We start from the raw sequence: 115,343 nt of genomic DNA on the forward strand, positions 1-115,343 counted from the left end.
TCCTCTAAGGATAGGTCACTGGTAGATGTCATTCTGGTACCAATCTGAACAAAGAATTGATTTTCAAATCACTTAAGTTTTTTCAAGAAACTCTGCGTCCTCTGCGCCTTTGCGGTAAATAGTAACCGCGAAGGCGCAAAGAACGCCAAGTTGATAGTCAAAAACTTAAAGATTTTAGATTTTTATTCTAAGCCATAAGTAAGTGTCAACTTGTTGATTCTTTAGAATTTGTTTCCATCTTGCAACTTCCTCTAAGGATAGGTCACTGGTAGATGTCATTCTGGTACCAATCTGAACAAAGAATTGATTTTCAAATCACTTAAGTTTTTTCAAGAAACTCTGCGTCCTCTGCGCCTTTGCGGTAAATAGTAACCACGAAGGCGCTGAGAACGCCAAGTTGATAGTCAAAAACTTAAAGATTTTAGATTTTTATTCTAAGCCATAAGTAAGTGTCAACTTGTTGGGTTTTTAAGAATTTATTCCCCCCTTGCAACTTCCTCAAGTCTTTAATTATATCACAATCTTTTTTCATCTTGTCTTTCGAAACTAGTATCATATTTGAAATCCTCATAACATAACTTTGCCAAACAATAGTCATGGATATTCGCTTATAACATAGATGGATATTAATATAGAAACAAAAGTTGAACAGGATTACCTCAAAGTCAAAGAAGGCTTTGATGAAACATTATTTACGAAACTTAGCCCTCCTTTTCCTCCAGTAAAATTACTTCGGTTCGATGGATCTTCGAAAGGAGATTTGGTGACTTTGGAGTTGAATTTTATATTTTTCAAACAAAAGTGGACAAGTGAGATTACGGAAGATCGCACTGATGAAAAGGAGTTTTACTTTATTGATGAGGGTACAGCCTTACCATTTTTCTTAAAATCATGGCGCCACAAGCACCGAATTATTAAAAGTGGGGATTCAAGTATAATTCGTGATGAAATTTCCTACAGTGGTCCTTTTCGTTTGATGACAGTACTTCTATACCCTGCATTATATTTGCAATTTTTGTACAGGAAGCCGATTTACAAAAAGCTTTTCAAAAAGTGATTTATCCAAATTGTAGGTTTTCACAATTCTGAATCTGACAATCTCCATAAAGGACAAGTGAATGACTGCTGATAGCTGACTGAAATTCCCTGCCCATTGCTTCTTTGATCATATTGAGCCTTTCGTCAGAAAACTCCCTGATTTTTCGACACTGGTTGCAAACGTGATGATCGTGGTGCTTATATGTCAAAGCTTGTTCGTATAGCGCAACTTTATCTTTGAACTGATGCTTTACTGCCAAACCACACTCTACAAGGAGATCCAAGGTGTTATAAATAGTAGCACGGCTAATTGAATAGCCTTTGTTTCTCATCAATAAAAACAACCCTTCTACATCGATGTGCTCATCTTGTGGAAGGATGTACAATTCATCAATAACCGAGAATCTTTCCGGGGTTTTTCGACTTCCCTGTCTAGAGAGGAAATTTTCAAAAATCTTTTTTGCTTTATCTATTACCGACTTTTCTGCCATGTTCAATTTATAATAAGAATTAAAGATGCGGGTTTTTTTACATAATTTCAACATTTATTGAAATCTCAATGCCAGAATCCATTCATCGACTCACTCAAGTCTGATTTTTCTTTAAAAATTACCGACATTCATAATTTTTTTCTAAAACAAAATTTCATGTTTTTTCTTCTTATATTAAGAAAGATAAAATATAAGCTCCCAGGAATTTATGCCCAAAGTACTTGTAACCATACTAGCCCAAATATGCCTACTGATTAGTACTTCTTGCTTTGCTCAACTGCCTGGTTTTTTTTTGAAAAAAGAAGCAAGAAAAACCGAAATCAAGTTTATAAATTCCAATAACCTCATTATTGTACCCGTTTCTATCAATGGAAATCCTCCTTTAAATTTCATTTTGGACACAGGCGTCAGGACCAATATCCTATTTAGCAAAACAATGGGAAATGAAATGAACCTCAGTTATACAAGGAGTCTTGACTTGATAGGTGCAGATGGAAAAACAGTACTGACAGCCTCCATATCACCAAACAATTATCTTGATATGGGAAATTTAGAAGGTATTAGCCAGACTCTTCTTGTGTTGGATGAGGATTTTTTTGAGCTGGAAAGTGTGATAGGAATTCCAGTTTATGGAGTAATCGGATACGAATTTTTCAAATTTAATCCGATAAGAATAGATTATGACAACGGAAAAATAACTTTCTATAATACTAAGGCACTCAAATGGCGTCCTTTTGGGTTTAGAAAATTGCCAATGAAAATAGAAATGAACAAACCATACATAAATGCAAAAATAAAACAAAGTAAAGGCAATATTTTACAAGGAAAACTCCTTATTGATACTGGAGCAAACCATGGATTATTACTCAATCCAGAGACAACTGAAGAAATTCAGATTCCGGAAATCAATTTGGAAACCGAACTTGGAAGATCCTTGGGTGGAGACTTGTATGGTGTGGTGGGCAGGACAAAATTTGTTTCACTCAATAATCTCAAATTTAGTAATATAATCACTTCATTTCCACAGGAAACCGACTACAGCTACATTATCAAGGAATCAGGAAGACAAGGAAGCTTAGGTTCAGAGCTTCTCGGTCGATTAGAAATTATATTGGATTACCCAAGGGAAAGGTTTTTGTTCAGAAAATCCTCCACATTCACTAATACTTTCGAGTACGACATGAGCGGTATTACTGCCAAAGTACTGCCAACTGATCTGAGGAGGATTTATATTTCAAATGTCAAACCAAAATCTCCAGCTGCAATAAGTGGATTAAAGGAATTCGACGAAATTATCAAAATCAATAATATTCCAATTGATTTTTGGGAACTTTCTGATTTGATAAAGCTTTTCAAATCAGAAGTTGGAAGAGTAGTGAATGTAACTGTGATAAGATACGATTCTGAAATCCCAGAAAAGTCTGAGACACTTGATTTTCAATTTAGTCTAAGAAGGCAAATATGAGTCCCAAAATTTGATAAGATCTTTAGAAAAGATAATTTATAAAGATTATCCAATCAATTATGTACATTTGTCAAGGTTTTTTTTAAGTAAACAAATGCTTAAATCAAGGGATTCTAAGATTTTAACATGAATAACATGTCTGAACTATCAAAACACAACTTTCAGAACATTCTCTTTACACTTAAAAAGTATAAAAACCAGACATTTGAACTACTATACATTTCTTCAGAAGTTAGAGAACTGATTCGTGTAGATTCCAAGTTCTATAAAGAGAGTTTTTTTGAAGCTCTTTTTCCCACTATAAAAAAACCAGTTTTTGAATTTTTTTTCAAGTCTTTGGGCAATGGAGACAAGTTTATTTGTCCCATCGTATTCAAAGACAATTGTTTTCAATGGGTTCAGATAGAAGGTTATGTGATCAGTCAGGAAGATGGATCATATTTGATCAATGCTTTGGTATCACCAATCCAAATCCCCAACAACATCAAATACTCTTGGCTTTTGGTAGAAGGACATCGATATGCTATCCAAAGTAACGACCTTGGCACGGTTGGCTTTGAGAGCTGGGAGCAGATGGTCAAATTTAGATTTTCATTTCTAGGCGAAAAAGAGGTTTCTAAATTCAAAAAAAATAAACATCCTTCATTTTTGACGATTTTCCCAGGAAGACTATTTCTTACAAAAAAACTCCTCTGCGAAAACATAGAGTTGATCCAATTGGAATACCATACTTCTAAGTCAGCATTGGAAGCGGGATTGTTGCAAGAAAATCCTTCAGAAGCATCCAATGACAATTTGATCTATTATGAATACAATACAGAAACAGACGAAATGAGATTTTCTGGAGCTGTAAAAAAAGTATTGGGCTATGATAATGATTTTTTTGAAGGGATTTCCAAAAGTAAATGGAGAGAGCACATTCACCCAGATGACAAATTGGTTTATAATCGTGGTTTTAAACATACGAATACCATTGTCTATAAGTATCTTCATGCAAATGGCCAGTACATTTTCCTACAGGATGAAAAAAGGACGATCAGCAATGAAGACAGTACAGGTGAAATTGTTTTGGGCATTATTGCAGACATCTCTGAATTTAAGGAAATAGAGAAAGAGCTTTTGGATAACAAAAACATCCTAGATGAACTTACAGGAGTAGTACCAGGCATTGTCTACATGCTCAAGGCCTTTCCTGATGGTACGCACCAGTATATTTTTATCAGCGAAGGATGTATGGATTTGGTAGAATTGCATCCCTATGAAATGCTTCAGAACGAGGACTCTTTTCAAAGATTAATCTTAGAGGAAGATCTAGATTCATTTTTATCGGCAAGCAGAAAATCATTTGACAAAAATCAAAAGTTCGAGTCTGAATTTAGAATCAAAACCAAATCAGGTAAAACCAAGTGGATTTTTGGTGCATCTAACCGACTTAAAAAATTCCAAGATGAGTCAATCTGGGCGGGGCTGTACGTCGATATCACACATAGAAAGTTGAAGGAAGAAGAACATACGATCAACCTGATAAAGTACAAAACACTTTTTGACGAAAACCCAGTCTCAATTTTTAACTACTCAAAAGATGGGGAAATCTTGGCAGCCAACAAAAGCTATCTAGAACACGTGGGTCTAGAATCCGAAAATGAAATCATAGGCAAAAACCTGTTTGAAATAGCAAAAGGCCAACCTATAATCCAAGTATTTAAGGATTCTTTGGTAAATGGTCTTGGTAAATACGAAGGGCCATACGTTACATTTTTCACAAATAGACTTTATCATTTACGGGTCAATGCAAAAGCCATCGATAATGGTGATAATTATCAGGCCATCTTAGAGGATATCAGCGAACAAGAATACGTTCATAATGTACTTTCCGAATTGACAGAAAGGACTTCGAAGTATAGTGGACAAAAATTCTTTGATGAACTTACACTCCTGCTTTCGGAGAAACTGAATATGGATTATTGCTTCATTGCAGAAATCAACAGTAAAGACAAAACAGCAAAAACAATTTCTATTCATCACAATGGGGTAAAAATAGAAGATATCACTTATGAGATTGCAAACTCACCATGCGAACAAGCAATGGCGACAAATTCCCCATTGATCATCCTCCAAGATGCTCAGAAACATTTCCCCTATGATGAAGATCTCAAAAAATTAAACATCTCTTCCTATATGGGAGTCAGCTTGACAGATATCAACAACAATAAATTGGGGATGCTAGTCTTGATGGGATCAATGCAAATGTATGTAAGCAGCGCTTATGAAAATGTGCTAAGTGTTCTTTCTGACAGAATCGGAGCAGAGATAAGTAGAATTTCATATGAAAAAAGATTGCTTGCATCAGAACAGCTTTTTAGAAACATCGCTGAAAACTTCCCTAAAGGAGTAATTGAAGTACTTGATACCAATTTCAAATATGTCTATACTGATGGAAAAGAGTATAGGCAAAGGGGGATTGATCCTAGTTACTTAATAGGTTCTTCACTTTTTGAAAAATATGATTACGAAATTTCCAAACAGGTGGTTGAGCAACTTACCAAAGTATTGATGGGCGAATCTGTGGCATTTGAACTTGTCATAGGAAATCAGCATTATCTCAGCAATGGTGTACCACTGATAAATAACCGTGGAGAAATCGATCGAATTCTACTCGTAACGCAGAATATCACAGAATCTAAAAATGCTGAAGAAGAAAGAACTTTGCTCATTAAAGATCTCAAATCCCAAAATGAGGAACTCCAGCGATTCGCATATATTATTTCCCACAATTTGAGGGCACCGATTGTCAATATCACTTCTCTGCTCGAGCTATACAACAATCAGGATGCTTCTGACCCCGATAACAAGGAAATTATAGACAACCTAAGAGTAGCTACTAATATATTGAATAACACCCTTCAAGACCTTATAGATGTAGTAGCGATCAAAAAGAATAAGCTTCCAAAAATCGAACTCGTAAATTTTGATCATATAATCGGTAATTTGGAGAAAAGCTTATCAAAACAAATAGAAGAAGCCGATGCTGTCATACACAAAGATTTTAGTGGAGCTGTCAAGATCAACTATATCTATTCCCATTTGGAAAATTTTCTTATCAATCTGACTACCAATGCTATAAAATATCGTCATCCAGACAGAAAACTCCAGATAAATATCAAAACATTCACCCAAGGAGCATATACAGTAATTGAATTCAAGGATAATGGAATTGGAATAGACCTGGACAGATATCGCGATAGGCTTTTTGGGCTATATCAGAGATTTCACTCACATGTCGAGGGAAAAGGTCTCGGACTATATTTGGTTAGGGAGCAGATCCGCGCACATGATGGCAACCTGCATGTAGAAAGTGAAGTTGGAAAGGGAACCACGTTTTATATCCACCTTAAAAATCTCATTGTCAACACGGAGGAAATTTTTTAATTTCCCAACTTCAGAGAAAATGCAGAAATTTCCTGCAAATAATAAACCTCTACACTAAATTTACGTCAAATACCTGCAATGTTTTTAAAAACATCTAAACTATGAAAAAAGCACTTATCCCTATTATTATCATTGCCCTTGTTGGGCTATTTGTATACACCAAAGCTGTGGGTGTCTACAACACTTTTGTACAAACTGAAGAAACCATCAATGGAGAATGGGCTGAGGTCGAAACTCAATACCAAAGAAGAGCGGATCTTATCCCTAATTTGGTAAGCACAGTAAAAGGTTATGCCGATTTTGAACAGCAAACCCTCACTGGAGTGATAGAGGCTAGAGCCAAAGCGACATCAATCACACTTCAGGCCGATGACTTGACACCGGAAAACATTGCCAAATTCCAAGAAGCTCAAGATCAACTTAGTGGATCATTAAGCCGCCTTTTGGTTGCTGTGGAGCGATATCCTGACTTGAAGGCCAATCAAAACTTCCTTGAACTTCAAGCACAATTGGAAGGTACTGAAAATAGGATCGCAGTAGCGAGAAGAAACTTCAACCAGTCGGTACAATCTTACAATTCCAACTTGAGAACATTTCCAAACAACATATTTGCAGGTTGGTATGGATTTGAGCGCAAAGGATACTTTGAGGCAGCAGCAGGATCTGAAAATGCCCCTACTGTACAATTTTAACTAAACTACTGACGTCTAAAGACCGATAGGTTTGGTTTCGCCTAAGGGCAGCTAAAGTGCATCTAAGACTTTGTGTGCTTTGTGAAAAACTTTGTGACCTTAGTGGTTATAATTTTTACCACAATGATCACAAAGTAAAAACACCAAGTTCACAAAGATAAAAACACTAAAGGCGAAGGATTTTCCCCAGAGTGTGATATAAAAAAAAACCATGGCAGAACAACTATTCAGCAAAGAGGAAAAAAGTATCATTGAAGCTGCGATTCAGGCAGCAGAAAGGGAAACCTCCGGCGAAATTCAAGTACACATTGAGAGTCATTGCAAAATTGATGTGCTTGACCGAGCTGCTGAAGTGTTTGAAATGCTAAAAATGCATAAAACCCAAAATCGCAATGCAGTGCTATTCTACCTTGCAGTAGCAGATCATAAATTTGCGATTTTGGGTGATGCAGGTATCAATCGGGTGGTTCCCAAAGATTTTTGGGAAAATATCAAAGAAGAAATGACTCTAAATTTCCGTCAGGGAAAATATACCGAAGGATTAAGAAAAGGTATAGAAATGTCTGGACAACAGCTCCAATCGCATTTTCCTTATGATCAAAAAGGAGATGAAAATGAATTGCCTGATGAAATCTCATTTGGCTAAAATTGAATTCACAAAAACATTATGAATAATAAACCACTATTGCTTTTCTTTTTTGTGTATTTGATAAGCTCATTCGCTTGGGCTCAAGGGGATTTTCCGGCAGTACCAAACCCTCCAAAGCTGGTCAATGATTTTTCTAAAACCCTTTCATCTTCCGAAATACAAAACCTTGAGAATAAGCTAGTCGCCTACAATGACAGCACTTCGTCTCAAGTGACAATAGTAATGGTCAATTCTATTGGACCCTATGACATCAGTGAATATGCGTTTCAGCTAGGTGATAAGTGGGGAATAGGCAGAAAAGACAAAGACAATGGAATCCTGATCTTGGCTGCTATGAAAGACCGAAAAGTTTTTATTGCGACAGGATATGGTATGGAAGGAGCGATTCCCGATGCAATTGCCAAAAGAATCGTAGATCAGCTAATTGTACCAAACTTCAGGATGGAAGATTATTATACTGGCTTAGATAAAGCCACTGATATGATTTTCAAACTTGCATCTGGAGAATACGATGCTGAAAAGGTTACTTCGAGTGGCAATGGTGGAGGAGCTATTTTTATGTTTCTGCTCTTTATCTTCATCTTTGTCATTATTCCATTGATCAAGAATAGAAAAGACAACGATAACCACATGGGTGGCAAAGGTGGAGGTGTAGACCTCTTCACCACTATAATGCTTGCCAATATGCTCAAAGGAAGTGGAAGAGGAAAGTTCGGTGACTTCTCTTCAGGAAGAGGTGGATTTGGTGGCGGCGGTGGTTTCGGAGGATTCGGAGGAGGATCTTTTGGAGGCGGTGGTGCTGGTGGTAGTTGGTAAGGCATAATTCCTTGCCTATATCAGCCAAGATGATTCCAAGTAAAACCCTTGTCAAGTTTACATCCCAATATTTGAAAAACGTTGATTGCATTTTTTTTGTGAAAACCAAATAGCGCAAATAGTCCGTTGACGGTCGATATTGTTCGGAAATGACAATCTTGTAGCCCTAGAAATGGCGTTTAACGACAATATTGACTATTATTTTTAGGCATAGAACTGGTATTCTAACCTGTACAGAGATACTACTATGCCGAAAAATTATTTTACACTTGCGCACGAAAATCCCGTAAAAAGGAAAATTGCCCCTGTTATAGATGTTTTGGAAAAGGAAACATGTATTCCTCCCTTCATTCCTGCTTTTCCAATATACGAAGGCTTTTCCAGGAACAGTTTTTCACACAAAGCTATACACCATGATTAAGAACTATTTCAAAATCGCAATCCGCAATCTTTACAAAAACAAGCTGCATACCGGGATCAACTTGATAGGTTTATCTATTGGGTTGGGCATCAGTATTCTTATTTTCTTTTTTATACAGTTTGAGCAGAGTTTTGACAAGTTCCATTCTCAAGCTGAGTACATTTTTCGACTTGAAAGACATGAGAAAGACGAGAATGGTTTCAATTCGAGCTATTCCACTCCCATCAGTACTGCACCTACTTTCGGGGATGAATTCCCTCAGGTAAGGCAGGTGACTAGAACGATTGGCGGAGGTGCACAGGCATATTTGGATGAATCGACCATCCAGTTTCAACCATTTTTGATGGTGAGTCCTGAGTTTTTGGAGATCTTTGATTTCAAACTGCTTCGGGGTGAAGCCAATCAGGTATTGCAAGATAAGTTTGGTGCAGTCATCACAGAGAAGACTGCAAAAAAATATTTTGGCGACACCAATCCGATTGGTCAAACTATTCGGATGCGCATGGAGGATGATTTTGAAGAATATCAGGTTGTTGGTCTTTTGGAAGATTTACCTGCCAATTCAAGTATCCAATTTGAAGTATTGCTCAATGATGAAAATATGGACTTTTCTATTGGAAAGGAAAGTCAAAACTCCTGGTACAATGTCTACGGTGAGACCTATGTAGTGCTAAATGATCCGCTGGCCAAGCGTGAGGTCGAAGCTGGGGTGGATGCTATGATGAAAAAGGTACTTGGAGAGAATTATGTTGCTGGTGAATACTATTTTACATTAGAGCCAATTTCAGCCATGCATTTGCTGGATACCCAGAATCCTGGAATGATAGAAAATACCCGCCCTCAGTTGCTTTGGATTTTGGCAGGAATCGCTTTCCTGATTCTATTGATCGCCTGTATCAATTTCACAACCATGGCGATAGGAAGATCTACTACCCGGGCAAAGGAAGTGGGAGTCCGCAAAACAATGGGAGCTGAGTTTGGTCATCTCGTTTTTCAGTTTTTGACTGAGGCCCTTTTGACTACACTGTTGGCCTTGATATTTGGGTTGATTCTGGCAGAAACAATCCTTCCCACTTTTAATGCATTGTTTGAAAAAGAGCTTCAATTAGTCTATAGGTTTGAACAAATCCTGGTCTTATTCGGGTTGACACTGGCAATTACTGCTATGGCTGGAGCATATCCAGCATTCTTTATGTCAAGTTTGGCGCCTATCAGGGTTTTGAAGGGAAATCTGTCTTTTAAGTTTGGAAAACAGAGATTGCGAAAAGGGCTTGTAGCTTTTCAATTTTCAATCTCATTTCTTTTGGTCGCATCCACATTGATCATGGTCAATCAGATGAATGCTATCAGAAATCATGACCTAGGATTTGATCAGGATATGATCATTTTGGTAGATGTTCCTGATGTACCTTCTACAAGTTTTGTCAAGTCAATCACAGCAAGCTTTGCAAAAGCAGAAACCTATCGTCAGGCTTTATCAAGTAGATCTGAGGTAAATTCTGCAGGAATCACCATTTCAACCTATGGAGATGATGCATTTTGGGATGGAGGGTTTTCACTGGAAGATGGCAAACAGTTTAGCTTTCGTTTGAATTTTGTAGGAGGTGATTATCTTAAGACCATTGGATTGGAACTTGCAGAAGGAAGGGACTTTAATCCAGATCCTAAATCTGATAGCAGTGCTTTTATCATCAATGAAACTTTTGCCAAAGCAATGAATTGGGAAGATCCTTTGGGGGAAATTATCCCAAACAACCGATTCAACACCCATCAAATTGTTGGGGTTGTGAAAGATTTTCATCACAATTCTCTTTATGGGCAAATCGAACCGGTGATCTTGGCAAAGAGTCCTGCTACTTTGTTTAGCGGCGTAAACATGCTAATGATCAGTTCAGCCAGCAATCCAAAAGTTGTCGTAAGGGGTAATGGAAGCGATATTGAGCAATTTCAAGCAATATTGAAGGAGGAGTGGGAGCGAATATATCCAATGGATGCTTTTAGCTTCAGTTTTATGGACGAGGCCGTTGCAGATCAATATAAAGCAGATGAACGGCTTGGTAAAATGGTCTTCTTGGCAGCTTGTATTGCGATTTTGATTGCACTGATGGGGCTTTTTGCCATGGCAGCTTTGGCCATTGCTGGACGTACCAAGGAGATAGGGATTAGGAAAGTACTTGGGGCTTCAAGTTGGAGTATTTCCTGGATGTTCAATAAAGAATTCTTGGTGATCACATTGATGGGGGTATTGGTAGCGCTTCCACTTAGCTTATATTTCATGCAAAGCTGGATAGAGCAATTTACTGTCAGAAATTGGCCTTCGTGGTTCAATTTCTTCCTAGTGGCAATTGGAGGAATACTGTTTACCATCATGATCGTATCAGGCCAATCCTACATAGCAAGCCAAATGAATCCTGTCAAAACACTGAAAGACGAGTAAAAATCAGTTTGTAAAAATTTTAACCCAATCCTGAAGCGTGTCAGGATTGGGTTAAAAAAATTATGTGTATTCGGAATTTTACCAGTAAAGATTCTAATTCCTGCATTTGTACTAAATCAAATATTACCAAAGAAAGTTACCTACTTTTCCTCTTTGTTTTCTGATTGATTTTCTGCCTCATCAGGCCCTTTCAAGTATGTAGGCAAGTTGAGCCCTGCCATATTGAAAAGGTCATTGAGTGGAGGAACGGTTTTCATCATTCCTGAGACAAAATTTGCAGTAGACGAATTCCCATTATCGGCTTGTCCATTTCCAGAGTCCCAAACAGTTATTTTGTCTATTTTGATATTTTTCACTGCTTCTACTTGCGTTTTCACAAGTTCTGGAAGTTTCTCTATCAACAACAACTGGAACGCTTTCGTCGGATCTCCACCAGCAGCTGCTACGACTTGCCTGTAGCCATCTGCTTGTTTGGTAAGGATTTCATAAAGACCATTTGCTTCAGCTTCCATTTTTGCAAAAATAGCATCTGCCTCCCCTTTTGCATTTTCCCTGATCGTTTCAGCCGCAGCTTGGGCTTCGATGATTGCCCTTTGTTTGGCGATCTCAGCAGGTACTACAATGTTTGCTATTTGCGTAGATCTTTCTCTTTCAGATCTTGCAAGTTCTGCCCTTTGTTCGGCTACATAAGACTCTTCCAAAGCTTTCGCTTCTTGGACTTTTTCAGATGCTAGGGCAATTCTGAGGGCTTCAGCCTCTTTTTCCCTTCTATTTGCTTCTGATTGTGCTATGGATATTTTAGCCTCATTTTCTCCCTTGATCGCAACCGCATTTGCTTCGGAGGTTTTTACCCTTGTATCTCTTTCTGCTTCAGCCTTACCGATAGTTTCATCTCTCTGGGCGGTCGCTATACTGATTTCTTTGTCTTTCTGGGTGATTGCGATCTTTACGTCACGGTCCCTGTGCGTTTCTGCTATCTGTGTATCTTTCTCCCTATCTGCTAAGGCCTTTCCAGTTTCCCCGATTTTCTCCTGCTCTGCTACACTGATTTTGGCTTCGTTGATCGCTTTGGCAGCAGCCTCTTTACCCAATGCCTCAATGTAACCTGATTCATCTTTGATATCGGTTACGTTTACGTTGATTAGCTTTAAGCCTATTTTCTTCAATTCACTGTCAACATTTTTTGAAATGTTTTCAAGGAATTTATCTCTATCAGAATTGATTTCCTCGATAGTCATTGTGGCAATCACCAAACGCAACTGTCCAAAAAGAATATCCTTTGCCAGTTCTTGAATCTGCTCTGAAGACAAGCCAAGAAGCCTTTCAGCAGCTGTATTCATGCTGTCTGTTTCAGTGGAGATTGCGATTGTAAACCTACAAGGTACATCTACTCGGATATTTTGACGGCTAAGTGCATTGGTAAGATTGGCTTCAATAGAAAGTGGCTTCAAGTCCAAAAAAGCAAAGTCTTGAATCACCGGCCAGATAAATGCGCCTCCACCATGGACACATCTTGCGGATGTCCCTCCGGTTCGGCCATAAATAACCAGGATTTTGTCAGAAGGACATCGCTTGTACCTTGACACTAAAGCTAAAATTGTTACGAACAAAACGATTGCCGCAACTACAACAATTATCATTGGTGACATAAAATAGATTTGGTTAAAGTGTTTCTACTATTAAAAGGTTATTACTATCAATTCTTACAACTTTGACTACTGCACCTGATGGAATACTATCATTTTCAGTGACGGCATCGAGTTCATGAAAAGCTCCATTTACACTGATCATTATTTTCCCTTTTCCTTTTTTATGACCAGGAATTGTCAGATACACATCTGCAGTCTTGTTGAGGGTGTTGGTAAGTTTAAATGAATTATCCTCTGCCAACTTCCTTACTTGATTGATGATCAGGAAAAATAGATAAACAAACAAAGATCCAATCGCAATAGCTAAAAGTATTAAAATGGTCTCGTTGGAAATACTAGTAAAAAAGGAAATTCCAGTCCAACTGAATCCCAAAAGGAAATTAATTAGATTCCGTAGTGAAAAAAGCTGAAATGGTGCATTTACTTCGCCCAAATCACCTTCAAAGTCCGCTTCCAAACCATCTGTGGCATCTCCGCCTACAAAAGTCAAAATAGTTTGAATTACAAAAATCAAGCTTGTTGGAATCGCAACATACCAAAAAGTTCTGAGCAAAGGGTCTAAATTTTCAAATAATTCCATAAGTTAATGTATAGAGGTTTTTTTAAAACAGCATACTAAGCCTAACCAAATTGAGAGCATCTCTATCAAAAGCATGCTATCAATAATAAACAAATTTTAAAGAATTTTAAAGTCTTAATCCTTTATTTTGGTGCAAATAAAACCAAAAAGTCTCCCGTTACACCAGTTTTTAGGAATGCTAATTACAAAAATTTTGTATAATTTTAGTTATCTCAAAACATTTTTTATTTTTCTTATTTAACCGATTGATTATCCCGTTTGACAAAACATCTGTCGATTGGTGAACTTCATCATTCATCAATCCATTTTTAAAATCACATTAAGATGTTGTTCTTAGGGGTGATTGGCTCGGGCAGTTGGCTTTCATCGAGCATATCCCTCAGGTCTATCTCAATTGTTCGGGAGAGTGCTGCCATCGGAATGTCGTTGGCTCCACCTTCAAAGGGGTTTTCGGTAGCTTCTCCAACTTTTTCCAAGGAAGTGAAAACCCAGGAAACAATAGCCGAAAATGGTATGGTCAACCATACAAAGTTTTCTCCCAATTTTTGGAATTCATTGAGCATGCCGAATGGAAGCATCAGCACCAAAAGCCATACAAAAAACAGATTGACACTCGAAAACTGTCTTGGATAGGGGAAATTTTTGATGCGTTCGCACTTGCCTTGATGGTCATATAAAAAAGACAGCTGACGCTCCATTTCTACATATTCATAATGCGCAATCTTCCCTTCTTTTCTTAGTGCTTTCAAATGTTTCGATTGTAATGAAATAAGCTGGGTAGCTCTATTTTTCTTCTCTAGCACATATTTGTATTCTTCACCTGAAAGATACTTTTTCAATTCTTCTTCCAACTTACCCTCCCACTCAGGAATGGAATAGTGCTTACTATATTCTTTGAAATGTGACTTGTTGTTATTTTCCCATGGTTGGGGTTTTCTAAGTTGAAAACGCAGCGCTGTAAGCCAGGCACAATGCCTATAGATAAGTATTTCAGACTCTTTTTTCTCAGCATTTACAAAGTCCTTGCCCATCATGCCCCAAGTGCGGCTTGTGTTGACGATCGCTCCCCAAATTTGTCTTGCTTCCCAAAGACGGTTATAGGTTTGGGTGTTTTTGAAACCCACTACAAAGGCCGTTGCTGTACCTACCAACGCTACCGGTACCCAAGGAATAGAAATCCACTTTAAATCAAAAACCTGAAACAAAATTGTCGGAATTGCAGCTATTATAATGGCACATATTATATCTCGTCTTGTCCAAAACAAGAATTCAGAAATTTTAAAGTGACTACCTGTATGCATTTCTATTAATGGCTATTTGAAATTTGTGCTTCATGAAGATCTATCATTTCTCCTTGTTTTCGAAGGATTTCATCTGAAAATAACTTTTCATTTCTTAACCTTGCCAATTCATTTCGCTGCATCCTATAAATCTTATGAAGTTCTTGACGAAAAAGATGGACGTCATTTTTCTCACTTTCATCACAATCTAGGGATGCGATTTTTTCTTCAAGAATGGGAATTTCATTTTCAAGACTAGCTTTATAATTAGCCAAGAGCATGTTTTTTTCAATCAAATCTACAAGATCCTTATCAGATAGGTAGTTCAGCGTGGTTTTATTCAGTTGCAATTGGATTCCAACCAGCTGCTCTTCTTCAGATGCAATATCGTCAATCTCCTCCATATTTAGCCATTTGACTACAAAAGGCAAAAGGAGTCCTTGACCAACCAAAGTAATCAAAATAACCACAAATGTAATCAGCAACAAAATGCTTCTCTGAGGAAACTCTTCACCAGATGTAAGTAAAAGTGGTATGGAAAACACAGCTGCCAGCGACACAACTCCACGCATTGCAGCAAAACTGATGATGAATGGTCCTTTCCAGCCTGGACTCTTTTCGTTCTCCCGAATGGATTTGAAAAGGAGTCGTGGTAGATGGGCACTCACATATGTCCATACAAAGCGGATGGCTATAATCAGCAATGAAATCGCTATACCATAATAAATTACTTGGATCTTTGGAGTATTTCCCAAGTCTTCGACAATGACTGGCAATTCCAAACCTATCAAAATAAATACTGTGCCATTGATCAGAAAGATGAGCGTATGCCATACAGCTGTAGCTTGCATTCTTGACTGGAAAGAAAGTGCTTTATGCGATTGGTAAGACAAATACAGTCCTCCACTCACTACAGCCATCACCCCCGAGAAGTGGAAATGTTCGGCTCCAACATACATCAGATAGGGAGTAAGCAAGGTCAAAGCGGTGTCAATACTTGGGGTAGTTGGCAAGTATTTGTGAATGGCATAGACAACAAATGCTATTACCAAGCCTACAACTATACCCATTCCTGCCAATAGGAAAAAATCTCCAACAGCTTCCTGTAGTGAAAAATGTCCCGTAAGAATCGCTGCCAAAGCAAATTTCACCACAATCAAACTGGATGCGTCATTTACCAAACTTTCTCCTTCAAGAATGGTCAATAAGCGCTTAGGAATTTTGATACTTTTCAATACCGAGGTAGCAGCTACTGCATCTGGGGGAGAGATGATTCCTCCCAAAAGAAATCCTAAGGCAAGCGTAAATCCCGGGATCAAGGCCACTGAAAAATAGGCAACAACCAAAGAAGTGAAAAACACCAATCCAAAAGCCAAAAGACTGATCGGTCGTTTCCATTTCCAGAAGTCATGCCATGAAGTGTACCAGGCTGCTTCGTAAAGAATTGGAGGCAAGAAAATCAGAAAAACCAACTCTGGATCTATCCTTATATGTGGCATGCCCGGAACAAAGCTCAGCAACAAACCTGCTATCACCAAGAATATTGGGTAGCTGATTTTTAGTTTTTGTCCCAACATCACCAGCAGCAGTACTGCTAGCAAAAGTCCTACGATCAATAGTAAATATTCGTGTACCATGTTTTGATTTGATAAAGGATAGTTGACAATTGTTCATTGCCAACTATCTATAATGGATCAGTTTTGCCCTATTTCCAACTTTGTGATTTTTCCTTCCTCGTTGAGGGTAAATCTAAAGAACACCTTGAAAGTACCCCATTGACCAGCATAGAAATCTCCCAAGAGGTCTTTTCCTCCATTTTCTATTTTGTCCAATGTCAAGAATTTCTCTTTGTGGCTGAATGCATTGTCAAAAAATGATTTCAAACTCAATGCTCTACCGTCATCGGAAAATTTTGCATCACTTGTAAAATGAGAATACCAAGCTTTGATGTCATTAGCCTGCAATGCTTCAATGGCACTTTTTACTGTTTCGTTTGTGATTTTTGATAAGTCCATGTTTTCTTAATTTATTTTAAATAATTTGATAATTCTAAATTGGTCTTTCAGCAGCATGGCATGCGGCTTCAAGCATACATCATAAAGTTCTTTTTTTCGAAAAAGCTACTTAAGGAAACTTTGCTTAATTTTCTTTGAAATGGATTAATAACGCATCCTCCAGCTGGTTATTAGTCCGTTTTCGACAGTAAATAAAAAATCAGCTTTGTTGGTATAGCCACGACTGGAATATTGTCCTTTCACCACAACTTGATTTCCATCCTGAATAGTATATTCAGGGCTTTTGACTTTACCTTGACGACTTATGATGTCACTTTCTAACCACTTTGCCGTTTCTTCGGCTGTTTTCATCTTTCCATCAGCTCCATAGGCTTGTGTAGCTGTAGTTGCAAACTGAGCTCGAATGAGCTTGGCATCTTCCGCTTCCATCGCTTCAATTAACTTTTTTACAGGTTTTACTAAGTTTTCATCTTGCATAGTTATTTGGTTTGATTTTGATACTTTATTTTCATTTTGTTTTTGAATGCTTGGTTGCATACAGGCCAAAAATGAGAAACTAGCCATTAAAAATACTTGTAGTCGTAATTTCATATTGAGATTTATTATTTATATCCGCCTTCACAACAGTATCCAAATTTAAAATAAGTAAATACCTTGAATTCTGCTGCTGTCGACAATCATCCGTCGACGATTTATCCGTATGATTCCATGCGAAAATTCACTTTCTGCATTCATTGCGGATAACCATAAACATTTATTCAAAAATTAACAATCAATGTCGGTCGTTTGAGACTTGCAAGGTTTTCCATTGCTGTAACTATATGTTTATTTGGGAAATTAGACCCGCCATAAAAATAATTTCAACTCTTCAACGGATGTTGAAGATAAATGATGATTAGATTGATCATAAGAAATGGGATTTCAATCGCCACACCTTTCAGGTCTTTGTCTAATAAATGGAAACAGATTATCATCAATATACCTGCTGCCATGATGAAATTACCCCAAAGAAAGGTTTTTGGAAATATAATCAAAAGGGCTGCAATCATGGTAATGGCTCCGTTGATCATAAGGCCTGTTTTGGAAAAATTCCATTTTCCGAACATTTCAAGCATTTCTGGCTTTGCCGAGAACATTGCATACCCTTGTTTCAGTCCCATAAAAACTGCAACGAGGATTAGAATAGAATTGAGGATTTTAAGTATCATAATTTTTCAGATTTTAAATTTAGCTCATCTTTGCAAATATAATAATCTGAATGATTATTCATTCAGGTGCCCATCTAAATTATAGGAATTTCATTTCTGCCCTGCTTGTTTCCAAAAATTTTTAATTTTTTTGCCTCCATTTAAGATTCTATGAAAAATATATGAGTATCCGCAATGTTGCACGTTTGCTCAGAAGAGGTATTATGTGTTGCGGATTCTCGTCACCGGACAACTGTCAACAGAACCTCAAATCATTTATCAAACATTCTATTGATTGGCTACAAACAATCAAGCGGATTCACATATAAAAATATATGATTATACGCTACTTTGCCAGTAGCTTTAATTCCATGGCCGATTGCTTGCTTATGTTCAATATCTATGAGTATCTAATATCAATTAATATTGGATCTAAGCTAAATCAGGCTTTTTTTTAGTTAGTGGCAAAGTTCCGTATATCCGTATAAAAATATGATCTAATTAACCTTAACATCTTCTTGAAAATCAATTCTTTTTCTTACCAAGAAACAAATTCCTTAGCTTTGTCCCAAATTATATTCCTAAAACTTCCCAATTTATGACCAAGACAGTAGTTCTTATATCAGCATTGATGTCATGCGTGGCTTTTTTATCCTCCGCCCAACAAACTCCCACCCAAAGACTTCAGCAGCATGTTTATGTCTTGTCTGCGGATTCTTTGGAAGGTAGAGGATTGGGAACTGAGGGTAGGCTGAAAGCGATCAGATATATCGAAAATGAAATGCGCCAAATAGGACTCAAGCCTGTTTTTGGAGATGATTTTATTCAGGAGTTTCTCTATAGATCTGGGTTGATCAATGTAGACGGAAAGAATATTGTAGGAATGATACCGGGAATAGATCCTGTATTAAAGAATGAATATATAGTAGTCGGTGCACATTATGACCATCTTGGTTATACTGTGGATGGTGATGGTAACAAAATCGTCTTTAGTGGTGCAGATGATAATGCTTCAGGTGTGGCTGGAATCTTAGAATTAGCCAAGGAAATTTTGAGTGGTGAAGAAAAGCCAAAACGTTCATTGATCTTTGTGGCTTTTGATGCAGAGGAAAGTGGGCTGATCGGCTCAAGTAAATTTTTAGATTTAGACAAACCTTTTGATAATAATGCGATCAAAGCCATGTTTAGCCTAGACATGATAGGAATGCTGAGCACTGTCAAACATTTGGATTTGAAAGGTTTCGAAACATTAGCTGGATCCCAAACATACCTTGTAGCTGCTCAGATTAGAAACAATCTTTCTGTCAAAAATACCTCCCCTAATATAGAACGCAGAACAGACACTTGGCCTTTTGGTAAATTGGGGATTCCTGCCATTCACGTACATACAGGTCTCAAGTCTCCATATCACAAGCCTGAAGATAATGCAGAACTTCTGGACTATGATGGAATGGCTCAGATTAGCCTTTTCCTATCGGGTTTGCTTATGGAAATGGGCAATGCTGAAGTTCTCGCTCCTATATCAAAATTTGATTCCAAAAAGGTACTCTATGGAGAAGCCGTAAAATTCGGAGCACATTTCGGGATGGGAAGTTCGCACCACAGACACGAAAAAGATTTCTATAGGGCATTTGGACTTTTTAGTATTGAGGCAGGCTTTTATGGAAAGATTCGTCTTAGTAGGAAGTTTGAGTTGGCCGTCTCCACTCTTTATGATATACACGGAAGTATGGTCGAAGACGGAAAGTTGAGAAGACACTCATTGACTATTCCTGCCTTGGTTCGATATAATCTTGCCATCGATGATGATGGGGCGTTCCGATTTTTTACCGGAGTAGGTCCATACTACAGACATCACTTGAAGCAGCGAATGGGAGAAGATGCCAGGGCAGTTTTGGCACCAATTGATTTTGCCCCAAATGAATTGGGTGTAAGTTTGCAATTTGGCTTTCAAGTAAATAAAATATCATTACTTGCCGAATGGAGAGAAGCAGTCACCGATGTTTACGACTTCCCAGCTGATTCTGGAATAAAAAGCAGAAATTTTCGGGTAGGTGTTACTTATGACTTTTAGGACTACAAGATTAGGGATTGAAGATTAGAAGATGGAAAAATTAGAAGATTGGGGGATTGTATACTTTTTCTAAACTTTTGAACAGATATTGCGGATTAGTTACAAAGTTGGAAAGTTGGAGCAGACCTTTGAGTGCGCCACGGCATGCTCGAAGGTCTCTATCTTTATATAAGATGAGATTTTTTACAAATGATATTTTATTCAACTTCAGGTATCATTACGGATAATAATAAAAATTTAAAACAGTTTTAATATATTGCCTTACCATACGGTGATCCCAGTTTTAAATAGTTACTATGTATTTCATCAACTTCTTTTCCCTTTTGATTCTTTACTACCTTAGTTCCAACATCAAGAAATTTAATCCAACTTCACCCCTGAAAAAATGGATCAATTGGGGATTTTTGGCTGGTACGGCAATTTGGATTTCTGGTGGTACTTTAGAATATTCAGATGTAATTTTTGCACAGATACTATTCAAAATTTTGACAATTGCCCTAATAAGTGGCTTGGCATATCTTGTATATACTGTTCCAGAATTTGAAAGGACCAAAACACTTTTCAATGCAATTGCACCATTCATAATACTGGGAATCATTGAGCATTTTGTTGAATTGCTTGCGCCAAAATTTTACAATAGTTGGGAAGCAGTATTCGAAACGGCCTTAGCATTCGCTTTTCTTTGGGCAATTTTCATGTACTTTGTCACGCGGAAACAAAGGAAAAACCTTGAAATAGAACGGCTAAAGGCTATTGAACGAGAAAGAGAACTGGAAATCATTGAGAAAGTAAAAGCTTCTTTGGAAATAGAAGTTGCTGATAGGACAAATGAATTGATCAGGCAAAAAGAGGAATTGGAGAAGACACTTCAAGAGCTCAAATCAGCTCAAGCACAATTGATCCATGCGGAAAAAATGGCTTCATTGGGAGAATTGACTGCAGGGATTGCCCACGAAATCCAAAATCCATTGAATTTTGTGAACAACTTCTCAGAAGTAAGCCATGAATTGATCGACGAAATCCAGGAAGCACGAAACAAAAGATTGGAAAATGCCAACAAAACCGAGGAGGATGAATTGGAAGAAGAGATCTTGGCTGACATCAAAACCAACCTTGAGAAAATCACCCATCACGGAAAAAGGGCTGATTCTATCGTCAAAGGAATGCTTGGGCACAGCAGAAGCAATTCGGGTGAGAGAACCCCATCCGACCTCAATGCACTTGCTGATGAATATTTGCGCCTTTCTTTCCATGGAATCCGAGCTAAGGACAAAACCTTCAACGCTGACTTCAAAACGGACTTTGATCCTAGCCTTCCACTTGTTACGATTGCTTCGCAGGACGTGGGCAGGGTGTTCTTAAATATTGTCAACAATGCTTTCTACGCCTGTGCAGATTATTCGAAAAAACTCAAAAACCAAGTAAATTTGGAAGATGAGTCTTTGAAAAACTATATTCCTTGTGTGAAAGTGACGACTAGAAACATTTCAGGTACTGGAGTGATCAGCATTAGTGACAACGGGCCTGGAATCCCAGAGAATATCAGGGAAAAAATTTTCCAACCGTTTTTTACGACCAAGCCAACAGGTATGGGCACAGGTTTGGGATTGAGTCTGAGCTATGACATCATCAAAGCCCACGGAGGAAAAATCGATTTGATTTCGGAAGAAGGAAAAGGCACTGAGTTTATAATTACATTACCACTTGACAGAAAATGATAAAAATACTGATTGTCGATGACGAAAAAGATGTTGAACTTCTTTTTCGACAAAAATTCAGAAAAGAAGTAAGGGCTGGAGAAATTGAACTCGTATTTGCTTTTTCGGGAGATGAGGCGCTAATGGCCCTTGAGAGTGACAACCCACCGAAAGTAGTATATGTTTTTTCGGACATTAATATGCCTGGCATGACAGGTTTGGAATTGTTGGAAAATGTAAAGTCCAAATTTCCTGACATCAATGTCAGCATGATCTCAGCCTATGGCGACACCGAAAACTATGACAAGGCAATCAAATCAGGTGCAAAGGAATTTTTTACCAAGCCGATAGATTTCGAAGAAATAAAATCCGAAATCAGAAATTTTATAAACTCACAATAAAGTGCTACAAACAATGGCAAAAATCTTAGTAGTCGATGATGAAGCGGATTTAGAGATTTTGATCAAGCAAAAGTTCAGACAAAAAATCCGACTAAATGAATATGAGTTTGTTTTTGCAGTCAACGGCAGACATGCTTTGGAGCAGTTGCAAGTTCACAAAGATATCGATATTGTCCTGAGTGATATCAACATGCCAGAAATGGATGGCCTCACTTTGCTTTCCAAACTTGGTGAACAAAATGCAATACTGAAATCTGTCATAGTATCAGCTTATGGCGATATGGACAATATCCGGGTTGCGATGAATCGTGGCGCTTTTGATTTTGTGACCAAACCCATCAATTTTAAAGATCTTGAAATTACCATCGATAGGACTTTGAAGCACGTGCTGATGCTTCGCGATACGCTGAAAGCCGTAAAAGAGAATAACATCCTCAAAATGTACGTGGATGAAACAGTTCTGAATTTTATGGGAGGAAAAGAAATCGAGCAGGCCATGTTTCTCAATGAAATCGTGGAAGGAACAGTTGTCTTTATCGATATCTGTAGCTTTACTTCCATCAGCGAAAATGAAAGTGCAGATAAGGTAGTGGAATTGCTCAACCGCTATTTTGATATCATGGTGCAGGAGATTATCAAGGAAAAAGGTGTGGTAGATAAATTCATTGGCGATGCGATAATGGCTGTATTCACTGGAGAGTTTCACATTGACAGGGCTTTGGATGCATGTCTTTCCATCAGAAAAATCATAGACCAACAGGAAGAAAATATTGGTACGACCAATTTCAAACCCAAAGTTTCGATTGGATTGAATTCAGGAGAAATGGTTTCTGGAAATATAGGTTCTTCAACATTGAAGCGGTTTGATTTTACAGTGATTGGGGACACCGTGAATGTAGCGGCAAGATTACAAGCTGCGGCTGTACAAAATCAGATCTTGATTTCAGCAAAAAGCTTTGAACTGGTCAAAGAGTCATTCCGTTGTGAAGTCGTAGGAAACCTCAATCTCAAAAACAAAAAAGAACCATTCATGACCTATCAAGTATTGGAGTAGATTCACCAAGATATTTTAACTCAATGATACACCTAGAAAAACTTTTTCAATTTACCTTAGATCGCCTTGAAAGTGAAACACCATCGTATTTAAAATATCACAATGCGGAACATACGAGACAGGTGATTCGTAGTGCAGAGATTATTGCTGCTGCTGAAAATGTAAGTAACTCAGATTTGGATCTTTTGCGGGTAGCGAGCTTATTTCATGATATAGGATATTTGCAAAACAGGTTCGAGCATGAAGAGCTGAGTTGCCAAGAAGCTAGAAAGCAACTTCCCAGCTACGGCTTTGATGGAGAACAAATCACCAAAATCTGTGGAATGATAATGGCCACGAGAATTCCGCAAAACCCTACAAACCATCTTGAAAAAATAATCGCAGATGCTGATCTCGAATATATTGGGACAGACTTATATGAAAAAGGAAGCCGTCTGCTTTTCGATGAGTTGAAACATTTTTCCCCAAACCTTAACATAAAAGAATGGCATAAAATGAAGATTGCATTTTTGGAAAACCACCATTTCCATACGGATTTTTGCATCCAAAGCAGAGAATCAATGAAAGCTGAAAACCTGAAGCGATTAAAATCTGTTAAGTTTGAAGACTGAACCCAATTCGTCCACGAGTAAATATCCATGAATCAAAAAGCAATCATCATTGGCTCCGGAATAGCAGGATTGGCAGCTGCCATCAGGCTTTCCGTCAAAGGCTATAAAGTCCAAGTATTCGAATCAAATTCATATCCTGGAGGGAAGCTCTCTGAGATGCAAATCGGAGGCTATCGATTTGACGCAGGACCATCTCTTTTCACATTGCCGGAGCAAGTTGAGGAGTTGTTTCTATTGGCTGGAAGGAAGCCTGCTGATCATTTTCAATACAGCAAACTCGATGTGGCTTGCCATTATTTTTGGGAGGATGGAAAATCGATCAAAGCTTACGGTGACCTCCATCAGTTTGCGGAGGAAGTAGAAACCAAACTTGGAGAACCTGCTGAAAACGTAAAGAAAGCATTGAAAAATTCTGCCTATATCTACGAGCACTTGGCACCTCTATTCATGCATCGGTCACTGCACCAATGGAATACTTGGATAAACCCTACAGCGCTAAAATCCTATCTCAAAATGGGAAAACTTGGAATCTTTACCACAATGAATGATGCAAATGAAAGGCTATTCAATCAACCCAAAATGGTACAGCTTTTCAATCGATACGCAACCTACAATGGCTCTAACCCTTACCAAACTCCTGCAACACTGAATATCATCCCCCATTTGGAATTCAATATTGGTGCATTTTTTCCTAAAAAAGGAATGCACGATATCACCCAAAGTTTGTACAAGCTCGCAGTGGATCTAGGTGTTGTTTTTCATTTCAATTCAAAGGTTGAAGAAATTCTAGTCGAAAAAAACATTGCTAAAGGAGTACTTGTAAACAATACCAAAATCCACGCTGACCTTATCATCAACAATATGGACATGGTCAATGCTTATAAAAGTATTCTCAAAAATCAAAAACAGCCAACAAAACTTCTTGATCAACCAAAATCAAGCTCTGCCCTGATTTTATATTGGGGGATCAAAAGATTTTTCCCAGAACTTGGCTTGCATAACATTCTATTTAGTGAAGATTACAAGACTGAATTTGACCATATTTTCAATAAGGGAAGCATTTACCATGATCCTACAGTCTATGTCAATATAACTTCAGTTTGCAAGGAAGATGATGCGCCAAATGGCTGTATGAATTGGTTCACAATGATCAATGTCTCAAACAACCAAGGCCAGAACTGGGACAAACTGATCGAAGAAGCCAGGTCAAGCATTATTGCTAAAATCAACAGAGTCCTCAATACGGATATTGAACCGCTGATAGAAGTGGAAGAAATCCTCGAGCCAAGAACAATAGAGTCCAAAACTTCCAGTGCCAATGGGGCATTGTATGGAAATAGCTCAAACAATAGATATGCGGCTTTTTTACGACATGCAAACTACTCCTCTGAGATCAAAAACCTCTATTTCTGCGGAGGTAGCGTCCATCCAGGTGGAGGCATCCCACTTTGCCTATTGTCGGCAAAGATTATGTCAGAGATGATTGAAGGGTAAATGCAAAGGATGGCTTTTACCGGAATTTCTCAAAACAATAACTAATCCTCTGGAATCAGCACTTTGTCAATTCCATGAACAACCCCATTTTGTCCATGTATATTTAGTAGGTTTGAAATCAAACCAGATTCATTGATTTGGAGTTGGGCGAGGTTGACACTTAGTGTTTGTCCACTGATCAACGTTGGAAGCGTGGCTCCTTCCCTCAGATCTTGGGAAAACAACCTATTGGGAACCAAATGATATTGAAGAATTCTTCTTAAAGTCTCTACTTCAATGGCATCGATACCTGCCACTCCCAAGTCTGCGAACAACTCTTCAAATGCAGCATCTGTAGGAGCAAAAAGTGAAATATTGTCTTCAAAATCTCTATCCAAATCAGTAATTTGGCCAGTTTTCTCCAATGCTTCTACCAAAATGATAAACTGTGGATTTTCAGCTGTATTCAAAGTAGTCATTTTTTCTGAAATAGACTGCTTCGGTGATTCGATAACTTGGTCTATCACGTGAACCAAACCATTGTCTGCGGCAATATTGGAAGCTGTTATTCTTGCCTTACCATTTAACCAAAAAGCACCATTAGGAGCGACACTGAGGAATATTGGTTCTTCTGTAAGTGATGGAATCCTTCCCGCTTCTATCGATGCAGCAGGAAGAATACCCCTAATCAAGTGATAAGAAATGATGTTTTCCAATTCTGGAGAAGCCAAAAGTGTTTCTTGGTCTATTTCATTTTCAGTCAAGTATCGAGTGAAGGCCGCATTTGTAGGTACAAACAGTGTGAATGGCCCTTCATTTGTCAATAAACCTTCAATTTCAGCCGCTTCAACTGCTGCTAGAAACGTTGAAAACCCATTGTTCTCCACCACATTCAGAATCGAATTTGCTGGCGGGAACAATACCTTGTCGATTTCATGGATCATTCCGTTTCTTGCCTCAATATTTCTTGTAAGCACTTGAACGGAATCATTCAGTATCACATTGCTACCGTTTTTGCTAAAAGTAATGTTTATGCTTTCCAAGAAAGTTTGAACTTCACCAGTTGGGATTTGATTATAAAGGATTCTTCCTGGTATGATATGGTAAGCCAAAAGTGCTCCAAGTTCATTTGGTGGGATATTTTCAATTGAACTGACCCCTAAACTTTGCAAAGTTTCTCTAAAAGCCTCATCATTTGGTGCAAATACAGTATATGGTCCTTGCTGGGCTAGCGAGTCCTGAAGGCCGGCGAGATTGACCGCTTCTACAAAAAGTGAAAAATTCTGAAGCTCTTCCATTGTTCCAAGAATCAATTGCTCATTTTGTGGAGGTAGATTATTGTTGTCATTACATGAAACGTAAAGCAAAGTTACGATACAAGTAATTAGTAAACCTCTGAACAGCCTCAATCTGTTATTTTCCATGCTTCTTCAAATACAAAAATGTGCTTATCTCTTTTTATATACGCCAAAGTTATCAAGTAAATTGTTTTCCAATGCAATCTGTTAACAATTTATACTTAAGAGCGGGAAACAATAAACAAAATGAATTTCATATCTCTGTAGTTAAACAAATTTTTCTGAAATTATAAATATATAGTTACTCTTATGTATTGGGTAATTTCTTCTGAAACTGTTGATTGGGTTTTGAAAAACTAATCTATAAAAAAGGGATAGAATACTTTAAATAAAAAAAGGGAAGCGGTTAAGCCTCCCTTTTATACAATACAAATGAATTCTATTATTCCGTTGGCGGCAACAATACTTGGTCAATCACATGAATAACACCGTTAGTTGCATGAATATTCACAAGACCTTCATCATCTAAACTTGCATCATTGATTTGCATGTTAGCCAAATCTACTGTTAATGTAGCATCATCCAACATGGTTTCAATCACTGCATCTTGTCTTAAATCCTGAGAAAATCTTCTTGCTTCCACAACATGATACTTCAAAACATCAGTCAAAAGACCTAATTCAATTTCATCCACTCCATTTACACCCAATGCATCATATAGAGCTTCAAAGGCTGCATCTGTTGGAGCAAATACTGTGTAATCATCGTCAAACCCACCCATAAAGGTTTCAACAAGGTCAGCTCTTACCAAAGCAGCTACCAATTGTGTAAACTGAGGGGAATCAGAAGTAGATAAAGCAGTTGCGATTTCAGCAATGTTTTGCGTTGGAGCAGTAATTACATTGTCCAAAACATGAATTACACCATTAGAAGCACTTACGTCCGTGGCTTCAATTTTAGCATTACCATTAATCCAAAAAGAATCATCAGGCGCTTGGCTAACGAAAAAAGGAGCATCACCTAGCGTATTTACTCTTCCTGGTTCTACGTCAGCAGAAGCTACATTTCCACTTATAACGTGATATGTCAAAATATCACCAAGCTCTGGATTAGCAAGCAATTCGTCTGCTGACAAACCATTAGCAGAAAGAAAACGACCGAAAGCCTCATCATTAGGAGCAAAAACCGTGAAAGGTCCATCACCTGACAACGTAGGTACCAATTCAGCAGTTTCAATGGCTGCTGTCAATGTTGAAAACTCTGGATTTGCAGCAGCAACCTCCACAACATTATTCGTTTCGATGATTGGATCTGTATCGTCATCATCGTTACAAGCTACAAGTCCAAAACCTAAGGCTAAAGCCGCCAAAGGAAATCTAACATTCCAGTTAAATAAACTTTTCTTTTTCATAATTTTTGTTGGTTTAGTTTTATTAAAAGTACGCTTCATTAACCCACGTAAAGCTCCTAATGTTACATAAATGTAAATTTAATTTTAAAAATGTGTACAAAATATTGATTTTTGTAAACAAACTGTCATAAAAAGTAGATGTTTCAAGGTAGAAACTTTCTAATGGAGCATAAAATATAAATCCGAAAAATACAATTTATATTGAAATTATTATATTTATTCTAAACTTTAACAAAATTGAAAATTTTATAAGTTCCAAACCGTTAACAAATCAATATCTATTAGATTTGAATTTTAATACATTATATATGGTCAAAAAATATCAAAATCTGTCAATTCTATTTGCTTCGCTACTTATCCTATTTGCTTCTTGCAAAAAATCTGAAGATGCTTGTGAATTGGATGCAAAGATTTTGGATAGTTTGGAAGATTTATCCATTACCAGGCTGGAGGATAACTTCTATACTGCAAGCACAAAAGAGGAGTTTCTGTTTCTTTTCGAAGAGTATGCTGATTTCACAAATGATTATCTTCAAATAGCACTTTACGACTCTAAAGAAGGTTTGGCTGATGAGCTCTTGGCTATCAATCAAGACACGCTGATGCAGGAGCTTTACAGCGAAGTGAAAAAAAACTATACTGATGTCAACCAATTGGAAATAGATTTGAATAACGCATTTGCTTACATCAAGTATTATTTTCCGGATTTTAAAATCCCCAAGGTTTATACCTTTTTGTCGGGTTTCAGCAATGATCTTTATATCTCTGATGATATGATTGTGATTGGTTTGGATTACTTTCTACCTAAGGAACATAGATTCCAACCTGAAGAACTTCCGAGGTATATTGCTGACCGATACGAGCGCGACTACATAGTTCCGATGATAGTGACGGCCATTTCGTCCAAGTACAACAAGGTAGATCCAAATCAAAATTCCCTTTTGGCAGAAATGATCTTTTATGGTAAAGCATACCATTTCACCAAGGCGATTTTACCATGCACACCTGACGACTATATCATAGGGTACACTTCGGAAGAAGTTGCTTCTTGTTTTGCCAATGAGAAATTTATTTGGTCACACTTTATAGAAAATGATCTGCTTTATATTACCAACCCGTTTGAAATCAGGCAATATACTGGAGAAGCTCCTGCTACAGATGTAGTCAGCCCAGATGCTCCGGGAAGAATCGGAAGGTGGCTTGGGTGGAATATCGTGGATGATTACAGGATCAATCAGGATGTTCCTTTAGATGTTTTGATGGAAAATCAAGATGCTGAACTGATCTTTAGGCAGTCAGGATATAAACCTCGTCAGTAAACTCCTGACCAAATTTTTTTTCATCAATTTGAGACAAAAGCCGCTTTACAGCAATTTCTTTGGAAAAATGTTCTTCAGCAATTTTCCTTGCATTTTGTTGATATTTTATCAAGAGCTGCTTGTCATTGGAAAGTCTATCTATCATCTCAATTGTCGATTCTGGGTTTTTAGGGTCATGGTAGATTCCAAGATCGTACTTTTTGGTGAGTTCATAGACCCATCCTTTGTGGTTGACAAGTATGGCTTTTCCCGCTGCAAGCGCATCAAAAAACTTATTTGGGCTGTTTGTTTTCAACACAGGTAGGTGGTCAAACGAAATAAATGCCATATCTGAAAGAGATAGCAAATCAGCTACTTTTTGTTTATTTCCAAAATCCAAAAATTTCACATTTTCCAACTTCAGCTTCGCTTTCAGTTCAAGTAGTTCTGGTAATTTAGAGCCTTTTCCAAGAATTATGAATTGATAACCTTTATTTTGTAAATGTGAAAGATTTGCAATTTCTAATAATTCCTCGACAGCATTTACCAGACCCAAAGCACCTGTGTAAATGATTGTAAATTGATCTTTTAGCTTATACTTATCCAAGAGTTTGGGATTTTTCTTTTGGGGAAAGAAAAATGAAGTGTCAGAAATGTTCGGTATGATTGTCACTTTGGTTTCCGTCCGCATTCTGACTGTATTGGCAATTCCGGGAGAAAGTGCAATGCATTTCAAAGCATGCCTATAAATGCGTTTTTCCAAAATAAAAAGAAACCGCTTGATCAATGGATTGGTGATTGCACCTACCTGAATAGGTGCATCAGGCCATAGGTCTCGGATTTCAAAAAAGTAAGGAACTGCATATCTCCTTTTTGCCCAAAGCCCAATTAGCCCTGTGGTCAGAGGAGTGGAAGTAATGTACAAGTAATCTGGTCTAGGAAGTTTGGAAACCCATTTTTTGGCTAATTTGACAAATTTTAAAAATGAAACAACCCTCTTGAAGAATCCCCATTCTTGTCTGTAATGAACAGGCAAATAATGGACTCGAATCCCATCGATGATTTTCAGGTCGTAATAATCCTTGTTGTGGCTCGTAATCATATCCACGATAATCCCAGCCTCTACCATTCCCTTTGCCAAATGATAGGATCTTATGGCGCCTCCCTCTTCGGGAGTCAAAAAATACTGGTGAATGTAAATGATTCTCATTCCTGATTCTTGAGCCATGATGCTAAGATAAAAAGATTCCACACCAATAGAAATTGGTCTTTAAAGACTTTCTCTGGGGCTTCGGCAATTTGCTGCATTTCCCGTGGGAAATCAGCAGCCCATTTAGCATTCATTTCCTTGATTGTACCAAACACCCACTTTCTGAAACTCTCGTCCTCTTGCAACCATTCTTTGATAGGAATGCCGAAACCGATCTTTTTCCTTTTGGCAATTTTCGCAAAACCCCGCTTTTCCAAAGCTTCTTTGATCATTTTTTTACTCGAATAGAAAAGTGTCTGATCTTCGGAAAAACCCTTTGTCCATTGGATCATCTCAAAATCCAAATATGGAGATCGCCCTTCTATGCCCTGTGTCATGCATACATTGTCATGGATTTTGAGCACATCATTGACCAAGAAATATTTCCTGTCAAAATTGAGCGCATTCTGAAAAATCCCTGCATCTTTTGGATACCAAAGCTGAAATTTGGAATATTCATCATCAGGAATATTCAGCAAAGATGCAAAGTTTAGAAAAGTCCTTTCAGGATCAGAATCGATTCCATTTAGGAATTTCTTGTATGGTCTGGGAAATGGTAGATTTTCTGACAGTTTTTTGATTTGGAGGTAGAATTTTGGGTTTTTGAGATATTTGGCAAAAGCCGAATGTCTCGTGTAGCCACCAAACAATTCATCCGCACCTGCACCAGAAATGAGTACTTGAACATTTTCCTTTGCCTCTTTTGCAATCAGCCAAGTCAGAATCCCAGCACTATCCCCTATCGGCTGATCCATCCCCGCAATATACTCTTGCCAATGTTTCTGAATCTTCTCAGGATTGACTAGTACTTCAGTATGGAAGCCTTCAAACTGACTTGTAAGCTTTTTTGCAAAAACAGGATCCTTATATTTTGCCTGATACTTTTGCTCAAATGCTGCTGTAAAGGTAGCCACAGGTTGGCTTGTTTCTTCCGTCCATAACCTGTAAAGCAAACTGCTGTCTGCCCCACCACTCAGAATTATTCCCACTGGCCTCTCTGCATGGAAATTTTTGAGAACTGCATCTTTCAGCTTGCTTTCAAATACTTCTTGCGAAGGGACATCCTGAATAAACTTAGGCTGAGTCCATTCAAAATTGCGTACTGTTTTACCATTAAAATCCAAGGTCAAGCCTGTTCCCGGCAAATGCTGTTGGATATCATGGTAAAAACTCCTATCTGGAAATGAATGTCTAGAATAAAAATATGGTAAGAATTGACTTTTATCGATCTTAATTTCCTTTCCAAAACCTGCCAAAACACCCCTTGATTCAGAAGAAAAACACCAAGTTTCTTCATTTTGGTAAAAATAAAGGGGCTTCTCTCCAGAAGGATCTCTTGCGATAGTGATCTGCTGTAGGGAAATATTGACAAAGACAAAGGCAAACATGCCTTTCAATTCTGAAATTTTATCTGAACCATAGTGCTTGAGCCATAGCAAAAGCACTTCTGAATCTGAATTGGTCTTGAAATTATAGCCAAGATCTAAAAGATTATTTCTTAAATCCTGGTAATTGTAAAGTGCGCCATTCCACACCAAAACACAAGATTTATCTTCTGACCAAAAGGGTTGATTGGATGATGCACTCAGATCTAGGATTTTCAATCTGTTGCCTGCGATCCAAACTCCTTCAGTAATTTGACAAAAATCAGAAAAATCAGGCCCACGATGCTGTGTCGCCTGCATCATTTTTTGTATGGTAGATTTTCCGTCTTCTTTAGGATTAATGATCAGATTGATACCACACATACCTTAAGATTCTAATTCTCCTGATGCTTTGGCTTGTAGTTTATTGGTCTTTTCAAAGTACCTGCAAAAATGGGTAATCGTACATGCTTCACATTTTGGCTTTCTTGCTAAGCAAACATAGCGTCCATGCAAGATCAACCAATGATGTGCTTTGTGTACATATTTGGAAGGGATGTTTTTGATCAATTGTTTTTCGACTTCCAAGGGTGTTTTTGCATTTTGAGGCACCAATCCCAATCTTTTTGAAACTCTAAAAACATGGGTGTCAACGGCCATATTTGGTTGATTCCAAACCACAGAGGTGATTACATTCGCGGTTTTCCGTCCGACACCTGGAAGCCTGATAAGTTCCTCTACAGTAGAAGGAACTTTGCTATTATAGTCTTCCACAAGCATTTTTCCCAATCCAATAAGGTGCTTAGTCTTGTTGTTGGGATAGGAAATACTTCTGATATAGGGAAAAAGCTCATCAAAATGTGTAGAAGCCAAATGCTCAGGAGTTGGGAAATGCTGAAACAAGGTTTGGGTGACAATATTTACCCTTTTGTCAGTACACTGTGCACTCAAAACTACCGCTACAAGCAACTGAAATGGGTTTTCATAGCTTAACTCGGTCTCCGCGACTGGCATGTTTTCTTCAAAATGATCAATGAAGGTTTTATATCTTTCTTTTTTCAGCATTCTTTTTCTTTTTGATTTCTAAAAATAGCAAGCTTCTAATTGATTTACCATTCAGAATTTGTTTAATTACAACAAGAAAATTAAGTGATCGTTCTAAATATGCTTCTATTTATTATGTTTATCCGCTTTCACACCAATAAACACTGAAAATAATATGAGTATCCGCAATGTTGCACGTTGGCTCAGAAGGGGTTTTATGTGTTGCGGATTCTTTCTACCGCACAACAGTCAACAGAACCTCAAATCATTTATCAAACATTCTATTTATTGGCTACGTGCAATAAAGCGGATACACATATAAAATAATTATTCACCACCATTGCCTTTTGCCGATTTCTGCAAAATTCCAAGTGTCAATTCAAAATCTTGAGTTCTAGCGTAAACTCGTATTTAACAACTCTGTAAGTATTCTTTCTTAACATAAACAAAATGCTTTAATTTCAATCAACTGATAAACTGATAACTATTAAACAAATAACCAATTATCTGTATGAACCCAAGTTTCAAACCCTCCGATTTGTGGCCATGCAGATAACTATAAGTTAAGTCCATGCAAAATAAATTCACCCTCCATTTAATTCTGGTTTCAATATTATTGACCTTCGCATGCTCCGAATCAGAGGAGCCAAGTTTGAATTTGGATCCAAGTGTGGCTGTAGAAATCAAAGATGACCCTTATGGCAATCATCCAAGGCAAGTAATGGATGTATATCTCCCTGCGAATCGATCAAAAGAGAAGACAAAGCTGTTTGTTTGGGTTCATGGAGGTGCTTGGACTGATGGAGACAAGTCTGAGTTTACCCAAATAAAACCATTGCTTGAGACATTATTTGAGGATTATGCATTTGTATCAGTGAATTATAGGTTATACAACATCACGACAACTAGCAATAAATTTCCCAACCAGGAAGAAGATATCAAAAGTATGCTTAGCTATGTAAAATCCCGTTTGAGTGAATGGGATTTGAGTGAGGATGTGGTTTTGGCAGGAGGCAGTGCAGGAGGGCATTTGGCATTATTGCATAGTTATAAAAATAATGGAGATGGATTGGTCAAAGCTACTGTAGCATTTTTTTCCACCTACTGATTTCAAAGCATTTCATGGCTTCAACTTTCTGACAACTGCACTGATCGAAGCGCTTATCGGTGGAAGCCCAAATAGCAATCCGTCTGGCTACACTAATTCAAGCCCTGTAAATTTCATCAAGTCAACTTCTGTTCCGACTGTATTTTTTCATGGTACTGCGGACAATGTCGTACCGATTGCACAGAGTTATATTTTAGAGGAAAAGCTTGAGGAAAACGATGTCCCATTTTTGAGGGAATATATCCAAGGTGCAGGCCATAGTTTTTCACAATCAGTCACAGTAGACTTGGTTGGAAAAACAGCGGCTTTTCTAAAAGTACATGTGCCTTAAATAAAAAAAGCCTGAAGAGGTCATCATCAGGCTTACCATTTTATTTAAAAGGATCAAACTCTCTCGAGTCCCGTAGATTTGGCTTTCTTTAGAATTGCTTTTACTACTTTTTCGGAAGGGTGAAGAATGATTTGATCTAACTTCTCGATCGTGCTCAGCATTTGCAAATATTCTTCCATCATAGACTCATCTTGATGTAAGGCCTGCACTAGAAGTTCATTCTCTTCCTCACTCATTTCTTGGTAGATATATCTTACCAAGTCATTTGGGGTAAATTGTTTTGTCATAGGCTATGTTCAATTGTTTCATTTTTTTTCGCATATTAATCAGTGCATAGCGCATTCTCCCCAGTGCAGTATTGATGCTTACACCAGTTTGTTCTGCTATTTCCTGAAAACTCAAATCCATATAATGCCTCATGATCAGCACCTGCTTTTGTGTTTCAGGCAATTCATCAATCAACTTGCGTACAAGTTCTATCGTATCTTCTTTGATTCGAAGGTCTTCGACAGTCTCTTCAGCAAATTTTAAGGTATTAAATAAATTTCCGCCATCCTCCATCACTATGGTTGGATAGCGTTTACTTTTTCTAAAATAATCAATTGCCAGATTGTGCGCTATTCGCATCAACCAAGGCTGAAATTTACCTTCTTCGTTGTATTTGTCCGAATTGAGCGTTTGCACAACTTTGACAAATACATCTTGCAATAAATCCTCTGCAACACCCTGATCCTTAACGATCAAATAGATGGTGGTATATACTCTTGATTTATATTTTTCCACCAACATTTCAAATGCAGCCTCACTTCCACCTCTATATTGTGTTATTAGTTCGCTGTCTTTAGGACTGATCCTTTTACTCATGTTTATTGACTTTTAAATAACGTAGAGGTTTATGCCATAGTATATATTAATGATTGAAACAATAATTACGTATCCAACCAAATGTATAGATTCGAAAACACTCATGCAATAGATGATTCAATTTTTTTTAGGATGAACTTCTCAGCAAAAGCGTACTAAATACCTCTAAATGGCTGTTCAAACTTGGATTTATGAAATAATATTTGGCTATAAGTATTCCTTGCTTTCTTACGGCCTCCACTATTTTGTAGGCTGTTGGTCTCAATAATTGTGCGAGTAATTTATTTTTTCTGTATAATCTCCAAATAAAGATTTATGGACGACTGGCTGTACGTTTGTATAAAAAGTGATTCAAATAAATCAAGGAATACAAAGAGTAAAAATTTAAGAATTTTTGGGATGTTAGATCATATGCTTAATGGTGATTGTTAGCTGATTTTATTACCTTCGTTTTTCAGAGAAAAACAATAAAACATATATATATGGAAATCAACGGGAAAATTGTTCAGGTAATGGCTGAGCAAAGTGGAAATGGTAGAAATGGTGTCTGGAAAAAGAAGGATTACATTTTGGAGACAGATGGAAATTATCCAAAAAAAGTTGCTTTGACTGTTTGGGGTGATAAAATCGACCAATTCAATTTGCAAGAAGGTGATCAGGTGACCGCAGGTATTGAGATAGAAAGCCGTGAATACAACGGCAGATGGTACACAGATGTGAAAGCTTGGAAAGTGGATAAGCAAGGTGGTGCTACGCCAAGTCCACAGCCACAAAATGCAGCAGCAATGCCAGATGTGACTTCGTTCTCCAGCGACGAAGGTGATGTGTTGCCATTTTAAAGAAACCAAGGGTCAGGAAGTCCGATTTAATGAACTTCCTGATCATTTTTCAATATCACCATTTTTACAAAACTTTAGATTCTTTAAATATGTGGGATGATTTTGACAATGATGATTTTGATGAAGACGACGAGGCTGAATTTCAAAGGGAACGGGATGAAAAGAAAAAACATCCCCTCGCTGTCAAAAGCAAGGATATTCTTGAATTGACTTTTGCACTTGTTGGATCTTTGGATGAAGCAAGAAGTGAACTGTACGGTTCATTGATGATTGAAAGTGCTTCGATTCTTGGAGCCAAATTCTCCGGTGCGCATGCTGTGGATAGCTATGTGATCAAAATGGAAAATGCTGTAATCATGAAAGTACATGCCCGGTCATTGGGTGGATTGACTTACCAATTGTCCATGGAAGAAACCCATGCAGAGGAGCATTTGCAGTTACTCAGAGATGCCTTGGATGAGTTTAAGGCTCTTTTTAAGGAATGGATAAAAACATTCGAAAGCGCAGAGAGATATGATGACGGATGGGGATTGTTTTGCGACTGATTACTGTACGCTTTCACCAAATTTGAAACCCATATAAAGTCCTCCAACTATCATCACTAGGGCAATTCCACCAAGTAGCAAAAGTACTCCCAGCGGCATTTCCCAATCTTCCTTGCCGATTTTGAACTTTATAATTCTATTTAGATCCATGATCTGATGTTTGTTTTGTGATTTTTTTCAAAATACGCTGATACTTTATTTAGTTAATTGGAGATCAGTTTATTAGTTATCAGTCAGTCAAAAACCATAAAAATTCCAATCATTCAAATCCTATTCAACTGATGACTCAATCAACCAGTTCCTAAACGCCTACTCTACAAATCACTCAATAACTGACTTTAGGATTAGAGTTTAGAAGCTTAGAAACTAATTCAACTGATAACCCAATCACCATTCACCAATTTCTATCTCTCGATTAATGGTTAGGGGATTAGAGGTTTAGAAGAAATGAGTCAGGAAGCACCACTCCACTGATAACCCAATCAACCAATCCCTAATTAACTAATAACAAATCAATCCCCCAGACTGTCTTTCCAGCCTTTCAATTCAATTTCTCTGGCTGAATCTTCTACTTTTTGTTTTAGCTCTTTTTTGAAGTTATCCATATTTTCGGCGATTTTTGGATCAAATGCTGCTATGATTGAAGCTGCAAGAATTCCTGCATTTTTGGCTCCATTGAGGGCAACTGTAGCGACAGGAATTCCGCCCGGCATTTGCAGGATAGAAAGCACACTGTCCCAACCATCTATCGAATTTGAGGAAAGAATAGGCACACCAATGACAGGAAGGGAAGTTAATGAAGCGACCATTCCTGGCAAATGTGCAGCACCACCAGCTCCAGCAATGATTACTTTGATTCCTCTTTGCCTTGCCGACTCTGCATAATCTACCATTCTGTGGGGAGTTCTATGCGCGGAGACCACAGTCAATTCATACGAAACTCCTAATTCTTCCAATGCTTTTGCTGCTTCCGACATGATTGGGAGGTCAGATTTGCTTCCCATGATGATCCCTACTTGCTTACTCATATTTTTTATGCTTTTATTTTTATCAATTCCTTGATTTGTAATGCTCTTGATTTCAATTGATCCAAATTTTCATCTAAGATTGTCACATGACCCATTTTTCTAAATGGTTTTGTGATTTTTTTGCCATATAAATGAACATACACACCTTTTGCTGCCATTGCCTCATCCAAGCCCTCTACGAGAGCTTCACCAGTATATCCCTCCTCACCCAATAAGTTTACCATTGCAGCAGGGATTCTCAAGTCTGGATTTCCCAAAGGCATGTCCATTACAGCTCGGAGATGTTGCTCAAATTGGGAAGTGAAATTTGCTTCTATCGTATGATGTCCACTGTTATGCGGTCTTGGTGCGATCTCATTGACCAATATTTCTCCATCTTTTGTGACAAAAAGCTCTACTGCCAATATTCCAATCAAGCCCAAAGACTCGATGACTTCGATAGCTATCTTTTTTGCCTTTTCTTCTATCTCTTGACTCACATTCGCTGGCGCAAAAAGAAATTCAACCAAATTAGCGGTTGGGTGAAAAGCGCACTCCACAGAAGGATAAGCTATCAAATCGCCCCTTTTGTTTCGAGCGACAATCACCGCAAGCTCCTTATCAAAATCGATCAATTTCTCCAGCAAGCTAGGTGCTTCAAAAGCTTTGCCCAAGTCTGATGCATCTCTCAAAATTTGAACTCCTCTGCCATCATATCCATCTTTTCCAAGTTTATTCACAGCAGGAAGAAAATCCGCATTTTCCAAGACTTCTTTCTTGTCTGCAGTAAGAATAAAATCAGCTGTAGGGATTTGCTTATCTTTATAGAACTGCTTCTGAGCTCTCTTATCTTGGATCAGTTTGATCAAATGTGGTTGTGGATAGACTTCCTTTCCCTCATCGACCAGTTTCTGCAAAGCATCGGTATTTACACTTTCGATTTCGATCGTAATCACATCGCAGTTTTTGCCAAAAGCATAAACTGTCTCAAAATCAGTCAATGAACCTTGTGTAAATTGATGCGCGATTGCTTTGCAAGGAGCGTTTCCATCTGGATCCAAAATGTGAATATCGATATTATAGTTGATAGCCGATTGGATTACCATTCTTCCCAATTGGCCTCCACCGAGAATTCCTAAAACCTTTTGTTGATAATTCTTTTGCACTGAGCTGCTTTTTGTTTGCCCAAAAATAAGGAAAAAAGAATTGAGAAAGTACTTTTGGTTGGATTGTTGGCTTTTTTACAAAAGGTTTACAAATCTTGCTCCATTTCATTTTTCCTAATTACTAATCATTGTGAAAGCTTTTCATTTTTGTTATCTTGAGCTGAACAAAACAATGGATATTACCCATAGATTTTATCAATCGAAAAAAATATATCATAACACTTTATTTGTCTAAATTAGTAAATCCAAAAGAATAACAAACCAAAAAAACAATATGGAACATATCAATGAAGGCAATACTGCCTACAATGTAAATGGAGGAGGTAAATGTCCAGTGATGCACGGCTCAAACACCCAATTGGGAAATAGAGGAACCACCAATAAAGACTGGTGGCCGAATCAACTGAACCTTGGAATTCTGCATCAGCATTCCCCAAAATCAAACCCACTTGGTGAGGATTTCAATTATGCCGAAGAATTTAAAAAGCTCGATTTACCTCAAGTAAAAAAAGACATTGAAGAAATATTGACAACATCTCAAGATTGGTGGCCGGCAGATTACGGTCATTATGGCCCATTCATGATACGGATGGCTTGGCATGCTGCAGGTACCTATAGAACAGGTGATGGCCGTGGAGGTGCTGGATCTGGTGATCAGCGATTTGCACCATTGAATAGCTGGCCGGATAATGGTAATTTGGACAAGGCAAGGAGACTTTTATGGCCGATCAAGCAGAAATATGGAAATAAAATTTCTTGGGCAGATTTGTTTATTCTAACAGGAAATGTCGCAATAGAGTCCATGGGGCTGAAAAGTTTTGGATTTGGTGGAGGTAGAGAGGATATATTCCAACCGGAAGAGGATATCTATTGGGGTGCTGAAGATGAATGGTTGGCAACTAGTGAAAAGAAAAACAGTCGATATTCAGGAGAAAGAAATCTTGAAAACCCTCTAGCAGCAGTCCAAATGGGGCTTATTTATGTAAACCCTGAAGGTCCAGACGGAAATCCTGATCCATTAGCTTCTGCTAGGGATATCAGGGAGACATTCAAAAGGATGGCCATGAATGACTACGAAACGGTAGCCTTGACTGCTGGTGGACACACTTTCGGTAAAACCCACGGTGCTGGAGATGCAGGTCTTGTAGGGCCTGAGCCTGAAGCTGCCGAAATCGAAGAAATGGGTTTTGGTTGGAAAAGTAGTTTCAAAAGTGGAAAAGGAAGGGATACAATCACCAGTGGATTGGAAGGTGCTTGGACACCAACACCAACTACCTGGGATATGAGCTATTTCGATGTGCTGTTTGGTTATGATTGGGAATTGACAAAGAGTCCTGCAGGTGCACATCAGTGGGCAGCAAAAAATCTTGCTGAAAAAGACCATGCTCCAGATGCAGAAGATGGCTCAATTAAGGTAGGAATAATGATGTCCACAGCTGATATGGCTATGAAAATGGATCCTGAATACAGGAAAATTTCAGAACATTTTCACAAAAATCCAGAAGAATTTGCTGATGCTTTCAAACGTGCGTGGTTCAAACTGACCCACCGTGATATGGGTCCAAAATCCCGCTATCTAGGTCCTGAAGTTCCAGCAGAAGACTTGATTTGGCAGGATCCAATACCTGCTGTAGATCATGAATTGGTGAACGGTGAAGATATTGCCAACTTGAAAGCTAAAATACTTTCCTCAGGACTTTCTGTTTCTGAATTAGTTTACACAGCGTGGTCATCAGCATCTACTTATCGACGTTCGGACAAAAAAGGTGGAGCAAATGGTGCTCGCATCAGATTGGCTCCTCAGAAAGATTGGGAAGTAAACCAACCTGAGCAACTTTCTAAAGTTTTGGGAATTCTAGAGGGTATCCAAAATGATTTCAATAGCATTCAATCTGGAAACAAAAAAGTTTCTTTAGCTGATTTGATAGTACTTGGAGGTTGTGCTGCTGTAGAAAAAGCGGCCAAAGATGGTGGATTTGATGTAGCGGTACCTTTTGCACCAGGAAGAATGGATGCCAGTGCAGAGCAGACTGATGAAGAGTCATTTGATTGGTTGAAGCCAGAAGCAGATGGATTCCGCAACTACCGCCGAGCGGCTTTCACAGTTTCTGATGAAGAAATGCTAGTGGACAAAGCGCAATTATTAGAGCTTAGCGCTCCTGAATTGACTGTATTGGTTGGTGGGATGCGTGTTTTGGGTGCGAATTTCAAAAATTCCAAACATGGAGTATTCACTGATCGTCCAGGTACTTTGAGTAATGATTTCTTTGTAAACTTGGTAGATATCGGTGTGGCTTGGGCTCCTTCAAGAAAAGAAGCCGATGTATTCGAAGCACATGACCGCAAGACGGGAGAAGTCAGAAGAACAGGCACAAGGGTTGATTTGATCTTTGGTTCTAATTCACAGCTTCGAGCGATTGCAGAAGTTTATGCTCAAGATGATGCAAAAGAGAAATTTGTGAGAGATTTTATCAAAACTTGGGACAAAGTGATGAATCTAGATAGATTTGATTTGGCTTAAGTTTTTGAATATAAAAATTGAAAAGGTGGTCTGACATACAGACCACCTTTTTTTCTATTAAAAAAAGCTCCTGGTGGAGCTAATTATATTCTAAGTCTGAATGTACCTCTACACTGCTCTCCCACCGATTAATCTAAGTAAAATGGAAATTATGGCAAGAACCAATAGTATGTGAATCAAACCACCAATACTATATACAAAGAATCCTAAGACCCATCCGATAATTAAGATAATTGCGATCAAATACAATAAAGAGTTCATAATATGTTGGTTAAAGTAAATAATAGATTTACTCATAATTAACAAGTACTATGCCAACACAAAAATCTTACTGGAACCTAATCCCCATAAGTTCCATCAATTTATGGGCATTAAAGCTTGGACAAGGCCCTTTTTTTATCGTGTAGTCAAAATGGATTTCCTTGTCAGTGATCTCACTGTGAAAGCTTTTATTCACTAAATAATCTAGTTTAGCTTCCAACTCGCTCAACTCTATATCATGGGTTGAAATTATGCCTTTTCCACCAGCAGCATAAAGTTGATGTATCAGCGCCTCACTTCCCATAATTCTATCAGCAGTATTTGTTCCTTTGAGGATTTCATCCAAAAGGAAGAATACTTTTGTACCTGCTTCTGCTGTGTCCAAGAGTAGCTTGATCCTAGCCAATTCTGCATAAAATGAACTGACACTTTCTCCCAAGTTATCGGAATTTCGCATACTTGTAAAGAGTTGGAAATTACCCATCTCGAATCTTTTCGCAAATGGTCTAAGGCCTAAATTTGCAAGAACCATATTGATACCCAATGTTCTCATAAAGGTGGTTTTTCCTGACATGTTTGCGCCAGTAAGTAAGACTACCTGATTGTGATCGTCCATGCTGAAATCATTCCCAATGGCTTTTTCTGGATGTAACAATGGATGGGTAATTTTTTCTACATCTATGATTTCTTTGTCGAGCCATTCTACTTCACAAACCGAGCGTTCTTCTTTTGCAAAAGACCCTAATGAAACCAACACTTGCAACTCATCAAAATTACTCTCCCATTTTTGGAGGAATTTCCCATTTTTATTTTTCCATATAACCAACCTCCACCATAAAAAAAGATCAGTCCAAAAGAGAAAGTTAAAGACCAAATAGACCATGTTGAGCCTGCTTTGGATCATAAATGTTTTTTGTTCGAGTGACTCCAAAACTTTTGGTGCTTCTATTTCTTCATTTTTAAAATCATGCTGGAGTGTCTTTAACCTTTCGTCAGCAAAGTTCTCTTTGACAAGTAGTGCGGACCAAAATGAAAAAGTTTTGATGTCTCCTTGATTTGGCATGATTGAACCAGCTTCTTGGAGTGGTTTGAAAACTGTAGCCAAAAAAGCACCTCCCAATAAGATCCAAAGCCCTATCCATCCAAAAGCCAAACCAAAATACAGCGTGCCAATCAACAGGGCCAAACCGCCAACAGGACCAAGAACCATAGGGATAAATAGCCAAGATTTGAATGAAATCGATGATTCCAGCCATTGGTAAAACTCGTCTTTGGATTTTTCCTTTTTGATAAATGCGCGCCCCAGGGCTTCAAAGCTTTGAAGAAATTCACCTTTTGTGGAGAGTTCATTGATACTTGTACTTCGCTCTTTGGCGCTGCTCGGATCAAATTGACTTTTCATCCAATTGACCAATTTTTCCTTACCTCCTTTATTCACAGTATGGTTGAGCATTTGGAAAAGGGAATGCTCCCCAAAAAGATCCAAATCATTTGCAAAAGGATGGCTTTTTTCTTGAAATTCAATTCCAGGATCAAAAGTGCTAAGTTTTCTTTCTTTTCTCAGTTGAACATCCCCGCGCATGCTGATCAATTCTTTCAAAAACGCTTCTTTATCTTTTTGCTTGTTGAATTGCAGGATAAAATAGACAAAAAGACCAATCAATAATGGCAACAAAAGTAAAAGTAACCTTACCTCACTGATGCCTACGATAGCGACGACAAAAATCCCAAAGAATAAAATGAGTCTGATAATGGAGAGTCCTGCTGCTTTTTTCTTCGTATTGCTGAGCGTGGTCTCTAGCTTGCTAAAATCTATCTGATCAATCATCCTGCAAAATTAGTCTTTTATGTGAATGAAATGGGAACTAATGAATTTTGTCTTTACAAATACTCAATTTAATGTCCGAAGCATTGGATAAATTTTTCAGTTTTAAAATATTCGAATCTACCAATCCCCAATTTATCCTTACCTTTGTCCTCCATATAACCAACCCATCAATTCCCCATGAACGAAAGGTATATGCAGCGTGGCGTTTCAGCCTCCAAAGAAGATGTCCACCAAGCTATTTCAAAGTTGGACAAAGGTCTTTTTCCAAAAGCATTTTGCAAGGTAGTAGAAGATACGCTGGGCAATGACCCTGAGTATTGCAACATTATGCATGCTGATGGGGCAGGGACAAAGTCTTCCTTGGCTTATATGTATTGGAAGGAAACAGGGGATTTGAGTGTATGGAAAGGAATTGCCCAAGATGCCATCATCATGAACACCGATGATTTGCTTTGTGTAGGTGCGATCAATAATATCTTGGTATCATCGACAATCGGTAGAAACAAGAACCTCGTTCCTGGAGAAGTGATCTCTGCAATCATCAACGGAACCGAAGAAGTTCTCCAAATGCTCAGGGACAATGGCGTAAATGTTGTTTTGACTGGGGGAGAGACAGCTGATGTTGGAGATTTGGTAAGGACGATTATTGTGGATAGCACAGTTACTTGTAGAATGCGCCGTGACGAAGTGATCTCAAATGATCAAATCAAAGCAGGGGATGTTGTGGTAGGCCTTTCATCATATGGACAGGCAAGCTATGAGGATTTTTATAATGGTGGAATGGGCAGCAATGGCTTAACTTCTGCCCGCCATGATGTTTTTTCGAAAGTATTAAAGACTAAATTCCCAGAAAGTTTTGATCCTGCAGTACCTGAAAGCTTGGTTTATTCGGGGAAATATAATTTAACTGATGCCGCTCCTGGCACCTCTGTGGATATTGGAAAGTTAGTCCTTTCACCGACAAGAACTTATGCTCCAATCATGGTAGATGTGTTGAAATATCTCAGACCTCAGATACATGGAATCGTACACTGTAGCGGTGGTGCACAGACCAAAGTATTGCATTTTGTGGACAATGTACACGTGATCAAAGACAATCTTTTCGAAACACCACCATTATTCAAAATTATCCAAGAAGAAAGTGGTACAGATTGGAAAGAGATGTACAAAGTTTTCAACATGGGTCATAGAATGGAAATCTACCTCGAAGAAAGATATGCCGAAGAGATTATAGATATCGCTGAAGGCTTTGGCGTAGAAGCAAAAATCATCGGAAGAGTGGTACCACATGAAGGAAAGAAAGTTACTGTTCAGGGTGCTCATGGGACTTTTGAATATTAAGAATAGCACCAAAAATGCTAGATTAGAAACTATCTTGAAGGTATTTGAAGCTTTGGGTGCTAAAGTAAATTTCAATGTGGAATTAAATAACCAGACTTTGGCTTATTGAATGACTCGTTCGACGATTTACCAAAAAATACCAATCCAGCTCCTTGCTTAATATAAACATGATTCAAAAATCACTCTCAACAATTTTTATCGCCATATATGTGGTTCTATTGCTTGGCGTATTATTGACGGGTACTATTGATCGATCAGATTATAAAACACAGAATTATTACCTAGAAACTATCTCAAAGCTTGAAAGTTTGGAACCTGAGATTTCTGAAGGGAGCACATGGTTAGTGGGTTGGTCTAAGATCAATGCTACTCCCAATGAACCCGCAAATTTGGTAGGATATGCACCTCGTGGAAACTATGATTTTGTATTGGATAGTAGTTATGTGAGGACTTTGGTTGTGGGAAATGGAGTAAAAAATGTTGCAATTTTGAGTTATGAGTTGCTAATTATCCATCCCTACTTAGCTGATAGAATAAAGCAAAGAATTCAAAAAGAGAACTTACCAATTGATTTCACATATTTTTCAGCTACACACACCCATAGCGGAATCGGGGGATACATTCCTGGATTGATGGGAAAAATTGCCTTTGGAGGATATGATGAATCTATTGTCGAAATGCTTGAAGAAAAAACCATCCAAGGCTTACATCAGGCACTTTCTAATCAAGACACAGCAGCACTTCACTATCAAGTTTCTGCTACAGACTCTCTTGTGTACAATAGATTTGTAAGCAATGATTCTGTAGATCCTTTGTTGCGGCAATTGGTAATAGAAAAACAAAATGGAGAAAAAGCGCTGTTTCTGACTTTTAGTGCACACCCAACAACTTTGGCAGTAAAATTTATGGGGTTGTCTGGCGATTATCCACATTACCTAGTAGATAAATTTGAAGAAGAAATATATGACTTTGCTTTGTTTGCTGCTGGGGCTGTAGGAAGTCAAGGGCCTTCAAGAAAAGGAAATCAACCTGAACATACTGAAGCATTTGCAGAGGAGGTTTTTAGCCAAGGGTGCACCAATATATCCTTGAAAGATAGTGTGGATAACTTCAAAATTGGATATATGCAACTTCCTATTGCCTTACGGGATGCACAATATAAGTTGGGAAAAAATGTGAGGCTAAAACCCTATATTTTTGAATCTGCTTTTGGTGAAAGCAAAGCACATTTTGACGCAGTATTGATAGGAAATATTCTTTTGGTCAGCTCTAGTGGAGAAGTATCAGGAACATTTATGAAGGATTGGGAGAATCTAGCAAAAAGTCGTGGACTCAACCTAATCGTCACCACTTTTAATGGAGGATACATTGGGTATATTACACCTGATGAATATTACGACTATGATTACCATGAGGTCCGCAATATGAATTGGTATGGCCCCTTCAATGGTACCTATTTTGTCGAATTGGTAAATGGATTAATTAAGAAAAATTGGTGATTTTTTCTAAAACAGAAAAACCACAAAAGGTATTAGGAAACTCACTTCCAGAATTTTCCTGATTGCTTCTCTATTTTTATTTCTCTCCAAAAAATAAATAATATGAATCAGGAGCATTGCCAAAAGTATGCTGGTGTAAATATGGAAATAAGAAAACTGACCTAAAAATAGAAACGCTGCCATTCCAATTCCAATCAACGCAAGGCAAAGAATTAATGAATTTAATTTTTTTGGTGTTATCCAATTGACGACAGACTTGAAGCCATCTTTTGCATCTATTTCTCTATCTAGGTAAGAAAGTATCAAGAGATTGATCCAGGCAATCAAAAAGTAAAAGACTCCAAAAAGATAAAATTGTGGAGGGATTAGAGTTTGCTTTAATAAAAATGGAGCAAGTGTAATTCCTAAAACATAAAACAAAGCAATCAAAAATTCTTTCAAGAAAGCTATTTTTCTCCCCAAGAAATATAACAAAACCAATATCAACGTGATAACTCCTGCCAAAACCAGTCCGGGTACAATAAGGAATTGTAGGGTTGGAAGGAGAACCAGCATGGCTACCACAAGGATAAATGCAAAAGTCAGTACAAAAGAAATTGGCTTTCCATACTTAAAGTGGAATTTATGTCTGGGCGAACTTGGTTGATTTTTGGTTTTTCGGACATCTACCAGGTGATCAAGCGTATAAATGATCCAAACTGTCAAACCCAAAACCAAGTAAATTTCAATAACAGGATTAACCCTCAGCAAATGTGCAAAAAATCCCATTCCAGCCAAGGATCCAAGGACTACATCTAAAGATAGAAAATTGAAATAGTTGTAAAGTTTTTGAAGGTTTTTCACTTTTTAAAACTACTAAAAAAGAGCTAGCCTTTCTAAATTCAATTTAGGAAAGCCAGCTCTTTAAATTTAACTAAATTGGGACTTCTTAAAGCAAAATGATCAAAAGAATCAAAATCACGATCAAAGCACCTGTAGAAATGTAAAGTCCATTTCCACTTTCTTTTGCTTCTTTGTTGAGCTCTTTAAGCTCTTTTCTGATTTCCTTTCTCTCAACTCTGCTCAACTCTTTGAAATCCATTTCTTTGATCTCTTTGACTCTTGCATCTATTTCTTCGAATCTTTTAAGCTCCTCAGCAGTTACTTCTTTTGCAACATTCTTTGTTGCTGTTTCTTTTCCTGCAAAAGATGCCGTAAGAGTAATACCTATTAGCATCACTGCCATGAAGAGTGTGTTGATAACTTTTTTCATTTTTGTAAAGTATGAATTTGTGGAAAAATTAATCTTTGATTTTGGCAAATAAAATATAATTACTTCAAACTACCAATCATGTCTTCAGGTTTCACCCATTCATCAAATTGTTCGTTCGTAAGCAAGCCCAAGGCAATTGCTGCTTCTCTTAAACTTGTTCCTTCTTTATGTGCTTTTTTGGCGATAGCAGCTGCATTTTCATAGCCAATGTGCGGATTAAGAGCCGTCACTAGCATCAGGGAATTTTCAAGATGTTGTTTGATAAATGGCGTATTTGGCTCTATTCCTATGGCGCAGTTGTCGTTGAAGGAGACCGCAGCATCTCCCAAAAGCCTAGCTGACTGTAGGAAATTGGCAATCATCATCGGCTTGAAGACATTCAATTCAAAATGTCCATTAGATCCGCCTATAGAGATGGCTACATCATTGCCCATCACTTGTGCAGCGACCATTGTGATTGCTTCCACTTGCGTTGGGTTTACTTTTCCTGGCATGATTGAAGATCCTGGTTCGTTTTCTGGAATCAAAATCTCACCAATACCCGATCTAGGGCCTGAGGAGAGCATCCTGATGTCATTGGCAATCTTCATCAGGCTTACTGCTAGTTGTTTCAAAGCTCCATGGGATTCTACAATAGCATCATGTGCTGCCAAAGCTTCAAATTTATTCGGTGCCGTCACCAAAGGTTGACCTGAAAATTCTGCTATTTTCTTAGCCACAAGTTCTGCATATCCTTTTGGGGTATTCAAGCCCGTACCAACAGCAGTACCGCCAAGTGCCAATTCAGAAAGGTGAGAAAGCGTATTCTTCAATGCTCTCAATCCATGATCAAGTTGGGCAACATATCCCGAAAATTCTTGCCCAAGTGTAAGTGGTGTGGCATCCATAAAGTGGGTTCTGCCGATTTTTACCACATTCATAAATTTCTCAGACTTTGCTTTCAGCGTATCCCTTAATTTTTCTACTCCTGGGATAGTCGTTTCCATTACCATTTTGTATGCAGCGATATGCATGGCAGTAGGGAAAGTATCATTCGAAGATTGGGACTTATTCACATCATCATTCGGATGGATTTTTTTCTTTTCATCTTCTAGTGAACCGCCTAGCAACACATGTGCTCTGTAAGCAATGACCTCGTTTGAGTTCATATTGGATTGTGTTCCTGAGCCAGTTTGCCAGATTACCAAAGGGAACTGATCATCGTGCTGTCCGGTCAAAATTTCATCGCATACTTTTGCAATAATGTCAGCCTTATCCTGAGCTAGGACACCAAGCTCTGCATTTGTAAGCGCTGCGGATTTTTTCAATATGGCAAAAGCTCTGATAATTTCTATTGGCATGCGGTTACGCTCTCCTCCAATTTTGAAATTATTGATCGACCTTTGGGTCTGTGCTCCCCAGTACTTGTCTGCAGGAACCTCTACAGGCCCCATGGTATCTTTTTCTATCCTAATGCTCATGTTATTTTAGATTTAAGAGTTTTATTATTTGACTTGCTAAATTACTACCTGAAGGGCATAATCCATAAAATTAATTCATTATTCGGTTCTATTCGTTTCCAGAAGTTCATGGAATATTTTTTGGGAGCTTTTGATTTTTCTATTAAAGTGCGTCCATGCAAAACTATAATTCAATATCCCTACTGCAATACTAATCAATGCGTATAAATATTGGGAGGCAATAAACCCAAAAAAAAGAGCCAAACACAAGGTCACAATCGTCCAAAATCCCAAAAAGAATGCAGAACTTGGAAAGAGGCTATATGACAAAAATAGGATAGATCCCATTGGTGTACTTTCTATTTTTCCTTTGATCAAAGGTAGAAAACTGTCTGCTTTGTAAATCACCAAAGAAATGCTAAAAGTATTTCTTTTAATGTTTCCATTGAATAGAAACCCCTTATCCTCATTTCTATCATATGCTAGAAAATTCGCATCCTTTGTTACCTTATCAAGATTACTCAGCACCTCTATTACACTGAGGCTTGATACGAGTATTTCGCTTTGAGTCGGGAAAAATGGCATATGTTGATAACTTCTTTGATCCAAAATTAGTTTTAATAATCAGAAAAATGAAGCCTTATGCAAAAAGGGAAAAAGGGAATTTTTGTTGAAACATGGAAGTCATCAATTGCAGGTAAAGAGTCCCAAGTTTGGGAAAAAATACAAAATATTGGAGGTGAAAACGGTTGGTATTTCGGAACGTTTCTTTGGAAAATAAGAGGTAGGATCGACTTGATTTTTGGGGGTATTGGATTTAGGAAAGGCCGACCCAAAAGAGAACTCGAGATTGGGGATCAAGTGGATTTTTGGAGGGTTGTGAATGTGGATAACTCTCGAAAACACCTAAAAATGAAAGCCGAGATGAAATTGCCCGGCAAAGTTTGGATAACTTTCGAAATCAAAGGAGATCAATTTATCCAAGAAATTGATTTTCAACCACAAGGAATCTTTGGCAGATTATATTGGATAATGACAAAGCCTATACATCACTATATTTTTTCTGGGATGTATAAAGCGATCAAAAAATTTTAAAGGGTAAACTTTTTACAAATTCACCCTTTAAATAATCTATTTCACTGCAATACAAGAAATTTCCACATTGACATCTTTGGGTAACCTTGCTACTTCTACAGTTTCCCTTGCTGGTGGATTGTTTTTGAAGTATTGTCCATAAGCATCATTGATGGTTCCAAACTGGCCCATATCTTTGATGAAAATGCTACACTTTACAACATTATCAAAACCAAAGCCTGCTTGTCTCAGGACAGCTTCTAAGTTTTTCATGACTGCATGTGTCTCTTCAGTGATATTTTCATTGATCAAATCGCCGGATTCAGCATCCAAAGCTATTTGACCTGAGATATAAAGCGTATTACCAGCTTTTACCGCTTGGCTATATGGACCTATTGGTGCTGGGGCTTCATTTGTATATATGATTTCTTTTTCCATCGTCTTTACCCAAGAAGGTTATTTGTGTTTATAGGTTTGGTACAAATATAAGCTACAAAGCAGCGTATTTTGAATAAAATTCTACTTTGAAAATTTCTATTCTTCAAATCCCGACATGTCAATTATCTCACTTTCCAGATAGTGTGGATACATTTTCTTATGCTCCTTTTTCACTTCTCTTACCAAAGCTTCACGCATCTCCTCCACATTAGTTCCATTTTCGGCAGCCATAAATACTGGAGATATACCTGTCTTCTTTTTGTAAGCCTCTGCAAGCTTTTCAAAATCAAGGAAATTACTCTCTTCGAGTTCCAGTTCAGTCATATGCATCTGTTCCTCTTCAGTAGGCATCTGATCTACCAAATCTATTTTATTGAAAACCAATAACATCGGCTTGTCGGTTGCTCCCAACTCAGTTAGAGTTTGGTTCACAATAGTGATGTGGTCTTCAAAACCGGGATGGCTGATATCCACCACGTGGATCAAAAGATCTGCTTCGCGAATCTCGTCCAAAGTGGATTTAAATGACTCGATAAGGTGCGTTGGTAGTTTTCTGATGAAACCGACTGTGTCTGAAAGCAAAAACGGGATGTTTTCCAACACTACTTTTCTTACTGTGGAATCCACTGTCGCAAAAAGTTTGTTCTCAGCTAGGATATCAGTTTTTGTAATTAAGTTCATCAAAGTACTTTTCCCCACATTGGTATATCCTACCAAAGAGACACGTACGATTCCCTTTCTACTTTTTCTCTGAGTCACACCCTGCTTTTCTACATCTTTGAGTTTTTCTTTCAAAAGTGTAATTCTACTTCTGATATCTCTTTTATCAGTTTCGATCTCCTTTTCACCTGATCCACCCCTAGTCGTGGTACCACCTCGCTGACGCTCCAAGTGAGTCCACATTCTAGTCAGTCTTGGCAACAAATATTGAAATCTTGCAAGCTCAACTTGTGTTTTTGCTTGTGCTGTTTGCGCTCTATTGAGAAAAATGTCCAGGATAAGTAGCGAACGGTCATACACCTTGACTTTGAGTTCATTTTCAAGGTTACGCATTTGTGAAGGAGAAAGGTCATCATCAAAAATGACCATATCCACCTCAAAATGTTCGATATAAGTTTTGATTTCTTCGAGTTTCCCAGTACCCACGAAGCTCTTCACGTCTGGCTTTTCCAATCTCTGGGTGAATCTATAAACGGTCTTTGCCCCGAGCGTCTCAGTCAAAAAGGCCAATTCATCCAAATAGTCATGAACTTGCCTGTCGGACTGCCCTTGTTTTATAAGTGCAACCAAAACAGCCGTGTCTTCTTTTGGAGCCGTTTCATGGAGTTTTTGGAGTTTTTTGGCGTATTTTGTCATATTTAGTTTTAGTGCTGTCTTTTATTTAAGGAAAGTAGGTTCAATTTAGTTCCTTGGTGAATTTACCACAATAATACCAACGCAAAATGAATATCTATTATCTTTGAGTCCAACTCACCAAAGTGCTCAACAATATACCAACATAAATTAGTTTCATAGTATTTACATTACCTAAAATAGCTGTCGCTAAAGCAATTTTAATCAGAGTCACCATCATTATAAATTAGGCCCTACTTTATTCAAATGAATAATTGAAAATATAAGTTATCAAGACAATCAATGGCCTGATTGTGCTTAATGATTAAACATCAAAAATATCCCACAAAAATCAAATAAAAATGAAAATTATTCCAACAGCAGTCAAAGGTTTGGTAGAATTGCAACCAAATGTTTTCGAAGACAATCGTGGCTATTTTTTCGAATCATTCAGAGCAGATACGCTTTCAGATTATGGAGTCGATGTAAAGTGGGTACAGGAAAACCAATCTTTCTCATCTACGGGCACAGTAAGAGGCTTGCACTTCCAGAAAGGACTTTATGCACAAGCAAAATTGGTTCGCGTCATACAAGGAAAAGTACTGGATGTAGTTGTGGACCTAAGAAAAGATTCTGAAACATTCGGAAAAGTATCAAGTTTCGAATTGGATGCAAAAAGACACAATATGTTATTTGTACCTGAAGGTTTTGCACATGGCTTTTCTGTTTTGGAAACCGCTATATTTGTGTACAAATGTTCAAATTACTATCACAAAGAAAGTGAAGGGGGAATCCTATGGAATGATCCTGAATTGAATATAGATTGGAAAGTATCTGATCCGATTCTTTCAGAAAAGGATACAGCATGGCCAACATTAAAGGAATTTACAAAAATGACAGGGGGGTTATAAATGGGAATAATTGATTTTTTCAGAAAGAGCAAAGCAAGTACTTATGACCAAAATTTAGATTTGGCATGGATGCATACTGACATGCATTCCCATCTTATCCCCGGTATTGACGATGGATCGAAAACAATGGAGCAATCCATTGATTTGATAAGGCGCTTGGAAAGCTATGGGCTGAAAAAAATCATAACTACGCCTCATATTATGTGGGAGTTTTACAAAAACACCCCAGAAATCATCCTAAATGGCTTAAAAAAACTTAGAAAGGAATTATCAATAAATGACATTGAAATAGAAATCAATGCTGCTGCTGAATACTATATTGATGAGTTTTTCTTTGAAAAACTGAAAAACGGGCATCAATTGCTTCCGGTTTCAGAAAACTATGTCTTGGTAGAAACTGGTTTTATCAACAAGCCGGCTATACTTTTTGATACTTTTTTCGAAATGGAACTAAATCATTACAAACCGATTTTGGCCCATCCAGAGAGGTATTATTATCTTATAGGAGACAAAAAGACAATGCATGACCTTCTCGATAGAGAGATTTATTTTCAGTTAAATCTGCTATCGCTTACGGGATTTTACTCCAAGGAAGTCAAGGTGTTTGCAGAAGAGTTAGTTGACGAAAAACGTGTCAAATTAGTAGGAACAGATTGTCACAATGATCGTTATCTAGATGCATTGGAAACACTACCAAAAAGTAAGTATTATGAAAAATTACAACATTTGGATCTTTTGAACAACACTTTATGAAAATATTAATCACTGGAGCAACAGGATTAATCGGAAGTTATATAGCAAAGCGTTTTATAGGTTTCGGGGAAATCTATGCTTTGAGAAGAAAAACTGCAAAAGAACCCCTTTTGGATGATAGCAATATCATTTGGAAAGAAGGAAATATCAACGACTATCAATCTTTGGAATCTGCTTTTGAAGGGATGGATGTGATCATTCACGTTGCCGGATTGGTCTCTTATGAAAAAAAAGATTCCAAAGAACTTATGAAGGTCAATCTTGAAGGCACTATCAATGTCGTCAATGTAATGCTTCAATTGAACATCAAAAAATTGATTCATGTCAGCTCAGTAGCCGCTTTGGGTAGAACGCCCGATATCAATCTAATTGACGAAAATCACAAATGGGCTACTTCTGACTTGAATACACCTTACGCTATTTCAAAATATCTTGGAGAACTGGAAGTCTGGCGTGCTGCCCAAGAGGGATTGGATGTGATTGTCGTATATCCTTCTGTAGCATTAGGTAAAATAAGTGACCAAAGAAGCAGTACAGCCATATACAATTATGTTTTGGAAGAAAAGCCGTATTACCCTTCCGGAATGATCAACTATATAGACGTACGCGACATAGCAGAAATAATTGCACAACTTTTCGAAAAACAAGTCTGGGGAAGCAGATATATCCTGAACGCAGATACCATTCCTTATAAAGAATTTTTTGAAGAAATAGCCCTGGCCTTTGACAAAAAAGCTCCTTACAAACCAATCAGCCCCTCCACACTTAGGTTGTTCTTGGCATTTTCATGGGTAGCATATTCCTTTGGCCTGAGTAAAATCCCCCTCAATCCAATCACTGCGCAATTAGCACAATTGCCCCACAAAATGTCAAACAAAAAAATCAAGAACGAATTAAATTTTGAGTTTAGACCATTGTCTGAGACCCTAAATTGGGCAAAGGTGAACGAAAAAACCTGATCCACCGTTCAAATCAAATCTAGTATTGGGAGATTACCTAAAAAATTGTAATTGAATAACATGAGTATCCGCGATGACACCAGTAGTTGAATATTTCACATATATTTATACCAATAATCGTCAACTTTCTTCAGTCATCAGACTGAATGTAACGCATCCAATATCGTAAATGACTACTGGTAAGGAAGCAGATACGCTTGTTAAATAAAATTTTCTCAATAATAAAAAATATATTAAATTGATTTTGAGACACTAATTTAATTGGTAACTTAAGTTAGAATTAAAAAGATAGCCGATGACCGGAGACTTTGAAAACGAATGGAACAACGATAAGGAGTTGGTAGAAAGGTTTGAAAACGCACTCAAAGCCAATTTGGATCTTTATTTTGAGGAAGAAGAGCTAGAGGATATTATCCGCTTCTACTTCGAAAACCAAAAATTCCTCAAAGCATTGCGTGCTTCAAACCATGCTCTTGAAAAATTCCCTTTCAGCATTGAGATTAAATTGCTTAAAGCCCAATGTCTAATTTTTAATGACGAGCTCGAAGAAGGGCTCGAATTGCTGGAAAATATCAACAACATCTCTCCAAACAATGAAGAAATCATATTGGCCTTAACAAACGCCATGATGATAGCGGGAAGTGTCAAGGAAGCGATAGCGATTCTGGAAGATTTCTTGCCATTGGCAGATGACAAAGCAGAGATTTATTATTCACTTGGCACATTTTATCGTGCCACTGAGAACAAAGATAAAGCTGTTTATTACTACAAAGAGTGTGTGAAAGTCAAAATAAACCATGAAGACGCACTCTTTCAGTTGGCGATGATTACGGAGGAGGAAGGTTCCTTCAATGAAATATTGGAATTTTATCAAGAGTTTATAGATCAAGACCCCTATTCTGCAGGAGCTTGGTACAATTTAGGCGTTGTTTATAACCGCTTGGCTAGATTCGATGACGCAATCAAAGCTTATGAATATGCTTTGATCATAGATGACACTTTTGCCTCGGCCTATTTCAATCTGGGCAATGCCTACATGAACACGGAGCAATTTGAATTGGCTTTGGAAGCATATCAAAATACGATCAATTGTGAAGGTACCAATTCAGAAAACTGCTGCTACATGGGTGCTGCATATGAGAAATTGGGACAAATTGATCAAGCTTTTAAGTATTTCAAAAAATCAGCAAAACTTGACCCTGAATATGAGGATGCTTGGTTTGGCTTGGGAATGTGCATGCTGAAAAAAGAAAAGTTTTTTGAAGCAATACATTATTTCAAAAAGGCAATCAAGCTATCAGATGACAATGCAAATTACTATGTAGGTTTGGCAGATGCAGAATATCAATTGGGCAATCTCCATGCAAGCTCAGAAGCATATGAAGAAGCTATCAACTTAGAGCCTGGCATTATGGAAACTTACATCAATCTTTCCATTATCTATTTTGATCAAAATAGATTCGAGGAGGCTGAAGACGTCGTCAAAGAAGGGATTGAAGAACTTCCAGAAAATGCGGAGTTGTATTATCGTTTGGTCGTATACCTCATCAAGGCAGGTAAATACAAAGAAGCCTTTACTTATTTAGAAAATGCATTAACTTTGGACTTCGAAAAGCATATCTTGTTGTATGATTTGATGCCTGAAGTGAAACATCAGAAAGCAATTTTCAAGATAATCTCTCAATTTAAAGACGGCTCAAAACCTTCTTAAAAAAACCAATTAATAGAAAAATCAATAGAATGAATTACGTTCTGAATAATGTCCCTGTACGGAGTCAAAAACCACGTACTTCGGGATTTACCATGGTCATGGACAAAGGCCTTAGCATTAGAGAAGTTGAAGATTTTGTAGATGCTCACGGAGAATATGTTGATATTGTGAAATTTGGCTGGGCCACTTCATACTTGACAAAACGACTTTCTGAGAAAATAAGCATTTACCAAGATGCTGGCATTCCAGTTTATTTTGGTGGGACTTTGTTTGAAGCTTTTGTAATCCGTGATCAATTTGAAGATTATAGAAGAGTTTTGGAAAAATACAACCTTAGCTTCGCTGAGGTATCGGATGGTTCCATCAGTCTTCAGCATGACAAAAAATGTCAATTTATAGAAACACTTTCTAAAGATGTCACAGTTCTATCAGAAGTAGGGTCAAAAGACGCAGCTAAAATCATCCCTCCCTACAAATGGATTGAGCAAATGGAAAAAGAGCTTCAAGCAGGTTCTTGGAAAGTAATCGGTGAAGCTAGAGAAGGAGGAAATGTCGGACTTTTTAGAGATTCCGGTGAAGTACGACAGGGGCTTGTTGAAGAAATCCTGACAAAAATCCCAGAAGAAAAAATCATCTGGGAAGCTCCTCAAAAAGAGCAACAAGTATGGTTTGTAAAACTTCTTGGTGCAAATGTAAATTTGGGTAATATTGCTCCAAATGAATTGATTCCACTTGAAACCATTCGCCTCGGGTTAAGGGGAGATACGTTCGACCATTTCTTAGGAGATATAAAATTATAAAATTCTTGGACTGCCCTATCTCAATGAGGCAGTCCAATTCGTTTTCATCCATGAATCAATTCAAAGACACAATCCTAACCTATCTGAAAGGAATGGCTATGGGTGCAGCCGATATCGTTCCAGGAGTATCAGGTGGATCTATTGCGCTCATCACTGGGATCTATGAAAAGCTACTCGATAGCATCAATGCAATAGATCAAACCGCACTCAAACTTTTGTTTAAGTTTGAGATCAAGGCATTGTGGCATCATATCAATGGTGGCTTTCTTGCTACACTCCTGTTCGGGATTTTGACGAGTGTTTTTGCTTTGTCAAATATCATCACTTATCTCATAGAATTCCACCCGATTCCAGTGTGGTCATTTTTCTGTGGTTTGATCATAATATCTGCAGTCATTATCCTACGAGATATCAAAAAGTGGAGCATTGGTGTGGTAGTAGCCATCATAGCAGGAATTGTTGGCGCATACTTGTTTACAAGTATTCCACCAGTAAGTTCACCGGAAGGCCATTGGTTTACATTTGTCTCAGGTGCAATTGCCATTTGTGCGATGATCTTACCAGGTGTATCGGGGAGTTTTCTTTTGCTGATGTTGGGCCAATATGAAAAAATCCTTGCAGCAGTTTCTGAGAGAAACTTCACGGTAATTGCGATTTTCGGTGCTGGTTGTGTTACAGGTCTGCTGGTATTTAGCAGATTGATATCATGGCTTCTCAAAAATCACCATGCAGCTACCATCGGATTGTTGTCAGGTTTTATGTTGGGTTCGATCAATAAACTTTGGCCTTGGAAAATCGTCCTAAGTTACAGACTTTCTTCCTCTGGCGTGCAAAAGCCACTGTTGACAGAAAATATCTTACCCCAAAATTATCTTGCAGCAACAGGAGAAGAATCCTTGTTTTTGCCAGCAATCCTAGCATTCTCTTTTGGGATTCTATTGGTAATAGGCATAGAAAGATTTGCACAATACATCAAAAAACAATGAGAAAATTCGGCTTAATTGGTTATCCCCTTACCCATTCTTTTTCAAAGAAATACTTCACAGAGAAGTTTTCCAAAGAAGGGCTTTCTGATTGTGAATTTGACCTTTACGAAATAGAGAAGGTGAATTTGATAGAAGAAATTATCCAAAACAACCAAGAGCTGGAAGGACTTAGTGTAACGATCCCCCACAAAGAAAAAGTAATCCAGTTTCTTGATGAACTTGACCCTGCTTGCGAAGCTATTGGAGCGGTCAATTGTATCAAAGTGAACAATGGAAAATTAAAAGGATACAATACAGATTACATAGGTTTCAAAGAATCTTTGGCCAATTGGCTGGGAGACGAAAGACCAAAAGCATTGGTTCTTGGCACTGGTGGAGCTTCAAAGGCTGTTATCCAAGCATTGAAAGACCTTGAAATATCCTACTTGATAGTCTCAAGATCAAGTAGTATCAACGAAGGCTGGATCACTTATGAAGACTTGGAAAACCAAGAAGAAATCCTCAAAAATCATCACCTAATCGTCAATACAACCCCACTGGGAACCTTCCCAAATACAGAAGTAATGCCTGCTATCAATGCGAATTTGATCTCAAAGCAGCACAAGGTGTATGATCTGGTGTATAATCCCGAAAAGACTTTTTTGATGCGCTCAATGGAAGCGCGCGGTGCAGTAGTAAAAAATGGTTTGGAAATGCTTCATCTTCAGGCAGAAGCTGCTTGGAAGATTTGGAATTAATTTCATACCATTTTAAACAAAAACATGTACTGGAAAAAATTATCACACGAACAGATCAAAGAAATCATATTCAAAGCATTGGGAGAAAACCTCGACTACCGAGGTGAAAGGCCTATTCTTGGAATTCCCGGAACTTACCTGGATACCACAGAATTCTATCCCGATGCGCCATTCCTGCAAGATGCACCTTATATGTCAGCCATGGTGCGCAATCCTAACCACATCGGTGTACATACTTTGAGTGAAAAATCTGTTTTGGAGGTATTTGAAGGCACCCAAAAAATCGAGCGAGAACTGATTCGCCTTGTTGCAGAAGAGGTTTTCAATGGAAGGCAAAATGACCAAGATGGATATGTCGCAACAGGTGGTACAGAAGCAAATATTCAGGCAATGTGGATCTACCGCAACTATTTCATGAAAGAATATGGTGCAAGACTTGGAGAGATTGGACTCGTATATTCTGAAGATTCGCACTATTCCATGCCTAAAGGTGCTAATATCCTCAACCTTCAAAATATCATCCTGAATGTAGATCCTGAAACTCGTGAGATCCTCAAGTCCTCACTTAGTGAAAAGATCAAAGAAGCGAGAGCAAATGGAATCAAGTATTTTATAGTCATAGCCAACTTATCCACAACTATGTTTGGATCGGTAGATGATATAGACATGTTGGGTGATTTCTTCAGCAATCAAAATGTGAATTTCAAAATTCATGTGGATGCAGCCTATGGTGGATTTATTTATCCATTCACCAATACCATGAGTCGATATACGTTCCAAAATCCATACATGAACTCCATTACTGCAGATGGTCACAAGATGCTTCAGACTCCTTATGGGACTGGGTTATTTTTGATCAGGAAGGGATTCATAGAATATGTAAAAACAGACGAAGCCCAATACATTCCTGGCAAAGACTATACAATCAGCGGAAGCCGATCAGGTGCCAATGCCATCTCTATGTGGATGATCTTGAAAATACATGGATCAGAAGGCTGGAAATACAAAATGGAAACCCTCTGTGACAAAACTGAGCGAATTTGCAAGAAATTGGAAAAAATGGGTGTGGAATATTTCAGAAACCCATACAATAACATAATCGCGATCAAGGCAAAATACATGTCAGCAGAGCTTGCCGATAAATACTATTTGGTAGCAAATTCCTATGAATTTCAGGCGGAGTGGTACAAAATTGTCGTTATGCCACATGTGAAGCGCGGTACAATAGACAGCTTCCTAATAGAATTGGCTGGAGAGCAAAGCTCAGTAAAAGCTTAAAGTCATTTGACATTATTCTGAAACCAAAAAAGATAAAATTCTTTCTCTTTTTTGGTTTTTTTTAATTTATTTCCTAGAATTGGTTTTAGTAGCTATATTAAATATTGCAATCCACTATTTTTAGGCTGCTATCTAATAGGCCATTTCTAATTTAAGAAATGGTAGAGAGTCCAAGATAGTCTGCTTCGAGCCAATTGTTTATTTTGACCTCTGGAAAAATTACACACATTTATGTTTTCATTTAAAGAATAATCTTATGCTTTTAAAATTTAACCTTATTATCTTAATTATTTCTGTAGTTGGTACAACCTCCCTTACAGCTCAAAATTTTGAGGAAGAGAAAATCAAGAATAAAAAATTAGAAGAACAACTTGAAAAGAAAAATCAAGAAATCTATTCACTGGAGAGAACAGTTGAGAGCCAAGGATTAGAAATTGAAAAACAGATAGGGGAAATAGAAAATTTAAATTTAGAGATCCGGGAGCTAGAAAAACAAGTAAAGTATATTAGAGAAGTTCTAGATCTATACAATGTTTCTAATACTTTCATAGAAGAAGAATTTGAATTTAAGATAACATCAGTTATAGGAAACCGAAATTCTGGAAAGATTTTAATCAAAGGGTTAGTTACTAACAAAGGGCAAGCACATAAACTTCAGCTAAAAGCTGCCGAATTAATTGATTTAAAAGGCAATGTATACAAGTCTAGTAATTTTTCGTTTTCAGAATATGGAATGATGATTCCCAATCTGCCAAAAGATATTCCTGTAAATTTTTCAATTCATTTCTCAGGAGTTGACGAAGATGGACTTTCTACAATAAAACTCTTTTCACCAGTTATATTCAGCAGACAGTATTCAAGATCTATTCCCATTCTTTTCAAGAACCTTGATATTCAATGGGATTAAATAGAAAACCAAATAATATTCCAGCTCTTTATTGTGATTTAGAACAAATCGAGAATGGCCGAACTTTCTAGGATCGGCCCTTTTCGATTAATAAAATTATCTTTTTGCAAAGATGTTTTTTGCCCCATCACAGTAACCCCATGTTCCTTCTAGTTTATTGTTCGATTTCAACAAGAAAAATTCTGTTCCCTCAAAACTTGTACAACTTTCTATAGCTTCAAAACCACTTTTATTCTTAAGTGCCATTTTTCTAAATCATGATTCCAGAATCTAACCCAAATCCACTAACTTAGACCCGAATTATCGACTGATTTTCTGTGAACAAACTAATCACCGCAATTTCCTATACCAAACTTCTTAACTGGAAAAAGATTTCAAATTACTTAATCCTTTTGATTTCTTTTCAAGTCAGCAGAATTACAAAAAACCCAAAGATCTGGGGAAAACCAACCACCCTATCTATCGAACCTACCACCAGCTGCAATCTACGGTGTCCGGAATGTCCAAGTGGATTAAGGAGTTTTACCAGGCCCACTGGCATGATTCGGGAAGACCTTTTCAAAAAAATCATCGATGAAAATGGTCAATATCTTACTTATTTGCACCTTTATTTTCAGGGCGAACCCTACCTCCACCCGAAATTTTTGGATTTTGTAAGCTATGCAAACCAAAAGAAAGTCTTCACCGCTACTTCTACCAACGCCCACTACCTTACAGAGGAGAATGTGGAAAAAACATTGGATTCAGGACTCAAGCAGCTCATAGTCTCTATGGATGGAATCACCCAAGAAATCTATCAAGATTACCGTGTCGGTGGCAACCTCTCCAAAGTAAAAGCAGGCCTTAGCCTACTTGTCCACAAAAGAAACGAGAGAAAATCGACCTTTCCTAGAATCATCCTTCAGTTTTTGGTAACTGGCAAAAACGAACATCAACTTGAGGAGCTAAAGTCTTGGGCCAAAAGAATGAAGGTAGATGAATTGCAGCTGAAGTCTGCCCAAATCTATGATTTTGAAAATGGATCGGAACTGATTCCCAAAGACTCAAAATATTCAAGATATATCCTTGGGAAAAATGGCAAATGGAAGCTCAAAAAGGAAATAGAAAACAAATGCTGGAGAATGTGGCAAGGATCGGTAGTCACCTGGGATGGAAGAGTAGTACCATGCTGTTTTGATAAAGATGGAAAGCATGTCATGGGACAACTCACCTATCAGTCATTAAAAGAAATTTGGCAAAATGCTAAATATCTACATTTTAGGTCTTCACTTCTTCATGACAGAAAGCAAATCGAAATGTGCAAAAACTGTATGGAATAAGCAAAAATGGTCTAATTTAAAGATTTAGCTATTTCTTTACAGTATGGAATAGTTATCTTTACGCAAGTTTTCCAAAATTTAATGCTGAAAGATGCAAAATTTCTTTACAGTCAGATGTTTGACATCTTTTCAAGGAAACCGAATGATCAAAAAATCACAATTTTCATGATGCAACTTGCCTTAAGCTCAATCCAAACAAAAATCACCAATACCATTGTTTTGATTGCCACTCTTTTTTTCTTGTCCTTGAATCAGTCGCATGGACAGTCTCTCTCTGATATTTCCACTATCAATGTGGACGAGCTATCAGATGACCAAATCAAGGAATTGGTCAATCGAGCGAATGAAGCAGGACTTTCTGAAAATGAATTAATCCAAATGGCAAGTTTGAGAGGATTGCCGGCTATACAGATAGAAAAGCTTCAAGAAAGAATAGAAAAACTCGACCTGAATGGTACTTCTGGAAGATCTACTGCCACTGGAGCATCAAAAAGAGACCCAAGGACACAAGGTGACTTAAACGAGATCACCCAGGGTATTTTCAAGTTTCAGCAAGACCCTTCCATCGATTCAAAACCCTCACCTTATTTTGGCACTGATCTTTTTTATAACAAAAACAGGCGGTTGACCTTTGAGCCAAATCTAAACCTGGCAACACCCAAAAGCTATATCCTCGGTGCCGGCGATATGATCTATGTGGATGTATATGGCCAATCAGAAAAATACTATGAAGCTACTATCAATCCCGATGGCTTCGCAATCATAGACAACGTAGGCCCAATTTCCCTTTCTGGAAAATCTATAGAAGAAGCAACAGGTATTCTAAAAAGTAGACTTTCCAGCTATTATCAAGGCTTAAGTGGTTCCAATCCCAATACTTTTCTTCAAGTCACTTTGGGAAATGTAAGGACTATCAAGGTCAATCTTGTAGGTGAACTTAGACTTCCTGGAACATTTACCTTGAGTGCATTCAGCTCGGTTTTCAACGCCCTCTATGCAGCTGGAGGACCTAATGAAAATGGTACGATGAGGAATATCAAATTGATCAGGAACGGAAAGCTCGTTGAAACGATCGATATATACGATTTTTTGATCAATGGAAACGCCAACCTCAATCAACAACTTCAAGATCAAGATGTGATTTTGGTTGAGCCTTTTGAAGGAAGGGTGACGCTGGAGGGCGAAGTCAAAAGACCAAAGATTTTCGAAGTCAAATCAGGCGAAAGTTTTGATCAGCTTTTGAAATATGCCGGAGGATTTACCGATGAAGCATTCCAAGACCGAATCAATGTAACCAGGGTAAGCGGTAAAGAAAGAGCAGTTTCAGATATTTTCAAAGATCAATTTTCCATATTCACCATAAAAGGCGGTGATGTATATAAAGTCGGAAAGGTACTCAATAGATATAGCAATAGGGTACAGATCAAAGGTGCTGTATTTAGAGAGGGAAATTATGCACTTACGGAAGGATTGACATTAAAAAAACTGATCGAAAATGCAGATGGCGTAAGAGGGGAAGCTTATTTGGAAAGAGCAAGTATCTTGAGGACAAGTGCTGACTTGAGTACAGAAGTAATTTCTATAAGTCTCCGGGAAATATTGAATGGCTCAGCTCCAGACATATCCCTGCAGCGCGAGGATGTCATTCGGGTGTTGAGCATCTATGACCTCAAAGAAGAAATCTATGTACAGATCACAGGGGAAGTAAGCAAGCCTGGAACATACCCTTTTTCAAACAAAATGACCGTAGAAGACTTGATCATCATGGCAGGAGGACTACGAGAAGCAGCAAACACCAAAGATATTGAGATTTCAAGAAGAATCTCCGAACCTGAAGCTGGAACTTTTTCTGTTCTAGTCCCAGTAAGTGTAAATATTGACTTCAGTCAAACCGGATCTAAAGAGATCCTTGAGCCTTTTGACAATGTGATCATTAGAAGAAAACCAAATTTCACCCTCGAAAAAATGGTCTTCATCGAAGGGCAAGTAAACTCACCCGGAGCTTTTGCCGTGCAATCAGCCAAAGAAAGGGTCTCCGATGTCATCAATAGAGCTGGAGGGTTGACAGCATTCGCTTATGCAAAAGGAGCAACATTGATCAGAAGAACGGAATATTATGATACAGAATCCGAACAGCTGAGGAGACAGAAAAACTTGATCGACCTTCAGCAAAAACTACAGTACGATCCAAACAATACAGAAGCCCAAGAGCTCTTGCTTGAGAGACTTTTCAAAACATTGGGAAATAAGGAAGAGGCTACAAAAAGTGCCGGAGAAAGTACTGCTGCATCAGAGGTGAAAAAGGAAACGATTTCGGGAATTGTAGAATCCAAAGCAGACATTTCCCCGATCAAAATCAAAGAAATGGAAGCTGTAGCTATAGATCTGGAAAGAATACTCAACAATCCAGGCTCAGAATTTGACCTCATACTGGAAGAAGGCGATATCATTTCCATCCCTAGACAACTTCAGACTGTAAGGATGAGGGGTGATGTAGTCTATCCGACTACTGTTCGCTATGATAACCTTGGTGGATTGAAATATTATATCAATAGAGCTGGTGGATTCGACAATAGAGCAAACAGAAAGCGAACCTACGTGGTCTATGCAAATGGCGAAGTAGCACGTACCAAAAGCTTCCTTGGAATCAGGTCTTATCCTCGTATAGAGCCTGGGGCTGAGATCTTTGTGCCTACCAAAGGACCAAGAATGCCACTGAGACCAGGGGAAATTGTCGGTTTGACCACAGGATTGGCTACATTGGTTTTGATCGTCACGCAAATAAACAACTAAGCAAAATGTCAGAAAAGCATATTTTGGACGATAAAATTACTTTAAAGGAAGTTATTTCGAGATTTCAGTTATGGGTTAGTTACCTGGTGGGTCAGTGGAAGCTTTTGATCGTAGCCACTTTGATAGGAGCCGCTGTTGGTGCTGCTATATCTATTTTCAAAAAACCTCTCTACCTTGCAGAGACATCTTTTGTATTGGAAGAATCAGATATGGGGGGTATGGGAGGTATGTCAGGATTGGCATCTTTGGTAGGTGTCAATTTGGGATCTTTGGGAAGCTCAAGTGGCTTGTTTCAGGGTGACAATATCATGGAACTGTACAAGTCTGACAACATGATCAACAAGACCCTGCTAAGCCCATTTGATGAAGAATCTTTGCTCATAGATCGCTACATTTCTTCTAATAAGCTAGATCAAAAATGGAAAAAAAAGGTCGATTTTAGTTCACTTGACTTTTCTATAAATCGGGAAAACTTCAGTGTGACCCAAGATTCGGTTGTAAAAGAAATTTCCAAGCTGATAAGAAAAGACCACCTTTCTGTGGTAAAACCAGACAGAAAACTAACAATAATCAAAGTAAATATCCAATCCAAAGACGAAGCGTTTTCTAAAGTATTCAACGAGACACTTGTAGAAAGAGTCAATGGGTTTTACTTTGAGACAAAAACAAAAAAGACGGCAGAAAACTTGCAAATACTTCAATCGCAATCTGATAGTGTGCGGAAAATTTTGGACCAAAGCTTGGTCGCTTTTGCAAACTCCTCGGATAGAATACCTAACCCAAACCCACTGATGCAGTCCGGTACTGTGGACGCAAGGAAAAAGCAGGTTGACATTTCTGCTTCTACTGCTGTATATTCCGAAATTGTCAAGAATCTCGAAATAGCAAAAGTAAACCATCGAAATAACTCTCCTTTGATTCAGATTATTGATTCTCCGAGGTTTCCACTGGAAAAGATTCATCTTAAATTGATGAAAGGAATAGTTTTTGGAGGTTTGATCGCTTTTGTATTAGTTATCATTTTGCTTTTTGTTCAGAAGCAATATGTAGTCTATGTGAAAGAAAAATAATTGACGCAAAGACTTTTTTATGTTAGACAAGATTTCATCTTTCCCAATTGCCAACTTGATTCGAAATAAGTCTATCCAAAACTTTATTTTTCTGGCGATCATACAAGCGTCCAATGTTTTGATTTCTCTGATCTCCATGCCGCTATTGATACAGGGTATTGGTGTGGATCAATTTGGTTTGGTAAATCTCGCGCTATCTGTCGTCATATTGGCAAATATCTTCGTCAGCTTTGGCTTCAATCTCAGCGCTCCTCGTGATGTAGCTATCAACCAAAACAACAAAGACGAACTTTCCCATTTGGTATCCAATATTTTTTCTGGAAAAATTATACTGGCATTTTTCTCCTCCCTATTGATTTTAGTAGGAATTTTTGGTTTTGGAATGTTTGAAGAATATCAAACGATCCTGATTTTCTCCATGTTTTTGTTGTTTTCTGAAGCGACACTACCCTTGTGGTTTTTTCAGGGAATGGAAAAAATGAAATTGATATCCATCGGAAATGTATTTAGCAAATTGCTCTTCCTTTTAGGTATCGTTCTGTTTATCCACAAGCCAGAACAGGCAAAATGGGTCAATTTCCTTTTGGCAGGAAGTGCCTTATCCATCAATGTTTTACTATTGTGTTATATTCATTATGAGCTGGGAATCATATTCTATAAGCCAAAATTCAATAAAATATTTGCTTCCCTGAAATCAAATATTTTATTTTTCCTCTCTCTTTTGGCATCCCATATTTCTGTCAACGGAGGATTGATAGTTTTGTCATTCTTTGCAAGTTCTACAATATTGGGTATGTTCAGTTTGGCCGAGAAAATCGGAATGGTCCTGCGGATGTTTCCAGCGTTGGTCATTCAGGCAATCTACCCAAACGCATCGAAGCTTTACCATCAAGATAGATCGAAATTCTATTCCTACGCACTGAAGACAGCCAAATGGGCTTTAGTAATCGGAGCAATAGTATCATTCAGCACATTTCTTATGGCACCAATCATCATCAAGCTTCTTTCCAAAAAAGAGCTACCCGAAGCTGTTGACTTTCTGAGGATTTTGGCTTTTGTTCCTATGTTGGCATGTCTTAATAATCTTAATGTTCTATTATTTTTGGTAAAAGACCAAAAGAATCTAATGTTCAGATCATCATGGCTGATGTGCATGTATATGGTTGTTGCTTCAGTGACATTGACACATCTTTATGGAGGAATTGGTCTTTCATATGCACTGATTTCAACAGAGATTTCTGTGTTTTTTATTTCCTTGGTAATTAATATTTTATACAATAAAACTGACCTTCAAAACTTACTTAAGCTGATTTTTACTAGAAAATAAATGATTCAAAAAAGAGATATAGCGTGTGTTGCTTGTGGTGACTTTGGACCCAAAAAAGAATTCATTGTAAAGGAAAACATGTTTGGACTCCTTCATGAATTTATATATGTAGAATGTATGACTTGCTGTTCGTTGCAAATAAAAGAAGTACCAGAAAATCTTAGTTTTTACTATTCTTCAGAGTATTATACTTCGACAGGTTTAGTTCTGAGCTCTTCAGTAAAAAACATTTTTAAGAAGCTTCGTTGGCAATTTCATATGAGAAATTTGCTAATTTACAATAACACAGAATATCTTCATTGGTTAAAGCCTCTCAATCTTGAATTAGATTCCAAGATTGCCGATATTGGTTGTGGAAATGGCCAGTTACTTTATGAAATGCACTGCTCAGGATTTAATGACCTACATGGTTTTGATCCATTTTTGCATAAGGAAATTTCACTTGATGGTCTGAAGATTTCACAATGCAATGTTGAGGATATAAAAGGACAGTTTGATGTAGTTATGCTTCACCACTCTTTTGAGCATATGGCTGATCCTAAGGCAACAATGAAAAAATTAACATCTCTGATTAGACCAAACGGTAAATTATTGATTCGGGTGCCTGTAACTGATGCGGAAGTTTGGAAAACGGAAGGAGTAAACTGGTTTCAACTTGATGCACCAAGACATCTGTTTATCCCAAGTGTCAAAGCCTTGAAAATAATGGGAGATTCCAATGGACTAATTCTTACACAAGTCATATTTGACAGCAATGAAAAGCAATTTGTCATCACAGATATGTATAAAAAAGGTTTTTCTTTGAAATCAAATGATCCAGATAAATTTGTTGACAAAAAATCAAGGAAATCATTGATCCAGAAAGCCAAACAACTAAACAAAGACCAAAAAGGCGATCAGGCTTGTTTTTACTTTACAAAGGCTTAAAAAAAAATTAAATCCAACAATTTTATCATTTCAAAAAAAATGACAAAGATCACCCAGCCATCAGTGGCCATCATTTTAATCAATTGGAACAATTATGATGATTCCCAAAAATGTCTTCATTCTTTAAAAAAATGTGATTATCAAAATTTCAAAACCATCATTGTGGACAATGACTCACAGGATGGCTCGGGGAGCAAATTGAAAAGTGAATTTGGTGAATTTGCTCATTTTATTTTCTCTGATATAAATAGAGGCTTTACCGGAGGCAACAACCTTGGTTTCAAGTACGCCTTGGGCGAGGGTTTTGATTATGTGATGGAATTGAATAATGATACGGAGGTAGAACCGGATTTTATAACGAAATTGATCGAAGCCATAGACGATAAGCCCGAATATGGAGCAGCACAACCATTGATATTTTACAATACACCAAATCGACAGACCGTTTGGAATGCTGGCGGAAAACTTCTGAGTCCCTTGGGGATTTCGCTTACCAATCACGAAAACTCCAAAAATCCAGAGACCATCCAAGGTTCAGAGGTAGATTGGATTACAGGATGTGCATTTTTGATCAAATCAGAAGTTCTCAAAAAATCAGGATTATTAAAGGAATTTTACTTTTTTGGATCATTCGAAGACGTAGATTTGTCTCTCAGAATCCGAAATCTCGGATACAAACTCTGGCTAGAACCAGCCTCAGTCATCTACCACTCAGTAGGAAGCTCGTCCAAGTCAAAAACAAAGGGTAAAGAAGGTTACCTCAATCCGAAGGTTCACTATTTGACTCAAAGAAATCAGATGATCTTTATCAATCACCACACGCCAGCAATATTCAAACCGTTGGCAGTGCTTACACAAGTTTTCAAGTTGTTTGCTTATTCCTTATATTTTGTAGTTCTTTGGAGGCCTGTTAAATTAAAAATGGTCTGGACAGGCTTTATAGATGGATTATTTAAATCATACCATGATTAATACTGACATAATTAGAAAGGAAATAGAGGGGTACAAAGTTGCAAAACCTTTTCCACATTTGGTTATAGATAATTTTTTGGATAGTGATCTTGCCCAAAAGTTGTCAAATGAATTTCCAAATATAAATGATACAAGCCTATTCAATTATTCCAATCCATTGGAAAAAAAATCGGCATTGAATGACTGGAACAAATTTCCACCAAATACATATAGCTTTTTTGAATTTCTTTGTTCAAATGATTTTGTCCATCAGCTTGGGGAGATTTTGGGGATCAAATTGTACCCCGACTTTGGTCTCCATGGAGGAGGCTGGCACATGCACCCAGATGGCGGAAAGCTCAACCCACATTTGGATTACAATATCCATCCCAAACTGGGATTGCAAAGAAGGATCAACTTGATCATTTACTTGTCTGAAGACTGGAAGCCAGAATATGGTGGACATTTTGGTCTGTGGAGCAATAATGAAGCTACCAATAGTCCGGAGAAACTTGTCAAAGAAGTTGAAATCAAATTCAATAGGGCGGTGATTTTTGATACCAGCTTACAATCATGGCATGGGCTCAGTAGGCAGGTGACCTCAGATGGACAGAAGATCAGGAAATCACTCGCAATCTATTATCTTTGTGAGCCTCCAGCATCATTCATAGACAGACAGAGGGCACTCTATGCTCCTACAGAGGATCAAAAAGACAATCCAGAGATCCAAGAACTGATAAAGAAAAGATCGGATAGCCAATTGTACAAAGATCATTATATCACAAAATAGACCTTTGTAAGTTCCCAATATTGCATAAAACTAAGATTGATAGGCCACCACGCTATTTGATCAAGAAAATTCAGTTTGATGATTATTCATAAATATTGCCCGATCTGTTCTTCAACAAATATTGTAGGTGATGCTATAGACCTTCATCGATTTGGTCCTCATATATCACGTGCCAGATGCAAATCTTGCGGATTGATATTCGCCAACCCAATGGCAGATGCAGATGACTTAAATAAATACTACAACGATTATTATGAAAAAGATATCTATCAAAGTACAGACTACAAAAACATCATCAAAGATGAAATCCTAAAAATTGAAAATCTGACGGAATCCGAAATAAAAAAAGCTGCACCGTATTTCAGTATTTACAAAGAAACAGGTAAATTTTTAGATGTAGGATGTGGCCTTGGAATGGGTCTAGCCTATGCCAATCGTTTAGGTTTTGAGCTTTTCGCTACAGAATTTGATCAAGGTGCAATCGATTTTGTGAAAAGTCAATTCCCTGTAAATGTACATAAGGGTGATTTGGATACTGCCAATTTTCCGGACAATTACTTTGACTTTATCCATATGAGCCATGTGATAGAGCATGTCCTTGATCCAGTAGCATATTTTACAGAAATGAAAAGAATCCTAAAGCCAGAAGGCACATTGGCAATAGGCACACCAGACATGTCAAGTCTATTGTATAAAAGCTATAAATGGCTAAATCATCTACAGCTAAAAGTACCTAGGATAATAGATGGTTTGGAACATACTTATATTTTCCCCAAAGGATTATTGGCAGATTTGATCAAACAGCAGGGGTTGACGATCAAGCTACATTATTCACACACATTGGGTGAAAAGTATAGAAACTTAGTGAAATACAAAATGCCCATCAAAAAGAAAGTCTCCCGAGTCGTGCAGAATTTCTTCAAAATCAATCAATGGATAGTCTGTGTAAAATAAGCAAACACCTTACAAGAGTTTTTTTATTGAGTCGAAATATGAACTTTACTTTCCTAAATTTGATCAAATAAATCTCTCTGAATGCACTTTATCATTTTTATCGTCCTTTTTATCATCCTTTCGCTGACAATTTTTTGGACAGTTAAGAAGGCCTTGTTGATAGGAAAATGGGAGTATATAATTTATTTTTTATTGCTATACTTCCCAATTTACACAGTGTTTTTGAGCGTCACATATGCCTCTACAGAATCTGTGGTCCTAGTGAAGGCTTTTCAATTCTTCAAAGATTTGATTGTGATCTTTGCTGTATTTATTTTTGTTCTTTTCCAGAATAACATATTCAAATATCCATTTAGGCTTACCATTGTGGATAAGTTGTTCTTGATGCTGACCTTGCTCGCAGTTTTCTTTCTCTTTGCTCCGGTCGGAGAGGCTACATTTTCTGCAAAAGTATTCTATTTCAAAGGTATGCTGATACCAGCACTTGTGTATTTTTTGGGCCGTAACACCAATTTTGATGATCGAGAAGTTGGATTGTTCTTCAAAATCATTTTTGGGATTGTGATTGTAGGCTTTGGGGTCAATGTATTCGAAGTTATATTTGACATACATTTTCAAAATATCACAGGTTACGCCGGTTTTAATCTCGCTCTGAACAACGTAGAGCCAACTGGTAATTTTGGGCTTTCTTGGACTTTCGAAACCCAAGCGATCACCAAACGACTTGCCTCCATCTATTCAGATCCTTTGGAACTCTCCAGCTCTGTGTTGATGGGTTTTGCCGTTGGGCTGATTTTTTACCTGACAAGCAAAAGAGAAAATGCAAATTTCTATCTATTGATTATGATATTCTCTTTTATCAGTTTGATATTGGCTTCATCAAGAGCATCTTTCGCATCTTTTTTTGTCATGTTGTTTTTTATTGCTGTGACATTTAGGCTATATACTTTGATAATGATAGGAGTCTCTTTGGTTTTGGCATTCATCGTTTTTGTGGTCTTTATTGCTACTGAGGACTTTTATTATTTCGTGATAGACACGCTTACTTTCCAAAATCTTTCAAGTGTGGGTCACTTGGTAGAGTGGCTTGTGGCTTTGGAAGGAATGATTGCAAACCCATTTGGAGTTGGATTGGCCATGAGTGGTAATGCAGGAAGTGTAACAGACGAACTAAGAATAGGAGGCGAAAACCAGTTTCTGATCTATGGAGTCCAATTGGGATGGCTCGGCATGATTACTTATATCTTATTGCTGTCCTATGCCATAATACACAGTATAAAAGTATTCAGAAGTACAGAAAACTTGATGACAGCACGGATAGCATTCACAGGTGCTGCAGCCAAAACCGCGCTGATATTGCCTTTGTTTACTGCCAATGCGGAAATGTACCTGTATGTCAGTTGGATCTCTTGGTGGATGGTAGGTTATGCCATGAACAATTACCCTAGAATTCAGCATCATGAAGCATAAAAAAAAGGTGCTGATCGATGTCTTTTACTTGTATGTAGCCCAGACGGGTATCAAAACCTACATCCAATCTATCTGTGAGGAAGTTTCTTCAAGAAAAGATACTGACCTGACTTACATCATCAGTCCTGATTATCAGAAAATAAGCCAAAGTAGGTTTTTTAAAGGAAAAACAGCAAAGTGGAAAAATCTACTTTTTCAGCTGCTATACTTTTTGCGCAAGCAAATCATGCTTCCCATTCTTTCCTATTGGTATAATGCAGACATTGTTTTCAGCCCAGACATTCTTAGTCCGCTATGGGGAAAAGGAAAAAAAATATCTGTGATTCATGATACATTCTTTTGGGATAATCCTGAGCATTATCAAAAACATTGGTTAAAATATTTTATCTTTTTCTTAACCAAAGGACTTCAGCAGAATGCGTCGATTATTACTATCACCAATTATTCTAAAGGAAGGTTGATGCAAATGGATGAATTCAAAAGGTTACGGATAGATGTGGTCTACCCCTCATCTGGACTGACCAATAATGTGGATAACATTTCAAAAACATCCTTAAAAGTAACCGAAAGGTACTTTCTCCATGTAGGTGTGATGGAAAAAAGGAAAAATCTAGGCATGCTGATCATGGCCTTTTCCGAACTTATCCACAACCCGAGGTACAAAGACTTGAAATTATATTTGGTAGGTCAACGTGGCCCAAGGGAAGCGCTGGACGATTATGATCAACTTGTCCGACTTGTAAAAAATCAGAACCTGGAAGGAAAAGTAATCTTTCCAGGCTATATCAGCAATGAAGAATTAAGAAATTTCTTTCAAAATGCAAGTGCATACATTTTTCCTTCTTCCAATGAAGGCTTTGGACTTCCGGTTTTGGAGGCATTTTCTTTTGGCATACCCGTGATCATTTCCAATCAAGGAGCACTCAAAGAAGTGGCAGGTGAAGCAGCTTTGATTTTGAATGAAAATACTTGTGAAGACCTGGTGCAATCTATGATTCAAGTGCTAGAGGACGAAAATCTAAGACAAAGACTAAGTGAAAAGGGGATAAATCGGTTAAAGGAATTTACAACGAAGAAGTTTTTCTTATCTTTGGAGCACACTTTTAAAGATGTTTTAAATGAGTAATTTCCTTGGGAGAAGCATTACAAAAATCACTAGAGTTGACCTTAGTGATAGGTTTGGTGAGGATTGGGATAGTTTATCCACATTGGGAGTTCTGTTGAGAATGAGTCTCTGGTTGGTAAGGGGATTATTGATCAGATGGAGGCTTAAATCTGTACAAGGACTGTTTTTGGTTGGGAAAGGAGTTACGTTGAGGCAGCCTGGATATATTGAAGTAGGAACAAACTTTATAGCTCAAGATCACTGTGAGATCAATGGGCTATCCCAAAAAGGCTTGATTTTTGGAGACAAGGTTACTGTGGGCAGCTATGCGATCATCCGGCCTACAAATCTCTATGGTGGCGAAGCGGGTATTGGGCTTAAGGTTGGAAACAACAGCAGCATCGGCCCTTATAGCTATATTGGCTGCTCTGGATACATTGAAATCGGAGACAATGTCATGATGTCACCACGTGTGAGCATTTATTCCGAAAACCATAATTTCAGTGATGTGGACTTACCTATGATTGATCAAGGGGTCACACGTTCTTTTGTCAAAATAGAGAATGATTGCTGGATAGCTGCCAACTCGATCATTTTGGCTGGTGTGACAGTTGGAAAAGGCTCTATCGTGGCGGCAGGGTCTGTAGTAACCAAAGATGTTCCTCCCTTTAGTATTGTAGGTGGCAACCCTGCAAAAATCATTAAATCAAGATTATAGAAATGAAGCGTGATTCTTTAAAAAATTGGAAAAAGTTCGGAAAAAACGATCCTTACTTTGGAGTGCTTTCAGATGAAAAGTACAAGAAAGAAAATCTCACAGAAGATGGATTGGAGGAGTTTTTTGCTACTGGAGAAGTATATGTCAAAGAGTCGTTGGATAGAATCAATCAACTTACAGCGTTTTCACTGGAGCATGCTTCTGTTTTGGATTTTGGTTGTGGTGTAGGGAGATTGGCTATTCCTTTTTCCAAATATACAGATAAGAAAGTAGTAGGGTTGGACATTTCGCCTGAGATTCTCGACAAAGCGAAAGATCATGCCAAAAGCTTTGGGAGAGAAAATATAGATTTTGTCCTTTATGATGGAGAGAAACTTCCAAACCTTCCTTCTTTTGATTTAGTGAATTCATACATTGTTTTGCAACACATAGAAATCAAAAGAGGCTTGTCATTGCTCACACAGCTATTGGAAAAGGTCAAGATCGGAGGAATCGCCCAAATCCAAATCACACACGGACACGAACTCCCTTCAATTCCCTACCTCAATTTCTACTTGAGGACCAAAGTACCCTTGTACAATTTTCTTTATTCTTTTGCGAAGCATCGAGAGATAATCATAGAGCCCGTCATGCAGATGAATTTGTACAAAACTGGTTTACTCCAAAATGTATTTGACAAGTATTCTACCCAAGTCAAAGAAGTGAAAACAAATCATGGAGGTATTCTGGGAAGTTTTTATATTTTGAAAAGAGAGTTTTGATTCATGGATAGATCCTTAAATAATTGTAGGATTCTCATGCTCCATGGGTCATCAGACCTCTATGGTGCGAGTAAGATGTTTTTGCTTTCCATCAAATCCCTACAATCAAAAGGTGCCGAAGTTATAGTTGTATTGTCTGAATATGGCCCACTTGTAGATGAGCTGAATTTGCTTCAGGTAGATTTACATATCTATAAACTAGGTATTATCAGAAGAAAATACTTTAATGCAAAAGGCTTACTCAATAGACTATTAACTATCCGAAGGGCGAAGGCATATTTGTCAAAAATGGTATCTGAAAAAAAGATTGACCTCATATATTCCAATACCTCAGCTGTACTGGTAGGTGGATGGGTTGCCAAAAAAATGAAAATTCCTCATGTTACGCACCTTCACGAAATCATAAAATCACCAAATTGGCTGAGGAAATTTCTTGGTAAAATGATCAACTATACATCAAGCAAAGTTTTGGCTGTATCACAAGCGGTCAAAGAAAATTGGGGAGATGTAATAGCAGTGGAGAAAATTGAGTTGGTCTATAATGGAATAGATCAATCCAAATATCTTCAGTCAGGGAACCAACTTAGAAATGAGCTTTCAAAACCAACAGATAGTACAATCCTAATAGGCATGGTCGCTAGGGTCAATCAGTGGAAAGGACAAAACTATTTTTTGGATATTGCAAAAATCCTGTCTCACGAACATGACAACTTACACTTCGTGATCGCGGGTGATGCTTATCCCGGTACAGAATACTTAGTCGATGAACTGATTTTGGCGCTAAGAAAATCGGGAATCGAAAATCAAATTACCTATTTGGGTTACAGAAGTGATGTTGAGGCTATTTTAAGTGGATTAGATATATTTGTTCTTCCGTCGATTCTTCCAGACCCATTGCCTACGACGGTATTGGAAGCAATGGCTTCTGCCAAACCAGTAATAGCTACAAGTCATGGTGGGGCTAAAGAAATGGTTTTAGATGGAGAAACAGGTTTTCTGATTCCATGGGATAATGCAAAAAAAGCTGCTTCGATACTGAGTATCCTCATAAATAATCCTCAAAAGAGAGTGGCAATGGGTAAAGCTGGTAGAGATAGAGTTTTAGAACACTTTTCTATCCAAGCATATCTTGAAAATTTCTCTTATGCGATCTACAAAACGTTGGTCAAATAACAGACGGCCTTTTATTTTTCCCCTATTATACTCATTTAAGTATTGAAATATATCGTCATGGAAATAGTATATTTACAGGATAATGTACCCACCCAGCATGAATGATTCCCAGCACACTAAGCAGTCCGAAACAAGAATAAAAAAAATTGATTTTAAGCCATTTATTGAGCCAGAGTTAGATGCAAGATACTACCTTCAACTTCCTCCTGATAAATTGATCATTACCATGATTGGATCTTTAGTCAAAGACCAAGGCCATTGTTTTTTTTTAGAATTGGCAAAAAGTGTTGAAAAACGTTTTGAAAATGTCCACTTCTTGATTGTACATGAAGATATAGATCCGGAATTTCAGGAAGAATTTATAGATTTGGTAGTCAATTCTAATCTCAAGCATAAGCTAGATACAGTTCAAAGCGACAGAAAGATTCCTGATGTTTTAAAATCTACAGATATTTTTGTAGAACCCGCCGCCAGGGGGAAGGGTTTTGCTGAAAATATTTTGAAAGCCATGGCCACAGGACTTCCTGTAATAAGCGTCAAAACGGAGCTTTTACAAAATGTGATTTTGCAGGATCAAACAGGTTTTTTAATTGAAAATAATGACTTGTCCACTGCTGTTGAGATGATAAGCGTTTTGATAGCGGACGTTGAAATGTCCAAAAAGATGGGCAAATTAGGCAAAGAGAGAGCATTAGAGTATTTTGGCGCCTAAACTTTTGCAATACGAAAAAAGATGACAAACTATCCCGATAATTCAAAACTGAAAGTAGCTATTCTTGGAGCCAAAGGGTATCCTTATGTCTATGGCGGATATGATACAATGATCAAAGAATTGGGCGAAAGACTCCAAAAAAGAGGCGTCGAGGTTACTGTTTATTGTCATCGGGCTCTTTTTAAAGAAAGACCTCCCTACGTAAATGGGATCAAACTTGTATATACTCCTGCGATTGAAAAAAAGAGTTTGACACAATTGACCCATTCATTTGTTTCGATGCTTCATGCATGCTTTTCAGATGCAGATGTGATCTTGGTAGTAAACTCAGGAAATGGTCCATTTGGTATAATCTCAAGGATCTTCAGAAAGCCTACAGCAATCAATGTCGATGGATTGGAATGGTTGAGACCAAAATGGAAAGGTTTGGGTTCGAAATATTTCTTTTGGGCTTCAAAGATGGCCACTAGATTTTATGATCAAGTCATCAACGACTCCGATGAAATGCAGAGAATCTACCTCGAACTCTTCAATGCAAAGTCCAAAGTAATCGCCTATGGTGCTAATCCAGCATTGAATTCAGACTCTTCAAAAATCAAAAATTGGAATTTGGAGAAAGAAAGCTACTACCTTATTGTAGGAAGACTTGTGCCTGATAATAATGCCGATCTGATTATTGAAGGCTATGTGAAATCCAACTCCCAAAGAAAACTCGTCATCGTAGGAGATGTTCCGTACAAAGACAACTACGCGGATAAGTTAAAAAACATAGCAGATGATCGGCTTTTATTCACTGGATATGTAACCGACCCAGAAGAGTTGAAGGCACTTTATCATAATTGCTACGGCTATTTTCATGGACATGAATATGGAGGCACCAACCCAGCCATGCTGAAAGCAATGGCTTATGGTTGCGCGATTTTGGCCTTGGACACAGCTTTCAACCAAGAGATGCTACAGAATGGTAAGCATGGATGGTATTTCGAGAAAAATGAAAAATCAGTTGCAGAGATTGTGGCAAAGGCAGAGGATTCTCCCGAGGCAATGAAAACCTTCCGCGATACTGCACGCTCTGGCCTTACCCAAAAGTACAACTGGGATCATGTGACGGATCAATACTTGGAAGTATTAAAACAGCTCGCAAAGAAAAAGTGAAGGGATAATCCAGAACAACTTTTGGATTGTTAATCCAGTCCCTACTGAAAATGGTAAAGGAAAACCAACACTCCAGTAAAGGCTGGTTTTTTCTGGTCTTTGATTTCCAGCTTTACATTTACTTCGGCTTTGATGGTTCCACGAAGATTTACTACACTTTTGAGGTTGGCATTTAGTCTTACTTCATTGTTTACCAATACTGGATGCGCAAATCTCAAGCTCTCGATTCCATAATTGACCATCATTTTCAAGTTTTCTACTTTCACAATCTGTCCCCAAAGATAGGGTACGATCGAAAGTGTCAAATAGCCATGAGCAATCGTATCTCCGAATGCCCCTTCGGCCTTTGCACGCTCTGGATCAGTGTGAATCCATTGGTGATCCAGTGTAGCTGTTGCAAATTGATTGATTTGTTCTTGGGTGATTTTGTGATAATCAGATAGACCAAGTTCCAATCCTATATATTTTTCGAAATCTTCAAAACTTCCGATTCTGAGTTGACTCATAGTTTTTATGTGTTTTAAAAAAATTAAAGGTATTAAAAATCCCGTAAATTTCAGCTTAATTTGTCTAAGAATAGTATTAGAGCAGGCAAAAATGACCCAACAAAAATACCTTCACGGTTATCAAGATATTGAGCAAGAAAGGCTTCGACACCAAGCTGCTGTGATAGAAAAACCGATTTATGATTTTGTGGATTTCTCAAATCACAAAGAGCTTTTGGAAATAGGTTCCGGAGTAGGAGCCCAAACTGAAATCTTGCTCAGGAGGTTTCCCCACCTTTTGATCACTGGAGTAGAATATGAATCCAAACAAATCGCAAAAGCTGAAGCAAACTTGAATCAATTAGGCTACTCACCTCCTCAAGTCCGATTTATCCAACAGGATGCAAGATTTTTGGAGCTTGAGAAAAAATTTGATGCTGCATTTATCTGCTGGGTTTTGGAGCATATTTCTGATCCTATCCAAGTACTCAAAAGTATGAAGCCCCATCTTTTGCCTAATGCAAAAGTTGTGATCACCGAAGTTTTCAACGCTACGTTTTATACATTTCCTTTGATTCCCGCTATCATGGATTACTGGAAAATATACAATAACTTTCAGGTTCAGATAGGGGGAGACCCACAAGTAGGAGCCAGACTTGGAGATCTTTTGGAAGCTTCCGGGTATTCGAATATCTCACTTAGGTCGGGAGGTTTTCACCTTGATAGTCGCAATCCTGAGGATAAGAAAACAGTCTTCGCTTATTGGAAAGGACTAATGAGCAGTGGTGCACCAGCACTTCTCGAAGAAGGTTTGATCACGTCAGAGCAAATACAGGCCATGCAAAATGCCATGGATGAATTGGCCAAAAAAGAAGACTCGGTATTTTATTATAGATTTATTCAAGCCACAGCAACAGCATAAACAACCCGATATGAAAGTACTAAAGAAGGTTTTTAGAATTTTGGCCAAAACAGTGATGTGGTTTTTTATCATTACTATTGGGCTTACGGTCGTTTACAAATTTGTACCTGTACCAGTGACTCCTTTGATGCTGATAAGGGTATGGGAACAAAGCTTCGATGAAAAAAAAGAAGTCAGATTATCAAAAAATTGGGTATCTATCAAAGAAATATCCAAAAATCTACCCCAGGCTGTAGTAGCAGCAGAAGATCAAAAGTTCCCTGCACACAATGGATTTGATGTGGAAGCCATGAAAAAAGCTTGGGAAGGTAACAAGCAGGGAAAAAGGATCAAAGGTGCGAGTACCATTTCCCAGCAAACAGCAAAAAATGTATTTCTCTGGCCAGGAAGAAACATGATCAGAAAGGGGCTTGAAGCTTATTTTACAGGATTGATTGAGTTTATCTGGGGCAAAGAACGCATCATGGAAGTCTATCTAAATGTCATAGAAATGGGAGATGGAATCTATGGGGCAGAAGCTGCATCAAAGGAATTTTTCAAAAAATCAGCTTCTTCACTGTCAAGAAATGAAGCGGCACTTATTGCAGCAACACTTCCGAACCCGAGACGTTGGTCACCAGCAAGACCTACAGCATATATCTATGGCAGGCAAGTATGGATTCTTAGAAACATGAATAATTTGGAGCCAGTTGGATTTGGAAAGTAAGACTGACCGGGATTCTTAATACCATAAAAAATAAAAAAGCCGCGAAACAGAGTCTCACAGCTTTAGTCAATTAACAATAAACCCAAAATAACCAGCTGTAGGAGAAGGATTCGAACCTCCACGGGACAGTTAGGCAAAACACGAGCTCGATATTTGCTTTATCCTGGGACCCCACCCCCGAGACAGGAGGGCATGTCTGCCAATTTCATCATCCTACAGTATAATATTTTCAATTCAACTAGAAATCTTACATTTCTACAATTTGGCTGTAGGAGAAGGATTCGAACCTCCACGGAGCAGTTAGGCAAAAATACGAGCTCGATATTCGCTTTATTCTGGGATCTCCACCCCCGAGACAGGAGGGCTTGTCTGCCAATTTCAACATCCTACAATTTGTTTTTTCAAATTTTCGACCTTTTGTCTTTGTTTGATATTTCAAAGTTAAGAAAACATTCCTTCTATTAAAATTAATTCAACAAATAAGCTAAAAATTTACATAATAAATACTTTATAGTGTCAAATGTTATCGATTCGTTAATTTTAATATTTTAATCCCAGTTAATTTTAGAAATATGGAAATGCTATTTTAGCTATTGTTCATTTGTCGAAAACATGATTTAGAGAAAGTGGAAGATCTTTTACCAAAAACTTCTACTCTTTTTGAGAATCTTCACAGAATAAAAACATTTTTATGGGTATCTGCAATGCTAGACATTCTTTTGGTCTAAGAAATCAAAAGTTGGATCCAAGACATGCTGAAAAATTAAATCCTAAAGCAATGGGTGGGAGATGTCATGCCCAAATCAAAGCAAAATGTCTTGATTAGATATTTCTGCATTTTCTTTGATGCTGCGGCGGCCGAATGAAGTAAATTTGATCTGTGTCTACAATAAGTTCTAAGCTCTTCTGTCTGGCCATCTGGCAAAAAACTTCCAGTTAGTAACCCCAATGTGTGCAGTTTTTGAATCCCTGCCTGACGGCAGGCAGGCACTGACAGTCCAAGACATCAGTCTTTTTACCTTTGATGTTTTTGGTGAACTTACCATTACATAATATAAGATGGAACCCTTTTGAAAGCAAGACTGCATAGAGATTTTGCCAGTATGTCCCTGTACTTTCCATCGCTATAGTTTTTACATTCTTTTCCTTCAACCAATCTGCCATAGCAAACAAATCTTGATTGAATACCCCAAATTCCCGAACATCATGCTCGGTTTGACCTACTGCTACCCAGTGGGAGCGACTGCCGACATCACATGCGAAGCATTCATCGACACCAAATAAAAACTTTAATAGGAGATAATTCCCCTAGCCTGCGGATTGACGACTTCCATGGAGATAGATTCCTGTTCCATAAGATTAAGAATAGATAGGTCTCACAGGGGATGTGCTTTTGGCTAGAAAATATTCTGAACAGCCTGTCCCGATAGCGAAGCGTATCGGGAGGGTATCTGGCTTTTTAAAGACAAATCCGCCACTGAAATCATCGCAAGTATCCCAACCAGAATGGCGCCCATGCTCTTCGATTACTCGAGGGCAACATTTCTAAAATCGGCCTTGCTAAAAGGGTAGTAAATTACAAAAAATCTTGCCACGATGCTCTCAAACGTTAGCTTACGAAATCAAGTTTTTTAATGTAGGGGGAATTGCTGGTAACAGCGGGATTCAGCTTGGAGACGGCGGGCTTTCGGAGCCGTTCGCTTCCAGCCTACTCTTAGCTTCTTAAAGATACTGAATTTTCAATTTACTCTGAACTGCCCGCTGGATCCAAGGTGATGTTGGCGAAAGTTGTTTTTTATCTAGTAACCCAGTTTTCTAACCTAATACCGGAGATTCTATGAAACTCTTTCAAGTTTTCTGTCACCATTATGAGGTCTTTTTCTATTGCTGTGCAACCAATCAAGAGGTCAAAATCACTAATCTGCAAGCCTATAGATCTTAATCTGGCTTTCTCTTTTCCATATAGGTAAATTGCGCTAAAAATTGGAAGGATAACAACTTGATTAGCAAACACTTCAATTAAATCAAGATTCTTTTGAGGGTTTTTACTGTTTTCAGCTCCAAAAACTAATTCTGCCAAAGTAATTTCTGAAATAGCAAAACTCTCAGTACCTAGCTGTTCAAACTTTTCTATCAATCCATATTTCCCCCTTAAAAAATGGGTACAAATATTAGTGTCTAAAAGATACTTCATTCGAAACCAAGGTTTTCTGTTTTTTCTATTCTGGATTCTCTAATTTCTTTAATGATCTCGTCCGAATCTTTATCATCTTCCCATGCTCCAAAAAGTGTTCGTAAATCCACCTTCTCTTCTTTTATATCCAGTGACTCGGTCAATTTAATGATTAGTTTTTTCTTGGAAAGATTATCCAAACCTTTCAATAGACCAAAATACTTTTCTATTGCCTTGTTATTTAATGTGAGGTTTGCCATGCTTTTTTTCTTCAATTTACGGAATTAATGGATTGATGGTCAAATGATTTAGAAAATTAAATTCCCAACTCTCTTTTCTTTTTCTGAATCAAGTCTCCCATGTCACTAAAATCTTTTACAAAACCAGATGCTTTGATAAATTCATTGTCGGTATTAAACCAATAAACTTTATTATCCCCTTTAATTTTCAATTTATACAAAGGAGGGTAAACAAACTGTATGAGAGAAAGGGATTCCACTTCCATCCAATTTATTTTCCTTTCATACTCTCCATTCTTTATAATCACATTTTGGCCTCCTAATTTTACTATCACAAATTTATCCTTAATAGCAATAAATATTGGGAAGCAGACTATTCCTATCACTCCAAAAACTAACGTGATAACGATGTTTTGTGCCATTTTCTCACCATTTACCCAGAATAACTCAGGAAAGAACCAAGACAGAAGGGACGTAAATAACATTATTATTCCTAAGCCTAGAAACAGATATTTCAGTATGTGGTGATATAGATTATTGCTTTCCATGGCTTTTCTTCAATTTTCGATAACGGTTTGCAGCTACCCGAAGGTGGCGATTTCGAAGCGATTCACTGTCCGTCAAGCAGAAACTTTGATAGAAGCACAAAGCTTGATTTAACCACTGAACCGCCACTTTTGGGTAGGTGCTGTTATAGGGCGTTTTCTTATTTTCGAATAAATATGTTTCCAAAATTTCTGCTGCTCGCCATTACTTTGTCTTTGTCCGTTTTGCGTCTGTATCTCGTTCTATCATCATTTAACAACTGCAATATTTCGTTTCTTGATTTCGCTACAATTGTATCTGTTTTCGTTTCGATTCTTAAATAGTCAGTCCGCAAGTCACTTTCCTTTATTTTTACGTTAAACATCATTCCTGTAAAAATCGATAATATTGTCATTGAGCTGTCAGGCTTTAAAACAACAGTTGTACTGTCCGAAGTTTGATTGTTCGGATAATTGTGGATTTGCTTTTTGTCAGAATAATCAAGTCCTGGTCGTACTGTCACCTTCGCTTCATTTGCTGAAGTGTTGTGAATTGTCAATACTTTAAAACCTTCGCAACTTGTCAGAAGTATTACGGTTGACAGAAATGTCAGTAATTTCTTTATTCGTTTCATTTCACATTTCATTTCTTAAATGCACCATAACGTTTTGGCGCTTGGCGCAGTGGCGGATTTCGGAGCACAAAACTTTCATTTAACCACAAAAGTTGATGCGAGGTAGAATGTTCAATTAACCACGTTATCCGCCATTGAGCCAAACTCCTGTTATGGGCTGGGCTTTCTGCTTTTGTCATAAATCTGTTTCTCTTTTTACAACTACCATTTCATCAAATCCGTGTTTTATCAATAACTTTTTCAATGTTGTAATAAATCGTCTTAATTCTCTTTCTAGGATTGAGTCGTAATCAGGACTGAGTTTATTAAAGTCATTTGGTAGTAAGTTTGAAATAGCATAATTTATTCCCGTGATTATTGTCGGGAAGTCTATGAATACTAGGGTTTCATCTTTTATTTGAGTATCAATACTGATATTTCTCGGTCTGCCTGCATATTTGAAAGAAACATTTTTAGTGTCAATAGAAGATTTCAATCTCTCGAATTGAAGATTTACGTCATCATTGATTTTGTCAGGAACGATAATATTTAGTTTGCATTTTTTGTATTTAATTCCATCAAGTTCGTACCCATTATTTTCAATTAAATAGCGACAAGTTGGAACAATAAGATTTTCTAAATAAACGGAAGCTAATGTAGCAGAAGGAAAGAAGTTGATTTCATCATCTGAACTGGAAATGAAGAGGTCCTGTATTTGCTTAACTGCATTTTCAAAACTGCTGTCATTACCATTTTCAAAAACTGCCAATGACAATCCGCCAAAATCAGAGAGAAGCTTAATCTCCTTGTCTACTAGAAATGCACATTTAGAAGTTCCTAAACGACCTGTAAACAAACCTAATTCAAATAGGACGTTATCTCTTGGTTGCAACATTACTTGACCCCTAAATTCGACTTTATCATCATTTGTGCCTAATAAAATTCCAAAGTCAAATTGTAAAGTCGCTTTAAGCAAATCAGATAGAAAATTCTGATTAATCTTAAAAACCGAAGTGTCCCAAACCTTTTCGTTCCAAATAGTTACATCAAAGTCTTTTGATAAAATTGCTTTGGCTTTCTCTGCTAATTTTAGTTCTTCGGACGAAGAACCTATGAAAAGTCTCTTTTTTATCATAATCCAAGCGTATTTCTTAGGTCAACAAATATTCCTTCAACTTCACCAAGTAATAATTTCAAATTCTCCAGTTTTTCTGGGTTATATCTAAAAATATACTCTCTTCCATCTACAGAGATAATGCTATCGGATTTAGTTTGATTTGTGCAGATTTCTTTAATTTGATAATAGATTACGGGAACGAGTTCATAAAATGAAAGTGTTTGATATTTATCTACTTCAATGTCATAGCATATAGCATTTATATCAAAGCTGCTTAAATCTATTTCTTGATTGGAATTTGCTTTGGTATTCTTCAAAAAACGAATCATTCTTTTTAGTCTTCCATTAGTATCTGAACTTCTTTCATTAATTCGTTTAATACTAAGAAATGGGAAATCTTTCTTGCCTTTTGAATGGGTTTCTTTATTATAAACTTGAATCCCACGATATTCTCCTTTGTCATTTATAACAGAAGATACATCATCATACCAATTGGCAATTACAACATCAACTTCTCGGTTTAGACTTTGATTTTTTATCTTGATTGATTTTGGTTTTGTGGTGTCGCATATATCATATACATCTTCTAAAATTGTTTCACTATCAAGTCTTAATTGTCTCAAATCCTGAAGTGCGTTTCCTTGATACGAGCTTGTATTAACTTCCTTAACCATTTTATCAATGGAAACCTGTCTGTATCTATTTTTCTGCTCTACTGATTCAAGTATCTGCTTTATTTTAGGGGCATCATAAGTATAAAATTTGTCACAAATTGTAAGCAAGTCAATATCACTATAACCTCTAATATGTGTGTCGGTCATTACAGAGCCTTGATATTTAAAAACAACGTCAGTAAGTTTTTTTGATAAATGTTCTTTAACCCTTTCTCCTGCGTCTTTACTTTTTTGGGTGTATTCAGGTTCGACACCTTTCATTGCAAGTCTAATGTATGTCAATACTTCACTGTATGAAACAGTCGCAAGTTCATCAGAAAATGATTTTCTCAGTGCGAAGTTCTCTGGGTTGATTCGTCCCTTGATACTTTCTGTAAGTAGTTTATAATTTTTTGCCATTGTTCTATTTTATTGTGGTGTCGTTTTAGCCTTGCCCATAACGTTTTGGCGCTTGGCGAAGAAGCGGATTTCGAAGCACCAAACTGTCTGCCAGCACTGAACTTGATACGAAGCACAAAGCTTCATTTAAGTACTGAACCCGCTTTTTTGCCAAACGCCTGTTATGCGGTCGGCTTTCTTTTCTGTAGTCTGTGCTTTCCTTCATTTTGTCAAACTTAAGTATTTTTCAAAAAGTCTCGTGAACCCATATTCAAATTTCGGTTGTGTTTCGTCAACTATAACCCTTAAAGTTTCAATATCCTTTACAAGTCCTGTAATTCTTTCTCCTTTGTCTGAAAGGTCAGAAGAACTGTTTGTGAAGTCCTTTCTATATTTTCCAAAGTCGGGATAACCAACTTTGAAAGTGAAATCTTGATTTCCAACTGTGTCTGTAAACGTAAACGAACCTTCTTTAAGGTCTAAGTCGTAATGAAAGTCTGAATTGTTGGTCACAACCATTTTGTCATATATGAAATAATTGAACTCTTTATGAATTGTATCGCAACTGCCGTTTGTGTCAATGAAGCAATACCTTACGCTATATGTTTCTGTTGGTAAATTGAATTTGTGGTAAAGTGCTGTAATCATCAAAAAATTTCTTTCTTCAGTCGCTTTGAAAATATCAACTGGTTGTAAATTGTAATAGTTGCTTGAAACTTGTCTTGCAATCCTAATTTGATTTGTTGGAAAATACTCGCCTTTTGGATAGAAGTATGTCAATAATGCAAAGTCAAGCAAGAGTATTATTAATAAAAATGTGGTCTTGCTGAATTTAATCTTGTCGCTGAACTTGTAATAAGTCCAAGCACCTATTCCGCCAATTAAAAATATGATTGGGTAATAGACCAATAAACAAAGTCCGTAGCCACAAGGTGTCGGAAACAAACTCAATGTCAAAATTGGGATTGTCACACAGACCAAAAAAATGATTATTGCAGGTACTTTCTTTTTATTCATTGTCTGTCGTTGTGTGTCGTCTTTTAAGCTGCCGCATAACGTTTTGCAGCTACACGCAGGTGGGGATTTTTAGCACTGAACTTTATTAAAAGTACAGAATTTTGATTTAGCACTTCACTTTCATAGAAGCACTGAACCCCCACTTGCGTGTAGGTGCTGTTATGCAACGTTTTTTATAATTCTTTTATTCTTTTCAGTAGTCGTTTATATGAATTAGGTAAATTTTTATGTGGCAAATTGTTAATTACGTGTAATAGAGTTTCGAGTTTTTTAAGTGACTTTTCTCTAATGTTTAAAATTTCATTCGTGTTTCTATTTGCAATTGGTACATTCAAAAAATTATAAATTAAATTTTGTGCTATTGTGGAAGCAACTAAATCCATTTCTAAATTGTATTTCATACAAATCACATCATATCTTTCTGAAATATCTAATGCACGACTATGATTTGATGTCAACAGTAATTCCAATTGTTGTCGAGAGTTTTGATGGTGAAAAATCTCGTTAATCAAAGTTTCATTTTTGAATATGGTTTGATAATTAAAAAAGCCCGAACCATATCTGCTATTTGACTTTTCTCCATTTTGATAGTTAAAGAAAAAGTCTTTATCAATAATTATCGTTTTCGGTATTTCCAAATCCCTTAAAAGGTAATATGCATATTTTAGTGATGTAACGCCATCTAACTGTAAGATAGAAATCCCTTTTCTTTCGATTTTAACTCCTTTATTTTCTAAAAGTGTACTAAAAACTCCTGAATCAATTGTACTTTCCGTTACTAAAACGTGATTCGCAAAGAAAAACTCAGAGTTTCTAAATTTATGAAACTTGTCATACTGCAATCTTTGCAAATTGTAATGAATCCAAAAATCGTCCCTTAACTGTAATAATTTACTCTTAAAGGCTCTTTGATTGTCTTTGACTTTTCTTATCAGTAAAATTTTTGTGTGGTCAAGTTGGTCAACAAGAATAGTTGAGTGGGTTGTGAAAAGCACTTGAATATTACTGTTTTGAACTTGGTCAAAGAGCGTATAAATTAGTTCTTTTTGACCTTGTGGGTGTAAATTCGTTTCAGGTTCTTCAAGACCTATAATAAAATTTGTGTGTTTTAATTCGGCTAAATATCTGTAGATAGCGATAGCGACTAAACTTTGTATTCCACTACCACAATCTTTTATATTAAATTCTTTGCCATCTTCATTAATTAATATCTCTAAATCATTTAAAAAAAGTTCAAAAGATATTGGAATGTTTGTTCCAATTTTGAATTCGAACCCTTTATTGGTTAAATACCGACCTTCTATTCCTTGAGCTACTTTTTTTAACGCATTTTTATTCAAATAATCAAATGCATCTTTAACTTTAGGTGTTAGTGTATCTCTCTTAGCTGTATGATTTGCAAAAAAGACTTTTAATAGTTCTCTCAAAACAGATTCACCATTTCTTTGATAAAATTCCGCAGTCCTATCTGTTGGTATCAGAACAAATTGCACATCTAAATTTAATTCATTCACTAAGTTATCTTGTGCTATTTCAAAAGTACCATTATTAAATACAAAATACTCCAATTTACCACGTGTTTTATTGAACTCTTGTTTAATTTTAATAATGTCATTTACAATGTAAGGAGTGTAAATGACCTTGTTTGGTACATTGGCAAATGAAATTATTATCTTCGGAATAGCTCTATTTGTAGAGTATAAATTTACACCTGAAAAGTAATATTGAAGTTCAATTTGAGGATTAAAAAAAGAGTTTAATGCTCTAAGTATTGCTGTTTTGCCTGAATTGTTCTGTCCAACAATTCCAAGAATATCTTCAACATCGAAACTGCCTGATTCGATTGACCTAAATTTCGATATTTCTACTTTGCGTATTTTCATTTAAAATGTTGCATAACGTTTTGCAGCTTGGCGAAGTGGCGGATTTTGAAGCACTTACTTTCAATTTTGCACAAATGTTTATTAGAAATCCAAATGTTCAATTTAGCACCGAACCCGCCATTTTGCCAAACTGCTGTTACCAGCTGGCGTTTTTTCGGTTAGTTAAAGTTATAAAGATAACCAATTTCGTTTAGGTCAGCTTCAAGTTGTTCCCAATTTTCAAGTTCCTCAACGATTGTCAAAACCATATCTTTTGTCAGCGTTTTTCCGTTATAAATTTCTGTCACGGTTTCCAATGGAATTCCACTTTCTATAAAACTTTCGTCAAAATATTCTGTTGCCCAATCAACATAAGTTTGTGGATTTCCGTCAAAGATGCTCAACATTTCGTTAGAATTATCTTCGTAATTTTCGATTTGTCCAGTTTTCCAAGCTTTATTTTCGGTTGTCCAAACGCAAAATGTTGTTCCGATTTTTTTTACAGGTTCTCCAAAAATAAATTCGTCAAAAATAGAAGGTAAATCTTTTGTTAGTTTCTCTTTTTCTTGCTGTTGATATTCGTGAGCAAAACCATTTATTACACAGCCGTCTGCTCTAAATAAAATTAGCATTTGGTCGCCCGAACCATTTCGCATTTCGCAAAATTCTTCATTGTCTGCCCATTTATTGTTGTATGAATAATATCGATATTCCCATTCTTGTGAAAGAATTGCGTCTAAAACAGAAATTGCTTTGCAAATTGTCTGTAATTTTTGTCTGTCAGGTAAGTTTAGTTCTTTGGTTGAAATCATTTGTTGTCTTATGTTTTTTCGTTTCGGTGTGTGTCGTTATACGCTTGCTGGTAACTTATATATCTGTCTGGAAAAACCAGACTTTAAATACCAATAATAAGAAATATGTCTGGTTTTTCAGCTCTATAAATCTAAATCTTCTAGCGGACTTGTAATCTGCTGAATAGACTTTTGGCTTACATGGGTATAGATCTCCGTTGTCTTGCTACTTTTATGTCCCAAAAGCTCCTGAATATACCTCAAATCTGTGCCTCTCTCCAGTAAATGCGTAGCGTAAGAATGTCTAAGCCAATGTGGTGTTACGGTTTTTTTTATACCTGCCTTTTTAACAGCATTTTTTAAAACCTCTGCCAAACTTTTTTCACTATAAGAGCCTCCTTTTTGCCCTTCAAAAATGTATTCTTTGGGCTTATAGGCTTTATAATATTTTTCGAGTTCAAGAATAAGAGGGGCGGGTAATGTTACCACTCTGTCTTTTTTTCCTTTTGCTTGTTTTACCAATAACAAGCCTCTTTCTCTTTGAATGTGCTGAAATTTCAAAGCAAGTAATTCACCTCTTCTGAGACCACAAGCGTAAAGAAACATTAGCATTAATCGATGCTTCAAATTCGTTGGGGCATTTAAAATCTTAGAAACCTCCTCTTTACTCAACACGTTTGGTAATAACTTCTCTCTTTTTGGCCTATAGACTATTTCTGGATTGAATTTGATACCTCTTCTATTCTGGAAAAATAATTTGATGCCATTTACCACCTGGTTTTGATACGAACTTGAATAACCTTTGGCTAAAATATACTCCTTATTGAATTTTTCAAGGTCTTCATTTTCAATTTCTTCGATAGCTTTATTACTCAAAAATCTTAAAAATATTCTTACAGCATCCTTATAGGTCTTTACAGTACTTTTACTATACCGCTTATTCCGCATCCAATCTTCAAATTTACCAATCTCAATTCCCTGAGATGCGGTCAAATGAGGTAAACCTGGAGGGATCTTTGGAATCTCTACCTTTTTTAATGCTCTATAATCCAAACTTACCTTTCCTTCGAAAAATCCAATCATCTCGGTAATCCTTTCATCAGCGTAACTCACCCACCATACCTTCTTTTTGGTATCCCAATTACAGCCTGGAAACTGCTTTACCATCTCCTTTAACTCAAAATCATAAGGAAACTCAATCCTAATAATTGGATTTTTTCCCATATAGTCATTTTTCAAAACCAGCTGTTTCATAAAAATCATCTTTAAAAATAAACTAACTCAATTTAAGAAATTTGGCTCAAAATGTGTGTCATTTATCAAAAAAGCCTCGGGTTGACCCGAGGCTTTTCATTTTTTACAAATAATCGATTGTCTTATGGGTAAAGACCTTCGGGGTTTTTGGAAACCCCAAAGGTCTTACATCCCTAGTGACCTTTGCGAAAAAATAGCCCCTGATCTCTCATAGGCTATTTTAGTATACAATCTTTGTGGCTTAGCGTCTTTGTGGCAAAACCACTTATTTAAGAAAAAGGATATTTGCCCTTCTCGATCATGTAATCTGCTATCTGTCTTCTCAAGGTCTTGGTATCGACCAAATCCATCTTGGTGAAGCGCTTCAAACCCATCAGCATGACTTTCTGCTCATCACCTTTTGTAAATGATCCGATGGCTTCCTTGGCTGCGGCATTGATTCTATCCACAGCTTCTGAAAGATATACCTGTGCCATCGCAATCTGATGCTTGCTGGATTCCTCTCCTTGGATACTTACAAGTTTTTCGGTACGAAGAATGGCTGATTCTGAAGCATAGATTTCGATCATCACATCTGCCAAGTTCATCATGATCTCTTGCTCATCTTCTATCTTGTCTTGGAGTGCCATGGCTGCTTTGCCACCTACCATCAAGAATACTTTTTTGAGTTTTTTGAGAACTTCCTTCTCTGCTGCAAATAGCTCTGATGTATCTACTGTATCAAAACTAGGCACAGAAGTCAACTCTTTGGAAACTGCCATCGCTGGCTCGAAGAGATTGATTTCACCTTTCATGGCTCGCTTTAGAAGCATTCCTACCATAAGCATACGGTTGATTTCATTGGTTCCTTCATAGATCCTGGCGATTCTAGCATCTCTGTATGCACGCTCCATTGGTGCATCGGCAGAGTAGCCCATACCACCATATACCTGAACACCCTGATCTACTACATAATCCAAGACTTCTGATCCATGGATTTTGGAAATGGCACATTCGATCGCAAATTCCTCGACTCCTTTGAGTTTGGCTTGTGTTTCGTCCATTCCCTCAGCGATCAGATGATTGATCCGGTCTTCGATATCCTGTCCAGCTCTGTAGGTCAATGATTCTGAGACGTACGTTCGGATGGCCATTTCGGCCAATTTTGATTTAATAGCTCCAAATGTATTGATGCTTACTCCAAACTGCTTTCTTTCTGTGGAATACTTGATGGCGTGACTAGTTACCGTTCTTACACCACCCAATACACCTGATCCTAGTTTTACCCTACCAATATTCAGAATATTCACGGCTATTTTAAATCCGTTACCTCTGTCAGATAGCATATTTTCTACAGGTACTTTGCAGTCATTGAAGAAAACCTGTCTGGTAGAAGAGCCCTTGATTCCCATCTTTTTCTCTTCTTCATTCATAGAGATTCCGCCAAAATCTTTTTCTACTATAAATGCTGTCAGGTTTTTGTCATCATCGATTTTTGCAAAAACGATGAATACATCTGCAAAGCCGGCATTTGAAATCCACATTTTCTGACCATTGATGATGTAGTGTTTTCCATCGTCAGACAGTTTTGCCTTGGTTTTTCCGCTGTTGGCATCAGAACCAGCATCAGGTTCGGTCAGGCAGTAGCATGCTGCCCATTGCCCAGTGGCAAGCTTGGGAAGATATTTTGCTTTTTGGTCTTCTGTACCATAATAGAGGATTGGCAAAGTTCCGATCCCCGTGTGGGCTCCATAGGTGGTAGAAAAAGAACCTGCAGCACCGATAATATCGGCAATGAGCATGGAAGTATTGAAACTCATGCCCATTCCATTGTATTTTTCAGGAACAGAAATCCCCAATAAACCCAATTCACCAGCTTTTCTAAAAATAGAAGGAACTAAATCTGGGTTTTTCATGCTGTCAATCTCTTCGATATTTGGTGTGATCTCCGTATCTATAAAATCTTGACAAGCCTGCGCCATCATTTTTTGTTCTTCAGAAAACTCCTCAAAAATGAAGATTTCTTGGGCTTCCGTTTCCTTGATCAGAAACTCACCTCCGTTGATTGATTTTTTGGTTATTGTGTTCATAATTAAAGACATTAGACTCAAGACGTAAGACATAAGACAGGCTCATCCACACGTCGAAGTCATTATTATTTTTCAAATTTTAAGATTAATGAATAGAGCATTTTTTGTATTTCAGTAAGTTCTATTGTCACTACTTGAAATTTTTCACTTTCAATATAGCCTAGCTCAAATGCTACATATAACTGTGTCTCCAATTCACAAATAGATCCATGGGCTATCCCAAGAAAATTTGCGAATTCACCATTAGTTCTTCTACCTGCTCCCTCAGCAACATTTGAAGGAACAGACACTGCACTTCTTCTAATTTGAGATATAAGCCCAAACCTTTCATCAGATGGAAAAGATTGAGAAATTTTATAAACCTGAACGGTAAGTTTAATTCCTCTTTTCCAAACATTCAATTCTTTGTAGTTATGCATAATTGAAAATTTAAGTTGAACAAAGAGTCAATTATAAAATAGAATTTGTTTCACTTTTGAAATTTGAAACAAGTAGTGAAATTTTGACGGATACTGTCTTTTGTCTCATATCTTGCGTCTTACATCTCATTTCAAAAGCTCAAACACTCCAGCTACTCCTTGTCCACCTCCGACACAGGCAGTGACTAGGCCGTGTTTTTTGTTTTGACGGCGGAGTTCGCTGAAGAGTTGGACAGAAAGCTTAGCACCTGTGCAGCCAAGTGGGTGACCAAGGGCTACTGCACCACCGTTGACATTGACGATGTCTGGATTCATATCCAATGACTTCATTACTGCCAATCCCTGCGCTGCAAATGCTTCGTTCAATTCTATAAGATCAATATCATTCAAAGTCAATCCTGCTTGCTTCAGTGCTTTTGGAACAGCCTCTTTTGGTCCGATTCCCATGATTCTTGGTTCTACACCTGCCACCGAATAGGACATCAGGCGGGCGATTGGCTCCAAGTTAAGTTCTTTTACCATTCGCTCTGACATCACCACCACAAAGGCGGCTCCATCGGATGTTTGGGAGGAATTCCCTGCAGTCACTTGTCCACCTTGCTTGAATGCTGGTCTTAGATTGGACAAACCTTCCAAAGAGGTTCCTTTTCTTGGACCTTCATCTGTATCTACAGTGAACTTCCTTGTTTTCCTTTTTCCATTTTCGTCCAAATAGGTCTCTTCGACTTCTATCGGAACGATTTCATCTTTGAACTTTCCAGCTGCAATTGCCGCCAAAGCTTTGTCATGGGACTTTACCGAAAATTCATCAGCCTGCTCTCTAGTAATGTCATATTCTTTTGCCAATTCTTCTGCTGTAAGACCCATGCTTAGGTAATAATCAGGGGTTTCTGAGGCAATTTTCCAGTTGAGCGCTGTCTTGTATCCCATCATTGGTAGGAGCGACATAGACTCAGTTCCTCCAGCGATGATACAGTCAGCCATTCCCGCTTTGATCTTGCCAACTGCCAGGGCGATCGCTTCCAATCCGGAACCGCAATATCTGTTGATGATAAAACCTGGGTTTTCTACTCCCAAAGCCAAAAGGGAAATCATCCTTCCCATTTGCATACCTTGTTCCCCTTCAGGGATTGCGTTTCCGACAATGAGGTCATCGACCATTTTATTTTCCAATCCTGGTGTATTGGCTACCAAATGCTTAATCACATCTGACGCCAGATCATCTGGTCGATAAAATCTAAAGCCACCTTTTTTGGCCTTTCCTACTGCTGATCTATATCCATTTACTATATAAGCTTCCATTTTGTGTATCTATTGAGGTTAATTTATTATTTCAGGTTTTGTTATTAACTGAACTGAGATTCAAGAGAATCGAGATAATTATACTTGATTGAGAGTTTTAGAAATTCAACCCCTTTGGGGTTGCTGCTTCCTTTATCTACTTTTCCCCCGGGTTACGACCCGGGGCTATTCAAAGTTTAACCCTTTTAGGGTTTGTTTTCCTACAATCTTGTGTCTTACGTCTCATATCTCATAGCTCCCGTCTGACATCTCTAATTTCTCAGCGGTTTTCCTTTGAACAGAATACTATGAATTCTCTCTAGGGTCTTTTTCTCTCCTGTCAAACTCAAGAACGCTTCTCTTTCAAGATCCAATAGAAACTGCTCGCTTACCAATGTTGGTGCAGAAAGGTCTCCTCCTGACATTACCCAAGCTAATTTTCTGGCGATTTTGGCATCGTGATCGGAGATGTATTTACCATACTGCATCCCTGTGATTCCAGCTTCGAATAAGGCTAGTGAAGTTTTCCCCAAGACTTTGATATCTGTCTGCTGAATCGGTTGTGTATATCCAGCGTCATACAATGCCAAGACTTTAGCTTTCGCTTCTGCAAGCTGTCTTTTTCTGTTCAGCGTGATTGAATCTTTTACTTGCAAATAGCCCAGTCCTCTTGCCTCTTCGGCTGATGTGGAAACTTTTGCGGTAGCGATATTCATAAAATATTCCTGAAGCCTGTTCAATTCTACATCACCATCTTTGATATCATTGGAAAATCTCAAGGTCATCTCCTTGGTTCCTCCTCCAGCTGGGATCAAACCAACACCAAATTCTACCAATCCCATGTACAATTCGGCATGTGCCTGTACAGCATCGGCATGAAGTGACAATTCACATCCACCGCCCAATGCCATATTGTGTGGAGCTACTACCACAGGGACAGATGAATATCTTGTCCGCATCATGGTATTTTGGAATCCTGCTATCATCAGGTTGATTTCATCATACTCCTGATCTCCAGCAAACATAAAGAGCATTGCCAAGTTGGCACCTGCGGAGAAATTTGGTCCTTCGTTGCCTATTACCAATCCTTTGTAGGACTTTTCTGCCATTGTAATGGCTGTATTGATGCCTTCGATAACTTCCTGACCCATGGAATTCATTTTGGTATGGAATTCCAATCCTATCACATCATCACCAAGGTCATAAATAGTCGCTCCTGCATTGCCCCAAACTTTCTTGTTCGCAGCTTTGAGTGTATCAAGAATGATGAATTCTTCTTGTCCAGGAATCGGAAGGTAAGTTTTGGACTTGACATCATAAAACCTCTTCTGTCCGCCTTCCACTTTATAGAATGAATCATTTCCTGCTTCAAGCATTTCGTGAACCCAGTCCGCAGCTTTTTCTCCTGCTGCTTCCATTTTTTCTACTGTCTCTTTAACTCCAAGCACGTCCCAAGTCTCAAAAGGTCCAAGTTCCCAACCAAATCCTGCACAAACTGCCTGATCGATTCTGTAGGTTTCATCTGAAATTTCAGGGATTCTATGTGAGCAGTATTTGAACAAGTCATAAAATGATGCTCTATAAAATTCACCTGCTTTATCATCAAAGTTGACCAAGAATTTGATCCTCTTTTTCAAATCTTCAATTTCTTTGGATGCTTCCAAAGCTTTGAATTTTGGTTTTTCAGCATCTTTATATTCGAAGGTTTTCAGATCGAGTTCCTTCAGTTCTTTTCTGCCATCATCATGACGGATCATTTTGAAATATCCCTGACCCGTTTTGTCACCCCACCATTTATTGTCATAGAGCACTTTCACTATATTGGGCAGCTGGAATTTGTCCTTAGATTCATCGTGCTCCAGTGCTTTGTAAAGGTTATTGGCTACATTTACGGTAGTGTCCAATCCTACTACATCCATTGTGCGGAAGGTAGCAGACTTGGCTCGACCGATGATAGTTCCGGTCAACTTATCTACCTCCGATACTCCCAAGCCCATTTTTTCAATGGCATGCATGCCTGAAATAATCGCATAAACTCCGATTCTATTGGCAATAAAAGCAGGAGTATCTTTACAAAGTACAGTTTCTTTACCTAGGTGTCTATCTCCATAATCCATTAGGAAATCGATGATTTTAGGGTTGGTTTTCGGTCCAGGAATAATTTCCAACAACCTTAGGTATCTTGGAGGATTGAAAAAGTGTGTTCCAGCGAAATTAACCTGAAAATCCTCAGATCTTCCTTCACACATCAAATGCATAGGAATTCCAGAAGTATTTGAAGTGATCAAAGTTCCTGGTTTTCTATATTTTTCCACCTTTTCAAAGAGTGACTGCTTGATATCCAACCTTTCCACTACGACTTCCATCACCCAATCATAATCTTTGATTTTGGGTAGATCATCGTCAAAATTTCCTGTGGTAATTCTATCAACATTCTTAGCATCGTAAAGTGATGCTGGTTTGTTTTTTAATGTGGATTGCAAAGCCGAATTGACAATTCTGTTTCTCACAGTTTTGTCCTCAAGGGTCAATCCTCTTTTTTGTTCATCCTCGTTGAGTTCACGTGGTATGATATCAAGGAGCAACACCTGCACGCCAATATTGGCAAAATGGCATGCGATCCTTGAACCCATCACACCTGAACCTAAAATGGCAACTTTCTGAATTGTTCTTTTCATAAGATTATATTGGTTTAGAGTTCGTACACTTTACGCTTGTACTGATTTGGGTTTACGGTTTCTAGTTGAATTTTTTCTATTGTTTGATTGATTTTTTGGAATACTTGAAAGAAAATTTCCAATTCTTCATCACTTACTACCTCTCTTACGGAAAGATTGAAATCTTTAATGGTTTCGACAGAAATTTCTTTTTTCCTCTTCCCTTCTTCGGTAAGATATATGCGTACTGATCTTTTGTCTACAGAATCCTGTTTTCTATAAATCAGGCCTTTTTCTTCCATTGTCTTTAGCATTCTTGTCAAACTACGTGCTTCCAATCCCATCAGAGGAGCAATTTTGGTTGCCGGAGTGCCTTCTTTAGAATTTATATTGATCAAAACATAGCCAATAGAAGCTGTAAAATCTTCCAAAGCGGCTTTTTGATTGTACATTCTTGATATAGCGTGCCAAGAACTTTTGATGTGGTAGTCTACCGTTTCTTCACGTTTCATGGGCATAATAAAATTTACATCCCTAATTTAAGAAAAATTTGTTATGCATACATACTATTATTAAAAAAAGTTATGCATGCAGAGGAAATTTAAAAATGTTTTAATTTACAAAATCAAAATTTTAGTCTGTTAGAAAGCTTTATCATACCCTTAAAAGTACAATACACGGTAGAAAGCTTTTAATTTCAAAACAAGTTTTTAAAATGGACAAAGTGTTAAAAAGTTGGAAAGTTCAAAGTTGGAAAGTTGATGAAGACCTTTGAATGCGCCGTGACGTATTCGAAGGTCTTCATGATTGCGTGGAATAGATAAATCTAAACTTCTAAAACTATAGCATTTTCTAAACCAAATCAACTAACATTATTCAACGAATAACTAATCAACTATAAAGTTCCTCTATTTCTTTAGCAAATTTGGTATGTATGACTTTTCTTTTCAGTTTCATTGTGGGTGTCAATTCACCAGTTTCGATACCCCAAGGTTGAGGTAAAAGTGTAAATTTTTTGACTTGTTCCCATTTTCCAAAATATTTGTTCAGTTGTTCGATTTCTCGTTCGAATTTTTCAAGAATATCTGGTTTTTGAATCATTTCTGCATCATTGGTATAAGGGATATCCTTGTGTCGGCAATAATCTTTCAAGCCATCAAAACTAGGAACTATCAAGGCTGCTGGATAATTTTTATTTTCTCCAACTACTATCAGCTGTTCTATCAAAGATGATTCTTTGAATTTATTTTCCATAGGTTGTGGAGCTATATATTTTCCTCCTGATGTTTTGAACATCTCTTTTTTCCTATCTGTAATTTTCAAGTAGCCACCATCGTGGATCTCTCCAATATCTCCAGTATGAAACCATCCATTTTGAATGGCATCAGCAGTCATTTCAGGTTGTTTATAATACCCTTGCATCACATTAGGCCCTTTAACCAAAATTTCGCCGTCTTCAGCGATTTGAACTTGGACTTCTTTTACAAGTTTACCAACATATCCTATCCTCATATCTTTAAGATTGCAGATCGATACTGCTACTACAGGGGAAGTTTCTGTCAATCCATACCCTTCACATACTGGTATACCTGCGCTCCAAAAAACCCTTGCCAATCTTGGTTGCAAAGCTGAGGCACCAGAATTGATTTGGAGGATGTTGCCACCAAGGGCTTCTCTCCATTTGCTGAAAATGATCTTATTTGCAATATTCAATTGTAGATCATACCAAAAGCCTTGTGACTTATTCGGTTCGAACTTTAAACCCAGATTAAGCGCCCAAAAAAACAAAGACTTTTTCAAACCAGTCAATTCATAACCTTTTGACACAATTTTGTCATATACCTTTTCAAGTAATCTAGGTACTGTATTGAAAACATGTGGCTGGATTTCCTTCAGATTGTCCCCAATCTTTTCCATGCTCTCCGCATAGTAGATCGAAATACCCATATACATAAAACAAAAAGAACCTGTTCTCTCATAAATGTGGCACAATGGCAAAAAACTCAAAGCTTTTGAAGTGCCTTTGGGAACAATTAATCTATCTTCTACAGCCAGTAGATTATGAATAATATTTCTATGGCTAAGCATAACACCTTTAGGGCGACCTGTAGTACCAGAGGTATATATTATTGTAAATAGATCATCTGATTTTACCTGCTCTTTGAGTGAATCCAAATCTGCCAAATTGCCCGACTCTCCAGTATTCATAAACTCTTCCCAATGTGTACATTGAGGTAGTTTATCAAATGACATGATCTGGATTTTGTTTTGTTCGGTTGCAATCTTTGCTTTTCCAAAAATTTCTTCACTTCCTACAAAAGCCATTTTGACATCAGCATGTTCAAAAATGTACTTGTAATCTTCAGCTGATATTGTAGGATACATCGGAACTGAAATTGCCCCAATCTGTTGTAATGCCAAATCTATGAAATTCCACTCAGGCCTATTTTCTGAAATTATGGCTACTTTTTCCCCGGTTTTTATCCCAGCAGACAAAAAGGCCAAACCAAGATTATCAACTATAAATTTTACGTCCTTGGAAGAATATCCTTTCCATTCACCCATTACTTTTTGGGCTAGTGCTACGTCTTTGTCATAGGTAGCAATTTGGTAATTGATAATGTCAAACAATCTATTGATTCGCATGGTCGTGAAATTTTTTGGGTAAATTGATTCTATCAAATTATGAAAATCAAGTGAGGAATGCAAAAATGCTCTTTAGAGAGTTATCCACTTCTCTTTATATACAATTGGTTATTTATCTAAAAAATCAAGTTAAAGGTATTAAGGTGTGGATTTGTTGATAAATAAAGTGATTTTATTTTCCCACAATGTATTTCGTATCTTTCCTATTGCTTATCCACGAGTTACCAACATCTATAATTGTCATAAAATATTGAGCTGATGTAGGTTTGTCAATTTAGATTCTTTTGGTTGTTGATAATGTATTTTTATTAAATGTCTGTAACATTTTGTGTTTCTAATTGTGGATTAGTGTTTATTATTTCACACTTATACCCAATTTTTCTTGTCTGTGGTTTTTGTGATTTACTTGATGGGGATAATACATGTTTTATCATCAAGTTGTTGACAGTTATTAACAATTTCTTAATGTCTTATCCACAAAATATGTAATTTATAATTGGATTTCACATTCAATTTAATTCGTTTTCTTCACCATCAGGTATGATTTGTTCTGTTTCATCTGGTTTTATTATTTCTTCTGTAATCTTATCTTCAGTAATGACAATTATATCATTGACCCAACCAGCTTTAATAGTGATATCCATTGATGTTGTATCTGCAGGGTTCTTATAATAGAACACTTTTTCTGCCTGTCTATTTTGGCGCATGTTTGATGGATCCCATCGTTTGTTTTTGTTTTCGTCAAATATCACTCTGAGGTTATACGTTCCAGCTTCAAAATCAACAAATGAATGTTTGTTTGTATTTTCTTTTAGAACTTCCTTGATCACCTTTCCGCTTTTGTCTAATAACTGGATTAATAATGGTCTGAATTCTGTTTCCACTGTGACATCTAATGATGTGACGAGTGTCTCTGGATTTAATTTTTTATATGTTGCCTCAATTTTTTTATCATTGTATAAACCTTCTACATCCTTGAAAGTAGAATCCGATGCATATATTGTAAAGGTTGTGTTTGTAAGTGTATCTATCAATGGGATATCGATTGAAATTTTAGTGTGGTTAGTGCTATCTTTCAAATAGATCCATTCTCTTTGAATCTGTATGGTAGATGCTGAATCATACTTCACATAAAGAGAATCTAGATTAATATCTACAATTGGTTTATTGAAGCTAAATTCTGCTTCAATATTTTTGAGAAAGTTTGTTCCAGAATTAGCAGTTGTTTCCAGTTTTTCTTTATTTCTATCACTTTCTTCAAATGTTAAATATATTAAAGTGTCTAATTTGAATCCAACAGAGTCTTTCAGTGATAATATTGCTTGAATACTATCATTTTTTATATCAGTATGGTAGAATCTTATGTTTTTTTCATTTTGTCTGAAATAGAGCTTCTTTCCTAGATCTTCCTGGTCTATTTTTATATCTGTCGGATATTTGCTTAAAACTATATCGAAATTTTGACCCACAGTAGATGATCTGTTTATTTTTAAATCAGAAATATCAGCTTTTGATAACATGAAATTTATGCCGCTTACATCTTGATTGATAGCTAATGTGTCACCATAAAATGCGTATGGTTCCGATTTTTCTTCAGCTTTTAAGGAATTGTTTGAATCAAACCATGCATAAGCTCGGTATTCCCCTACTTTGATGTTTGTAATCTCAAAATTACCTGCACTGTCAGCTGCAGCTATATAATACGGCGATGCTGTCAATACATCAGTTGTGTCATTTTTTTCGTACAATCCAATTAGTACATCTTTTATGAATTTTTCCTTTGGTGGGAATGTGTAAGATACTTTGCCGCTAAATTTTAAACTATCAATTTCATCTCCAGTTGAGAATACCAGTTTGAGGTTTTCAGCTGGATTGCTTTCTGTAATGTCTTGAATACTTTTTTGGAAGTTGAATACATAAGTTGTTTTTTCTTCCAATTCTTGATTTAGTTTGATGACAACTTTATTTTTTATGGCAGTTACTACCATTTCATCTTTATTTATTCTTGGAGTTACTATGATCTGTTTGTTTGGGTTATCGATTTTTATATATTCATCGAATTCCAATTCAATTGTAGAAGGTTCAATATTTGTGCTTTCGTTGATAGGCTTAATTGACAGAAGTTTTGGTGGTGTTTCATCTTTATCACCACCCATAGGTGTACTTTGTTTAGCACAAGAGTATAATAATATTATTATAAAAATCGATAATATTTGTATGATTAGTTTCATATTTTCTTCAAAATATATAATATACTTGAATAATTGTTATTATTTGATCTAGCCCATCTGTTAGATTTATATCCATTTATTAACGCATTCCACAGCGTTTTGATGTTGCTTTGATTTGGATTTTTGTTTTTCTCAGATAGTATCGAAACGTAATAACTATCAAAAACCATAGGTTTGATTTCAACTATCTTCAATCCCATTTCTTTAGCTAATTTTTGAAATGTGTCTTGATCAAAGTGATACAAATGTCTTGGAACGTCTAGTGCAGCCCAGTATTGTTTATAGTAATTTGAATCCCAGGAATCAATGTTTGGTACTGCTATAAATAATGTTCCTGAGTTTTTTAATTTCTTTACAATTTTCTTTGTTGTCATTCGTAAAGAATGGATATGTTCCAATACATGAAACAATGTGATAGCGTCATACTTATTTCCATCCTTCAATTCTTCAATAGTAGAATGTACATCGGTTTCAAATGATTTGGCTATAGTTTGTGCTCCATCATTCGGTTCTATACCAGTTGTGGACCAACCATTATTTTTTGCTGTTTTTAAGAAATATCCAGTTCCACATCCAATATCTAAAAGTTTTCCTTTGTATGGATGAAAAGTGTTAATCCATTTGATTTTATTCTTTAATGTTATATTTCTGACTATTTTGTAAAGTCTATTGGTAATATTGTTTGATTTGTCTTGATGGGAAATATATTCTTCAAATTCATAGTACTTACCAATAGAATGTAGATCTGGTCTTGGATTGGTAAAAAGAAATGTACAATGGCTACATTTGCACAAGATAAATTTTTCTTTGCTTATAGAGTAATCAATTACCTCTAAATGATTAAGAAAAAGCCCACTCTTGCAAAGTGGGCATTTGGTTAATCTTTTTTTCATATTATCTTCCTAAGTAAACTGTCAAGATTGATAAATCTGCAGGTGATACACCACTTATTCTTGAAGCCTGTCCCAATGTTTCCGGTTTTACTTTATTTAGCTTTTGTTTGCCTTCTGCTGATAGTGCGGTGATTGATAGGTAGTCAAATGATAGTGGGATTTTATAGTTTTCCATATTCGCCAATTTCTCTACCATTTGGGATTCTTTTTCTATATAGCTTTCGTATTTGATCTGTATTTCTGCTTGTTCCAATACATCTTTTTTATACTTAGACAAATACTGTTTCAATTCTGGATCAAGTTGTTCGATATCCTTGAGTCCCAATTGTGGTCTTTTTAAAAGCTTATCTATCGTTACTTTTTCTTTGATAGTTGCAGTATCTAGATTTTCTAGTCCATCATTGATTATATCTGGAGAGAGCTTTTTTTGCTTTAGGTCATTTATCAGTTTTTGGGTATCTGATTTTTTATCCATCATTTTTTCAAGTCTAACATCATCAGCAAGGCCTATTTGATGACCTAGTTGCGTCAATCTCAAATCTGCATTATCCTGCCTAAGAAGCAATCTGAATTCTGCACGTGATGTGAACATTCTATAGGGTTCTTCTGTACCTTTATTAATCAGATCATCTATTAATACACCAATATAAGCGTCTGATCTTTTGAGTAGGAAAGGGTCTTTTTCATCTACTTTTAGAGATGCATTGATCCCTGCGATTAATCCCTGTGATGCGGCTTCTTCATATCCTGTAGTACCATTTATTTGTCCTGCAAAATAAAGATTTTCCAATAACTGCGTTTCCAGTGTTAATTTCAGTTGAGTTGGTGGAAAGAAATCATATTCTATAGCATATCCTGGCCGGAACATTTTTGCATTTTCAAATCCAGGTATTTTTCTCATTGCATCATATTGTACGTCCTCCGGTAGAGAAGTTGAGAATCCATTGATATACATTTCTACTGTATTCCAACCTTCTGGTTCTACAAATATTTGATGTCTTTCTCTTTCTGCAAACCTATTTATTTTGTCTTCTATAGAAGGGCAATACCTTGGTCCTAATCCTTGGATTCTTCCATTGAACATTGGAGATCTATTGAATCCAGTTTCAAGTGTATTGTGGACTTCCTTATTGGTATATGTTATCCAACATGTATGTTGTTTGGAAAGGGGTTTTGTTTCGTCAGAATAAGAAAATTTTTCAGGATTTTCGTCTCCAAATTGTACTTCCATTTTGGTATAATCCAAAGATCTTCCATCTACTCTCGGTGGTGTTCCAGTTTTCATTCTTCCAGCTTCGAATCCTAACTGAACCAGCTGTTCTGTAATTCCTTTTGCAGCACCCTCCCCTGTTCTCCCTCCACCAAATTGTTTTTCTCCTATATGGATCAATCCATTTAGAAAAGTTCCGTTTGTTAATACGACTGATTTTCCAGGTATTTCTAACCCTATGCTTGTTCTTACCCCTATTACTCTTTTATCTTTGACAACTAACCCTGTGATCATTTCTTGCCAGAAATCAACATTTGGTGTTTGTTCCAACGCTAATCTCCATTCTTCAGCAAATCTCATTCTGTCATTTTGCGTTCTTGGAGACCACATGGCAGGACCTTTTGATCTATTTAACATTCTAAATTGGATCATAGATTTGTCTGAAATTATTCCTGACATTCCTCCAAGCGCATCTATTTCACGAACGATCTGTCCTTTTGCTACCCCACCCATGGCTGGATTACAGGACATTTGGGCAATAGTATTCATGTTCATTGTACAAAGAAGTACCTTCGAACCCATTTTTGCAGCAGCATGTGCTGCTTCGCAACCTGCGTGTCCCGCCCCTACTACTATTACATCATATTGTGGAAACATATTGATATTATTATTAATGTTTCACGTGGAACACTTCTATTGATAGTAGAATATATCTGTAAAATCAATAGTGTTCCACGTGGAACGTTTATGTTTTTTTGAAGAGGGAAATTGATTTGTTTTCCATTTCTCTCATTAATTTAATTTCTTTTTCTGTCTTGTCTTTATATCCTAACAGGTGAAGAATGCCATGACTCATTACTCTTAGTAATTCTTTGTCGAACTCAGTATTTTCTTTGAGTGCATTATCTTTGACTCTTTCTATACTTATAAAAATGTCTCCTTCTATAATTCTTTCTTCTTCAGAATTATCAAATGTTATTATATCTGTATATGTGTTGTGATTTAGATATTCTAAATTTATGTTATACAAATACTCATCTGAACAAAAGATGTAAGTGAGTTCTCCTACTTTGAACCCATCTAGACGTGCAATTTCCTTGAGCCAATTTTTGTGGAGAATTTTGTTTTTTAGATCAAATCCTGAATCTTCGTCGAAAAACTGTATTGCCATTTTTTTAGTACATATAAAATTTCAATGTAGTAGTTCTACCTTCATCATCAAAACTTACATCATCAGATAAATGCTTCATGATGAAAATTCCACGTCCCCCTGCTTTCTCCAAGTTTTCCGGTGAAGTTGGATCCTTCAATTCTTCATAATTGAATCCTTCACCTTGATCCTTCACAATAAACTTTATTTCCTCTTCATCAAAATGCAATTCCAAATCTACTTTTTTACTAGCATCTCCCTTATTGCCATGTAAGATGGCATTACTCACACATTCTGTCACAGAAATCATTATATTTCCATAGATATCATCATCAATATGGAATTTTTCTCTCGCATTATCGATGAAGCTTTCTATTATTTTAATGTTCTCTATCAGAGAAGGGATTGAAATTTTTATAGATTTCATGAATCTTTTGTTGATGATATTATAATTAATTTAATTTTATCGTACTATAACTCTATCATTATTGGACAATGATCTGAATGGTAAGCTTCCGGAAGTATGACAGATCTCTTTATTTTACTAGCTATCTCTGGTGCAGCCATGTGATAATCGATTCTCCATCCCAAATTCTTACCTCTGGCACCAGCTCTATAGCTCCACCATGTATAATTATGGGGTTCTTGATTATGTTGCCTAAATGTATCAATGAATCCATTTTCAGTAAATTTATCCATCCATGCCCTTTCTTCTGGTAAAAAACCTGAAGAATTTTTATTCGATATTGGATTGTGAATATCAATTGCCTTATGACAAATGTTATAATCTCCACTCAAGATCAAATTAGGGATTTTTTTTATCAAATCTTGTGAATATCCATAAACGTCATCCAAAAATTGATATTTGAATACCTGCCTAATATCACCTGTCGTTCCTGATGGGAAATAAGCTGAAATAAAAGAGAAATCATCAAAATCTGCTCTGATCATTCTTCCCTCATCATCATAGGTTTGTATTCCCATTCCATATTCTATGTGGTTTGGTTTTACTTTTGACAGTATTGCTGTACCACTGTATCCTTTTTTCACTGCTGGGTTCCAAAAGATATGGTAGCCCAAATCTTCAAATATGCTTTTTTCGATTTGGTTTTCCATTGCTTTTACCTCTTGGATCCCTATGACATCCGGATCTGTCGCTTTCAACCAGTCTGCAAAACCTTTATTCAAAGCAGCCCGGATTCCATTGACATTATAGGATACGATTTTCATGCTATTTAGATTTTTATTTAATTTCTATTTCAAATTCTTGTTCAAAGTATTCAATTACGTGGAGTTTGAGTAGCTTTTCTTGTTCTAATATATCAAAATGGGGAAGCTTTTTTATTAGTTTCCAATGTGGCCAGCCATCTTGGTCTATATAATCCAATTCATAGAAACCAGCTAAGCTTAGGACTTTACAAACAGCGATATGCATCAGGTCCTGCTTTTGCTCTTTTGTAAATGTCCTATTTCCTTGGCCAAGCTCTTGGACACCTATCAAGAAAAGAACCCCATTTAGATCTGAAGGTTTTTTTCCTACCAATTCTTGAATTCCTGATAGCAATTTACTCCATCGTTTTTCAAGATCTAAATCTTTTTTAAACATCTTTATTTTTCTCTTCTTCCAATAATTCCCAGTATTCTGCTGCTCTTCTCAAATGTGGGATGACGATAGATCCTCCTATAAGTGTAGCGATAGAAAATACTTCATATACTTCCTCCTTGCTCAAGCCTGCTTCGTATGATTTACCAAGGTGGTATTTGATACAATCATCACAACGCAATACCATGGAACAAGCCAAACCTATCATTTCTTTGGTTTTGACATCTATTGCCCCTTCAGCATAAGCATTTGTATCAAGGTTAAAGAAACGCTTGATAACTTTATTGTCTGCCGACATGATTTTTTCATTCATTCGGCCTCTGTATTCGTTGAATTCTTCTATTAAATTCATTAACTTATCGGTAAGTATTTAAATAACTAGCAAATATAACAGGTATTTTGCTGTCATTCTGTTCTAACAAGCCTTTTTGGATATGCGTTTCACTTTTTTTGAAGATTTTTTGGCGTTGGTTTTTCCCAAAACCTGCTGTGTATGTAAGAGAAGTCTTTTTGACTTCGAAAATCAGCTTTGTAAAATTTGTATTGGAAGCCTTCCCGTGACAAATTACCATCTGAATCCTCAGAATAATGACCTTGTGATTAAGGTAATGGGTCTCACAAAGCCAAACCTTGTAATGTCTTATCTTAGATTTACAAAACGTGGTATAAGTCAAAAATTGTTGCACAATTTGAAATATAAGAACAAACCTGAAATAGGCATGGAATTGGGCGCTTTGTATGGGTATTTGTTAAAAAATCATGGGTTTGAGTCCAATTGGGATATGGTAGTACCTGTTCCTCTCCATCCGGAGAAGCAAAGGAGGAGAGGCTACAATCAAAGTGAACAGTTTGCTATCGGCATTGCTTCAGTTCTTGGTATTCCTATGAATTTGGGGCTTGTAAGAACCCAATTTACTGAGACCCAAACCAACAAATCCAGAATTGAGAGGATCAACAATGTTTCGGAAGTTTTTTCAATCAACAAAAATGTAATAGTAGAAAACAGGAAGATCTTATTGGTAGATGATGTGATGACTACTGGTGCTACCCTGACTTCCTGCGCAAATGTACTCTTGGAAGCAAATGCAAAATTGGTGGATTTGGCGGTCATCGCTGCAGGTAGGTTTTAGTGGCCAGTCTTCGATAAATCACTCGATATCTTCTTTTATGCTATATTTTGATATAAGATTTTCTAGTTATTCATTAGGCTTTTGTTTGAGACCAAAAGAACTTTCAAAAAATGTCTTTTCGTTAATTAGCTATCATCTTTCTTTTTATTTAGTAAATTTCCAATCATAATGAAAAATGTTTAGAATAGTAACATTAAATTTATCCTTAAAACGATCGATTTTTAATTAAAAATTCAGGTTTTAAGTCAGATAATATTGTCATTTTCCAAAGAATCGTAACTTGTTGATATGATTACAAGAATTGAAATAGAAGGTTATAAAAGTATCAGGTCTCTAGCAATCGACCTGCAGCCTATAAATATTTTATTGGGTGGGAATGGAGTAGGGAAAAGTAATTTTATTTCTATTTTTTCTTTGATTCGAAACATATATAATCAAAACTTCCAGAATTACGTTCAGAAAAAAGGTGGGCCTGATAGCTTGTTGCATTTTGGAAGAAAGGAAACAGATCAAATTTTATTAAAGATTTATTTTAAAAGTACAGGGGGCAGTGAAAATAACTTTGCAGTAAATCTGGAGCTCGCTCGGAATTTGTTGTTTATTCAATCTGTAGAAACAGGATTTAAATCTTATAACAGTTGGTATCCTAAAGTGTACGAGAAAAATGTTCTTGAATCAAGATTTTCTGAAATCAATAGAGGTCAGGCTTTTTGGGTTAATGATCGATTGAGAGAATTTGATGTATACCATTTTCATGATACTAGTGATACTTCACCAATTAAATCTTTGGCTGATTTGAACGATAATCACTATTTAAAACCTGATGGTTCAAATTTGGCTTCCATTTTATATTTTCTTAAGAAAAAGGAGCCAAAGCATTTCAAAAGAATAGAACTTACGATAAAATCCATAGCTCCTTTTTTTGACCGTTTTGATTTGGAACCTAACCAACTAAATGAAAACAAAATTGAATTAGAATGGAAGGAAAAAGGATATCCTGATAATTACTTCAACGCTTATCATCTTTCTGATGGTACCTTAAGATTTATTTGTCTCGCAACTTTGCTTATGCAACCCAAGCCACCTCAAACTATTATTATTGATGAACCTGAGTTAGGGTTACATCCAGTTGCAATAAATAAACTAGCTGCAATGGTTCGAAAAGCTTCAGAAAATGTTCAAGTAATACTATCTACTCAATCTACCAACCTAATTGATAATTTTGACCCTAATGATATCATTGTAACAGATCGAGAAAGTAATGGATCAATCTTCAAAAGACTGAAGAGCGAAGAACTTTCAATATGGCTTGAAGAATATACTCTTGGAGATTTATGGGGTCAAAATAAGTTAGGCGCTCAACCTTATAATGTCTGATGAAGAGATTGGTTTTTATTGTTGAAGGAGATACAGAGATTATATTGGTTCAAAACCTGATTGTTCCCTACTTATTTAGTCTAGGGTTTACCAATTCTATACACGCTCAAACAATCATTACTAATAGAAAACAGCATAAAAAAGGAGGAGTTACAGACTATCCGAAATTTAAAAATGAGGTAACTAGGACTCTGGCTCAGGGAAATGTAATAATTACAAGTGTAATTGATTTTTTTCGGTTGCCTACAGACTTCCCTGGATATACTTATGATTCGACAAGAATAGATCAAATTGAGAATGCAATATGGGTAGGTAAAATCGTTAAAAAATTATCAGAATGAAATTCACCAAATGCTTGATGTGAGTTCCTTCCCAAGGACTCTTTTTTGAGTGCTTTTTTTGGGTCCTAATTGGAAATTATAGTATTGTAAATCAAAACAATAACCTATTTTGAACTCATCTATAGGTTAATTTTTAAGAGTAAAATGGTAATCTATCCATAATTTTTCTAACTTATTGTCAGCTAACAACCAATAAAATTTACTACCTATGCCAAGAGCCAAATCCGAAAAAGACCGCAAAATTTTTGTGCTTGATACATCTGTAATTCTGTATGCACACAATAGTATCATGAATTTTGCTGAGCATGATGTAGTCATCCCGATTACAGTTTTGGAAGAGCTCGATCAGTTCAAAAAAGGAAATGATACAAAAAATTTCGAGGCGCGTGAATTTATACGTCTTCTGGATAATCTTTCAAAAGACAACATGATCCATAATTGGACTCCCCTCAATGGGAAGACTAGGGGGTTTTTCAGGGTTTTGATGAATCCGGAAAATAACATGAATGCCAATGAAATCTTCGGAGAGGAAAAGAATGACCATAAAATTCTCAATGCTGCACTTTATCTTAAACAGACAGAGGTTGGAAGAAAGGTGATTTTGGTAAGTAAGGATATCAATTTGCGCCTCAAAGCAAAGTCCTTGGATATTTATGCTGAAGATTATGAAACTGGCAAGATCAAAAATATCAATGAGCTTGAAAATACCGGGAAATCTGTAATCGAAAATGTGGACTTGGATATTATCAACCAATTATATGAATCACATCATGTAGATGGAAAGTTGATTTTTGGTAGAAAAAAAGTGAAATCAAACGGATATTTTATATTAAAGAATGAAAAAAATTCCGTGTTGACATATTTTAATGCAGATGACAATACCATGGAGCGTGTTGATAAACAACTGGCTTACAATGTAAAACCAAAGAATGCTGAACAGACTTTTGCTCTTCATGCTATCCTCAATCCGAGAGTGAAATTGGTATCAATCCAAGGTGTAGCTGGAACTGGAAAGACACTTCTTGCATTGGCGGGAGCTTTGGAGCAAAGAAGGGATTTCAAACAAGTGTTTTTGGCAAGGCCGATTGTACCCCTCAGCAATAAAGATATTGGTTTTCTTCCTGGAGATATCAAATCAAAATTGAATCCTTACATGGAACCTCTTTGGGACAATTTGAAATTTATCCAAAATCAATATAAAGAGTCCGACAAAGAGTACCAAAAGATCGTAGAATTGGTAAATCAGGAAAAATTGGTAATTCAACCATTGGCTTATATTCGTGGAAGGTCATTGTCCAATATTTTTTTTATTGTGGATGAAGCACAAAACCTGACACCTCATGAAGTCAAGACGATTATAAGTAGAGCTGGGGAAAACACAAAAATCATTTTTACAGGTGATGTTTTCCAGATAGATACTCCTTATCTGGATTCTCAGAGTAATGGGCTCTCTTACCTCATTGACAGAGTCAAAGACCACCCATTGTATGCACATATTAAACTGGAAAAAGGTGAACGTTCGGAGTTGGCAAATTTGGCAAACGAGCTCTTATAGATAAATGAAATATAAGAGAAAGAAACAAAACCTTCATCTGCTTCTTTGTCTGAGTGTTATCAAACAGTTGAGTGTTTTAGGACACTTAGCTGTTTTTTTTCGTAAAATGCTGCTGGTGTAAACTGCTTAATTTAGTGTACTAAAATGGAAATTTTTTGTTCATTTTTGAACATTTATTAGATTATAGAAATAATATAAATAATTAATAATCAAATAAATATGAATTTGGGAGCGGTTTTTGGCATGTGAGTATTACCGAAGATGATTCGGATATTTATTCATAGATACTCAATAATTCATAGATATGGAAAGCACCGTTTTAACCCAAAAAAATATATGTGCCTTATGTGGCTTTATTATGGCACTGGTAATAATATTAACTGCATTAATAGCTTAGAATAATTTCAAGCAATCATTTAGAATACTCAAAAATACTTAAGCTATAAAAATTTAGGAAAATATCTGACTAATTTTGTAATTGATCATTAAGTTGTACAACAAATTTTAAGGTCTGACGTAATATTAGTTGATCAATTCGCAGAGTAAGCTTCGATTTTTTACAAAATGATTCAAAATATAAACGATATATAAATTGATGTAAAAAGTGTGATAAACAACATGTACATCCCAAAACATAATATGCTATCAAAAATGATAGCCAAGACTTTTTGGTTTAACGATGAAAAAAAGGTGAGCTTTGCTCACCTTCTTTTTTAACTTTCCGTGATGGTATTCAATTTAGCCAAAAAGCTATTGTAGTATTGTCTACCTACTTGAACTACTGCCCCAGATTCAAGTGTGATTTCTTTTGTATTGAAATTTTCTATCTGACCAAGTTGAACAATAAAAGATTTTTGAACCCTTAGAAAAAGGTTTGAAGGAAGTTTTTCTTCCATATCTTTCATTGATTTTCTGATTGTATAGTTTCTGTGTCTGGTGAAAATCGTGACCATATTGCCATTGGCTTCCACGTAAAAAATGTTGACATAAGGGACTTTTTCGTAGGCATTATCTGCTTTGATAAAAACAGCATCTGTTACTAAATAAGGGCTTTCATCTTTAGATTTTACAGTGGTAGTATCCGAAACTGGGTTGACTCTTTTATTGTAAAGGACTATTTCTACAATAGCATGAATGTCATTGGTATTGAAAGGCTTTACAATAAATCCAGCTGGGTTTATTCTTTTAGCTCTTTCAATTATCGTTGGATCACTGTAAGAAGTAACGAAAACTAAAGGTACATCAACCATTTGCTTGAGAATCTCGCCCAGTTCAATACCGTCTTTGTCACCTTTCAGCTTGATATCCATGAATATCATATCAGGTCTGTACTTCTTAACAATTTTTATTGCCTGATTTGCAGAATTAGCAATATCTATATTGACATAACCTAAAAGTTCTAAAATTTCTTCAATATTTTCAGCAATATTTATATCGTCCTCGACGACTAATATTCTTTCTTCTTTCATGTTTAGTATTATGTGGGGATTTTGACAAATATATATTTACCAAATAGGATTTCTTGTATGTAAAATTAATATTGACTCTATTTACGAAATAAACTTTGCAAATTCAATCAAATGATGGCTTTTGTTATGTGAATTTTAAGTTACAGACTCATCATGTCTTTGAACCTTGCAGCTTGTCTTCTACTTACTTCTATTCTGTCTCCACCTTTGAGTGTCACTACCAATCCACCATTGAACCAGGGTTCTATAGCTTCTACCCAGCTCAAATTTATAATATGCTTTCTGCTTGCCCTGAAGAATGATTTTTCGTCCAGCCTTTCATCGAGTGCATTGAGTGATTTGTGAATCATTGGTTTGTTATTTTCAAAATATACTTTGATATAATTTCCATCTGATTCGAATAGCCTGACATTTACCAATTTTACAAACCAACATCTATCTCCATCTTTTACAAATACTTGGTCATCGAGGGTCAGTTTTTTTGAGTCATTGAAGCCTTCATTTTCACTATTCTTGGGAGATTGATCTTTAAGTTTTCTTTGTAGTCTTTCGATGGCTTCACCTAATCTCTTTGGTTCGATTGGTTTTAGCAAATAATCCAGTGCATTAACCTGAAAAGCTTTCAGAGCATACTCATCATAAGCTGTTGTGAAAATGACATGTGGGACATTATCAAGTTCTTCCAAAAGCTCAAAACCTGTTTTTTCGGGCATTTGTATATCCAAAAACACAACATCAGGAAGGAGAGCGTCTATTTTTTCTTTGGCATCATCTACATTGGTTGCTTCACCAACCACCTCTACATGATCATATTGTGATAATAAATTGATCAGCTCTTTTCTTGCTAATCTTTCATCGTCGATTACTAATGCTCTCATTTCTTTGAAATTTTAACCTAATGTAAGGCTTTGTTTTGGAATTTTTATTTCAGTTATGACAAAATCGTTACCAGAATTGAATATTTTGAAGGATGCGCGTTCTCCATAGATCAATTTTAGCCTTTGAATTGTATTGGTTATCCCATGTCCCTCTCCTGGCTTTTTCTTCGCAAAAGATTGGGATTTCAGCTGGCCACTGTTTTTTACTTGAATATATAGGTCATCAGTCAATCCTTCATAGCACTTTATGCTGATTTCTCCACCTTTTACTCGATTTGAAATACCATGTTTTATAGCATTTTCGACTATGGTTTGCATCATCATTGGCGGAATTCTATAATCGTAGGCTTCTGGCTCAATTTCGTATTTGACATTCAGTCTTTCTTCAAACCTAATCGTTTCTAAATTCAAATAATCTTTGACTGTATTGAATTCATTTTCGAAGTCGATAACCCGTTTTTTGTCCATCATCAATGAAAACCTCAAGATGTTGGATAGTTGGGTTATTGATGTTTTGGCTTTGGCTGGATCTTCATCTACCAAAGCACGAACACTATTTAGGGCATTGAAAATGAAATGGGGATTAAGCTGACTTTTGAGGTGGTTCAGCTGTATCTCATTGATTTTTGCTTGGTACTTCAAACTTTGGTTGTAATTATCCAAAAAATGAAACAAGTAATAAAGCATTACCCAAAGAGCATAAAAAAGAAAACTAACGAAAATAGTTACTGCCAGGATTATTGGCCGGATATCTACAGCCGGATTGAATGTATCAAAAATCAAACTGATAATTAGCTGTGCAGTTGTATTGGATAGAGCTAATACCAAAAGGCCCAGAAAAGTATTCCAAATCAGTAGGTTAAAATTTCTGCTGAACCAATTATGCTTTTTGATGATATATCTAAGCCCATGGGTAGAAAACAGATAAAAACCTGCTAAAGAAAGATAGGCTCCTATCTGAACTGATGACACCCCTCGCTCCAAGGATACAAACAAAAGGTTGATTAAGGCAAAGCCCAACCACCCAAATACCTGAAGGATCCAATATAGTTTTGTCTTATTCATGTCTCACTCCAAAGATAACCATGATGCTGAAAGGACTATTGGCAATTATACTAATGGACAGATAACTTTTTTGACTGTTATATCTTCCTCTTAGCTAAGTTCTTCTTTAAGGAACTTTGCTGTATAGCTGCTTTTGTGTTTGGCTACTTGTTCTGGTGTTCCTTGGGCTACTATTTCTCCTCCTTTTTGTCCTCCTTCTGGTCCAAGATCCACAATGTAATCTGCTACTTTGATGATATCCATGTTATGTTCAATCACCAAAACTGAGTTTCCTTTTTCTACAAGTTTGTTCAGAACTTTCAGAAGATGCTCTATATCTTGGAAATGTAGCCCTGTGGTAGGTTCATCCAAGATGTAGAAAGTTTTGCCAGTGTCTTT

Annotated in this window: 108 protein-coding genes, 1 tRNA gene and 1 pseudogene (1 of these 110 running past the window's edge); 52 read left to right on the plus strand and 58 right to left on the minus strand. The window is 37.1% G+C overall.

Annotated features, from left to right (window positions below):
- The first annotated feature begins 619 nt into the window (after positions 1-619).
- Positions 620-1,057 (plus strand): SRPBCC family protein, encoded by a 438-nt coding sequence (locus MM236_RS06650; RefSeq protein ID WP_241274174.1) that lies wholly within the window; start codon positions 620-622, stop codon positions 1,055-1,057.
- Between the two features lies 1 nt (position 1,058).
- On the opposite strand, the gene MM236_RS06655 is transcribed toward MM236_RS06650, so the two are convergent.
- A complete protein-coding gene (locus MM236_RS06655; protein ID WP_241274175.1) occupies positions 1,059-1,529 on the minus strand; it encodes a Fur family transcriptional regulator in 471 nt (156 codons plus the stop codon).
- 292 nt (positions 1,530-1,821) lie between these two features.
- Between MM236_RS06655 and MM236_RS06660 the strand changes: the two genes are divergently transcribed.
- From MM236_RS06660 to MM236_RS06685, 6 genes are all read left to right on the plus strand, one after another.
- Positions 1,822-2,994: an aspartyl protease family protein gene (locus MM236_RS06660; protein ID WP_241274176.1), complete on the plus strand. Its 1,173-nt coding sequence runs from the start codon at positions 1,822-1,824 to the stop codon at positions 2,992-2,994.
- A gap of 135 nt (positions 2,995-3,129) precedes the next feature.
- Positions 3,130-6,423 (plus strand): PAS domain S-box protein, encoded by a 3,294-nt coding sequence (locus MM236_RS06665; protein ID WP_241274177.1) that lies wholly within the window; start codon positions 3,130-3,132, stop codon positions 6,421-6,423.
- 101 nt (positions 6,424-6,524) lie between these two features.
- Positions 6,525-7,115 carry a LemA family protein gene (locus MM236_RS06670; protein WP_241274178.1) on the plus strand — a complete coding sequence of 197 codons (591 nt, stop codon included), beginning with the start codon at positions 6,525-6,527 and terminating at the stop codon, positions 7,113-7,115.
- Between the two features lie 211 nt (positions 7,116-7,326).
- Complete coding sequence (locus MM236_RS06675) at positions 7,327-7,761, plus strand: TPM domain-containing protein (protein WP_241274179.1); 435 nt, start codon at positions 7,327-7,329, stop codon at positions 7,759-7,761.
- Between the two features lie 21 nt (positions 7,762-7,782).
- A complete protein-coding gene (locus MM236_RS06680) occupies positions 7,783-8,580 on the plus strand; it encodes a TPM domain-containing protein (protein WP_241274180.1) in 798 nt (265 codons plus the stop codon).
- A gap of 413 nt (positions 8,581-8,993) precedes the next feature.
- Positions 8,994-11,438: an ABC transporter permease gene (locus MM236_RS06685; RefSeq protein ID WP_241274181.1), complete on the plus strand. Its 2,445-nt coding sequence runs from the start codon at positions 8,994-8,996 to the stop codon at positions 11,436-11,438.
- Positions 11,439-11,578: 140 nt separating this feature from the next.
- Here the strand turns inward: MM236_RS06685 and MM236_RS06690 are convergent, their stop codons facing one another.
- The 7 genes from MM236_RS06690 to MM236_RS06720 form a co-directional block, all read right to left on the minus strand.
- Positions 11,579-13,087, minus strand: a complete 1,509-nt coding sequence (locus tag MM236_RS06690) for a flotillin family protein (protein WP_241274182.1) — start codon at positions 13,085-13,087, stop codon at positions 11,579-11,581.
- Positions 13,088-13,100: 13 nt separating this feature from the next.
- Positions 13,101-13,667 carry an NfeD family protein gene (locus MM236_RS06695; protein ID WP_241274183.1) on the minus strand — a complete coding sequence of 189 codons (567 nt, stop codon included), beginning with the start codon at positions 13,665-13,667 and terminating at the stop codon, positions 13,101-13,103.
- A 314-nt stretch (positions 13,668-13,981) separates the two neighbouring features.
- The gene (locus MM236_RS06700; RefSeq protein WP_241274184.1) at positions 13,982-14,968 is read right to left on the minus strand and encodes a bestrophin family protein; all 987 of its coding nucleotides are present in this window, start codon (positions 14,966-14,968) and stop codon (positions 13,982-13,984) included.
- A 5-nt stretch (positions 14,969-14,973) separates the two neighbouring features.
- A complete protein-coding gene (locus tag MM236_RS06705; protein ID WP_241274185.1) occupies positions 14,974-16,584 on the minus strand; it encodes a Na+/H+ antiporter in 1,611 nt (536 codons plus the stop codon).
- 57 nt (positions 16,585-16,641) lie between these two features.
- Positions 16,642-16,962 carry a hypothetical protein gene (locus tag MM236_RS06710; protein ID WP_241274186.1) on the minus strand — a complete coding sequence of 107 codons (321 nt, stop codon included), beginning with the start codon at positions 16,960-16,962 and terminating at the stop codon, positions 16,642-16,644.
- A gap of 144 nt (positions 16,963-17,106) precedes the next feature.
- The gene (locus MM236_RS06715) at positions 17,107-17,553 is read right to left on the minus strand and encodes a nuclear transport factor 2-like protein (RefSeq protein ID WP_241274187.1); all 447 of its coding nucleotides are present in this window, start codon (positions 17,551-17,553) and stop codon (positions 17,107-17,109) included.
- Positions 17,554-17,822: 269 nt separating this feature from the next.
- A complete protein-coding gene (locus MM236_RS06720; RefSeq protein WP_241274188.1) occupies positions 17,823-18,170 on the minus strand; it encodes a DoxX family protein in 348 nt (115 codons plus the stop codon).
- A 577-nt stretch (positions 18,171-18,747) separates the two neighbouring features.
- Here MM236_RS06720 and MM236_RS06725 point away from each other — a divergent pair.
- The 6 genes from MM236_RS06725 to crtD all read left to right on the plus strand — a co-directional run bounded on the left by MM236_RS06725 (position 18,748) and on the right by crtD (position 25,480).
- The gene (locus MM236_RS06725; RefSeq protein ID WP_241274189.1) at positions 18,748-20,223 is read left to right on the plus strand and encodes a M20/M25/M40 family metallo-hydrolase; all 1,476 of its coding nucleotides are present in this window, start codon (positions 18,748-18,750) and stop codon (positions 20,221-20,223) included.
- Positions 20,224-20,519: 296 nt separating this feature from the next.
- Positions 20,520-21,941 (plus strand): sensor histidine kinase, encoded by a 1,422-nt coding sequence (locus MM236_RS06730; RefSeq protein ID WP_241274190.1) that lies wholly within the window; start codon positions 20,520-20,522, stop codon positions 21,939-21,941.
- Positions 21,941-22,321, plus strand: a complete 381-nt coding sequence (locus MM236_RS06735) for a response regulator (RefSeq protein ID WP_241274514.1) — start codon at positions 21,941-21,943, stop codon at positions 22,319-22,321. Before MM236_RS06730 ends, MM236_RS06735 begins: the two co-directional genes overlap by 1 nt.
- Positions 22,322-22,334: 13 nt before the next feature.
- Complete coding sequence (locus tag MM236_RS06740; RefSeq protein WP_241274191.1) at positions 22,335-23,375, plus strand: adenylate/guanylate cyclase domain-containing protein; 1,041 nt, start codon at positions 22,335-22,337, stop codon at positions 23,373-23,375.
- 23 nt (positions 23,376-23,398) lie between these two features.
- The gene (locus MM236_RS06745) at positions 23,399-23,986 is read left to right on the plus strand and encodes an HD domain-containing protein (protein WP_241274192.1); all 588 of its coding nucleotides are present in this window, start codon (positions 23,399-23,401) and stop codon (positions 23,984-23,986) included.
- 27 nt (positions 23,987-24,013) lie between these two features.
- Positions 24,014-25,480 carry a 1-hydroxycarotenoid 3,4-desaturase CrtD gene (crtD, locus tag MM236_RS06750; RefSeq protein WP_241274193.1) on the plus strand — a complete coding sequence of 489 codons (1,467 nt, stop codon included), beginning with the start codon at positions 24,014-24,016 and terminating at the stop codon, positions 25,478-25,480.
- 41 nt (positions 25,481-25,521) lie between these two features.
- On the opposite strand, the gene MM236_RS06755 is transcribed toward crtD, so the two are convergent.
- On the minus strand, positions 25,522-26,883 hold the full coding sequence (locus MM236_RS06755; protein WP_241274194.1) for a fasciclin domain-containing protein: 1,362 nt from the start codon (positions 26,881-26,883) through the stop codon (positions 25,522-25,524).
- A gap of 316 nt (positions 26,884-27,199) precedes the next feature.
- Positions 27,200-28,168 (minus strand): fasciclin domain-containing protein, encoded by a 969-nt coding sequence (locus MM236_RS06760; RefSeq protein ID WP_241274195.1) that lies wholly within the window; start codon positions 28,166-28,168, stop codon positions 27,200-27,202.
- A gap of 308 nt (positions 28,169-28,476) precedes the next feature.
- On the opposite strand from MM236_RS06760, the gene gldB reads away from it, so the two are divergent.
- Positions 28,477-29,487 carry a gliding motility lipoprotein GldB gene (gene gldB / locus MM236_RS06765; RefSeq protein ID WP_241274196.1) on the plus strand — a complete coding sequence of 337 codons (1,011 nt, stop codon included), beginning with the start codon at positions 28,477-28,479 and terminating at the stop codon, positions 29,485-29,487.
- On the opposite strand, the gene MM236_RS06770 is transcribed toward gldB, so the two are convergent.
- From MM236_RS06770 to nth, 3 genes are read right to left on the minus strand one after another with little or no spacing between them, the layout of a single operon-like run.
- A complete protein-coding gene (locus tag MM236_RS06770) occupies positions 29,456-30,694 on the minus strand; it encodes a glycosyltransferase family 4 protein (protein WP_241274197.1) in 1,239 nt (412 codons plus the stop codon). The genes gldB and MM236_RS06770 overlap by 32 nt on opposite strands.
- Positions 30,673-32,463: an asparagine synthase (glutamine-hydrolyzing) gene (asnB, locus tag MM236_RS06775; protein WP_241274198.1), complete on the minus strand. Its 1,791-nt coding sequence runs from the start codon at positions 32,461-32,463 to the stop codon at positions 30,673-30,675. Before asnB ends, MM236_RS06770 begins: the two co-directional genes overlap by 22 nt.
- Positions 32,464-32,466: 3 nt before the next feature.
- Positions 32,467-33,144: an endonuclease III gene (nth, locus tag MM236_RS06780; protein ID WP_241274199.1), complete on the minus strand. Its 678-nt coding sequence runs from the start codon at positions 33,142-33,144 to the stop codon at positions 32,467-32,469.
- 550 nt (positions 33,145-33,694) lie between these two features.
- Between nth and MM236_RS06785 the strand changes: the two genes are divergently transcribed.
- Positions 33,695-34,231, plus strand: a complete 537-nt coding sequence (locus MM236_RS06785) for an alpha/beta hydrolase (RefSeq protein ID WP_241274200.1) — start codon at positions 33,695-33,697, stop codon at positions 34,229-34,231.
- Positions 34,232-34,274: 43 nt separating this feature from the next.
- Complete coding sequence (locus tag MM236_RS06790) at positions 34,275-34,562, plus strand: alpha/beta hydrolase family protein (RefSeq protein WP_369415192.1); 288 nt, start codon at positions 34,275-34,277, stop codon at positions 34,560-34,562.
- A gap of 53 nt (positions 34,563-34,615) precedes the next feature.
- On the opposite strand, the gene MM236_RS06795 is transcribed toward MM236_RS06790, so the two are convergent.
- Together MM236_RS06795 and MM236_RS06800 are read right to left on the minus strand one after the other, a co-directional pair.
- Positions 34,616-34,849 carry a hypothetical protein gene (locus tag MM236_RS06795; protein WP_241274201.1) on the minus strand — a complete coding sequence of 78 codons (234 nt, stop codon included), beginning with the start codon at positions 34,847-34,849 and terminating at the stop codon, positions 34,616-34,618.
- Positions 34,824-35,426, minus strand: coding sequence for an RNA polymerase sigma factor (locus tag MM236_RS06800; protein WP_241274202.1), 603 nt, complete (start codon positions 35,424-35,426; stop codon positions 34,824-34,826). The genes MM236_RS06795 and MM236_RS06800 overlap by 26 nt, the downstream gene beginning before the upstream one ends.
- A 482-nt stretch (positions 35,427-35,908) precedes the next feature.
- Here MM236_RS06800 and MM236_RS06805 point away from each other — a divergent pair, with 482 nt between their 5' ends.
- Both MM236_RS06805 and MM236_RS06810 read left to right on the plus strand, forming a co-directional pair.
- Entirely contained in the window at positions 35,909-36,265 is a 357-nt protein-coding gene (locus MM236_RS06805) for a DUF3127 domain-containing protein (RefSeq protein ID WP_241274203.1), read from the plus strand.
- An 89-nt stretch (positions 36,266-36,354) separates the two neighbouring features.
- Complete coding sequence (locus MM236_RS06810) at positions 36,355-36,810, plus strand: hypothetical protein (RefSeq protein WP_241274204.1); 456 nt, start codon at positions 36,355-36,357, stop codon at positions 36,808-36,810.
- Here MM236_RS06810 and MM236_RS06815 read toward each other — a convergent pair whose 3' ends face one another.
- The 3 genes from MM236_RS06815 to MM236_RS06825 all read right to left on the minus strand — a co-directional run bounded on the left by MM236_RS06815 (position 36,811) and on the right by MM236_RS06825 (position 38,983).
- Entirely contained in the window at positions 36,811-36,960 is a 150-nt protein-coding gene (locus MM236_RS06815; protein ID WP_241274205.1) for a hypothetical protein, read from the minus strand.
- A 362-nt stretch (positions 36,961-37,322) separates the two neighbouring features.
- On the minus strand, positions 37,323-37,838 hold the full coding sequence (gene purE, locus MM236_RS06820) for a 5-(carboxyamino)imidazole ribonucleotide mutase (RefSeq protein ID WP_241274206.1): 516 nt from the start codon (positions 37,836-37,838) through the stop codon (positions 37,323-37,325).
- Between the two features lie 5 nt (positions 37,839-37,843).
- Positions 37,844-38,983 carry a 5-(carboxyamino)imidazole ribonucleotide synthase gene (locus tag MM236_RS06825; protein ID WP_241274207.1) on the minus strand — a complete coding sequence of 380 codons (1,140 nt, stop codon included), beginning with the start codon at positions 38,981-38,983 and terminating at the stop codon, positions 37,844-37,846.
- A 274-nt stretch (positions 38,984-39,257) separates the two neighbouring features.
- Between MM236_RS06825 and katG the strand changes: the two genes are divergently transcribed.
- Positions 39,258-41,504, plus strand: a complete 2,247-nt coding sequence (katG, locus tag MM236_RS06830; protein ID WP_241274208.1) for a catalase/peroxidase HPI — start codon at positions 39,258-39,260, stop codon at positions 41,502-41,504.
- A gap of 108 nt (positions 41,505-41,612) precedes the next feature.
- On the opposite strand, the gene MM236_RS06835 is transcribed toward katG, so the two are convergent.
- Both MM236_RS06835 and MM236_RS06840 read right to left on the minus strand, forming a co-directional pair.
- Positions 41,613-41,765 (minus strand): lmo0937 family membrane protein, encoded by a 153-nt coding sequence (locus MM236_RS06835; RefSeq protein WP_241274209.1) that lies wholly within the window; start codon positions 41,763-41,765, stop codon positions 41,613-41,615.
- Between the two features lie 67 nt (positions 41,766-41,832).
- Positions 41,833-43,593, minus strand: a complete 1,761-nt coding sequence (locus tag MM236_RS06840) for a MutS-related protein (RefSeq protein ID WP_241274210.1) — start codon at positions 43,591-43,593, stop codon at positions 41,833-41,835.
- A 177-nt stretch (positions 43,594-43,770) separates the two neighbouring features.
- On the opposite strand from MM236_RS06840, the gene MM236_RS06845 reads away from it, so the two are divergent.
- Together MM236_RS06845 and MM236_RS06850 are read left to right on the plus strand one after the other, a co-directional pair.
- On the plus strand, positions 43,771-44,934 hold the full coding sequence (locus MM236_RS06845; RefSeq protein WP_241274211.1) for an AIR synthase related protein: 1,164 nt from the start codon (positions 43,771-43,773) through the stop codon (positions 44,932-44,934).
- Between the two features lie 167 nt (positions 44,935-45,101).
- A complete protein-coding gene (locus MM236_RS06850) occupies positions 45,102-46,433 on the plus strand; it encodes an alkaline ceramidase (protein ID WP_241274212.1) in 1,332 nt (443 codons plus the stop codon).
- 6 nt (positions 46,434-46,439) lie between these two features.
- On the opposite strand, the gene MM236_RS06855 is transcribed toward MM236_RS06850, so the two are convergent.
- The 4 genes from MM236_RS06855 to MM236_RS06870 form a co-directional block, all read right to left on the minus strand.
- Entirely contained in the window at positions 46,440-47,276 is an 837-nt protein-coding gene (locus MM236_RS06855; protein WP_241274213.1) for a UbiA family prenyltransferase, read from the minus strand.
- Between the two features lie 85 nt (positions 47,277-47,361).
- Positions 47,362-47,685, minus strand: coding sequence for a hypothetical protein (locus MM236_RS06860; protein ID WP_241274214.1), 324 nt, complete (start codon positions 47,683-47,685; stop codon positions 47,362-47,364).
- Positions 47,686-47,744: 59 nt separating this feature from the next.
- Positions 47,745-49,145: a class II fumarate hydratase gene (fumC, locus tag MM236_RS06865; protein ID WP_241274215.1), complete on the minus strand. Its 1,401-nt coding sequence runs from the start codon at positions 49,143-49,145 to the stop codon at positions 47,745-47,747.
- A gap of 78 nt (positions 49,146-49,223) precedes the next feature.
- On the minus strand, positions 49,224-49,733 hold the full coding sequence (locus MM236_RS06870; RefSeq protein WP_241274216.1) for a hypothetical protein: 510 nt from the start codon (positions 49,731-49,733) through the stop codon (positions 49,224-49,226).
- Between the two features lie 33 nt (positions 49,734-49,766).
- Between MM236_RS06870 and MM236_RS06875 the strand changes: the two genes are divergently transcribed.
- On the plus strand, positions 49,767-50,219 hold the full coding sequence (locus tag MM236_RS06875) for a DUF2867 domain-containing protein (RefSeq protein ID WP_241274217.1): 453 nt from the start codon (positions 49,767-49,769) through the stop codon (positions 50,217-50,219).
- 36 nt (positions 50,220-50,255) lie between these two features.
- Here the strand turns inward: MM236_RS06875 and MM236_RS06880 are convergent, their stop codons facing one another.
- On the minus strand, positions 50,256-50,636 hold the full coding sequence (locus MM236_RS06880; RefSeq protein ID WP_241274218.1) for a RidA family protein: 381 nt from the start codon (positions 50,634-50,636) through the stop codon (positions 50,256-50,258).
- A 96-nt stretch (positions 50,637-50,732) separates the two neighbouring features.
- Positions 50,733-51,992: a GTPase HflX gene (gene hflX / locus MM236_RS06885; protein ID WP_241274219.1), complete on the minus strand. Its 1,260-nt coding sequence runs from the start codon at positions 51,990-51,992 to the stop codon at positions 50,733-50,735.
- A gap of 338 nt (positions 51,993-52,330) precedes the next feature.
- Here hflX and rfbC point away from each other — a divergent pair, with 338 nt between their 5' ends.
- The 9 genes from rfbC to MM236_RS06930 all read left to right on the plus strand — a co-directional run bounded on the left by rfbC (position 52,331) and on the right by MM236_RS06930 (position 61,010).
- The gene (rfbC, locus tag MM236_RS06890; protein ID WP_241274220.1) at positions 52,331-52,879 is read left to right on the plus strand and encodes a dTDP-4-dehydrorhamnose 3,5-epimerase; all 549 of its coding nucleotides are present in this window, start codon (positions 52,331-52,333) and stop codon (positions 52,877-52,879) included.
- A complete protein-coding gene (locus MM236_RS06895) occupies positions 52,880-53,632 on the plus strand; it encodes a tyrosine-protein phosphatase (RefSeq protein ID WP_241274221.1) in 753 nt (250 codons plus the stop codon).
- Positions 53,629-54,591, plus strand: a complete 963-nt coding sequence (locus tag MM236_RS06900; RefSeq protein ID WP_241274222.1) for an NAD-dependent epimerase/dehydratase family protein — start codon at positions 53,629-53,631, stop codon at positions 54,589-54,591. The genes MM236_RS06895 and MM236_RS06900 overlap by 4 nt, the downstream gene beginning before the upstream one ends.
- A 295-nt stretch (positions 54,592-54,886) precedes the next feature.
- Complete coding sequence (locus MM236_RS06905; RefSeq protein WP_241274223.1) at positions 54,887-56,302, plus strand: tetratricopeptide repeat protein; 1,416 nt, start codon at positions 54,887-54,889, stop codon at positions 56,300-56,302.
- A 29-nt stretch (positions 56,303-56,331) separates the two neighbouring features.
- A complete protein-coding gene (locus tag MM236_RS06910) occupies positions 56,332-57,102 on the plus strand; it encodes a phosphosulfolactate synthase (RefSeq protein ID WP_241274224.1) in 771 nt (256 codons plus the stop codon).
- 50 nt (positions 57,103-57,152) lie between these two features.
- The gene (locus tag MM236_RS06915) at positions 57,153-58,088 is read left to right on the plus strand and encodes a DUF368 domain-containing protein (RefSeq protein ID WP_241274225.1); all 936 of its coding nucleotides are present in this window, start codon (positions 57,153-57,155) and stop codon (positions 58,086-58,088) included.
- Positions 58,085-58,825 (plus strand): shikimate dehydrogenase family protein, encoded by a 741-nt coding sequence (locus MM236_RS06920; protein WP_241274226.1) that lies wholly within the window; start codon positions 58,085-58,087, stop codon positions 58,823-58,825. Before MM236_RS06915 ends, MM236_RS06920 begins: the two co-directional genes overlap by 4 nt.
- Positions 58,826-58,849: 24 nt before the next feature.
- Positions 58,850-60,103, plus strand: a complete 1,254-nt coding sequence (locus MM236_RS06925; RefSeq protein WP_241274227.1) for a pyridoxal-dependent decarboxylase — start codon at positions 58,850-58,852, stop codon at positions 60,101-60,103.
- Positions 60,104-60,359: 256 nt separating this feature from the next.
- Complete coding sequence (locus tag MM236_RS06930; RefSeq protein WP_241274228.1) at positions 60,360-61,010, plus strand: hypothetical protein; 651 nt, start codon at positions 60,360-60,362, stop codon at positions 61,008-61,010.
- 96 nt (positions 61,011-61,106) lie between these two features.
- Here MM236_RS06930 and MM236_RS06935 read toward each other — a convergent pair whose 3' ends face one another.
- Positions 61,107-61,256, minus strand: a complete 150-nt coding sequence (locus MM236_RS06935) for a hypothetical protein (RefSeq protein WP_241274229.1) — start codon at positions 61,254-61,256, stop codon at positions 61,107-61,109.
- A 71-nt stretch (positions 61,257-61,327) separates the two neighbouring features.
- Here MM236_RS06935 and MM236_RS06940 point away from each other — a divergent pair, with 71 nt between their 5' ends.
- From MM236_RS06940 to MM236_RS07010, 15 genes are all read left to right on the plus strand, one after another.
- The gene (locus tag MM236_RS06940; protein ID WP_241274230.1) at positions 61,328-62,329 is read left to right on the plus strand and encodes a radical SAM/SPASM domain-containing protein; all 1,002 of its coding nucleotides are present in this window, start codon (positions 61,328-61,330) and stop codon (positions 62,327-62,329) included.
- A 168-nt stretch (positions 62,330-62,497) separates the two neighbouring features.
- Positions 62,498-65,122, plus strand: a complete 2,625-nt coding sequence (locus MM236_RS06945) for an SLBB domain-containing protein (protein WP_439648012.1) — start codon at positions 62,498-62,500, stop codon at positions 65,120-65,122.
- Between the two features lie 5 nt (positions 65,123-65,127).
- Positions 65,128-66,192: a GumC domain-containing protein gene (locus tag MM236_RS06950; RefSeq protein WP_241274232.1), complete on the plus strand. Its 1,065-nt coding sequence runs from the start codon at positions 65,128-65,130 to the stop codon at positions 66,190-66,192.
- A 19-nt stretch (positions 66,193-66,211) separates the two neighbouring features.
- Positions 66,212-67,519 (plus strand): oligosaccharide flippase family protein, encoded by a 1,308-nt coding sequence (locus MM236_RS06955; protein WP_241274233.1) that lies wholly within the window; start codon positions 66,212-66,214, stop codon positions 67,517-67,519.
- Positions 67,520-68,446 (plus strand): class I SAM-dependent methyltransferase, encoded by a 927-nt coding sequence (locus tag MM236_RS06960; protein ID WP_241274234.1) that lies wholly within the window; start codon positions 67,520-67,522, stop codon positions 68,444-68,446.
- A gap of 39 nt (positions 68,447-68,485) precedes the next feature.
- On the plus strand, positions 68,486-69,418 hold the full coding sequence (locus MM236_RS06965; protein WP_241274235.1) for a glycosyltransferase family 2 protein: 933 nt from the start codon (positions 68,486-68,488) through the stop codon (positions 69,416-69,418).
- Positions 69,411-70,187, plus strand: a complete 777-nt coding sequence (locus MM236_RS06970; RefSeq protein WP_241274236.1) for a 2OG-Fe(II) oxygenase — start codon at positions 69,411-69,413, stop codon at positions 70,185-70,187. Before MM236_RS06965 ends, MM236_RS06970 begins: the two co-directional genes overlap by 8 nt.
- A 78-nt stretch (positions 70,188-70,265) precedes the next feature.
- Positions 70,266-71,141, plus strand: a complete 876-nt coding sequence (locus tag MM236_RS06975; RefSeq protein ID WP_241274237.1) for a class I SAM-dependent methyltransferase — start codon at positions 70,266-70,268, stop codon at positions 71,139-71,141.
- Between the two features lie 81 nt (positions 71,142-71,222).
- Complete coding sequence (locus MM236_RS06980; protein ID WP_241274238.1) at positions 71,223-72,611, plus strand: O-antigen ligase family protein; 1,389 nt, start codon at positions 71,223-71,225, stop codon at positions 72,609-72,611.
- Positions 72,601-73,737, plus strand: a complete 1,137-nt coding sequence (locus MM236_RS06985) for a glycosyltransferase family 4 protein (RefSeq protein WP_241274239.1) — start codon at positions 72,601-72,603, stop codon at positions 73,735-73,737. Before MM236_RS06980 ends, MM236_RS06985 begins: the two co-directional genes overlap by 11 nt.
- Positions 73,730-74,434, plus strand: coding sequence for a DapH/DapD/GlmU-related protein (locus MM236_RS06990; protein ID WP_241274240.1), 705 nt, complete (start codon positions 73,730-73,732; stop codon positions 74,432-74,434). The genes MM236_RS06985 and MM236_RS06990 overlap by 8 nt, the downstream gene beginning before the upstream one ends.
- A 2-nt stretch (positions 74,435-74,436) precedes the next feature.
- Positions 74,437-75,195 carry a class I SAM-dependent methyltransferase gene (locus tag MM236_RS06995; protein ID WP_241274241.1) on the plus strand — a complete coding sequence of 253 codons (759 nt, stop codon included), beginning with the start codon at positions 74,437-74,439 and terminating at the stop codon, positions 75,193-75,195.
- Between the two features lie 3 nt (positions 75,196-75,198).
- On the plus strand, positions 75,199-76,368 hold the full coding sequence (locus MM236_RS07000) for a glycosyltransferase family 4 protein (RefSeq protein WP_241274242.1): 1,170 nt from the start codon (positions 75,199-75,201) through the stop codon (positions 76,366-76,368).
- A gap of 97 nt (positions 76,369-76,465) precedes the next feature.
- Positions 76,466-77,080 (plus strand): glycosyltransferase, encoded by a 615-nt coding sequence (locus MM236_RS07005; RefSeq protein WP_241274243.1) that lies wholly within the window; start codon positions 76,466-76,468, stop codon positions 77,078-77,080.
- Between the two features lie 21 nt (positions 77,081-77,101).
- A complete protein-coding gene (locus MM236_RS07010) occupies positions 77,102-78,235 on the plus strand; it encodes a glycosyltransferase (protein ID WP_241274244.1) in 1,134 nt (377 codons plus the stop codon).
- Between the two features lie 41 nt (positions 78,236-78,276).
- Here the strand turns inward: MM236_RS07010 and MM236_RS07015 are convergent, their stop codons facing one another.
- Positions 78,277-78,741 carry a MaoC family dehydratase gene (locus MM236_RS07015; protein WP_241274245.1) on the minus strand — a complete coding sequence of 155 codons (465 nt, stop codon included), beginning with the start codon at positions 78,739-78,741 and terminating at the stop codon, positions 78,277-78,279.
- Between the two features lie 91 nt (positions 78,742-78,832).
- Here MM236_RS07015 and MM236_RS07020 point away from each other — a divergent pair, with 91 nt between their 5' ends.
- Positions 78,833-79,642 (plus strand): class I SAM-dependent methyltransferase, encoded by an 810-nt coding sequence (locus tag MM236_RS07020; RefSeq protein WP_241274246.1) that lies wholly within the window; start codon positions 78,833-78,835, stop codon positions 79,640-79,642.
- A 10-nt stretch (positions 79,643-79,652) separates the two neighbouring features.
- A complete protein-coding gene (gene mtgA / locus MM236_RS07025; protein WP_241274247.1) occupies positions 79,653-80,348 on the plus strand; it encodes a monofunctional biosynthetic peptidoglycan transglycosylase in 696 nt (231 codons plus the stop codon).
- Between the two features lie 263 nt (positions 80,349-80,611).
- Here the strand turns inward: mtgA and MM236_RS07030 are convergent.
- The 26 genes and pseudogenes from MM236_RS07030 to MM236_RS07155 all read right to left on the minus strand — a co-directional run bounded on the left by MM236_RS07030 (position 80,612) and on the right by MM236_RS07155 (position 107,502).
- Positions 80,612-80,739: transfer RNA gene (locus MM236_RS07030), tRNA-Asp, on the minus strand.
- Positions 80,740-81,284: 545 nt separating this feature from the next.
- Positions 81,285-81,545, minus strand: a pseudogene (locus MM236_RS07035) (IS110 family transposase); the annotation flags it as partial.
- 598 nt (positions 81,546-82,143) lie between these two features.
- A complete protein-coding gene (locus MM236_RS07040) occupies positions 82,144-82,542 on the minus strand; it encodes a type II toxin-antitoxin system VapC family toxin (protein ID WP_241274248.1) in 399 nt (132 codons plus the stop codon).
- On the minus strand, positions 82,539-82,781 hold the full coding sequence (locus MM236_RS07045) for a hypothetical protein (RefSeq protein ID WP_241274249.1): 243 nt from the start codon (positions 82,779-82,781) through the stop codon (positions 82,539-82,541). Before MM236_RS07045 ends, MM236_RS07040 begins: the two co-directional genes overlap by 4 nt.
- 56 nt (positions 82,782-82,837) lie before the next feature.
- On the minus strand, positions 82,838-83,182 hold the full coding sequence (locus MM236_RS07050) for a hypothetical protein (RefSeq protein WP_241274250.1): 345 nt from the start codon (positions 83,180-83,182) through the stop codon (positions 82,838-82,840).
- Between the two features lie 284 nt (positions 83,183-83,466).
- A complete protein-coding gene (locus tag MM236_RS07055) occupies positions 83,467-83,919 on the minus strand; it encodes a hypothetical protein (protein ID WP_241274251.1) in 453 nt (150 codons plus the stop codon).
- 175 nt (positions 83,920-84,094) lie between these two features.
- Positions 84,095-85,033, minus strand: coding sequence for a CBASS system CD-NTase-associated NAD(+) hydrolase Cap12 (cap12, locus tag MM236_RS07060; protein WP_241274252.1), 939 nt, complete (start codon positions 85,031-85,033; stop codon positions 84,095-84,097).
- The gene (locus MM236_RS07065; RefSeq protein ID WP_241274253.1) at positions 85,030-86,088 is read right to left on the minus strand and encodes a nucleotidyltransferase-like protein; all 1,059 of its coding nucleotides are present in this window, start codon (positions 86,086-86,088) and stop codon (positions 85,030-85,032) included. The genes cap12 and MM236_RS07065 overlap by 4 nt, the downstream gene beginning before the upstream one ends.
- A 201-nt stretch (positions 86,089-86,289) precedes the next feature.
- Positions 86,290-87,084, minus strand: coding sequence for a hypothetical protein (locus tag MM236_RS07070; protein ID WP_241274254.1), 795 nt, complete (start codon positions 87,082-87,084; stop codon positions 86,290-86,292).
- Positions 87,085-87,257: 173 nt separating this feature from the next.
- Positions 87,258-88,967, minus strand: coding sequence for an ATP-dependent nuclease (locus MM236_RS07075; protein WP_241274255.1), 1,710 nt, complete (start codon positions 88,965-88,967; stop codon positions 87,258-87,260).
- Positions 88,968-89,125: 158 nt separating this feature from the next.
- A complete protein-coding gene (locus tag MM236_RS07080; protein WP_241274256.1) occupies positions 89,126-89,758 on the minus strand; it encodes a hypothetical protein in 633 nt (210 codons plus the stop codon).
- A gap of 123 nt (positions 89,759-89,881) precedes the next feature.
- Positions 89,882-90,991, minus strand: a complete 1,110-nt coding sequence (xerA, locus tag MM236_RS07085; protein WP_241274257.1) for a site-specific tyrosine recombinase/integron integrase — start codon at positions 90,989-90,991, stop codon at positions 89,882-89,884.
- A 269-nt stretch (positions 90,992-91,260) separates the two neighbouring features.
- On the minus strand, positions 91,261-93,060 hold the full coding sequence (locus MM236_RS07090) for an acyl-CoA dehydrogenase FadE (protein WP_241274258.1): 1,800 nt from the start codon (positions 93,058-93,060) through the stop codon (positions 91,261-91,263).
- 65 nt (positions 93,061-93,125) lie between these two features.
- Complete coding sequence (locus MM236_RS07095; protein WP_241274259.1) at positions 93,126-93,479, minus strand: four helix bundle protein; 354 nt, start codon at positions 93,477-93,479, stop codon at positions 93,126-93,128.
- A gap of 126 nt (positions 93,480-93,605) precedes the next feature.
- On the minus strand, positions 93,606-94,781 hold the full coding sequence (locus MM236_RS07100) for a thiolase family protein (RefSeq protein WP_241274260.1): 1,176 nt from the start codon (positions 94,779-94,781) through the stop codon (positions 93,606-93,608).
- A 251-nt stretch (positions 94,782-95,032) separates the two neighbouring features.
- Positions 95,033-97,438: a 3-hydroxyacyl-CoA dehydrogenase/enoyl-CoA hydratase family protein gene (locus MM236_RS07105; RefSeq protein WP_241274261.1), complete on the minus strand. Its 2,406-nt coding sequence runs from the start codon at positions 97,436-97,438 to the stop codon at positions 95,033-95,035.
- A gap of 14 nt (positions 97,439-97,452) precedes the next feature.
- Complete coding sequence (locus MM236_RS07110) at positions 97,453-97,929, minus strand: MarR family winged helix-turn-helix transcriptional regulator (protein ID WP_241274262.1); 477 nt, start codon at positions 97,927-97,929, stop codon at positions 97,453-97,455.
- A gap of 379 nt (positions 97,930-98,308) precedes the next feature.
- Positions 98,309-100,063, minus strand: a complete 1,755-nt coding sequence (locus MM236_RS07115) for an AMP-dependent synthetase/ligase (RefSeq protein ID WP_241274263.1) — start codon at positions 100,061-100,063, stop codon at positions 98,309-98,311.
- Between the two features lie 509 nt (positions 100,064-100,572).
- Positions 100,573-102,219, minus strand: coding sequence for an Ig-like domain-containing domain (locus MM236_RS07120; protein ID WP_241274264.1), 1,647 nt, complete (start codon positions 102,217-102,219; stop codon positions 100,573-100,575).
- Positions 102,220-102,290: 71 nt separating this feature from the next.
- Positions 102,291-103,187: a class I SAM-dependent methyltransferase gene (locus MM236_RS07125; protein WP_241274265.1), complete on the minus strand. Its 897-nt coding sequence runs from the start codon at positions 103,185-103,187 to the stop codon at positions 102,291-102,293.
- A gap of 1 nt (position 103,188) precedes the next feature.
- Positions 103,189-105,054, minus strand: coding sequence for a tRNA uridine-5-carboxymethylaminomethyl(34) synthesis enzyme MnmG (gene mnmG, locus MM236_RS07130; protein WP_241274266.1), 1,866 nt, complete (start codon positions 105,052-105,054; stop codon positions 103,189-103,191).
- Positions 105,055-105,142: 88 nt separating this feature from the next.
- Positions 105,143-105,568 (minus strand): rRNA maturation RNase YbeY, encoded by a 426-nt coding sequence (ybeY, locus tag MM236_RS07135; protein WP_241274267.1) that lies wholly within the window; start codon positions 105,566-105,568, stop codon positions 105,143-105,145.
- Between the two features lie 4 nt (positions 105,569-105,572).
- The gene (locus MM236_RS07140; RefSeq protein WP_241274268.1) at positions 105,573-105,974 is read right to left on the minus strand and encodes an ATP-binding protein; all 402 of its coding nucleotides are present in this window, start codon (positions 105,972-105,974) and stop codon (positions 105,573-105,575) included.
- 44 nt (positions 105,975-106,018) lie between these two features.
- Complete coding sequence (locus MM236_RS07145; RefSeq protein ID WP_241274269.1) at positions 106,019-106,777, minus strand: exodeoxyribonuclease III; 759 nt, start codon at positions 106,775-106,777, stop codon at positions 106,019-106,021.
- 13 nt (positions 106,778-106,790) lie between these two features.
- On the minus strand, positions 106,791-107,153 hold the full coding sequence (locus MM236_RS07150; protein WP_241274270.1) for a hypothetical protein: 363 nt from the start codon (positions 107,151-107,153) through the stop codon (positions 106,791-106,793).
- Entirely contained in the window at positions 107,146-107,502 is a 357-nt protein-coding gene (locus tag MM236_RS07155) for a carboxymuconolactone decarboxylase family protein (RefSeq protein ID WP_241274271.1), read from the minus strand. The genes MM236_RS07150 and MM236_RS07155 overlap by 8 nt, the downstream gene beginning before the upstream one ends.
- 82 nt (positions 107,503-107,584) lie before the next feature.
- Here MM236_RS07155 and MM236_RS07160 point away from each other — a divergent pair, with 82 nt between their 5' ends.
- From MM236_RS07160 to MM236_RS07175, 4 genes are all read left to right on the plus strand, one after another.
- The gene (locus MM236_RS07160; RefSeq protein WP_241274272.1) at positions 107,585-108,280 is read left to right on the plus strand and encodes a ComF family protein; all 696 of its coding nucleotides are present in this window, start codon (positions 107,585-107,587) and stop codon (positions 108,278-108,280) included.
- Between the two features lie 288 nt (positions 108,281-108,568).
- Positions 108,569-109,657: an AAA family ATPase gene (locus tag MM236_RS07165; protein WP_241274273.1), complete on the plus strand. Its 1,089-nt coding sequence runs from the start codon at positions 108,569-108,571 to the stop codon at positions 109,655-109,657.
- On the plus strand, positions 109,657-109,998 hold the full coding sequence (locus tag MM236_RS07170; RefSeq protein ID WP_241274274.1) for a DUF4276 family protein: 342 nt from the start codon (positions 109,657-109,659) through the stop codon (positions 109,996-109,998). The genes MM236_RS07165 and MM236_RS07170 overlap by 1 nt, the downstream gene beginning before the upstream one ends.
- Before the next feature lie 208 nt (positions 109,999-110,206).
- Complete coding sequence (locus MM236_RS07175) at positions 110,207-111,553, plus strand: PhoH family protein (RefSeq protein WP_241274275.1); 1,347 nt, start codon at positions 110,207-110,209, stop codon at positions 111,551-111,553.
- 713 nt (positions 111,554-112,266) lie between these two features.
- On the opposite strand, the gene MM236_RS07180 is transcribed toward MM236_RS07175, so the two are convergent.
- From MM236_RS07180 to uvrA, 4 genes are all read right to left on the minus strand, one after another.
- Entirely contained in the window at positions 112,267-113,022 is a 756-nt protein-coding gene (locus MM236_RS07180) for a response regulator (protein WP_241274276.1), read from the minus strand.
- A 140-nt stretch (positions 113,023-113,162) separates the two neighbouring features.
- Positions 113,163-113,900 carry a LytR/AlgR family response regulator transcription factor gene (locus MM236_RS07185; protein ID WP_241274277.1) on the minus strand — a complete coding sequence of 246 codons (738 nt, stop codon included), beginning with the start codon at positions 113,898-113,900 and terminating at the stop codon, positions 113,163-113,165.
- 12 nt (positions 113,901-113,912) lie between these two features.
- Positions 113,913-114,965: a sensor histidine kinase gene (locus MM236_RS07190; protein ID WP_241274278.1), complete on the minus strand. Its 1,053-nt coding sequence runs from the start codon at positions 114,963-114,965 to the stop codon at positions 113,913-113,915.
- Positions 114,966-115,055: 90 nt separating this feature from the next.
- A protein-coding gene (uvrA, locus tag MM236_RS07195) for an excinuclease ABC subunit UvrA (protein WP_241274279.1) crosses the window boundary here: on the minus strand, positions 115,056-115,343 show its end. Its footprint extends 2,541 nt past the window's final position; 288 of the gene's 2,829 nt are visible here — the last part of the coding sequence; the start codon falls outside the window, past its right edge; its stop codon occupies positions 115,056-115,058.

This window comes from Belliella calami, from assembly GCF_022549695.1.
GTDB classification, from domain to species: Bacteria; Bacteroidota; Bacteroidia; order Cytophagales; family Cyclobacteriaceae; genus Belliella; species Belliella calami.

What these genes read in the sequence shown, in the direction of transcription:
- MM236_RS06650 (WP_241274174.1), top strand. Translation starts at nt 620, where the DNA reads ATGGATATTAATATAGAAACAAAAGTTGAACAGGATTACCTCAAAGTC.
- MM236_RS06655 (WP_241274175.1), bottom strand. Translation starts at nt 1,529, where the DNA reads ATGGCAGAAAAGTCGGTAATAGATAAAGCAAAAAAGATTTTTGAAAAT.
- MM236_RS06665 (WP_241274177.1), top strand. Translation starts at nt 3,130, where the DNA reads ATGTCTGAACTATCAAAACACAACTTTCAGAACATTCTCTTTACACTT.
- MM236_RS06670 (WP_241274178.1), top strand. Translation starts at nt 6,525, where the DNA reads ATGAAAAAAGCACTTATCCCTATTATTATCATTGCCCTTGTTGGGCTA.
- MM236_RS06675 (WP_241274179.1), top strand. Translation starts at nt 7,327, where the DNA reads ATGGCAGAACAACTATTCAGCAAAGAGGAAAAAAGTATCATTGAAGCT.
- MM236_RS06680 (WP_241274180.1), top strand. Translation starts at nt 7,783, where the DNA reads ATGAATAATAAACCACTATTGCTTTTCTTTTTTGTGTATTTGATAAGC.
- MM236_RS06685 (WP_241274181.1), top strand. Translation starts at nt 8,994, where the DNA reads ATGATTAAGAACTATTTCAAAATCGCAATCCGCAATCTTTACAAAAAC.
- MM236_RS06690 (WP_241274182.1), bottom strand. Translation starts at nt 13,087, where the DNA reads ATGTCACCAATGATAATTGTTGTAGTTGCGGCAATCGTTTTGTTCGTA.
- MM236_RS06695 (WP_241274183.1), bottom strand. Translation starts at nt 13,667, where the DNA reads ATGGAATTATTTGAAAATTTAGACCCTTTGCTCAGAACTTTTTGGTAT.
- MM236_RS06700 (WP_241274184.1), bottom strand. Translation starts at nt 14,968, where the DNA reads ATGCATACAGGTAGTCACTTTAAAATTTCTGAATTCTTGTTTTGGACA.
- MM236_RS06705 (WP_241274185.1), bottom strand. Translation starts at nt 16,584, where the DNA reads ATGGTACACGAATATTTACTATTGATCGTAGGACTTTTGCTAGCAGTA.
- MM236_RS06710 (WP_241274186.1), bottom strand. Translation starts at nt 16,962, where the DNA reads ATGGACTTATCAAAAATCACAAACGAAACAGTAAAAAGTGCCATTGAA.
- MM236_RS06715 (WP_241274187.1), bottom strand. Translation starts at nt 17,553, where the DNA reads ATGAAATTACGACTACAAGTATTTTTAATGGCTAGTTTCTCATTTTTG.
- MM236_RS06720 (WP_241274188.1), bottom strand. Translation starts at nt 18,170, where the DNA reads ATGATACTTAAAATCCTCAATTCTATTCTAATCCTCGTTGCAGTTTTT.
- MM236_RS06725 (WP_241274189.1), top strand. Translation starts at nt 18,748, where the DNA reads ATGACCAAGACAGTAGTTCTTATATCAGCATTGATGTCATGCGTGGCT.
- MM236_RS06730 (WP_241274190.1), top strand. Translation starts at nt 20,520, where the DNA reads ATGTATTTCATCAACTTCTTTTCCCTTTTGATTCTTTACTACCTTAGT.
- MM236_RS06740 (WP_241274191.1), top strand. Translation starts at nt 22,335, where the DNA reads ATGGCAAAAATCTTAGTAGTCGATGATGAAGCGGATTTAGAGATTTTG.
- MM236_RS06745 (WP_241274192.1), top strand. Translation starts at nt 23,399, where the DNA reads ATGATACACCTAGAAAAACTTTTTCAATTTACCTTAGATCGCCTTGAA.
- crtD (WP_241274193.1), top strand. Translation starts at nt 24,014, where the DNA reads ATGAATCAAAAAGCAATCATCATTGGCTCCGGAATAGCAGGATTGGCA.
- MM236_RS06755 (WP_241274194.1), bottom strand. Translation starts at nt 26,883, where the DNA reads ATGGAAAATAACAGATTGAGGCTGTTCAGAGGTTTACTAATTACTTGT.
- MM236_RS06760 (WP_241274195.1), bottom strand. Translation starts at nt 28,168, where the DNA reads ATGAAAAAGAAAAGTTTATTTAACTGGAATGTTAGATTTCCTTTGGCG.
- gldB (WP_241274196.1), top strand. Translation starts at nt 28,477, where the DNA reads ATGGTCAAAAAATATCAAAATCTGTCAATTCTATTTGCTTCGCTACTT.
- MM236_RS06770 (WP_241274197.1), bottom strand. Translation starts at nt 30,694, where the DNA reads ATGGCTCAAGAATCAGGAATGAGAATCATTTACATTCACCAGTATTTT.
- asnB (WP_241274198.1), bottom strand. Translation starts at nt 32,463, where the DNA reads ATGTGTGGTATCAATCTGATCATTAATCCTAAAGAAGACGGAAAATCT.
- nth (WP_241274199.1), bottom strand. Translation starts at nt 33,144, where the DNA reads ATGCTGAAAAAAGAAAGATATAAAACCTTCATTGATCATTTTGAAGAA.
- MM236_RS06785 (WP_241274200.1), top strand. Translation starts at nt 33,695, where the DNA reads ATGCAAAATAAATTCACCCTCCATTTAATTCTGGTTTCAATATTATTG.
- MM236_RS06795 (WP_241274201.1), bottom strand. Translation starts at nt 34,849, where the DNA reads ATGACAAAACAATTTACCCCAAATGACTTGGTAAGATATATCTACCAA.
- MM236_RS06800 (WP_241274202.1), bottom strand. Translation starts at nt 35,426, where the DNA reads ATGAGTAAAAGGATCAGTCCTAAAGACAGCGAACTAATAACACAATAT.
- MM236_RS06805 (WP_241274203.1), top strand. Translation starts at nt 35,909, where the DNA reads ATGGAAATCAACGGGAAAATTGTTCAGGTAATGGCTGAGCAAAGTGGA.
- MM236_RS06810 (WP_241274204.1), top strand. Translation starts at nt 36,355, where the DNA reads ATGTGGGATGATTTTGACAATGATGATTTTGATGAAGACGACGAGGCT.
- MM236_RS06815 (WP_241274205.1), bottom strand. Translation starts at nt 36,960, where the DNA reads ATGGATCTAAATAGAATTATAAAGTTCAAAATCGGCAAGGAAGATTGG.
- purE (WP_241274206.1), bottom strand. Translation starts at nt 37,838, where the DNA reads ATGAGTAAGCAAGTAGGGATCATCATGGGAAGCAAATCTGACCTCCCA.
- katG (WP_241274208.1), top strand. Translation starts at nt 39,258, where the DNA reads ATGGAACATATCAATGAAGGCAATACTGCCTACAATGTAAATGGAGGA.
- MM236_RS06835 (WP_241274209.1), bottom strand. Translation starts at nt 41,765, where the DNA reads ATGAACTCTTTATTGTATTTGATCGCAATTATCTTAATTATCGGATGG.
- MM236_RS06840 (WP_241274210.1), bottom strand. Translation starts at nt 43,593, where the DNA reads ATGATTGATCAGATAGATTTTAGCAAGCTAGAGACCACGCTCAGCAAT.
- MM236_RS06845 (WP_241274211.1), top strand. Translation starts at nt 43,771, where the DNA reads ATGAACGAAAGGTATATGCAGCGTGGCGTTTCAGCCTCCAAAGAAGAT.
- MM236_RS06850 (WP_241274212.1), top strand. Translation starts at nt 45,102, where the DNA reads ATGATTCAAAAATCACTCTCAACAATTTTTATCGCCATATATGTGGTT.
- MM236_RS06860 (WP_241274214.1), bottom strand. Translation starts at nt 47,685, where the DNA reads ATGAAAAAAGTTATCAACACACTCTTCATGGCAGTGATGCTAATAGGT.
- fumC (WP_241274215.1), bottom strand. Translation starts at nt 49,145, where the DNA reads ATGAGCATTAGGATAGAAAAAGATACCATGGGGCCTGTAGAGGTTCCT.
- MM236_RS06875 (WP_241274217.1), top strand. Translation starts at nt 49,767, where the DNA reads ATGCAAAAAGGGAAAAAGGGAATTTTTGTTGAAACATGGAAGTCATCA.
- MM236_RS06880 (WP_241274218.1), bottom strand. Translation starts at nt 50,636, where the DNA reads ATGGAAAAAGAAATCATATATACAAATGAAGCCCCAGCACCAATAGGT.
- hflX (WP_241274219.1), bottom strand. Translation starts at nt 51,992, where the DNA reads ATGACAAAATACGCCAAAAAACTCCAAAAACTCCATGAAACGGCTCCA.
- rfbC (WP_241274220.1), top strand. Translation starts at nt 52,331, where the DNA reads ATGAAAATTATTCCAACAGCAGTCAAAGGTTTGGTAGAATTGCAACCA.
- MM236_RS06895 (WP_241274221.1), top strand. Translation starts at nt 52,880, where the DNA reads ATGGGAATAATTGATTTTTTCAGAAAGAGCAAAGCAAGTACTTATGAC.
- MM236_RS06900 (WP_241274222.1), top strand. Translation starts at nt 53,629, where the DNA reads ATGAAAATATTAATCACTGGAGCAACAGGATTAATCGGAAGTTATATA.
- MM236_RS06905 (WP_241274223.1), top strand. Translation starts at nt 54,887, where the DNA reads ATGACCGGAGACTTTGAAAACGAATGGAACAACGATAAGGAGTTGGTA.
- MM236_RS06910 (WP_241274224.1), top strand. Translation starts at nt 56,332, where the DNA reads ATGAATTACGTTCTGAATAATGTCCCTGTACGGAGTCAAAAACCACGT.
- MM236_RS06915 (WP_241274225.1), top strand. Translation starts at nt 57,153, where the DNA reads ATGAATCAATTCAAAGACACAATCCTAACCTATCTGAAAGGAATGGCT.
- MM236_RS06920 (WP_241274226.1), top strand. Translation starts at nt 58,085, where the DNA reads ATGAGAAAATTCGGCTTAATTGGTTATCCCCTTACCCATTCTTTTTCA.
- MM236_RS06925 (WP_241274227.1), top strand. Translation starts at nt 58,850, where the DNA reads ATGTACTGGAAAAAATTATCACACGAACAGATCAAAGAAATCATATTC.
- MM236_RS06930 (WP_241274228.1), top strand. Translation starts at nt 60,360, where the DNA reads ATGCTTTTAAAATTTAACCTTATTATCTTAATTATTTCTGTAGTTGGT.
- MM236_RS06935 (WP_241274229.1), bottom strand. Translation starts at nt 61,256, where the DNA reads ATGGCACTTAAGAATAAAAGTGGTTTTGAAGCTATAGAAAGTTGTACA.
- MM236_RS06945 (WP_439648012.1), top strand. Translation starts at nt 62,498, where the DNA reads ATGCAACTTGCCTTAAGCTCAATCCAAACAAAAATCACCAATACCATT.
- MM236_RS06950 (WP_241274232.1), top strand. Translation starts at nt 65,128, where the DNA reads ATGTCAGAAAAGCATATTTTGGACGATAAAATTACTTTAAAGGAAGTT.
- MM236_RS06955 (WP_241274233.1), top strand. Translation starts at nt 66,212, where the DNA reads ATGTTAGACAAGATTTCATCTTTCCCAATTGCCAACTTGATTCGAAAT.
- MM236_RS06960 (WP_241274234.1), top strand. Translation starts at nt 67,520, where the DNA reads ATGATTCAAAAAAGAGATATAGCGTGTGTTGCTTGTGGTGACTTTGGA.
- MM236_RS06965 (WP_241274235.1), top strand. Translation starts at nt 68,486, where the DNA reads ATGACAAAGATCACCCAGCCATCAGTGGCCATCATTTTAATCAATTGG.
- MM236_RS06970 (WP_241274236.1), top strand. Translation starts at nt 69,411, where the DNA reads ATGATTAATACTGACATAATTAGAAAGGAAATAGAGGGGTACAAAGTT.
- MM236_RS06975 (WP_241274237.1), top strand. Translation starts at nt 70,266, where the DNA reads ATGATTATTCATAAATATTGCCCGATCTGTTCTTCAACAAATATTGTA.
- MM236_RS06980 (WP_241274238.1), top strand. Translation starts at nt 71,223, where the DNA reads ATGCACTTTATCATTTTTATCGTCCTTTTTATCATCCTTTCGCTGACA.
- MM236_RS06985 (WP_241274239.1), top strand. Translation starts at nt 72,601, where the DNA reads ATGAAGCATAAAAAAAAGGTGCTGATCGATGTCTTTTACTTGTATGTA.
- MM236_RS06990 (WP_241274240.1), top strand. Translation starts at nt 73,730, where the DNA reads ATGAGTAATTTCCTTGGGAGAAGCATTACAAAAATCACTAGAGTTGAC.
- MM236_RS06995 (WP_241274241.1), top strand. Translation starts at nt 74,437, where the DNA reads ATGAAGCGTGATTCTTTAAAAAATTGGAAAAAGTTCGGAAAAAACGAT.
- MM236_RS07000 (WP_241274242.1), top strand. Translation starts at nt 75,199, where the DNA reads ATGGATAGATCCTTAAATAATTGTAGGATTCTCATGCTCCATGGGTCA.
- MM236_RS07005 (WP_241274243.1), top strand. Translation starts at nt 76,466, where the DNA reads ATGAATGATTCCCAGCACACTAAGCAGTCCGAAACAAGAATAAAAAAA.
- MM236_RS07010 (WP_241274244.1), top strand. Translation starts at nt 77,102, where the DNA reads ATGACAAACTATCCCGATAATTCAAAACTGAAAGTAGCTATTCTTGGA.
- MM236_RS07015 (WP_241274245.1), bottom strand. Translation starts at nt 78,741, where the DNA reads ATGAGTCAACTCAGAATCGGAAGTTTTGAAGATTTCGAAAAATATATA.
- MM236_RS07020 (WP_241274246.1), top strand. Translation starts at nt 78,833, where the DNA reads ATGACCCAACAAAAATACCTTCACGGTTATCAAGATATTGAGCAAGAA.
- mtgA (WP_241274247.1), top strand. Translation starts at nt 79,653, where the DNA reads ATGAAAGTACTAAAGAAGGTTTTTAGAATTTTGGCCAAAACAGTGATG.
- MM236_RS07040 (WP_241274248.1), bottom strand. Translation starts at nt 82,542, where the DNA reads ATGAAGTATCTTTTAGACACTAATATTTGTACCCATTTTTTAAGGGGG.
- MM236_RS07045 (WP_241274249.1), bottom strand. Translation starts at nt 82,781, where the DNA reads ATGGCAAACCTCACATTAAATAACAAGGCAATAGAAAAGTATTTTGGT.
- MM236_RS07050 (WP_241274250.1), bottom strand. Translation starts at nt 83,182, where the DNA reads ATGGCACAAAACATCGTTATCACGTTAGTTTTTGGAGTGATAGGAATA.
- MM236_RS07055 (WP_241274251.1), bottom strand. Translation starts at nt 83,919, where the DNA reads ATGAAACGAATAAAGAAATTACTGACATTTCTGTCAACCGTAATACTT.
- cap12 (WP_241274252.1), bottom strand. Translation starts at nt 85,033, where the DNA reads ATGATAAAAAAGAGACTTTTCATAGGTTCTTCGTCCGAAGAACTAAAA.
- MM236_RS07065 (WP_241274253.1), bottom strand. Translation starts at nt 86,088, where the DNA reads ATGGCAAAAAATTATAAACTACTTACAGAAAGTATCAAGGGACGAATC.
- MM236_RS07070 (WP_241274254.1), bottom strand. Translation starts at nt 87,084, where the DNA reads ATGAATAAAAAGAAAGTACCTGCAATAATCATTTTTTTGGTCTGTGTG.
- MM236_RS07075 (WP_241274255.1), bottom strand. Translation starts at nt 88,967, where the DNA reads ATGAAAATACGCAAAGTAGAAATATCGAAATTTAGGTCAATCGAATCA.
- MM236_RS07080 (WP_241274256.1), bottom strand. Translation starts at nt 89,758, where the DNA reads ATGATTTCAACCAAAGAACTAAACTTACCTGACAGACAAAAATTACAG.
- xerA (WP_241274257.1), bottom strand. Translation starts at nt 90,991, where the DNA reads ATGAAACAGCTGGTTTTGAAAAATGACTATATGGGAAAAAATCCAATT.
- MM236_RS07090 (WP_241274258.1), bottom strand. Translation starts at nt 93,060, where the DNA reads ATGAACACAATAACCAAAAAATCAATCAACGGAGGTGAGTTTCTGATC.
- MM236_RS07095 (WP_241274259.1), bottom strand. Translation starts at nt 93,479, where the DNA reads ATGCATAACTACAAAGAATTGAATGTTTGGAAAAGAGGAATTAAACTT.
- MM236_RS07100 (WP_241274260.1), bottom strand. Translation starts at nt 94,781, where the DNA reads ATGGAAGCTTATATAGTAAATGGATATAGATCAGCAGTAGGAAAGGCC.
- MM236_RS07105 (WP_241274261.1), bottom strand. Translation starts at nt 97,438, where the DNA reads ATGAAAAGAACAATTCAGAAAGTTGCCATTTTAGGTTCAGGTGTGATG.
- MM236_RS07110 (WP_241274262.1), bottom strand. Translation starts at nt 97,929, where the DNA reads ATGAAACGTGAAGAAACGGTAGACTACCACATCAAAAGTTCTTGGCAC.
- MM236_RS07115 (WP_241274263.1), bottom strand. Translation starts at nt 100,063, where the DNA reads ATGCGAATCAATAGATTGTTTGACATTATCAATTACCAAATTGCTACC.
- MM236_RS07120 (WP_241274264.1), bottom strand. Translation starts at nt 102,219, where the DNA reads ATGGGTGGTGATAAAGATGAAACACCACCAAAACTTCTGTCAATTAAG.
- MM236_RS07125 (WP_241274265.1), bottom strand. Translation starts at nt 103,187, where the DNA reads ATGAAAAAAAGATTAACCAAATGCCCACTTTGCAAGAGTGGGCTTTTT.
- mnmG (WP_241274266.1), bottom strand. Translation starts at nt 105,054, where the DNA reads ATGTTTCCACAATATGATGTAATAGTAGTAGGGGCGGGACACGCAGGT.
- ybeY (WP_241274267.1), bottom strand. Translation starts at nt 105,568, where the DNA reads ATGGCAATACAGTTTTTCGACGAAGATTCAGGATTTGATCTAAAAAAC.
- MM236_RS07140 (WP_241274268.1), bottom strand. Translation starts at nt 105,974, where the DNA reads ATGAAATCTATAAAAATTTCAATCCCTTCTCTGATAGAGAACATTAAA.
- MM236_RS07145 (WP_241274269.1), bottom strand. Translation starts at nt 106,777, where the DNA reads ATGAAAATCGTATCCTATAATGTCAATGGAATCCGGGCTGCTTTGAAT.
- MM236_RS07150 (WP_241274270.1), bottom strand. Translation starts at nt 107,153, where the DNA reads ATGTTTAAAAAAGATTTAGATCTTGAAAAACGATGGAGTAAATTGCTA.
- MM236_RS07155 (WP_241274271.1), bottom strand. Translation starts at nt 107,502, where the DNA reads ATGAATTTAATAGAAGAATTCAACGAATACAGAGGCCGAATGAATGAA.
- MM236_RS07160 (WP_241274272.1), top strand. Translation starts at nt 107,585, where the DNA reads ATGCGTTTCACTTTTTTTGAAGATTTTTTGGCGTTGGTTTTTCCCAAA.
- MM236_RS07165 (WP_241274273.1), top strand. Translation starts at nt 108,569, where the DNA reads ATGATTACAAGAATTGAAATAGAAGGTTATAAAAGTATCAGGTCTCTA.
- MM236_RS07170 (WP_241274274.1), top strand. Translation starts at nt 109,657, where the DNA reads ATGAAGAGATTGGTTTTTATTGTTGAAGGAGATACAGAGATTATATTG.
- MM236_RS07175 (WP_241274275.1), top strand. Translation starts at nt 110,207, where the DNA reads ATGCCAAGAGCCAAATCCGAAAAAGACCGCAAAATTTTTGTGCTTGAT.
- MM236_RS07180 (WP_241274276.1), bottom strand. Translation starts at nt 113,022, where the DNA reads ATGAAAGAAGAAAGAATATTAGTCGTCGAGGACGATATAAATATTGCT.
- MM236_RS07185 (WP_241274277.1), bottom strand. Translation starts at nt 113,900, where the DNA reads ATGAGAGCATTAGTAATCGACGATGAAAGATTAGCAAGAAAAGAGCTG.
- MM236_RS07190 (WP_241274278.1), bottom strand. Translation starts at nt 114,965, where the DNA reads ATGAATAAGACAAAACTATATTGGATCCTTCAGGTATTTGGGTGGTTG.